The organism is Streptomyces sp. NPDC002265, from assembly GCF_040296125.1.
Taxonomy (GTDB): domain Bacteria; phylum Actinomycetota; class Actinomycetes; order Streptomycetales; family Streptomycetaceae; genus Streptomyces.
The window spans coordinates 1-107,573 of record NZ_JBEOWS010000001.1 but is presented as its reverse complement, the minus strand read 5'-3'; the positions used below and the strand labels follow the sequence as shown (position 1 = coordinate 107,573).

Genomic DNA, 107,573 nt, shown 5'->3' with positions numbered 1-107,573 from the left:
GTTCACTGAACGGACCGGGCCCGCATCGTAGTGGCCGACTGGCCGACTGGCCGACTGGCCGTCCGGCGGCCGTGTGCGGGCCTACGCCCGCGGAATCCCGTAGGCCCGCTCGACCCGCAGCCGCAGCACGAGCCGGCCGTCGCGGACCATGGCGGCCCGGTAGTCGTCCCAGTCGGGGTGCTCGCCCTGGACGTCACGGTAGAGGCGCACGAGTTCCTCCACCGTGTCGTCGTGGGGGTCCTTCGCCACGGGCGACAGCTCGGCCGTGCCCTCGGCGACCGTGTAGGCCCAGCGGTCGGGGCTGGTCACGTGGTACGAGGCGCGCGGGTCCCGGCGCAGATTGCGCGTCTTGGCCCGGTCGTCGGTGAGCGAGACCCGGACGGTCCGCTCGTCGGGGTAGTAGGCGTGGTTGACGTTCGACAGCTGGGGGCGGCCGTCGCCCTTGAGGGTGACCAGCACCCCGCCGTGGTCCTCGGAGAGCAGCTTCAGAAGTGCGTCCTGCGTCGCGTCCTGAGTCATGACATGAACAACGGAACTCTCCGGTGCCGGAATTCCCGGACCGGGCAACCTCGCCCGCTTTGACGATAGACACTGTCTACAGACGCTGGTAGACAGTGTCTATGCCTATGACGGAACCTCCCACGGGACTGCGGGACCGCCTGGTCGACGTCGGTGTCGAGCTCGTCGCCGCCGAAGGTGCCCAGGCGCTCACCCTGCGCGAGATCGCCCGCCGGGCCGGTGTCTCGCACGGCGCCCCGCGCCGCCACTTCCCCACCCATCTGGAGCTGCTGTCGGCCATCGCGCGCCGCGGCTTCGCCGAGCTCGCGGACAGGGCGAGGACGGCCCTCGCGCAGGTGGACGGAACCGGGAAGGAGCCGGTCGCCGCCGCGCGGGCGCAGCTGACGGAGCTCGGCCGGGCCTACCTGGAGTTCGCCCTCGGCAACCCGGGGATGTACGAGCTGATGTTCCGTCACGACCTGCTGGAGAGCGGGCATCTGGGGCTGCGGGACACCAGCCTGCCGCTCTTCGGTGTACTGGTGGATCTGGTCGGCCGGGTCCGGCCGGAGGCGCACGCACCGACGGTGGCGGGCGCCCTGTGGGCGAACCTGCACGGCGTCGCCCAGCTGTGGAGCTGGGGCAGCCTCCAACTCGCCACCAAGTCGCAGGACTTCACACCGGTGCTGCGGGCCGCGCTCGACGCGCACCTCGGACCGGAGGCTCCCGCGTGAAACCGTTCCGGCCCTCGGACTCCCCTCCCTCGAACTCCCCGCCCCTGGAGGCCCCTTCCTCGGCCTCTCTTCCGCCGACGCCTGTCGGCGGCCGCCGTCTCGCCTTCGCCGGCAGTGTGGCGGGCGCCGCGATCGTCGCCCTGGACGGCACCGTCCTCACCGTCGCGCAGCCCACGCTGCAAAGGCAGTTGGGCGCCTCCTTCACACAGGTCCAGTGGACCGGCACCGGATATCTCATCGCCGTCGCCGGTCTGCTGGTGTTCGCCGGGCGGCTCGGCGACCGCTACGGGCACCGGCGTGCCTTCGGCGTCGGGATGCTCGGGTTCGGGGCCGTGTCGGCCGGCATCGGACTGGCGCCGGGCGTCGGCTGGGTGATCGGACTGCGGGTCGCCCAGGGGGTGTTCGGCGCGCTGTTGCAGCCGGCCACCCTGGGGATGCTGCGGGCCGCGTTCCCGCCCGACCGGCTCCGTGTGCCCATCGCCGTACGCACGGCAGCGATCGCGGTGGCGGCCGCCGCGGGACCCGTCGTCGGCGGGGCGCTGGTGACCGCACTGGGCTGGCGGGCGGTGTTCTTCGTGAACGTCCTGCCCGCGCTGCTGTTCGGCACGCTCGCGCTCACCGGCCGCGACCGGACGCGGCGACCGGCATCCGCCCCGCCGCCCGCACCGGCGGCTCCGCGGCGACTCGACCTGGCCGGCGCCCTGTTGCTCGCGGTCTGTCTCGCCTGTCTGGTCCACTCCCTCGTCGCACTGCCGGAGTCCGGCTGGACGACGGCCGCCGGTCTGGGCCTGGCCGCGTCCGCCGTCGCCGCGGTCGCCTTCGTCCGCCATGAGCGCAGGACCCCGGACCCCTTGGTCCCGCCTGCTGTCGTCGGCACGCCCGCCGTCGCGGCGGCCCTCGGCGTTCTGATGACCGCGTCGGCCGCGCTGCACGGCACGTTGTTCGCCTGCGTCTACCTCCTCCAGGGCGAGCTCGGTCTCGACCCGTTCCACAGCGCCCTGGTCGGTCTGCCGCTGGCCGCGCTCATGGTGGCCGCCGCACCCGCCTGTGTCGTGCTGCTGCGCCGCTGCGGCGCCAGGGCCACGACCATGCCTGCGGCGGTCGTCCTCGCCGCGGGGATCCTGCTGCTGTGGCGGGCCACCGGCACGCCCGCGCTGTGCACCGGGTTCGCACTGCTGGGCGCCGGGTTCGGCACGGTGATGGTGGCGGGCACCCATGTCGTCGTACGGCAGGCGCCGGCCGAGTCGGCCGGGGTGGCGGGCGGGCTTCAGCAGACCGCGATGAACGTCGGCCCGGTGCTCGGCACGGCCGTGGCGAGCACGTGCATGGCGCTCGGCGGGAGCCGCGCGCCGCTGCCCGTCCTCGCGGTCGTGGCCGTTGCGGCGGCGGTGACGGCCCGGGCCCTGCCCGTGCGTTCCGTCACGACACCGGCCGAACATCGCACCGACAGGCCCGGTTCACGTAATCCTGCGCGACCATGATGAACGAGGTGGTCGAGGCCGGGTATGCCCGACAGCACCTCGTACGCGCGCGACCGGAGGAGAACGATGGCACAGCTGCGACAAGAGGTCGACCCGGGTGAGGTCGGACTGGATCCCGAGGCACTGGACCGGCTCGACCGGCACTTCGCCCAGCAGGTCGAGGAAGGGCGGCTGCCGGGCTATCTCGTGGCGGTCTCCCGCGGCGGCCGCGTCGCCCACCTCACCACGTACGGTCACCGCGACCTCGCCGCCGGTCTGCCGGTCGAGTCCGACACGCTGTACCGGATCTACTCGATGACCAAGCCGGTCACCACCGTTGCCGCGCTGCTGCTGATGGAGGAGGGCCGGCTCTCGCTCGACGACCCGGTCGCCCGTCACCTGCCCGCCTTCGCCGACCCGCGGGTGTACGTCGACGGTTCCGGCGACGGGATGCGCACCCGGCCCGCCGACGGACCGATCCTGATCCGTCATCTGCTCACCCACACGGCGGGTCTGACCTTCGCCTTCTACCACTCCCACCCAGTGGACGCCCTCTACCGGGCGGCCGGTCTTGAGTCGTCGGTGCCGTCGGGCGCGAACCTGGCGGAGACCATCGACGTCTACGCGAGCCTGCCGTTGCAGTTCGAACCGGGCACCGAGTGGAACTACTCGGTCGCCACCAACGTGCTGGGCCGGGTGATCGAGGTGGTGTCCGGGCAGCCGCTCGACGTCTTCCTCGCCGAGCGGGTCTTCGGCCCGCTCGGGATGACGGACGCCGGGTTCTGTGTCCCCGCGGACCAGGCGGGCCGGCTGGCGGAGCTGTACGGCGAGACCGGCGACGGCGGAATCGAGCCGATCGCCGGACTGCCGCTGCACGGACGGCCCCGGTTCCTGTCCGGCAGCGGGGGCATGGTGGCGAGTGCGTACGACGTGCACCGGTTCACCGAACTGCTGCGCCGCCGTGGGGAACTCGACGGCACCCGGCTGCTCTCCGCCGACACCGTGGACCTCATGACGAGCAATCAGCTTCCCGGCGGTGTCGACATGCGGGCCTTCGGCAGCCGTCCGGCGCACGACGAGCCGGGCAACGAGGGCGTCGGCTTCGGCCTGGGCGTCTCCGTGGTCATCGACCCGGCCCGGACCAAGGCCTCGACCGGCCTCGGCATGTACGGCTGGAGCGGGGTGGCCACGACGACGTTCTGGGTCGACCCCAGCCGCGATCTGAGCGTGCAGTTCCTGACCCAGGTGCGCCCGCGGTCCTCGCACGCGCTCTACCAGGACCTGAAGCGGCTGGTGCACGAGGCCGCCGCGCACTGACGACGCGGCTCCGCCCGGCGGGCGGCCCCGGCACGGGATGGGCCGGGGCCGTTGCCGGCACTGTCGCCGGCGCTCGCCGTCGCGGGCGCCTCGGGACTCCGCGTGGAGCGGGTCAGGACCAGTGCGCGACCGCGTCGAGGTGCGGCAGGACGTGGTCGAGACGCTCCCGCTTGGTCCTGAGATAGGTGATGTTGTTCTCGCACGGCGGGATCAGCAGCGGCACCGTCTCGGCGACCTGGATGCCGTGCCGTACCAGGTCCTCGCGCTTGCGCGGGTTGTTGGACATCAGCCGGACGGAACGCACGCCGAGGTCGTTCAGGATCCCGGCGGCCACTCCGTAGTCCCGGGCGTCCACCGGCAGGCCCAGCGCGAGGTTCGCCTCGACCGTGTCCAGCCCCTCCGCCTGGAGGGCCATCGCGCGCAGCTTGCCGAGCAGGCCGATGCCGCGGCCCTCGTGGCCCCTCAAGTAGACGACTATGCCGCTGCCTTCGGCGACCACGGCGCGCAGCGCGGCGGCGAGCTGGTCGCCGCACTCGCAGTGCTGGGAGCCGAACGCGTCGCCGGTCAGGCACTCCGAGTGCAGCCGGGTGAGCACGCCCTCGGCGCCGATGTCGCCGTAGACCAGGGCCACTTGCTCGTCGCCGCGGTCGTGGTCCATGTAACCGATCGCCTGGAATTTCCCGTACACGGTGGGCAGCGGGGCATTCACAACGCGTTCCACGCCCGTGCGCTGTGGGGACTTCTTGCCGAGTACGCCGATGTTGTCTGTCATGATCTGATTCCTAAGCAGAGACGAAAGGCCGTGAAAGAAATGAGTGGTTCGGGCGCGCGTGCGGCGGCATACGGCTTGGTGCCGACGGACACTACGGAAGACGTACGGGCGCGGGGGGCGGGCGGCTCAACACAGGTCGCCGTCCTTCCCGTCGGCAGCTTCGAGCAGCACGGTCCGTACCTGCCGCTGGCGACCGACACCCTGATCGCCTGTGCCGTGGCCCGGGACATCGCCGAGGCGTACCCGGTGCACCTCCTTCCGCCGGTGACGATCTCCTGTTCGCACGAGCACGCCGCCTGGCCGGGAACCGTCAGCATCTCCGCGGCCACCCTGCACGCGGTGGTGCGGGACATCGCCGAGTCGCTGCGCCGGTCGGGCGTCGAGGTCCTGGTGGTGGTCAACGGCCACGGCGGCAACTACGTGCTGGGAAACGTCGTCCAGGAGGCCTCCGCGCGCGGTGAGCGGATGGCCCTGTTCCCGGCCGCGGAGGACTGGGAGGCGGCCCGGGAGCGGGCCGGGGTGGAGACCTCGCTGCTGACCGACATGCACGCGGGAGAAATCGAGACCTCCGTCCTGCTGCACGCTCATCCCGAATTGATCCGTCCTGGTTACGAGTCCGCCGATTTCGTCGCGGACGACCGTCGTCATCTCCTCACCACGGGAATGTCCGCCTATACCGATTCCGGTGTCATCGGGCGTCCGTCCCTCGGTTCCGCGGAAAAGGGAAAGGCGCTGCTGGCCGCTCTCACCGATTCCTTCGGCGTGTATTTCTCGCTGCTCACCGGACGCGATGCCGAGGGCTCGGGCGCGGACTCGGGCGAGGGCTCGGGCGCCGATTCGGGGGCGTCCGACGGACGGTAGGACCCGTCGGGTGTGCGGCCGGCGGCCGGGTCCGGTACGACGGTCCCGGCCGGCCCGTCCGGTACGAAGGTGCCGGCGGCCGCGACCGGTACGACGGTGGCGGCGACCGGGTCCGCTGCGGCCGGGCGGCCCGCCCGCACCCCCTGGTACCAGCGCACGACCAGCACCAGCGCGCCGGGCAGGGCGGCGGCGAAGCTGAGCACCCCGTACACGACGGCGACGGCCAGCCCGTTGCTCGCGCCGAGCCCGGCGGCGCCGAACGCCCAGACGGTGACGCCCTCGCGGGGACCGAAGCCGCCGACGTTCAGCGGCAGGCCCATGGCGACCAGGGCGAGCACGGCCAGCGGCAGCAGCACCAGGACGGACGCGCCCGACCCGGTCACCCGGGCGGCCAGCACGAACATCGTCAGGTGGCCCGCCAGCACGACCGCCGAGGACAGCGCGACACCCGGCCCGTTGCGCCGGGACAGCAGTCCCTCCCGGGCCTCGGCGAGCGTCGCGCGCAGCGCCCGCCCGCGACGCGACTGCGCGGGAGCGCGGTTCATCCGCAGGGCCGCGAAGACGGCCAGCACGCCCAGCAGGCCGAGGCCGACGAGGGGCGCGAGGTGGCGGGCATCGTCCCTGACCGGGGACGGCAGCGCCAGGAGGACCGTTACGCCTGCCACGGTGAGCGCGACCTGTCCCGCGACCCGCTCCAGCACCACCGCCCGCACGCCACGCCCGATGTCACCGGCGCTCCGTCCGTGGTGGACGGCCCGGTGGACGTCGCCGAGGACGCCGCCGGGCAGGGCCGCGTTCAGGAACAGCGCGCGGTAGTAGTCGGCGATGGCCGGGCCGAGCGGCAGCTCGATGCGCAGGCCCCGGGCGACCAGTGCCCAGCGCCAGGCGCTGAACACCGTGGTGACCGCGCCGATGCCGACCGACAGCAGCAGGGTGACCGCGTCGATCCGCCGCAGCCCGTCCAGGAAGACACCGGTGCCCAGCCGCCACAGCAGGACGGCCAGGATGGCGACTCCGACGGCGGTGCCCAGATGGGTGCGCAGCGCCCGGGAGTCGAACCGGGCGAGGACCGCCCGGGAACGCTTCGCGGAGACGGCGGGCGCGGAGACGGCGGGCACGTCGGCGTCCGCCGCCGGGGCGGCGGCGCGCTCGGCCCGTACGGGGTCGGCGGACCCGGGCTGCTCGCCGCCCACGGCCGCCCCGGCACGTACGGACTGCTCGCCGCGTACCGCCGAGCCGGTCCGGTCGGCCGCGTCACAGCCCTCGGACCCGATCGCCCCATTGCGGGCCCGGGACCCGGCCGCAGCGGCCCGGACCGTGGCACGGCCCGCTCCGGTCCGCGGCACCGGCCGTGCCGGCACGGGCACGACCGCGCCCGCCGTCTCCGCGGTCATGACGCCTCTCCGCCCGTCGGCCGGGCCAGCGCCAGCAGATCGCTGTGGTGGACGACGACGTTCAGCTCGCCGGCCGCGCAGGCGGCGAGCCGGTCCGCGAGGTACACCTCGGCGCGTTCGGCCAGTTCGGGGCACTCCTCCACGGCGGCGCCGACCCAGCCGCGCAGCCACTGGGCGGTCAGCGCGCGCTCGTCGGGGCCGAGCCGCCAGGCGCTCGGGTGCAGCTTCACCGTCGCGCCATGCGCGGAGAAGGCCTCGCAGGCGGCCGTGACGGCGTCGGGACCCAGCAGCCCGTCACGCCGCTGGTGGGCGTTGAAGGCCGCGGTGATCTCCGCGTCCAGCGGGTCGGCGGGGGTGAGTTCGACGCGTCCGGCGACGGAGAGCGTCAGCAGCGCCGGGCATCCGGCGCCCGCGCAGGCCGCGGCGAGGGTGTCGACCTCCTCGCGGGTGAGCACGTCCAGCAGCGCCGAGGCCGTCACCAGCGAGGCGCCGACCAGGGCGTCCGGGGTCAGCCGGGCGACGTCACCGCGCCGCGTCTCGACGGTGACCCGGCTGCCGTCGGCGGCCGACCGCGGGGAGGCCACGGCGGCGAAGTGCAGCAGGTAGGGGTCGCGGTCGTGCAGGACCCAGTGCTGGGCGCCGTCGAGGCGGGGGGCGAGCCAGCGGCCCATCGAGCCGGTGCCGCAGCCCAGGTCGTGGATGACGGACCCGGCCCGGCCGGGCAGGTCGGCGAGCCGCACGCGCAGCGGGTCCAGCAGGTCCAGCGACCGCGCCGCGGCGTCGGCGCCCTCGCGCAGCTCCAGCCACTCGGGGGCGTAGCGCGGCGGTTCGTCGGGGCCGCTCTCCCGCAGCCGTACGGTGGCCCGCTCCTCGGACCGGCCGACCGGCCCGGCGCCCGCGATCACGGCGTCCGCCGCGATCTCCGTGTTCGCCGTGATCACCGTGTCCGTCGCGACCGCCGTGTCCGTCGCGACCGCCGTGTCCGTCGCGACCGTCACGTCCGTTGCGTCCACCACAGCTCCCGTACCGTTCGCTTCCACCGTGTCCGCGGCCTCCCGTGGTCCGGGCTGCGGCGGGATGACCTGCACGCGCCGCGCCAGGTCCGCCGGTGTGGCCGTCGTCTTCCTCATGCCGCCCTCCGGGGTTCGCTCGGGAGCCGGCCCAGTACACCGGCGAGGGTCTTGGCGGTCGCCGCCCAGCCGCCGAGGGAGGCCCGGCGGCCGCGGGCCGCGGCCTTGAGACGGCGCCGTACGTCCGCCTCGCCGAACCAGCCGCGCAGTTCGGCGGCGAGCGCGGCGGGGTCCTCCGGCGGGACGAGGATGCCGGGGACACCGCCGTCGGGGGCGCGGCCCACGGCCTCCGGGAGCCCGCCGACGTCGGTCGCCAGCACCGGGATGCCACGCGCGAGGGCCTCGGTGACCGCCATGCCGTACGTCTCGGCGTAGGAGGTGAGGACCATCAGGTCGGCGGCCGCGTAGCTGGCGTCGAGTTCGGCTCCGGCCTGCGGTCCGGCGAGGTGGAGCCGGTCCTCCAGGCCGTGCTCGCGGATCAGGTTCCGCAGATGGGCGACGTACTCGGGGTCCTGGCCGAGCCCGCCGACGCACACACAGCTCCACGGCAGGTCGGCCGCCGCGGCGAGCGCCTCGACCAGCCGGTGCTGCCCCTTGCGCGGGGTGACCGCGGCGACGCACAGCAGCCGGGAGACCCCGTCGGTGCCGGAGGCGAGGGGGGCGATGTCGGCGCCGGGGGCGGCGACATGGACCCGGTCGGGGGCGAGGCCGTGGTGCGAGACGAGGCGGCGGACCGCCCAGTCGCTGGTGGCGATGACCGCGGGCACCGCCCGCAGGACCGTACGTTCGCGCGCGTCCAGATCGGCGGCCACCTCGGCGGCCAGACCGGTCTCGTCACCGAGCGGCAGGTGGACGAGGACGGCGAGCCGCAGGCGTTCGGCCTCCGGGACGATGATCTCGGGGACACCGCAGGCGACGATCCCGTCCAGCAGGACCACCGATCCGTCGGGCAGCTGGCTGAGCGTGCGGGCCAGCTCGGTACGGGCGGCGGCGCCGGGGCGGGGCCAGCTGCCGGGCACGGCGTGCTGGTGGACCTGCCAGCCGAAACCGGGCAGGTCCAGGCTGACCCGCCGGTCGTAGGCGTTGCCGCCGCTGGGCGCGGCCGGGTCGTCGACACCGCCCGGCAGCACGAAGTGCACGGAGCGCAGGGACATGGGGCTGATCTCGCCGTTCTTCCGGGCCGCGGTCTGTACGGGCACCGTCTGTGCGGGCACCGTCTGTGCGGGCACGTAGGCGAGGGGCGTGTGCCCGACGGTCGTGTCGGTCACAGGGCACGCTCGTAACTCGCCCACGCGACGTGCGACTCGTGCAGGGTGACGGAGATGCCCGTCAGGCCCCGGGCGCCCTCGCCGAGCGCGCCCAGGTGGACCCGCTCGGCCAGCCGGTCGGCTACGACCTTGGCCAGGAACTCCGTCGAGGTGTTGATCCCCGCGAAGTCCGGCTCGTTGTCCAGGTTTCTGAAGTTCAGCTCACTGGTGATGGCACCGAGTTCCTGCGTGGCCAGGCCGATGTCGACGACGATGTTGTCGTCGTCCAGCTCCTCGCGCCGGAAGGTGGCGTCCACCAGGAACGTAGCTCCGTGCAGGCGCTGCGCGGGTCCGAAGACCTCACCGCGGAAGCTGTGGGCGATCATGATGTGATCGCGGACGGTGACACTGAACAACGGACGACCCTCCAGGTGCGGCGCGTCTGGTCCCCGGCCGAAGCGCGCCGGGGATGCCGTGTAGTACGGCTCTTCGCTTCCCCGTGTTCAGCCGTCTCTCACTCTTTTCTCAGGTCAGGCGCTCTTGTCGTACCGGACGCGGTGGCAGAGCGCCGGAATCTCCCCCGAGGCGAGCCTGGGCATCACCTCCGGGAGGTCCTCGAAGGCGGACTCGCCGGTGATCAGCGCGTCCAGCGCCGGGTCGGCGAGGAGGTCCAGGGCGAGGGCCAGCCGGTCGGCGTAACTACGGTTCGCGCGGGCCGGGGAGACGGTGCCGACCTGGCTGCCGCGGACGGTGAGCCGGCGGGAGTGGAACGCCTCGCCGAGCGGCAGGGCGACCCTGCGGTCCCCGTACCAGCTCAGCTCGATGACCGTGCCCTCGGCGCGCAGCAGCTCCAGGGACCGGGCGAGGCCCTGCTCGGTGGCGCTGGCGTGCACGACGAGGTCGCAGTCGCCGAGGGCGCGTTCGGGGGTGGCGAAGCCGACGCCGAGCGCCTCGGCCACCGAGGAGCGCGCCGGGTCGGCGTCGACGAGTTGCACGCGCACGCCCGGGAAGCGGGCGAGCAGGGCGGCCACCGAGCAGCCGACCATGCCGCCGCCGACCACGGCGATCCGGTCGCCGACCAGGGGGGCCGCGTCCCAGAGCGCGTTCACGGCCGTCTCCACCGTGCCGGCGAGCACCGCCCGCTCGGCGGGCACGTTGTCCGGCACCACGGTCACGGCGCTCACCGGAACGACGTAACGCGTCTGGTGCGGGTAGAGGCAGAAGACCGTACGGCCGGTCAGCTCAGCGGGTCCCTCCTCCACCACGCCGACGTTGAGGTAGCCGTACTTGACCGGTCCGGGGAAGTCGCCCTCCTGGAACGGCGCCCTCATGACGGCGTGCTGACTGGCCGGGACACCGCCGCGGAAGACCAGCGTCTCCGTGCCGCGGCTGATGCCGGACCACAGCGACCGCACCACCACCTCGTCCTCGGCGGGCTCCGCGAGGGTGAGTTCACGGACCTCGCCGTGACCCGGTGAGCGGAGCCAGAAGGCGCGGGCGGAACGGTTCATCGGCATCCTCCTGAACGATCGACACGTTGTTCACGTACCGAGATGTGCACAGGCCGCGCACAGTACGCGGCGTTGATCGACTCTGTCACTCGGCCGGAGGATGTGCGGTGGCCCTGAACAACACTTACGACGCAAGGCTGGTCCAGCAGGAGACCGCTGTGGGAGCGGGCGTACAGATCCTGTTGCTGGCCCTGCTCGGCACGGCGATCGGGATGGGCCCGGCGGGCTGGGTGACCGGTCTGACGTTCGCGATCGCGACCTGGGCGGTGCTCTCCCGCGCCCTGCACCGCTCCGGACTGCGTTCCTTCGGCCCCGCCAACCGGGTCACCCTCGGCCGCGCGACCCTGGTCGGCGGGGTGACGGCGCTGGTCGCCGACTCCTTCGAGAGCACGCCGCCGGTCACCCTCCTGGTCGGCCTGACCGCCGTGGCCCTGATCCTGGACGGCGTCGACGGCAAGGTGGCCCGCCGCACCGGCACGTCGACCGCGCTGGGCGCCCGCTTCGACATGGAGGTCGACGCGTTCCTGATCCTGGTGCTCAGCGTCTACGTCTCCATGGAGGTCGGCCCCTGGGTGCTGCTCATCGGCGGTATGCGCTACGCCTTCGTCGCCGCCGCCCGGGTGTGGCCGTGGCTGAACAACGCGCTGCCGCCGAGCACCGCCCGCAAGACGGTCGCCGCGCTCCAGGGCGTCCTGTTGCTGCTGGCGGGCTCCGGACTCCTGCCGTACGCGGCCGACTTCGGGGTGGCGCTGCTGGCGCTGGCCCTGCTGGTGTGGTCGTTCGGCCGGGACGTGCTGTGGCTGTGGGCGACCTCGCGCCGGCCCGAGCAGACCGCCCGCGCCGAGCAGAAGGTGCTGGAACTGGCCGCGCACTGACCGTACGACCACACGTCCGCCCGTCCGTCGGTACATCCGGACGAACGGACGGCCGAAGGGCCCGGACCACCACTGGTGGCCCGGGCCCTTCGGCGTTGGACGTCAGGCGTCGGACGTCAGGCGGGACGGACGTGACGGGCGTGCTACGAGCGGGCGGAGCGCGTCCGGACGAACGCGAAGGCCGCCGCGGCCAGCCCGAGCGCGCCGACGACCAGACCGGCGATGCCCAGACCGCGCGCGGTGGAGTCACTGCCGGAGGCGGCCTCGGAGGTGCTGTCGGGGGCCGTCGCCGCGGGGGTCTTCGCGGCCGGGGCCGCGCCGCTGTCGCCGCCCGCCGTGAGCTTGACCACCGGTGCCGGGTTCTCCGGCTCGTCCGCCCCCTCCTCGGCCTGCTCGATCCAGCGGACGACCTTGCCGTCGGAGTAGGTCTGGAGCGCCTTGAACGTCAGCGCGTCGGTGTCGTCCGGCAGCTGGCCGAAAGCGACGTCGAAGTCCTCGAAGGCGCCCGCGCCGATCTTCCCGCCGGTCCAGGTGATCTCGGAGACGGCCTCGGTGATGGTGCCGTCGTCGGTCTTGACCGGCGTCTTGAGCTTGGTGGTGGTCACCTTCGGCGTCCAGCCGTCGTGCGGGCGGACCAGCACGCCGAGGACGGGGTGGTCGGTCGGCAGGTACACCTGCACCTTCGTGGTGCTGACGGAGTCGTCCTCGTTGGGGACGCGGAAGGTCAGCAGACCGTCGGTGGCGCCCTTGGCGTAGCTCTCGGGGTGGACGGTGACGTGCGCGGAGGCGGCACCGGCCGCCGCCAGGACACCGGCGGCGGCGAGGACGGCACCGAGACCGGCGCGGCGCAGGGTGGTGGTGCGGATCGTGGACATGGGTGAGTGGATCTCCGTACGGGAGTGAAGTGACGGGGTCAGACGGTGTACGGGATCCGGGTGGGCGGCCCCCGGCGGCTCACCGCGTGCCGGAGCAGCAGCGTCCGCGGTCGTACCGCGTCCGGCTGCGCACGGTCAGCGACGGGAAGAAGGAGCGGCGTCGGGAAACTGCACCACCAGGCCGCGAGCCCGGGCAGCAGGGCGACCGCCCGCTTCAGCAACGACCACAGGGCGGCCTCCCCTCGCCGCAGCCACCAGGAGGCGACGAGCGCGGCGAGCACATGCGCGAGGACCGCGTGCGGGGTCATGGCGTGCGGGTGGGTGCCTGTGGGGCCGGGCATCCGGCCGGCCATGTGCATATGGGCCATGTGCACATGGGTCATCTGCGCCATCTGCGCACGGGTCATCCGCATGACCGGCTCGGCTGTGGTGGTGGTCCGGGAGAACGCGGCGTGCAGTCCGGCCTGGACGGCGAGCATGGCCGCGGTGATGCCCGGCAGGGACCGTTCCCGGCCGCCGAGCAGCCAGCCGGCCGCGAGGACGGCGAGGAACCCGGCACCGTCCGCCCACAGCGGCGGCACGTCCCCGGTGCCGAGCCCGTGCCCGGCCACGGCAAGCAGCACGCACACCGCGGCGAAAACCGCGGCACGCAGGCTCCGTATGGCCGGGGACGCACTCATGGTCAGCGATCCTCCCACGCGGCGGTAGAGCCCGACGGGGCGAACGGCTCAACCCGGTGCGCGATCGCTCTCCTGGCCTGGCCGACGACGGCTCGCTCGTCCCCGCGCCGTCTCTGCGCCCTTTTGCTGCCGACCCGCTCCCGCCACACTTGTTCCGCTCGGCACCGGTTCCGCCCGTACCGGGTGGGAGGGGATCGACTGGGGGGAGTGACGCCGTGGCGGCAGACGATCCGTCCGACGAGGAGGTACGTGCGGCGATCGGCGCGCACCTGACGCGCTTCGGCCGGAGGAAGCACCCCGCTCCGGCCCTCGAGGACCTCCTGCTCACCCGCTCACACCTTCTCGAGGGCACGATCACCCGCCGCGTCGAGGACCGCACCGAGCAGACGCGGCACCGGCCCGGAACCATCGGCCTCTCGGACCGGCCGACCTACGACGTGCTGAGGGACTACAAACTCGGTCCCGGCGAGTCACCGCTCGACCGGCCGCTCGACCTGGTCAAACGCGGCACGGTGCACCTTCGTTCCTGCGACTGCGGCAACGGCCGACGGCAGTGCGCCGACTGCCGGGGCATGACGTACCGTCCGTGCGAACCCGCCCAGGTGTGCACCGTCTGCCAGGGCGTCGCCATGTGCACGCAGTACCTCAAGCACGGCGGTCTGCCGAGCACCCCGCCCAGGCCTCCGAAGCCGGGCAAGTCCGGCCGTCCTGACGAACGGGTGACCTGCGAGGGATGCCACACGCCCGACAGCGCGTGCCCCGGCTGCCGGGGCTGGGGGAAGGTCAGGTGTCCGGAGTGCGCGGCGACCGGGCGCATCCCGTGCGCAGCGTGCAGCCGTACGGGCAGCGTCAAGTGCACCACATGCGAGGGACACGGGAGCCTGACGTCCTGGACCGCGGGACGGATCGCGTGGACCCGGCAGTCCAAGACCATAACTCCCCCCGTCCCACGACCCAGGCGAATCGGGTCGGAACTGGACGCCGGCGGCTGGCGGGAGGATCTCCTCGACACGGACGACTCTCTACCCGCCGACCTCTCCCTCGACCAGCGCACCGCCCTTGAGTCACAGCTGCGACGCGGGAAGGACGAGAGGGAACGGCAGGTCGTCCTCAGGCGTCTGACGGTCGTCACGGCGAGGCTGCCCGGCTCCCCCCACCAGGAGTTCTACGTCTTCCGGGGCGCTGACGGACGCCTCAGAACCGTGCGCCGGCTGTCGGACGAGGGCAGGTGGAAGGCGTCGGTGATTGCGGCTGGGGTCGTCGCCCTCGCGATACTCGTACTGGTCCTGATCCGCTGACCGGACCGCTCGCCCGCCGGACCGACCGGCGCGGACGAGCGGTGAGGTCACGGCTTGCGGGCCACCCCGCCGTAGCAGCCGGCCTGGGCGTCGGTGAGGTCGGTCGGCGGCCGGCCCGGCTCCGGGTGCCAGCGGTGCGTCACGGCCAGCCCCGGCGGCAGCAGGTCCAGCCCGGCGAAGAAGCGGGCTGTCCGGGCCCTGGAACGCAGCTGGATCGGGATGCCCGCACGGACGTACACGTCCTGGGTACGAGCCATGCCCTCCGGGTCGAAGTCGGCGGTGCCGTGGCTGAGGACGAGGAAGCTGCCGGACGGCAGCGCGTCGACCAGTTCCTGCACCACCTCGTACGCGCCGTGCTCGTCCGGCACGAAGTGCATCAGGGCGCACAGGCTCAGCGCGATCGGCCGGTCGAAGTCGAGCGTGGCCCGGGCCTCGTAGGACTCCAGGATGGACTTCGGCTCCCGCACGTCCGCCTGCACATAGGCGATGCGGCCCTCAGGGGTTCCGCGCAGCAGGGCCCGCGCGTGGGCCAGCACGATCGGGTCGTTGTCGGCGTAGAACACCCGGCACTCCGCGGCCTCGGCCTGCGCGACCTGGTGCAGGTTCGGCTCGGTCGGCACACCGGTGCCTATGTCGAGGAACTGCCGCACCCCGTGTTCACGGGCCGGCGTCCGCACGGCCCGGTGCATGAACAGCCGGTTGGCGAGGGCGAAGCTGCGGGCGTCCGGGGTGTGTTCGAGTACCTGCTCGGCCGACTCGACCGACACCGTTTTCTCCTCGCCTGTGCATGACGGGCCCTCGCCCCGTATCCGTGCCGGCCGCCGCACCGGAACGGCCCGCCCGACGGCATCACCGTAGGCGACTGAAGTACGGAGTGACCAGAAAACCCTTACCGGACGGTGAGTTGGGGCGATTCTGAGCCGAGTTCGATCGGCGCGGCTACGCGGCGCCTGCCGCGTCCAAGAGGCGTACCAGGTCCTTCCTGCCGTAGCCGAGGAGGGACGCGCGGTGGGCGGCCATCAGCATCAGATGGGCGACGATCTGGGCGCCGTAACCGTCCCTGTCGTCGCCCAGCCATTCGCCGGGGTCCTCGACGCCGAGGCTGTTCATCACCAGGCCGTGAGCGCGGCGGATCTCCGTCACGGTGTCGGACACGGCCTCCAGCAGGGTCCGCCCCGGCCGCTCGCACTTCAGGGCGAAGCCTCCCCAGTCGACCGGTTCACAGCCGCTCGGCGGTCGCAGCCGCAGGCCCTCGTAGCGTTCGTGGCCGAAGGAACCGTCGCCGAACTCGTCGTGCACCAGGGCGAAGCGGTGGAAGCCGGGAGCCGCCGGGGACGGCGGCGGAATGTACTCCCACCCGGCGTCCTCGTGCAGTGACCGTCGCACCTCCTCCTCGTCGGCCGAGGTGACGGTGAAGCCCGTCTCGGTGTTGTGCCCGGTGAGTGTGCCGTCGTCGTTGCGCTGGAACTGCAAGCTCATCAGACCCCCCGTGGTCGTCGGTGGCGGGAAGCGCCGGACGCTCCCCGTCACACGAACCAACGGACCGCGGCCGACCCGCGTGCCCGCCGCCACCATTGTCATCCGATCGTGTGAGCACGCCGCTCGTCCGTGACGATGCGACCGAGTCCGGGCCCGGCCTGCACGAGACAGCACGTTCTCTGCACTGTTCTGCGCACGCCGTTCCGGCCGGCCGCCCCGGCGGCCTCCGACAGCCGGCAGTCGGCCGTCGGCATCCGGCATCCGCACCGGCGACGGGACGCTGCGGGCCGGGAGGGGCCTTGCGGTTGCGCCCCACCCGGCCCGAGCCCCCTATCCCTTCTGCTCCACCCGCACCCAGTCCACCTCCGCCTGTACTCCCCCGGCCGCGATGCGGTCCACGCTCGACTGGGGCAGGCCCCAGTAGGGGGTGGTGACCTGGTTCCAGCCGGCCGGGTAGGCGCCGCCCAGGGCCAGGTTGAGGATGACGTACTGGTTGTGGTCGTAGACCCATTGGCCTCGGGTCGACTCGACCTTGTTGCGGGTGGTCTCCTGGACCAGCCGGTCGTCGACGTAGAAGCGCATCGCCGTCGGGGTCCATTCGACGGCGTACGTGTGCCACTGGTCGGCGCGGCCGCCGTTCGGGTAGGTCTGGCGGGCGCCGATGTTGCCGTCGGCCGAGTAGCCGGGGCCGTGCAGGGCGGAGCTCGTCCAGTCGGCGTAGCCGATGCTCTCCATGATGTCGGTCTCGCCGGAGGCCGGCCAGGAGACGGACGGGTCGTCGACGTTGCTGCCGAGCAGCCAGAAGGCGGGCCAGAAACCGTCGCCGACCGGGAGTTTCATACGGGCGCTGACCCGGCCGTAGGTGAAGTCGAACCTGGTGTCGGTGTCGATGCGGCCGGAGGTGAAGTCGTAGGTGCCGCCGCCCGCCTGGGTGCAGCCCTTGCAGTACTTGGACCTGAGGATCAGGCTGCCGTTCTCGGTACGGATGTTGTCCGTGGAGTCGACGTACGCCTGTGACTCGCCGTTGACCGGGCCCATCTCCGTTCCGGTGCGTACGACGCGCCACTTGGAGCGGTCGAGGGCGGCGCCGGTGAAGTCGTCGAAGAACGTGGTGCGGTAGGTGCCCGGCTGGTCGGCGGGGAGGGCCGGGTAGGCGGCGGAGGCGCTGCCGCCGGTGCCCCAGACCTGGAACTCGAAGAGGGAGTAGCCGAACTGGGCGGTGTAGGGCGCCGGGTTGTAGAAGGAGCGGCGCTCCGTGCCGAGCATACGGACATAGCGGCCGGTGGCCGGGGACGGGAGGGTGACGGTGTCGTGCAGACCCGCCGCCTCGGACGGCGACTTGACGTTCGCGCGGCGAGCGGCGACGTCGGCGGCGGACGGCTGGTAGACGGTGCGCCAGGTGCGGTTGTCGTCGGAGACCTGGAGCCGGTAGTCGACGGCGTAGGCCGCCTCCCAGTACAGGTCCACGGAGGAGATCGTCGAGGTGGCGCCGAGGTCGACCGAGACCCAGCGGTCCGTGTTCCAGTCGCTCGACCAGCGGGTGGCGTCGCCCTTCAGATCTGCGGGCCAGCCGCCGTCCGTGACGAACGCCGGTGAGTTTCTGGCGTGTTGGTAGAAGTTCGAGTAGGCCGGATGGTTCAGGGCCAGGTTGGCGCGGGTCGTCGACGCGGGTGCGGGTTCGCCGCCGTACACCTTGAAGGAGTAGAGGGAGTAGCCGTACGGCGTGGCGCGTTCCAGGCCGCGCAGGCGGACGTAGCGGCCGGTCGCCTCCTGGGGGTAGGTGTGCGCGGTGAGCGAGCCGCCGGTGCCGGCGGTCTCGGTGTAGAAGGGGGTCCAGTCCGTACCGTTCCTCGACACCTCCAGTACGTAGCGCTTGCCGTAGGCGGCCTCCCAGTCGAGGGTGACCCGGTCGATCCGGATCGTGGTGCCCAGGTCGAGGCGGATCCAGGCGTCGTCGGCGAAGTTGCTGGACCAGCGGGTGGCACCGTTGCCGTCGAAGGCGAGGCCCGGGGTGGTGCCGCCGTTCTCGCTGCCGGAGGCGGTGACGGCGGCCGGGTTCAGGGCGTAGGCCGCGGCGGCGCGGTCGGCGTCCCAGGCGGCGGCTTCGGCTGCCGTCGGCTGCGCGTTGGCCGGGGTGACCAAGGCCGGGTCGGCGGACAGCAGCGCCAGTGCGGCCAGTGCCGTCATGAGGGCGCGCGGGGTGCGGGTCGTGCGGAGGGTGCGAGTCGTGCGGGGGGTGCTGGATGGCATGCGGCTCTCCTCAGTCCTGTTGTTATGACATGCACCTGACATTTCTGTTCGTGGTTCAGTGCGCGCGGTTCGCTGCACGTGGTCCGCTGCGCACGATTCGTCGCAGGGGTGTTCCCGCGGGGTCGTACATCGGCCCGCGGGGTCGTACGTGGGCCCCACGGGGTCCTACATGGGCCCCACTGGGTCGCACATGGGTCCCGCGGTGGGCGCGGGCTCCCGCGCCCACGCCCACCGCAGGGGTTTCAGGCGGGCCTCAGGCGGCCCGGCTCGCCTGTCCGCGGTGGGTGCGGACGATGTCGGCGTAGCGGTGGCCGGTGCCCTTGATGGTGCGCACCTGGGTGCGGTAGTCGACGTGGACGAGGCCGAAGCGCTTGTCGTAGCCGTACGCCCACTCGAAGTTGTCCAGCAGCGACCAGGCGAAGTAGCCGGCCAGCGGGGCGCCCTTGCGGGCGGCGGACGCGCAGGCGGCGAGGTGCCGGATCAGGTAGTCCTGGCGCTCCGGGTCGTCGACGGTCCCGTCGGGGCGTACGACGTCGGGGAAGGACGAGCCGTTCTCCGTGACGTACAGCTTGCGCGGGGCGTACTCGTCGGTGAGGCGCAGCAGCAGCGTCTCGATGCCGCTCGCGTCGATCTCCCAGTCCATGCCGGTGCGGGGGACGTCGGGCCGGCGGATCGAAAGGGCGTGCGGGGCCGGGCCTTCGGGGTCGTCGGCGACGGTGGCCGGGAAGTAATAGTTCAGGCCGAGCCAGTCGAGCGGGGCGGCGATCGTCTCCATGTCGCCCGGTTTCTCCGGGAGTTCGACGCCGTAGACCTCGCGCATGTCGGCCGGGAAGCCGCGGCCGTGCACCGGGTCCAGCCACCAGCGGTTGGTGTGGCCGTCCATCCGGCGGGCGGCGGCGATGTCCTCGGGGCGGTCGCTCGCCGCGTGGACGGTGGAGAGGTTGTTGACGATGCCGACCTCGGCGTCCGGGGCGGCGGCGCGGATCGCCTGGGCGGCGAGGCCGTGGCCGAGCAGGAGGTGGTAGGAGGCGCGGACGGCGGCCGTCAGGTCGGTGAGGCCGGGGGCCATCTTGCCCTCCAGATGGCCGATCCAGGCCGAGCAGAGGGGCTCGTTGAGGGTGGTCCAGTGGGTGACCCGGTCGCCGAGGCGTTCGGCGACGACCGAGGCGTAGGCGGCAAAGTGCTCCGCGGTCTCACGCTCGGGCCAGCCGCCGCGGTCCTGGAGCGCCTGCGGCAGGTCCCAGTGGTAGAGGGTGACGGAGGGGGTGATGCCCGCCTCCAGGAGTCCGTCGACCAACTCGTCGTAGAAGGCAAGGCCCTTGGGGTTGACCGGGCCGTCGCCGCCGGGCACGACGCGCGGCCAGGCGACGGACAGCCGGTAGGCGTTGGTGCCGAGCCGGCGCATCAGGCCGATGTCCTCGCGCCAGCGGTGGTAGTGGTCGCAGGCGACGTCACCGTGGTCGTCGTTGTCGATCTTGCCGGGGGTGTGCGAGAAGGTGTCCCAGATCGACGGGGAACGGCCGTCCTCCGCCACGGCTCCCTCGATCTGGTACGCCGATGTGGCCGTGCCCCACAGGAAGTCGTGCGGGAGTGCGGCGAGGTCGATACGTTCGGACACTGAAGCCCTCTCAGGAATAGGGGGGTTGGTCGTCGCTTCACCGGCTGCCGGCCGGCCGGCGGTCGTACGGCCGGTGGCCGTACGACCGGCAGCCTTCGCGGCGTCGGTCACTTGACCGCTCCGGCGGTGAGGCCGGCGACGAGATAGCGCTGGAGCAGCAGGAATCCGGCGACCACGGGCACGCTGACGACCAGCGAGGCGGCCATGATCTGGTTCCAGTAGACGTCGTTGAGCGTGGAGTAGCCCTGGAGTCCGACCGCGAGGGTGCGGGTGGCGTCGTTGGTCATCACCGACGCGAACAGCACCTCGCCCCAGGCGGTCATGAAGGCGTAGACGGCCACCGCGACGATGCCGGGGATCGCGGCCGGGACCACGACCCGGAACAGGGCGCCGAGCGGTCCGCAGCCGTCCACCAGGGCCGCCTCGTCGAGTTCACGCGGCACCGAGTCGAAGTACCCGATCAGCATCCAGATGGAGAACGGGAGCGAGAAGGTGAGGTACGTGAGGATCAGACCGCCGCGCGAGCCGAACAGGGCTATGCCGGTGGCGTTGCCGATGTTGACGTAGAGCAGGAACAGCGGCAGGAGGAAGAGGATGCCGGGGAACATCTGCGTCGACAGCACGGTCACCGTGAACACGCGCTTGCCGCGGAACTCGTAACGGCTGACGGCGTACGCGGAGAAGACCGCGATCACCACCGAGCAGACGGTGGCCGCACCCGCCACGATCAGCGAGTTGCCGAAGTACTTGGCGAGCGGGACGGTCGACCAGATGTCGATGTACGGGCGGATCGTCAGACCGCTCGGCAGCCAGCGGAACTTGCCGCTGACGTCCGCGAGCGGCTTCAGCGAGCTGGAGATCATGACGTAGACCGGCAGCAGCACGAACCCGGTGAGCAGGGTGAGGAAGACCCGCCGGGTCCATACGAACGAACTCGGCTGCGCCATGGGCGAGTCAGACACTTGAGGTCCTCCGTCCGCGGGACGTGACGGCGAGGTACACGCCGGTGACGAGGAGCAGGAAGAGGAGCAGCAGGACCGACATCGCCGAACCGGTGCCGAAGTTCCAGGTGACGAAGGAGGCCTGGTAGATGTGGACCGAGATGAGGTCCGCGGCCGCCGGGGCGGTCCTGCCGAACAGGACGTACGGCGTGTTGAAGTCGTTGAACGTCCACAGGAACAGCACCAGGACCAGCACCTGGTTGACCGCGCTCAGCGACGGCAGGGTGATGCGGCGGATCTGCTGCCAGACGCCGGCGCCGTCGAGGGCGGCCGCCTCGTACAGCTCCCGCGGGATGTTCTGGAGGCCGGCCATCACGATCAGGAAGGCGAACGGCCAGCCCTTCCACACGGACACGGTGAGCAGGGCGTAGAAGCTGTTGTCGCCGATCAGCCAGAAGGACGGCTGGTCGGTGAGGTGCAGCTGGTCGTGCAGGACGTGGTTCACCAGGCCGTTGTCGTGCTGGAACATGAACACCCAGGTGATGACGGCCGCGTAGACCGGCAGGGCGTACGGCACCAGGAACAGGGCGCGCAGCAGACCGCGGCCGCGGAAGGTGTCCTGCATGCAGATCGCCGCCGCCGTGCCGATCAGCCAGCACAGGCCGACGGACAGCAGCGTGAAGGCGACGGTGACCAGGAAGGAGTGGAGCAGTGCCTCGCCGACGGGTGCGTCGAAGTCCACCGACACCGTGTAGTTGTCCAGGCCGGACCACGGCGCGGTGCTCCAGTCCCGGATGAAGAACTGGGTGAGCTCCTTGAAGCTCATCACGATGCCGATCACCATCGGCACCAGATGGACCAGGAGTTCGAGGATCAGCGCAGGCAGAAGCAGGAAGTACGGGAGTCCGGCGCGGCGGAGCCGCCCGGTGCGGCGGCGGGAGCCGCGCGCCGCACCGGGGGCGTCCTTGCGCACCGTCCGCCCCCCGGCCTCCGTGGAGACAGTGGTGGTCATGGTGCTCACTTACTTGGTCGGCATCTGCTGCTGGGCCTTCTCGAGCTTCGCCTTCACCGACTCGGCGGTGACCGCGCGTCCGGCCGCCGCGTCCGCGAACAGTTCCTTGACGGCCGTGCCGACGGCCGTCTCGAACTGGGACTCGTCGGCGACCTGCGGCAGCGCCGCCGCGCTCTTGGCGAGCGTGTCCTTCAGGACCGCGTTGGACGAGGTGTTGAAGGCGGTGTCCGCCTGTGCGGCGGCGACCGGCGGGATGGAGCTGTACGCGGTGTTGAGGATCTTCTGCTCGTCGTCGCTCGTCATGAACTTCACGAACTTCGTGGCGCCGTCGAGGTTGTGGGTGTTCTTGAAGACCGCCATGTTGATGCCGGCGACCATGGAGTTGACGTTGGTGCCGGTGCCGGGGGTTCCGGACTGCACGGGGACCGGGGCGATGCCGTAGTCGGCCTCGCTCATGCCCTGGGACTTGAGGTTGGCGGACGCGGACTGCCACAGCAGCATCGCGTTCTTGCCCTTGGCGAAGTCGCTGACGGACTGGTTCTGCGCGTACTCGGCGTTGCCCGGCGCGATGATCTTGTCGGACGCCATCAGGCCGACGTACTGCTGGACCGCGCTGACCACGCCGTCGTTGGTGAAGTCGGGCTTGCCGTCGGCGGTGAAGAAGTCGGCGCCGTGCTGCTTGGCGAAGACGAAGACGTGGTGGATGTTCTCGGACGGGTTCGAACCCTCGGCGCCCAGGCCCCACTTGCCGCCCTTGGACAGCTTCTTGCCGTCGGCGATCAGGTCGGCCCAGGTGGCCGGCGGGTTGGCGATGCCGGCGTCGGCGAACATCTTCTTGTTGTAGTAGAGCGCGTACGCCATCGAGTACAGCGGCACCGCGGCCGGGTCCTTGCCCTCGGCGCCGGTCGAGCCGAGCGCGGAGGCGACGAAGCGGTCCTTGCCGCCGATCGCGGCGAACTGCTTCGTGTCCCAGGGCAGCAGCGCCCCGGTGGCCTGGAGCGAGGCGCTCCAGGTGTTGCCTATGTTGAGGACGTCGGGGCCCTGGCCGGAGGTGGTGGCGGTGAGGATCCGGTTCAGCAGGTCGGACCAGGGGACCACCTCCAGCTTGACCTTGATCCCGGTCTGCTTCTCGAACTTGTCGAGTTCGGGCTGGAGGACCTTCTTGTCGACCTCGATGCTGGCGCCCTGGTTGGAGGCCCAGTAGGTGAGCGTCTTCGGCGAGTCGTTCGACCCTCCGCCGGTCGCGGATCCGCCTCCGCAGGCCGTGGCGGCGAGAGCGAGTGACATGGTGACGGCGCCGACGGCCGCGGCTCGGATGCTGCGCATGGCTCCTGGTGTCCCTTTCCTGGAGTCGTGAACCCCGAGGCAGGCCGCGGAAGTGACACCCCGTTCGACTTCCGAAGCCCCTCATGGCTTAATTTACGACGTGAGTTAAACCTCGGAAGAAGAACGCGTCAAGACATCCGGCAGGGTCTCCCCGGGCGGCACCGTCCGGATCGGGGGCGCCGGACCGGTGCGCACAGCGGCCGCACAGGCCGTGACCTGCGCGGGAGCCGCCTCGGGGGCGTTGTGCAACGGTTGTGTTTCGACGGGCCCCGGGACACCGTGAACAGCGGCCGGACCGGGGCAATCCGCGCCACGAACCCGGGGGTTCGCGGCGCGGACCGCCCTGTCCGCGACGGCTCCTACCGTGTCGATCCGGACACCGGCGCCGAGGCGGTCACCGGCGCCGAGGCCGGCACCGGCGCGTACCCGGTGGGCCTGGCCGTGAAGGTGCCGCGGCCCTGGGTCCGGCTGCGCAACCGGGTCGCGTAGCCGAACAGTTCGGCCAGCGGCACGGTGGCGCCGACGACCGCCGAACCGGCCCGTACGGCCGAGCCCGTGACCCGGCCGCGGCGCGCCGCCAGGTCGCCGAGCACGGAGCCGACCGCGTCCTCGGGCACGGTGACGGTGACCTCGGCCACCGGCTCCAGCAGGGCCATCGCGCAGGCGCGCAGGGCCTCGCGCAGCGCGAGCCGGCCTGCGGTGCGGAACGCCGTGTCGGAGGAGTCCTTCACATGCGTCGCCCCGTCGGTCAGCGTCACCCGCAGTCCGGTCACCGGATGCCCGCCGAGCGGACCGTCGGCGAGGGCGTCCCGGCACCCGGCCTCGACCGCGCGCACGTACTCCCGCGGCACCCGGCCGCCGACCACGGCCGAGCGGAACTCGAAGCCCCCGCCGCCGTCGCCGCCTCCCTCGCCGCCTCCGGCGGGCCCGGAACCGGTGGGGTCCACCGGGTCCATCGGTTCCACGTCGAGGACGACATGGGCGAACTGCCCTGCGCCGCCTTCCTGTTTGACATGGCGGAAGACCAGCCCGGAGACACCGCGGACGACGGTCTCGCGGTGGGCCACCCGCGGGCGGCCCACGTTGACGTCGAGGCCGTGGGTACGCCGGAGCGTCTCCACCGCCACCTCCAGGTGCAGTTCGCCCATGCCGGACAGCACGGTCTGCCCCGTCTCCGGGTCGGTGCGGACGACCAGCGACGGGTCCTCCTCGGCCAGCCGGCCGAGCGCGGCGGCCAGCCGGTCGGTGTCGACGCCCTTCCGGGCCTCGACCGCCACGGAGACGACCGGGTCGGCGACTCCCGGCGGTTCGAGCACGAGGGGTGCCTCGGGCGCGCACAGCGTCGAGCCCGCGCGGGCCGACTTCAGCCCGACCACGGCGACGATGTCACCCGCCACCGCCCGCTCCAGCGGGGTCCGGCGGTCCGCCTGCACCCGCAGGATGCGGCCGATGCGCTCGGTGCGCCGCGCGCCCGCGTCCATCACCGCGTCCCCCTTCCCGATCGTCCCCGAGTACACCCGCAGATACGTCAGCCGCCCCGTCGGGGTGGCGTTCACCTTGAACACCAGGGCCGCCAGCGGCGCCGCCGGATCGGCGGACCGCTCCTGGGGCACGCCGTCGTGGGTACCCCGTACGGCGGGTACGTCCAGCGGTGACGGCAGATAGGCCACGACGGCGTCGAGCAGCGGTTCGATACCGCGGTTGCGGTAGGCGGAGCCGCACAGCACGACCACGCCGTCGCCGCTGTGCGTCAGGTCGCGCAGCGCGGCGGCCAGCGTCCGCGCGGACAGCGCCGACCGGGCACAGAACTCGTCCAGCGCGCCGGGGTGCAGTTCGGCCACCGCTTCCTCCAGCGCCCGCCGACGCCGGTCCGCCTCCTCGCGCAGGTCCGCGGGCACCGGGCCCTCCTGAGCCGTGTCGTCTCCCTCGGCCCAGATCAGGGCCCGCATACGCAGCAGGTCCACGACGCCGGTGAAGCCGTCCTCCGTACCGATCGGCAGCTGCACGACGAGCGGAGCCGGGTGCAGCCGCGCCCGGATCGACGCGACGGCCGTGTCCAGGTCGGCGCCCGCCCGGTCCAGCTTGTTGACGAACGCGATCCTCGGTACGGCGTGCCGGTCGGCCTGCCGCCACACGGACTCGCTCTGCGGCTCCACTCCCGCGACGGCGTCGAACACCGCGACGGCGCCGTCGAGGACGCGCAGCGAACGCTCCACCTCGTCGGCGAAGTCGACGTGCCCGGGGGTGTCGATCAGGTTGATCCGGTGACCGTCCCAGGCGCAGCTGACGGCCGCGGCGAAGATGGTGATCCCCCGGTCGCGTTCCTGGGGGTCGAAGTCGGTGACGGTCGTGCCGTCATGGACCTCACCGCGCTTGTGGGTGCTGCCGGTCGCGTACAGCATCCGCTCGGTGAGGGTGGTCTTGCCCGCGTCCACATGGGCGAGGATGCCCAGGTTGCGGACGGCGGCGAGCGGGTCGGTGAGGTGAGGGTTGAGGTGGGTACGCACGGCCCATGGCCTTTCGGGGCGACGGTGGAAAGGGCGGCGCGATGGCCGGACGGGGACGTCGGTGTGCCTGCGATCCGGCCGCTCGGCTCGGCGAGCCGACTGGCTGGCCGGCTCGGCGAACTGGCCGCCCGGCACAGCCTCTGGCTCGGCGGACCGGCAGGCTCGGCGAACCGGCAGGCTCGGCGAACCGGCAGGCTCGGCGAACCGGCTGGCTCGGCGAATTTGCAGGCCAGGCAGAAGGGCAGGCTCAGCACACTGGCCGGCTCGGCGGACCGGCAGGCTCGGCTGAGCCTGTGGGCTCCGCGGGTCAGGCCGACGGGCAGGGTTCTTGAGGACGTCGAATCGTCACGGCATCCGGTGCCGGCCGCGCAGCGGGCACCGGGCGGCCGGAGACACGAGGATCACCTCGTACCGGGAACGGGAAGCGACGACAGCGATGCGGACACGCACGGCCGGGCTCCCCTCACTCGTCACGACGACGCGCCGCCGTACCGTCGGCCGGCGCGTGATGTGGTGAGTCTAGGGAGAGCCACGGCGTCGGGGCACGCTATTTTTCGCGGGGCCGATCTCCGCGCGGCCGACGGGACTTGCCCTCTGCCCCCAGGCGTCGGCCCGCCGCCTTCGGGGAGGGGCCCGCCACCCCCGGGGAACGGGCCCGCTGCCCTCAAGGCGACTCGGCGCCCGTTGTCCGGGGCGCGTTCGCCCAGAACTGCGCACGCACGCGTCGCAGCCAGGCGTCGGCCGCCGTCTCGTCCGGACGCTCCGGCAGTACGCTGCGTGTCTCCTCGAAGGCCTCCTCGAACCGGCGCAGCAGGGGCAGCGCGGCCTCGGGGTCGGCCGCGACCTGCTCGCCGAAGCGGTGGTAGCCCTCCGGGTCGTCGACCCTGATGGTCAGCCGGCCCGTCGCATAGAGCTCGTACCCCTGCGTGCAGAGCCGCTTGAGGTGGCGGGCGTGCTTGGCGGTGCGTCTGCGGACCTCGGCGGAGAGCGGCCCCGCGCTGCGGTTCTGGAGCTTCCTGAACTGCTGGGTCGCGTAGCCGAGATAGGCGGCGCGGATCCTCGGCGCGCTCAGGAACGACAGCCGGATGCCGATGAGTTCGTCGCCCAGGGGGGTGCGGACCTCGTACAACTCGTCCGGCAGCCAGACGATTTCCATCACCGTCGGGTTGCCGCCCAGCGCCAGCCGGCACCACTTCGCGGCCTCGTGCAGGGTACGGTCCGGGGCCGTGCTGACGTGGGACTCCTTCGGTCCGTGCAGGCCGTGCAGTTCCTCGGTGGGCGCCGCGAACATACCGAGCCGGTCCACGTCGGAGCCCGCGCGGGCGAGGCCGTACGCCGTCGAGCCGACGACGCCGGACAGCAGGATGTTGGTCATGGTCACAGGGGCCCCCGATGGTGGTCGTCTCACCGGCGCGGGCCGGTGCGTGCGGCCACGGGCGCCGTCCGCCGACCGCCCCGGTACGGGGTGGCGGCGGGACAGCCATGATGCCCGGCCGCGGCCGCTGTCACCTCGCATTTTCCGTGGCCGGGCGGCGGCCCTGCGGCGTGGGGTGCGGGCCGGGCCGCGTTCACCCTTTCGGCTCCGTGCGCTGGTCGGGCGCCGGAGCCGGTGGTGCCGTGGGAGGGAAAAGGGAGCACCAGCACCTCGGGGATACGTCCTCGTCCTCAGGAGGCATCCGTGATGACCCCTCGCCCGTCCCGACCCGCCCGTGTCCTCGCCTCGGCCCTGGCGGCGGGCACGCTGCTGACCACGGCCGCCTGCTCGGACGGTGAATCGGGCGGCTCGGGCGCCACGACGTCGGCTGCGGCGACCGGGACGACCTCGCCCAGCCCGTCGGCCACGACCGCCGCCGTCACCCAGGACCAGGCACAGGCCGCGCTGATCACCGCGGCCGATGTGGAGGACGCCTGGACCCCGGCGCAGGACCCCAAATCCTGGCACGACACCCTGCTGACCGGCACGGTCGACGCCTCCCAGTTCGTCACCGACAAGTCGGCCGCCGCCGACTGTCAGCGCCTGCTCGACGGGCTCTACCGCGAGGACCTCCTGGGCAAGCCGGCCGGGGCCTCGGCGCTCGTCGGGTTCACCCAGAACAACTCACGGCTGCTCCAGCAGACCGCGGCCTACAACAAGGACGACCTCGACAAGTCGCTGAGCTGGCTGGCGGGTCTGGCCGACAAATGCGCCCAGTTCACCGTGAAGGGCTCCGGCGGCGACAGGACCGTACAGGTCGTGGAGGCGACCCTGCCGAAGGCGGGCGACACCCGGCAGGGTCTTACGGTGTCGGTGAAGGGCACCTCGAACGGCGCGCCCGTCACCCTGACCCTGGACGTCGCCGCGTCGCAGGTGGGCCCCAACGCGGTCACGGTCACCAACGGCGGCACGGAGGGCGTCAGTCACGACAGCACCGCGGACGCGATCACCTTCGGAACCCAGCATCTGCAGGACGTGCTGGCCGGCAAGACTCCCGCGCCCGCACCCAGCCAGATCGAGTGACGCCGCTTCCTCCCTCCGGGCTCTCCGGGAAACGTCCGGGTTCTGCTGGGAGGGAGCAGGATCTCCGGGGAGCGAGCGGGTTCTCCGGGGAGCGAGCGGGTTCTCCGGGGAGGCGCCCGGGATGTTTGGGGAGCGCCCGGGATCTCGTCGCGGGCGCGCGCAATCCGACCGGATACGCTCGCTTCCCGCCGCTCCGTGTTCGGTGATGCCCCGCGAAGGGCATCGTGCATACAAGGCGGTGCGGCGCCGGTGCCGTCCCGTGCGACCACGCGGGCCAGGGGGGATGTCAACTACCGTACGTGAGGCCGGTGTCGTGCTTCCGTGCGGTATCGCTGCCCCCTAGCATTCACCTGCCCCACGACGAGGTTCGCGCGGCGGCCGACGGTGACGTGCGCGCGGTGCGTCCTCGGCCGCGCCGACACCGTGCGGGCGCGGAACGGAGGGGGGACGAGCCATGGCGACATCGGGCCATGCCCGTTGGCGTCGGCGGCCGGAGTCGGTTCCCGTCGTCGCGGTGGGTGCGGCGGGCACGCTGGTGGCGGGCGTGGTGATCGGGCTCCTGGTGGACACCTCGGCCCTGGTCGACTCGGGTGGATACCTGTTCGGCGCAAGCCTGTTGCTGGCCGTCGGCCTGTACGGGAGCACGTACGTGATCGATCTCGACGCGCTGCGGGCCGACCTGACCGGGGTGCTGGCCGCCGTGACCGTGGGGGTGCTGCTGAAGGCGGCCCTGATCGCCGGGACGATGCTGCTGGTCTTCCACCGGCCGCAGGCGCTGGTGCTCGGCATCGCGGTGGCCCAGATCGACCCGCTGTCCGTCGCCGCGCTCGGCCGCAACGGACGGATGTCGCCGCGGGCCCGGTCCTTATTGACGGCGTGGGCGTCCTTCGACGATCCGATGACCGTGCTGCTGACCCTCTACCTCGCGGGATACGCGTACACGGCGGCGGGACACACGGGTGCGCCCGAGGTGTCGGGCGACGGCGGGGGCGGCTATCTGACCGGACTCGGTCTCAACGCCGCGCTGCTGGCCGGGGTGTTGTTGCTGTGGTGGGCCGGGCGCCGGGTGACGTCCGTGGTGCGCGGTGCCGGGTCGCTGAGGTGGGCCGGGGCGGCCGCGACGGTCGTGCTCGTGGTGGCGATGCTGGTGCTCGCGGCCGCGCAGCAGCTGATGCTCGCGGTGGCACTGGCCGGGCTGGTGGTCCGGTCCGCCGTCCTGACGAAGGGGCTGGAGCGTGCGGTGGGCGGCGCGTTCCTCGCCGCGTTCCTTGCGCTCGGGCTGCTGCTGGCCCACGGGGTGGCGTGGTGGCCGGGATTCGTCCTGGGCGCGGCGGCCTTCGGGGCGCAGGCGGTGGTGGCGCTCGGGGTGATGCCCCTGTTCGTACGGGATCTGGAGCGCCGCGACCGGATCGCGCTCGGTCTCGGACAGCAGAACGGCATCACGGCCGTGCTGATCGCGTTGACGCTGGAGCGTGACTTCCCCGGTACGGCGGCCACGGTGGGTCCCGCCGTCATCACGGTGAACGTGCTGCACGGCGTCTCGCAGGCGCTGCTGGCCCGTTCGGCCCGCACCCGACGGCCTGTCGTCGACCGGGAACTCCCGGTGGCCCATGCACGTCACTTCGTGCACGAGCGGAAGGCGCTCGACAAGAAGCTCGACGACAAGCTCGACAAGAAGTCGGTGGCGTAGCCGCGCGGCGGACGAGCCGGCAGCCGGACGGATCGGCAGACGGACCGGCAGACCGATCAGCGGACGGACCGACGGGCGGGAGACGCGGGCAGGGAGCGCGGACGGGCAGCGCGGACGGCCCACGGCCGGGGAGGAGTCGTACGGAGGCGGCGGGAGCGAGAGCGGCAAGGGTGGCAGGAGCGGCCGAGGCGGCGACCTCGGCGGGCCGGACAGGACCGGCGCGACCGCCGGGACCGGCGGGATCAGCAGGGCATACGGAACACCGGTGCTGCCGGACGACGGAGCGACCGGGACGGGGAGAGGCGTATGAGGCAGGGGACGGGACACGGCCGACGGGGGGCACCGAGGGCTGGCCGTCCGCCCGGTGTCCGCCCGGCGGAACGGGCCACCGCTCCCCCGCGCGGCCCGCGGTCCCCCGTGCGCGGAGCTCACCGGTTCACGGCCTACGCGGCAGCGGTGCACGGCGCGGCGGTCTGCGGTACGGCACTGCTGCTGGCGGCCGGCGCCGCTCCGGCGTCCGCCGCGCCGTCGGCGTCCGACGAGCGGGACGTGCAGTTGGTGTACTGCCTGTCGGACGCGCATCGCGACGACCTCGTCGCGGCCGCCGTGGCGCTGGGGCTGCTGGTGCCCGGCAGCGCGGCCGGACAGGACTCGGTTCAGCCCGTACGGCCGGTGGGGTCCGCGGGGCCGTCGAGTGCCCCGGGCGCCGCGGGAGCGTCGACGTCACCGGGCGCCTCGGGGCCGACGGCATCGGCGAGCGCCGTGGGGTCCGGTGGGCACATGACGCTGCGGCAGTGGGCCGGGCGGCGTACGGACGACTTCACGCGGGCCTGTTCCGCGCTGATGACGGCCGCCGCGGCGGACTCCGGCGGCCCGGCCGCGCAGGGATCCGGTGCCGAGGACGGCTGGTTCGAGACGTTCCTGAAGGGGCTGCCCGCGCTGGCGGCGGGTGCGCTGCTCACCCTGGGTGGTCAGCTCTCCGAGCGGGTCTCGTCCGAACGGCGCCTGTCGAGGCAGCGGTTGCGGACCGACGAGGCGGCGTTCCGGGGTGCGGCGCGCACGTATCTGGCCGCCTACGGGAGCGACCCGGAGGCGGATCACACCGCCGTACGGTCGACGCGTGAGGCGCTGGCCGGGACGCTGTTCCAGATACCGGGGCCGGCGGCACGGCGGCGGGCCGCCGCGCTGGCCGTCGAGCGGCTGCCGCTGGCCGGACCGCTGCCCGCCTCACGCGAGGGCGTGGTGCTTGGCTCGGAGGGCCGGGCCCGTGAGGCGCGCGAGGCGGGAGAGGCCGTGGATCTCGTGCTGCGCACGGTGTCGGACCTCGACCGTGGCACCGTGCACTGGGCCCTGCGCACCGTGCTCGAGTGGCGGTCCGGCCGTACGGCGCCGGGAGCGGCCGTATGACCGGGCCGGTGCAGAACGACCCCCACGGCGTCCAGGACAACCCGTACGGCGTCTACGTGCCGGGCAGCAGGGACAGTCTGCCGTGGCTGCCTCCCCCGCTGCTCGACGACCATCCGCTGGTGCCCTGGGTGGAGGCGAGCCACGCCGGTCAGTGGGTGGACGTCGATCACGCCCTGGACCAGGTGAAGCAGTTCGAGCAGTGCCTGAGAAGGCTGCCGGAGATGATCCTTCCGAGGGTGGACACGGGCCATCTGGTCGTGGTCACGGGACCGGTCGGCATGGGCAAGACCACGCTGATCCACCGGTGTGTGCATCTGGCCCACCAGTACCTGGACCACTTCAGGCAGCAGCCCCGGGCGGGCGCCGGCCGAGCGGGAGTCATCCAGCCGCCGACGCCCTTCGTGGTGATGACCGGCGGTTACGACAATCGCGCGAACGGCATCAGCACGGACGCGCGGGGACAGTTCGCGTCGACGCAGGACATCAACACCGCCCTGCGCAACAAGATCGTCGACGAGCTGGGCGACCATTTCCCCGAGAAGTCGCTGCAACGGGTGCGGGACGAACCAGAGGTCCACGAGGCGTTCCGGCTGCTCAGCAGACTGCTCGCGCAGCAGGACGCGCTGCTGCTGGTCCTGGTGCCGCACATGGACTGGCGGGACGACATGGGTTCCGTGCGCACGGACTTCCTGAGGACCTGTCTGAAACATGCGCGGAGCAGAATCGTACTGTTCGTCGAGGTGTGCCACCACGATCCCGACCGGGCGCACGAGGTGGTCGACGAGATCTGGCCCAACAGCGCGCTCACCCATCTGAAACTCGGCAGCCTCACCTCGGAGGACACCGTGAAGTTCAGTCAGGCCGCCCGCGGGGAGCATCCCGATCCCGACGCGCCGGTCCACTCCGGGGCATGGCTCACGTCCGACGTACGGCAGTTGCGCAAGCGGTACTTCAGCATCGCCGAGGAGCGCAGACGCACGGGCGGCGAGGTCCGGGTCACCGCGGCCGACCTCGGCGCCCCCGTCCTCGACGTGACGGCCATGGCCCGCCATCCGTCGGCCGCCGCCGGTCCGGTCCCCAGGCAGCCCCCTCCCCCGCCGGGCACCTGAACCCCGGTCCGGCGGCCGCCCGGCCCCGTACCCACCCGATCCTCCGCGGCACCCACCCGCGGTGATCCCCGCACCCGCCCGCCGCTCGGAAGCCGAAACCGGATACACGAGGAGTGCCATCGTGGCCCCAGACCGCGGAGACATCTGGCACGAGAACCCCTTCCCGCTGATCCCGGTCGTGCGCCTCGGTCCGGCGTCCGACCTGGGGGACGCCTCGGTCCGAGGGGCCGACTCGGGCAACGCGCACATCACAACCCCGCTGGTGCAGGACCTCCGGGCCCTGGTCGACGACTACTTCGCGCCGCCCGCCGCCCCCGGCCGGCGGGGCCGGGCCATCGCCCTGGTGGGCGGGTACGGTCTCGGCAAGAGCCATGCGCTGCGGCGTACGTACCAGACGGTGCGCGAGCGGCACTCCGAGGCGGCGATGTGGATCGTGGACGAGCCGGCGCAGGACATGGGGCGCCTCTACCGAGACCGGCTGCGCGGTCCCGGTGACTCGGTGCAGGGCCGGCAGGCCTTCGAGGAGCTGGTGCGGGACTACTACGCCTATGTGACGGCGGGCTGGGTGGGCGCGCAGGAGGGCGATCCGCGCCGGGACACCCTCCAGGAGATCGCGACCGGGCTGCGGGAACGCGCGCTCGACCCGGACAAGGTGGTGGCGGCACTGCGCTACGACCCCGAGGTGATCCACGCCGGTCTGCGGGGCACGCTCGGCGAGGTCACGGAGCACCGCAGGTTCGCGACCGCGCTGGCGCTGCTGCTGGAGCCGCCGTTCAAGCGGATGGTGTGGAGCTGGCTCGGCGGCGAGGAACCGGCCGAGCCGCTGCGCGAGCGGGGCATCACGGAGGCGATCGGCCCGTCCGGCGGCGGGGCGGGCAACCCGGCCGGGATCGATCGGGTGTTCGACGCGCTGGCGGTGCAGGGCTTCCTGCACGGCCGGGTCGGCTCCGCCTACGTGCTGCTGCTCGACTCCCTGGAGAAGGTCCTGGACTGGCCGGAGGAGAACCGGCGCACCTTCATGGACGCCTTCGAGCGGCTCGTCAACATCTACACGAGCCATGGCGGTCTGCTCGTGTTCTGCACCTCGCCGGAGGGACTGCGGGCGCTGCGGGCCGGCATGCACGAGCGGGTGGTGCAGCTGTGGCCGACGGGGCTGAGCGACGAGCACACCCGGGAACTGGTCGCCAAGTACCTCGCGGAGAGCGGTCAGGGCGCCGGGACGGAGGCGGTGCCGGAGGCGCCGGACACGGGGCCGTTCGAGGAGGAGGCGCTGCGGCTGCTGCACGAGCTGACCGAGGGCGTGCCGCGCGAGGTGCTCAAGGTGTGCCGGCTGGCCTGGCAGCTCAGCGAGGAGCCCATGGAGCCCGCCGACTCCTATGAATCCGCTGAGCCCGCGGAAGCCGGGGCGGAGGACTCGTCCGGGTCGCTCCCGGGTTCCGGCACCGGCACTGGCACCGGCACCGGCACCGGCACCGGGGACCACGGTGGCCCGGACGGCGGCCGGAGGCTGGTGGTGCGCCGGGTGACCGGGGCCACGATGCTGACGGCGGTACGGCAACTGCACGAGCGGGTGTCCTACCGCAAGGTCCTCGACGACGTGCATGACGCGCTGGACCTCGGGCAGTGGCGGATCGCCTCGCGTGATCCGGTACCGGCCCGGCTGTCGCGTTCGCCGGGCGGCCGGGACGAGGTGGTGCACTGGCTGTCGCCCGCCCCCAACGCCTATCTCGCGGTGATCCACACCCGTTCCGTGCTGCTCGCCGACGACGCCGAACGCATCGCGGCCCATGTGCACGGGCTGCGCAGCGCGGTGCGCCCGGGACGGTTCGAGGCGCTGCTGGTGGTCAACGGGCTGGTGTCGCAGGCGATGCAGGACCGGCTCGGGCGGTCGATCGGCTCCCGGCCGCTGGTGTACCGGCAGGGCGGGTTCGCGCAGACCGTGCACGAGGCGCTGCTGCAACTGGAACGCCGTCTGGTCGAGGAGCAGCGCGAGGGCGACCTCGCCGAGCTGGGCGAGCGGATGCGGCGCGATCTGGAGCAGCAACAGGCGGCCCAGCTCGAGGAGTTGCGCCGCGCGGTCGCGACGCTGGCACTGGAGACCGTGCCGAGGGGGACCGTCCCGGCGACCGCGGGGCCCGTCGGCGAACTCGGGCCGGAGGCGGCCGAGTTGCCGGTTCCGGTACGACGCAGGTTCCGGGACGCGCTGGCGATGCTGGAGACGGTGACGCGGCGGGTGGCGGGCCGGGCGGTGAACCGGCGTGTCGCGGCGACACCCGCCGATCTCAGCGTCCTGGGCTGCGCCACCCTGGTGCGGGAACTGACCGAGGACTTCCGGGGCTCGGTCACCGCCTGGGCGCGCGGTGTCCAGCCGGGCGCGCCGACCGAGCTCCAGCTGAGCGAACTGCGCCGGATCTGCCGGGAGTACGAGTGCGCCGTCGAGGTGCTGCCCGTACATCTGCTGGGCGGCGCCGAGCCACAGCATCCACTGACACCCGCGCGAGCCGTGGAGGTCCTCGCCGAGGAGGTCTGGGGCTCCCTCAGCGCGGTGCCTTGAACCGGGCGGGGAGCGGGCCGCACCGCACCGGCGGCCCGGGGGTCCGTCACCGTGGTGGCGGGACGATGCCGCCGACCGCGCGTGCCAGTGCCGCCAGGCCGCGTTCGGCGTGGTCGACCTGGCGTTGGTCGAGGGTGACGCCCAGGAGGAACGCGCCCACCGAGGTCCAGTGCACGTACACGGCGCCCTCCTGTACGTCGAGGACGAGCCGGTCCACCGGGGCGTGGCCGTGTACGGGCGGGGCGACCAGGGCGAGCGCGTCGGTGAGCCGCACGAGATGGCCGCGCAGGCTGCGGGAGAGGTCCCGGTAGGCGGTGCGCCGGGTGCGGACGCTGACGTCGATGAACCGCGGCCCGAGCTCATGGGCGTCGAACACGTCGCCGACGCAGACCAGTGCCCAGTCGCGGTAGTAGCCCGCGTACTGGAGGTCGGTGGTGTTCACATGCGTGTGCCACAGGCTGCGCAGCCGCTCCTCGTACCCGACGTCGGGTTCGGCGGCCGTACCGAAGTCGACGTGCGGGCCGTCCGGTTCGGCCGCGCCGTGCCGGTGCGCCTTGGCTTCGACGTCGCCGCCGGGCAACTCGTCCGGCAGCGAGTGCACTTCGGTACGGATCCGGGTGACGAGGCGGTTCATGGCGGCGTCCACGGCCGGGACACCGTCGGGCAGGTCCGTCGCCGCGGCCAGGAACTCACCGGGACGGGCTCGCCCGCCCCACAGGCCGCCGCGCGTGTTGGCGACGACCGTGCGCATCAACTCGCCGGTTCCCAGCGGTCGCAGGACGGTGCCGAGATCCTGGGCGCACAGCAGCAGTCTGCTGCCGGGCAGCGCCTCGCTCTCGTCCTCGTCGCCCAGCTCGGTGACCAGGCTGCTGAGCGGGGCGCGCGGGACGCGGAAGACGGTGAAGTCGAGGATGCCGTTGCTGTAGTGGGACAGGGAACGGATCTGGGGAGTCCGCGCGACCTCCTCCTCGCACAGGGCGGTGATCCGGCCGTGACGCTTGTCGGCCCAGTGGGACTCCTTCAGGGTGTCGGTGCGTCGGTGTGCGGGAGCTGCCACGGGTGCTCGCCTTTCGGTGGGTGAGTGCGGGCTGCTTGCGGCCGGCCGGTACCGGTTCCGATGGTGCACTACACGTCGGGCAGCTCCAGGTCGATGTCGTAACCCGACGGCGGTGCCGGCCGGGCGGATCCGGTCGCGGTGAGCCGGTCCAGGTGCTGGCTCACCCGGCGTCCGTCGGGGCGGTGCGCCACGCCGAGGTCGCGCAGCCGGGTCAGCGCGGCCCCGGCGAGCTCGGCCGCCTCGTCGGTGCGGCCGGCGGCGGCCAGCGTGGCGGCGAGGGAGTTCTCCGCGGCGGCGACCCAGGGGTGGGCCTGGCCCAGCTTGTGGCCGAGAAGGTTCAGGGCGCCGCGGCCCACCTCCTCGGCCAGCCGCGTCTCGCCCGTGGCGCGCAGATAGACGCCGTGGCGCACCTGGCACAGGGCGGTGTACGGGTGGCCCGCGCCGAACCGCCGGGCGAGGGTGTCCCCGCACTGCCGGGCCTGTGCCTCGGCCTCGTCCGCCTTGCCGAGGGCGTGCAGGTCGGCGGCGTAACTGAACTGGCAGCGCAGGGTGTCGAACCGGTCGGGGCCGAAGCGGCCGATGTAGATGCGCAGTGCCCGCTGGTCGCGCTCGTGGGCGAGTTCGTAGCCGTAGCGGGGATCCTTCACGGCGGGGAAGCCGTCGGCGAGCCGGCGCTCGCTGACGGCCAGACCCACCTCGGTGTTGAGCCGCCTGCCGTCCCAGACGTCGCCGTGGCGGCGCAGTCGCTGGCGCAGCAGGTCGTGCGCCTCGCCGGTGCGGCCGGCCGAGCGGTAGAGGTAGGCGAGCAGGTCGGCGCTCTCCCAGGCGATCTCGTCGTCCGTGCCGCCGACCGCCTGCCGGTAGCGGAAGCGTTCCTGGAGCCGGGTGAGGGCGCGGGCGACGCGTCCGGTCAGCGCCTCGGTGAGGGCCACGTTGTGCTCGACCTGGAGGGTGGCGGGATGTTTCCAGCCGAGCAGCAGCTCCAACTGCTCAAGCGCGGGGCGCAGTTGCAGCAGGGCGTCGTCGAACCGGCCGACGGCGCGCAGGGTCGCGGCGTAGGAGTCGGCGGACAGCAGGGTGCGGGGGTGGGTGGTGCCCAGCAGCCTGCGGTGTCCTGCGAGCGCCTCCTGGGCGAGGCGGCGGGAGGTGTCGTAGTCGCCGCGCAACCGGTGGGCGCGGGCGGTGAAGTTGAGCAGCCGCAGGTACTCGGGCGACTGTTCGTCGTCGTCGGCATGCCACCAGGCCCGGGCCAGCCCGGCGATCTCCAGGAGCCGGTCCAGGTCGGCGGACTCGGCGCGCCGGCTGAGCGCGCCGAGGTGGCGCAGCAGCGAGCGGCGCACCCGGGGCCGGGGGTCCTCCCACAGACGCAACGAGTACACCTCGCGGGCCCAGTCGGCGGGCAGTTCCTGGTTCTCCTGCGGGGCGTACTCGGCGAGGATGCCCCGCAGCACCGACTCGATGTGGCGCCGGTCGGCGTCGGCCATGCCGGCCCTGATCAGGTCGCGCAGTCCGTGGTGCTGGGCGAGGGGCTGTTCGGCGCGGTCGAAGTCGACGTCGAGCAGGCCGACCTGGGCGAGTGCCCACAGGGCGACGCTCACCATGTGTTCGTCGGGCAGCTGTACGTCGTCGGGGTGGCGGGTGCTCGGCGCGGTGACCGGCCGGTCGGCGTCGTCGTCGCGGGCCAGTTCGGACAGGATGCGGCGCGAGCGCAGCAGTTCCAGCCCCATGCCGCGGCCGGTGAGCAGGGACGCGGCGTCCAACAGCCAGCCGAGGGCGTCGCGTTCGGGGCTCTCGGCACGCCAGGCCGCGGCGCCCGGGGTGGCCTGCGCGACCCGCCGGGCGACCCGGACCATCACCGCGAGCGGGGCCACGCCCTCGCTGTGGCGCAGCAGTTCGGTCTTGCCGGCCCGGTACTCGGCCAGCACGTCGCCGACGGCGGCGCGCAGGGCGGCATCCGGGTTCATGTGGTCCTCGCGGCGGTGGGCCGCGACCCGCTCGGCCAGGCAGTGGGCCGCCAGCTGGAGGGCGTGCGGCACGAAGTCCACGACGCTGCCGAGCTGTCCGGCCTGCTGCTCGGTGATCTCCGGAACCCGGTCGGCAAGCAGCGCGCGGCTCTCGTCCGGGGTCATCGGGGGGATGGCCAGGGGGGTGAGGTGCGGAGGGCGGGGTTCGGGACCGGTGCGAGGGCGAGGGGTCGCCGCGGGCGGACCGACCGGGGTCTCCTGCGGCGGGTCGGCCGGGTGCTCGGCGGCCGGGGTCAGGGGCGGGGCCCCGGTGCCCGGCTCGGGTGGCCGCCGGCTGGTGATCAGGACATGCCCGCGCTCGTGCGGTACGGGCAGCAGTCCGTGCAGGGAGGCGGGGTCGGTGACACCGTCGTAGACGAGCAGCCAGCTGCCCAGGTCGTCGTCGGGGCGCGACAGCCGGGTCAGCAGCCGGGAGACACCGGCGTCGTCGCCGCCGGTGGCGAGCCGTTCCTCGGGGCCGCCCAGGCGGACGGCCAGCCGTGCGAGACCGCGCTCGACGCGCTGCCGTTCCCAGGAGCGCACCCACCACACCACGTCGTAGCCGGCACCGTAGCGGTGGCACAGCTCGTGCGCGGCATCGCTCTTGCCCCAGCCGCTGGGCCCGTGCAGCACCAGGCAGGACCCGTCGCGGCCGGCGTCGCGCAGCGACTCGTCGATCCGGGCGAGCAGTTCGCCGCGGTCGACGAGGCCGACGCCGCGCGGGGCGACGTTGGTGGTCTCCGGCAGGCGCGGGAAACGGGCCGCGGCGCGGGGGACGGCGTACTCGGCGGCATCGAGTCCGAGACCGGTGAAGAGCAGCCGCAGCGCCTCGTCCTCGGTGGTGCCGCGCAGGTCGATCCGCTCGTGGTGGGCGGCCTCGGCGTGCGGGAACGGCTCGTCCACCAGCACGATGCGGACGTCCGTGTGGGAGAGCGCCCCGATCTGGGCGAGGAGCGTGTCGTCGGCGTCGTCGGGGGACACGAACAGCAGGGCGCCGCCGGGGTCGGGGCGTTCACCCGTGTAGGTGTCGGCGCGCCGCAGTTCGGTGCGCACCCCCTGCGCGGCGAGCCGGTCGCGCAGCCAGGCCGCCCAGGGCGCGTGCCGGGTGGAGTGCACGACGGTGACATCGGTCAGCCGCGCGGTGCGGCGGTCGCGCAGCCAGTCGGCGAGCCGCTCGTAGTAGGGGCGCAGCCCGGTGACGGTCCCGGCGTCCTCGGCCTCGACGGCGAGGCTGCGGCTGTCCTGGTACATCGGGTTGTACGGGATCTCCAGGAAGGGGATGTCGCCGCCGCCCAGGGTGCGGGCGATCGGGCCGAACTTGCGGCGCACCCGCTCGCGTGCGTTGCGCAGCCGGTCGTGGACGGCGACGTCGCTCTTGAGGCCGAGGGTGAGCAGCCGTGCGGCGCCGCCGTCGGACCGGCGCACCGTCAGGACCTCGGCGAGGGCGGCGGCTCCGTCGATGGACCAGGCGGTCATCGCGAAGCAGACGACGAGTGCGTCGGCGTACGCGGCCGGCCGGGTCGCCTCCACCGCCTCCGGTGTGTCGGGGACCGGTGCCTCGATCAGGACATGGTCGTAGGACACGGCGACGGGGTCGGCGGCGAGGGCCGCGAGCGCGCGGCCGCCGACCGTGACCGTGCGGACCTCGCCCGGTTCGGGCGGGGGCAGCGGGACGGCGGGACCGTCGGCGGTGCGGCGGCCGTTGACGAGCAGGACGCTGCGGTTGGCCTCGGCGAGGATGTCGGCGGCGTTGCGCAGGGTGGTGCTCAGACCGAGGTTCTCCGAGGTCGCGAGGAAGACGGCGAAAGGACCTGGGCGGTCGAGGGGGTTGACGTCTGACATGACCTCTCCGCTCGGCGCGGCGCTACAGGGACGACGACAGGTGGGGCGGATACGGCGGGTGCGGCCGGTGCGACGGCGGACGCGACGGCAGGGGCGGTGACCGGGGCGGTGACCGAAGCGGACAGAACCAACCGGAAATGCCAACAAAACGGACACGCGTGGAGGTCAGTATAGGGCTGCTCCGCGCACCGGGCGGTTATGCGCTTTCTTGGTGCCCGGTGACGAACGGATCGCCCTCCGCGCAGCCCGCGTACACCCGGCGCACCACCGCGCCGAGCACGGAGTCCGGCAGGGCGGCGAGGTCGTCGGGCGCGAGCGCGGCCAGGTCCAGAACGGCGGACTCCACGTCGGGCACCGGCTCGGCGCCCCCGCCGGCCCGGGCCTCACCGGGGGTGACGCCTTCGGCTGCTGCCATGGTGTCCACTCCATGAGGTCTCGTGGACCGCCGGAACGGCCCGCCGGGCGCCGGCAGGTCCGGCAGGCTACGGGAATGCCGTTTCAGCGTAACGCCGAGGCCCGCTCCGGCGGCAGCGGCCGGAGCGCACCGGACGAGGACAACTGACCTCCGCAGGAGCCCTGTTGACTAATTCGTGATGTTGACGCTGACCGCACCGCGAACGAATACTGGTCGAACAGAGTGCGCCGCCGACCGTGCCGGGCCTGGTCCGCTGCGTACGCCTTCGGGGGGAAGCGGATGAGTCGACCGCCACTGCTCCATGCCGAGCCGCCCTGGCCGAGGGACGCCGACGTGGCGGCCTCGCGGGCCGCGGGCTGGGTGCCGCACCCGTTCCACTCCTTCGTCCTGAAGGTGCACAGCCGCTGCGATCTCGCCTGCGACTACTGCTACATGTACCGCTCCCACGACCAGAGTTGGCGCGCCCAGCCGCGCAGCATGACCCCGGCGACACTGGCCCGCACCGCCGAACGCATCGCCGCCCACCTGTCCGCGCACGGCACGACGGAGGCGGGTGTGGTGCTGCACGGCGGCGAGCCACTGCTCGTCGGGGACGCCGAACTCGCCCGTATCGTACGAGTGTTGCGCGAGACGCTCGGCGAGGGAATACGCCTGCACCTGTCGTTGCAGACGAACGGGGTACGGCTCACCCGGCAACGCCTGGACCTGTGCGGTGAGTTGGGACTGCGCATCGGGGTGAGCACCGACGGCGGACGGGCCGCGCACGACCGGCACCGGCGGGGCGCGGACGGCCGGGGCAGCCACGGCCGGGTGCGGACGGCGCTGCGCCTGCTCTCCGAGGACACCTACCGCCCGCTGTTCGCCGCACTGTTGTGCACGATCGACCTGCGCAACGACCCGGTGCGCACCTACGAGGACCTCCTCGCCCACCGGCCGCCGGCCGTCGACTTCCTTCTCCCGCTGGGCAACTGGCACACTCCGCCACCGGGCCTGGACCCCACCGGGCGGCGCACCCCGTACGCGGACTGGCTGTGGGCCGTCTTCGAGCGCTGGTACGGTGCCCCGGCCCAGGAGACCCGGGTGCGGCTCCTGGACGACCTGCTCGCGCTGCTGCTCGGCGCCACCCCGCAGACGGAGACGCTCGGCCTGTCCCCCGTGCGCTACGCGGTGGTGGAGACGGACGGCTCCCTCGCCCAGGACGACGCCCTGCGCACCGCGTACGAGGGCGCCACCCGCACCGGGCTCGACGTCCGCGACCACTCCTTCGACGACCTCCTGCGCCATCCGGGCGTCGCGGCGCGCCAGTGGGGGGCCGCCGGTCTGTGCGCCCGGTGCCGGGCCTGCCCGCTGCACCGCGTGTGCGGCGGCGGCCACTACGCGACGCGTTACCGGCGCGACACCGGATTCGCCAACCCGAGCGTGTACTGCGCCGAACTCACCGAACTGATCGGCCGCGTGAGACACCGCCTGCAAACCGACCTGACGGCCACCGGCACCTCGGACGCATCGGGTGCGTCGGGCACCTCGGACGCGTCGGGCGCGGGAGCGGCATGACGCCGTCTCCGCACCGGATGCCGGGCGCGCTGTTCGACGCGGTCGCCGCGGGCGCCGGCGGGGCCGAGGCCCTGCGGTTCCTGGCCCGCGCCGAGCACAGCCGCCGCCTTGCCTGCGCGTACGCCGTCACGGCCGCGGCCCGGGAGACCGGGGGCCAGGTGGCCGAGGAGGCAGCACGCGCCTGGGAGTTGCTCGCCGCCGCCACCCGCGCCGACCCCGCGGCGACGGCGGCCGTACTGACCCATCCGGCGGCGGGGCCCGCCCTGTTCGGGCTGCTCGCCCGACTGACCGGACGGCGGGAGCAGGACCGGCCGGCTCTCCGGGCGCCGCTGGGCCGGTACACGGCGCTGGCCGCGGCCGCGACGGTACGCGCGGGGCTGGCGGCGCGGGTGGAGTGGCCGGTGGAGGGGGCCTGGGTGGCCCTGCCGTCGCTCGGCCGGGCCCACTTCCCGGCCGCCCGCCGAGGAGGGCAGGCCGTGCTGCGCGTCGACACGTCCGGCCGGGCCCTGCTCTCCCTGACCGGCCGGTCCCCCGGCGACCCTCCGGTGCCGGTACCGGCGTCCCCGTACCGCAGCGAAGGCCGCTGGCACGGCGCGTACCTGCTGGAGACCCTGGCCCCGGGTACCCCGCTGCTGCTGGACGTCCTGGACCAGCCCGGCTTCCCGAACGCGGTGCGCCGCCCCGACGACCTGGAAGCAGACGAGATCCACCACTGGGTGACGGCGGCCCGGGAGGCCTGCGGACTGCTCCGGGCGGACCATCCGGACCTGTACGAGGAACTGGCCGCGGGTCCACGCCAGTTGGTGCCCTTGACCGGCACCGGCCAGGGTACCGTCAGCGGCAGCAGCGCGGAGACGTTCGGGTGTGTGGCGATGTCCCGGCCGACGACGGCGACGGGATTCGCGGCGACGATGACGCACGAGATGCAGCACAACAAGTTCTCCGCCCTGCTGCACCTGTTCGACCTGCTGGAGCCCGGCCCGGAACGCTTCTACGCCCCCTGGCGCCCCGACCCGCGCCCCCTGCTCGGCCTGTTCCACGGGGCCTACGCCCATCTGGGCGTGGCCTGCTTCTGGGCCCGGCGGGGCGAGACGGAACCCGACCCGGGGCTGCGCACGGAGGCCCATGTGCAGTTCGCGCGCTGGCGGTCGGCGGCCCGGGAGGCGACGCTGGTGGCCCTGGGCTCGGGCCGGCTCACCCCGCTGGGGCGGCGCGTCGCCGACCGTATGCTCCACACCCTGGACGGCCTGTGCCGTCTGCCGGTCCCCGCCGCCGCCCGCCACCGCGCCGAGGCGACGGCCCGCGCGCACCACGCCGCCTGGCGGGAGCGGAACGGGAACCCGGAGCGGACACTGTCGGCCTGAACCGTACGGAGCGGGGGAACGGCAGATGCCGGGGAGGCGGGCCGGGACGGCCCGCCTCTGCGGAGGTCAGCTGTTGGCGTTGAGGACGGGGTAGTAGCCGCTGGAGTGACCGGTGGCGGTGGGGTGGTAGGACTCCCAGCTCGGCGAGACCACCAGGGAGTGCAGATAGTCGTCGCCGGAGCACAGCTCATGGTTGTTGAAGGTGCCGCGCACGTCGCCGAAGACGAAACCGTGCGCTGCGGCACGGGCGGCGATGACGCTGTCGATGACGTCGGAGGCCTCGTCGATCTTGCGGTGCTTGGTGTCGCTGAGACCGACGCAGAAGACGTTGAGCGTATACATGTGCGGGTAGCCGAGAACGACCACCTTGGCGTTGGGGGCCTTGGCGCGGATGGCGTTGTAGGTGGCGTCCAGGCGGGCGGGGAGGGTGTTCTGCGCGTAGCTCTCGGCCTGGGCGACCCGGTTGACGCAGGTACTGTCCGAACCGGTCACGCAGGTGGTCATGACGTCGGCGAAGCCCGCGTCATTGCCGCCGATGGTGAGGGAGACGAGGCCCGTGGCGGAGTTCAGCGGGCCGAGCTGATTGTTCGTCACGTCCGTGGTGACCGCACCTGAGCAGGAGGTGTCGGCGAAGGAGGACGGCGCGTGGGCGTTCTTCCACAGATAGGGGTAGGCGCTGAGGCTGCGGTGGCAGTCTCCGCTCGAACTGTCGTAGTTGCCTGCGCCGTTGCCGGCCGAGTAGGAGTCGCCCAGTGCGACATAGGCCGGTCCGGCAGCTTGTGCCGGACCGGTCAGCACCAGGCTGAACATGATCGCGAGGGCGAGTGTAGCCAGGACGGAAAGCGATCTGACGCGTCTCACGAGACCTCCCTGAGCGGGAAAGCTGGCCTTCATTTGGTACAGCAGGCAACCAACTCAGGGAAGTGTCCATGACAAAACTAGTTGCTTCGTTAACATCACGTTTCACGCCACGCGGAGGAGGGCAGCCACCTCGGCACGCTGGGGGTGCGGCCGCGGCGGCGGATGCGCGTGGCGCGAAAGCCACGCAAACGCATCGAGGACCGCGGCCGTCAGGCCGAGGTCCTCGCTGGTGTGTCCTTCTTACGAGTACGAGTGGGACGTTCACGAGATCCTTCGACCAGCCGCAACAGGGCTAATCGATGTCGAGGTTCCCGCGGGCCGCAAGATCACTCCCCGAGAGCATGCACACGCAACTATCGACGGGATGCGCTTACGCACCTGAGGTAGCCCGTCGTAGGCGGATCCTGGAGGTGAACCGATGAGCGCGGCACGGCACGCCCGGTTCGTCTCTCCCGTCACATTGCGCATGAATGGGTCGAACGCGGGGATCGGCAAGCCCTGCGCGAGGCGCTCCTCCTGAGGTTCACAGTCGATCTCCCGTTCCTGGAGAAGGTCGCCATACCCGTCGCGAGGAACCTGGGACCTGCTCTGGCCGGAGTTGATCCGGCGACTGTTCGCGGACGCCACTTAAGACTCTTTGCATCGCAGGCATATGCCGCGTCCGCCGGGGGCATCGGACGGCGGCGTCCACGCGGCCGGCAGAACCAGAGGGGAATGGTGGTGTCGGACACCATGTCACGGGATGCCGGATGGAACGGGGGATCGACCGGAAGGCCATCGACTGTCTTCGCGCGGGCCGTCACTGCCCGCACCCAGGGCCATTTCGCGAAGGCCGTCAGGCAACTGCGGTCGCTGGAACGCGATGCCGATACCCGCTAGGCGGTGATCGACGCCCGTCTCGCCACCTTGCGTGGCGCACGCGCAACTCGTGCCGGGAACTGGACGGATTGCTGCGACTGGTACATACGATCGCCGGCACTTCCTGGAACAAGGCCCGGCGACTCAAGTCACCTGCTCCCTGCATCCACGAGAACTGCACCGAGCACGTCAGCAACGCGTTTGGTCAGTGCGCCCGTCGGTTCTGCCCGGCACACGGCGCCGAAGGCGTCCTGCGTCCGGCGTCCGGCGTCCACACCCTCTTCGGGATCTTCAGCACTGCCTGGTGGACGGCGTCGGTGATGGTCATGCCGACGGAACACGACAGCCACCGGCCTGGTCTCGACAGCCAGCCGAGGAAGGCGTGAGTGCCGCCGGCGGAGTCGGTGCGGACCCGCGTCCGGCCTCCCCGCCGCAGGTGTTCGGGCAGTCGGGCCAGGGCGAGTTGGGTGGTGGTGGCGTGATCGCCACCCGGCCGAACACGTCGGGCTCGGCCCGCAGCACGGCAAGGTCCCGGCGAAGTCCTTGCTGGTGTCAGCAGCCGGCTTGGAGCCCGAACCTCTTCAACCCGGCACACGCCACGGCGACATGGCTCGGCAGCCGGAGGGGTCGGTGGCAGCCTCCACACCAGCATGTGTCCAGAACCGGATGGCATCCTGGCCGTCCAGTTGGGATCGCCGTCCGGATCGGCGGACCGCGCCGCCCCGGACGACGCCGACAGCACCGGCCGGTGAGTGGAGACGTGTTGACCCTTGTTCGCGGCGGCCCCAGCGCTCTGGTGGCGGCGTGATGCCTTCCGGGCTGCCGTCCGGACAGGCGCGGAAACCCGTCTCGCCTCAGTCGCAGCGGAAGATGACGCGGTGACCGTGCCGGGATTGCCGGCCGGGGAAAAGGCCGGACAGCATGGCAGTGACCGCACTGAGCGCGTGTATTCGGTGTACGGCACAGATCGGATACGCAGTATTGCGTTGATCTCCGTGACAGGTCTCGAACGGACGGTCAACTGCTTCAAGAACTCCCGGGCCGTCACCACCTGTCACAGCAAACCGGCCTGCGTGCACGCCCCGGCCGCACGCACGGCGCCCCGCCACGTCTCCGCACCGTGATCAACGGACTGAGACGCGTGCCGCAGGTGGGCGGTCGACGACGAACCGAAGCTTGCGGCGGAGTTGCTCCGCTTCCCCCGTGAAGGGCGTCGCGAGGACGCTCCGGACTCCGGGTCAGGGCGGACGCCCAGGTCGCGGATGCCGGCCTCGGGCGGAATTACCTGCAGAATCATGTCCGCCGACTGCGCGATTCGGTCGGTCGCAGGTCGAGAGTGGTCGGCATACGGGCGACGCATCCGCCCCTTGGGGCGGCGGCGATCGTGGGAGTGGGGTGCTGCTCCGTCGCGGCGGTACTGGCAGCGGTGGTGGTGGAAAAGCCGGCGGCGACGGTGACAGCAAAGCGGGTGCGGCGGCGTCCGTTTCGCCCAGATTCTACCGGGCGAAACGGCTTGAAAGGCGTGCAGCGCGCCTTGCGTCACAAACACCATCCGACCCCGCCTCCAGGCCGCGGCGGGCAGGTCGGCGACGCCGGCCGATCCAGCGGTTCCAAGATTCCGCAATTCACTAGCGTCGAAAGCGAGTTGCATTACCCGTCACTGCTCCCACCGCCGCGTCCCCTCCTGCGGAATACGGCCCGATCACCCTCCGCCTTTCACTGGCCTGCCGCCTTTCCCATGCCATTCGGAGGCGGTGAGCCTTTTGGCGTGAGGTCCGTGCGATTTCGGATGCCCGGACGGGTGGCGGTTCGCACGACAGCGGCGAGGCACCGGCGCCCAAATGGGCGCGGCGCCGAGGGAGGCGTCCTGGGTATCGGCGGCCGTCGGTGACCGGAGTCGACAGTATCACACAGTTTCGTACCATACACACCAAAAGAGACAATAATCCCTGGCGCTTGACTTGAACGGGGAATGGAGTCGAAGCTACGAACCGTCATTTAAACCGGTTCAAGTCCCCGGCTGTCTCTTCGCCACCCCTGGCACTGAGACCTGGCTCACACCTGTTCCCGGTCCTTGGGACAGCGCCGTCCAGGCGCGGCCGCGAGGCATCCGGGCGGCGGAGGCGAACCCGGCAGAAGTCGTAAGTGCTCCCGAGTGGCAGAGACTGGAGTTCGCACATGGCCCGTCGTCCTACGATCGCGGATGTGGCGCAGTTGGCCGGGGTGTCTCGCGCGACGGTTTCCTTCGTCCTCAACAATCGCCCCGGTGTGGCGCTCGCCACTCAGCAGCGCGTCCGGTCGGCGGCCGAGGAACTGGGGTGGACCCCGAGCCGCAGCGCGCGGGCACTGTCCACGGGCCGAGCCCGTGCCGTTGGCCTCGTCCTCACCCGCGAACCCGAACTGATCGGCACCGATCCGTTCTACCCGGCGTTCATGGCGGGCATCGAGGCAGTGATCTCCGAGACCGGCGACGGTCTGATGCTGCAGATGAGCCGCCCCGGCGACGAAGTGGAGACCTACCGCAGGCTCGCGGCCGACCGGAGGGTCGACGGCGTCTTCCTCACCGACCTCCGCCAGGACGATCCACGGCCTGCACTGGTCACGGAGCTCGGTCTGCCCGCAGTCGCCGTGGGCGCGGTCGAAGCGGACACCGACCTGCCGACGGTGAACCTGGACGACCGTCCCGCCGTCCGCAGCGCCGTGCGCCACCTGATCGAGCTGGGCCATCGCGACATCGCCCATGTGGCCGGGCCCGAGGACTTCGTGCACGCACGACGCCGCCGCCAGGCATGGGCAGACGCGCTCTCCGAGGCGGGCCTGCCCTCCGGGACGTCACTGCCCGGAGGGTTCACCGCCGAGGGAGGGGCACAGGCGACCCGGGCGCTGCTGGCCCGAAGCAGCCCTCCCACCGCCATCGTGTACGGCAACGACTTGTCGGCCACGGCCGGTATGGCGGTCGCCCAGGAAGCGGGCCTGCGGCTGCCCGAGGACCTCTCGGTGGTCGGCTTCGACGATGTCCCCTTGGCGTCCTGGACCAGCCCTCCACTGACGACCTGCCGCGCCAACCCGGCCTCCTGGGGCCGGGCCGCCGCCCAGGCGCTGGTGGAGATCATCGAGCAAGGCACCACAGCTGACGTCGAACTGGCCCCGGCCACGCTGGTGATACGCGGCTCGACCGGCCCCGCCCCCGTCCGCGGGGGTCGCTGACCGCCGGTGGCGGCGGTCCCAAGACTCTCTTTCCCTCTTCTCCAGGAAGGCGGCCCGCGACAGCTCAGCGACGTCGTATCCGCCGACCGATTTCACCCAGTAAGGAACGGTACCTCCAATGAAGAAGGCCCTCCTCGTCATGCTGCCGGTGGCCGCCCTGACGCTGTCCGCGTGCGGCAGCGGCGGCGGATCGGGCTCCGGTAGCGCCAGCAACGACGCCCGTGGTCCCATCACGGTCTGGTACTCCAACAACGCGCAGGAAGTCGCGTGGGGCAAGAGCATGGTGGCGGACTGGAACGCCACCCACCCCAAGGAGAAGGTGACCGCGCAGGAGATTCCCGCCGGCAAGAGCTCCGAAGAGGTCATCGGCGCGGCGATCACCGCCGGTAACGCGCCGTGCCTGGTCCTCAACACCGCTCCGGCGGCCGTGCCCGGCTTCCAGAAGCAGGGTGGCCTGGTCGCGCTGGACGACTTCCCCGACGGAAAGCAGTACCTGCAGTCCCGTGTCGGCGACCGGCTCAGCCAGTACGCGTCCCCGGACGGCAAGTACTACCAGATGCCGTGGAAGAGCAACCCGGTGATGATCTTCTACAACAAGGAACTCTTCAAGAAGGCCGGGCTGGACGCGGAACACCCCAAGCTGGCGAGCTACCAGGACTTCCTGAACACCTCGCGCAAGCTGGTCAAGAGCGGGGTGGCCAAGGCTGCCATCTGGCCCGCGCCGACGTCCGAGTTCTACCAGTCCTGGTTCGACTTCTACCCGCTGTTCGCCGCGCAGACCGGTAAGCAGCTCGTCGAGAGCGGCAAGGCCCAGTTCGCCTCGCCCGAGGGCGTCAACGCCGCCGAACTCTGGAAGACCATGTACGCCGAGGGCCTGGCTCCCAAGGAGAGTTTCAACGGCGACTCCTTCGCCGAGGGCAAGGCCGCGATGGCCACCGTCGGTCCCTGGGCGGTCTCCGTCTACGGCGACAAGGTCAAGTGGGGCGCCGTACCGGTGCCGACCGCCGACGGTACCGCCGGCAAGGGCACCTTCAGCGACGAGAAGTCCATCGGCATGTACACCTCCTGCAAGAACCGGGCGACCGCCTGGGACGTCATGAAGTTCGCCACCGGCAAGGAGCAGGACGGCAAGCTCCTGGAGGCGACCGGCCAGATGCCGATGCGTACGGACCTGACGTCCGCCTACCCGTCCTACTTCGCGTCCCACAAGGACTACGAGGCCTTCGCGCAGCAGGCCGAGCACACCATCGAAGCGCCGAACGTGCCGAACTCGGTCGAGATCTGGCAGACCTTCCGTGACGCCTACACCAAGGCCGTCATCTTCGGCAAGGGCGACCTCTCCGCCACCCTGAAGAGCGCCGCCGGCAAGGTCGACAAGCTGGCCGAGGGCCAGTGATCCGCGGCCATGTCCTCTACGCACTCTGACACCCGCGGCCCCGCGCGCGGCAAGCGCGGGGCCGGGAGGAGCACAACGGCGCGGAGACAGCTCTGGCGGCTGCGGCTCGGCGGACACCAGCCCATCGGCATGCTCTTCGTCTCGCCGTACCTGCTCTACCTGGCCGCGATCTTCGTGTATCCGCTCGGCTTCGCCGTGTGGATGTCCTTCCACCAGTACTTCTTCACCGCCCCCGGTGTAAAGGTCGACCGGCCCTTCGTGGGGCTGGACAACTACACCGCGGTCCTCACCGATCCCGACGTGTGGCGGTCGTTCCTCAACATCGCCGTCTTCCTCGTCATCAACGTGCCGCTGACGGTGGTCGCCTCGTTGGTTCTCGCCAGCGCGCTCAACCAGAAGCTGCGGTACCGCTCCTTCTTCCGGACGGCGTACTACATCCCCTACGTCACGGCCAGTGTCGCGGTCGTGGGCGTGTGGATCTTCCTGTTCAACTCCGACGGCCTGGTGAACCAGGCCCTCGGGCCGCTCGCACCGGATCCCTCGTGGCTGGTGAACTCGCATCTGGCAATGCCGACCGTCGCGGTCTTCGTGGCCTGGAAGCAGCTGGGCTTCTTCGTGGTGCTGTATCTGTCGGCGCTGCAGAACGTGCCTCAGGAGCTGTACGAGTCGGCGGCCATCGACGGAGCGGGAAAGCTCCGAGTGTTCCGGTCGATCACGATTCCCGCGGTGCGACCCGCCACGCTCCTGGTCCTGATCCTGGCCACCGTCACGGGAGCCAACCTGTTCACCGAGCCCTACCTGCTCACCAGCGGTGGCGGACCCGACGGCGCGACGACCTCACCCGTGCTGCTGATGTACCAGCGAGGTCTGCAGCAGGGGCACCCCGATCAGGCCGCCGCCATCGGCGTGATCCTCGTCGTGCTGATCACCGCCATATCACTCGTCTACCGCCGCTTCTTGGAGAGGGACTGAGATGAACACCCACGTCACAGCCTCGTCCGAGCCGAAGCACCGACGCACGTCTCACGCCACGGGACCGGCGTCGAGGTCGGTCTGGTCGAGGATCGCGCTGCTCATCGGGGCGTTCGCCTTCCTCTTCCCCTTCTACTACATGATCATCGGCTCCTTGCAGAAAGAGCCCGACTCCAGCCCGGCCGGCGCGTTTCCGAATCCGGGGAATCTGAGCCTGCACAACTACGCCGCGATCAACTCGGCGATCTCGCTCGGGCGTTCGCTCATCAATTCCGGGATCTTCACCGGTGGTGTCATCATCTGCACCACGGTCTTCGGACTCCTCGCCGGATACGCGCTGGCGCGTCTGCAGTTCCGGGGCCGCAGCTCCACCTTCGCCCTGGTGCTGCTGGTCCAGGTCGTCCCGTTCCAACTCCTGATGATCCCGCTGTATGTGCTGATCGTCCGCAACTACGGTCTGGCCGACTCGTATGTGGGCATGATCCTGCCGTTCGCGATCAACACCAGCGCCGTGTTCATCTTCCGCCAGTTCTTCCTGCAGCTGCCGCCGGCCATGTTCGAGGCGGCCCGCATGGACGGGGCCTCGGAGCTGCAGATCCTGTTCCGCATCGCGGTGCCACTGTGCAGGCCCGCCCTCGTCTCGGTGGTGCTGCTCAGCTTCACCGGGCCCTGGAACGAGTTCCTCTGGCCGTTCCTGGTCACCAAGCGGCAGGACATGCAGCCGCTGGCCGTCTCCCTGGCCAACTACATCAGCACCGTCTCCTCGGCCGCCGCCAACCCGTTCGGCGCCATCCTCGCCGGGGCGTGCGTGCTGGCAGCACCCGCGGTGGCGCTCTACATCGCCTTCCAGCGCCGCTTCACCTCCACCGACATCGATTCCGCCACGAAGGGCTGAACCCCTGTGAACCACAGCACCACCACCCCCATCCCCTACCGCCTCACCCGGGTAGGCGTCGTCATGTCCCCGCTTCCCGGCGAGGCCAACGAGGTCGAGGGTGTACTCAACCCCGCCTCCGGCCGCACCCCCGACGGCAGGCTCCACCTGCTGCCACGCCTGGTCGCGGAGGGCAACGTCTCCCGCGTCGGGCTCGCCGAGGTGACGGTCGAGAACGGCGTGCCCACCGGCGTCGAACGCCGCGGCGTCGTCCTCGCCCCCGACGCGGGCTGGGAGCGCGGCAAGAACAACGCCGGCGTGGAAGACCCCCGCACCACCTGGGTCGAGGACCTGGGCCGGCACGTGATGTCCTACGTGGCCTACGGCCCGCTCGGCCCCAAGCCGGCCCTCGCCGTCTCCGAGGACCTGGTGAACTGGGAGCGTCTCGGCCCGATCCAGTTCGAGTACCAGCCCGACCTGGACACCGACCTCAACCTCTTCCCCAACAAGGACGTCGTGCACTTCCCCGAGCCCGTGCCGGGCCCGGGCGGCGAGATGTACTTCGCCATGCTGCACCGCCCGATGTGGGACCTGGGCTGGTTCCGCCCCGGCGAGGGCGTGCACCTGCCCGCCGGCGTGACCGACGAGCGCCCCGGCATCTGGATCTCCTACGTCCCCGTCGACGAGGTCAAGCAGGACCTCCGCGCCCTGACCCGGCCGCGCCACCACCGCCTGGTCGCGCTCTCCGAGCACCCCTGGGAGGAGCTCAAGATCGGCGCCGGCCCGGCCCCGATCCGCGTCGAAGAGGGCTGGCTGCTCATCCACCACGGTGTCTCCGGCACCATCGAGGACCCCTTCGCCCAGGTACAGACGGTCCACTACGCGGCCGGTGCGATGATCCTCGACCCCGCCGACCCGGCCAAGGTCCTCGCCCGCACCGCCGAGCCGCTCATGGCCCCGGAGACTGAGGAAGAGCGCTCCGGCACCGTGCCGAACGTCGTCTTCCCGACCGCCATCGAGGAGGTCGACGGCGTGCGCTACGTCTTCTACGGCATGGCCGACGCGCACATCGGCGTGGCCCGCCTGGACCGGGCTGAATGATCGCCATACCCGACGCGGAATTCGGGCTGGCCCTGATCGGCTGCGGCGGCTTCGGCGCCTACGTGCTGGACGCGGTGCGCGACATCCCCGGACTGCGGGTCGTCGCGTGCGCCGACCCCGACCGTGACCGCGCCCACGCCCTTGCCGAACGGCACGGCGCGGCGGTCTGCACGACCGTCGAGGAGGCGGTGGCGCTCCCGGGCGTCGACGTGGTGGTCCTGGCCACCCCGCCGGCCGCCCACGCGGATGCGGCCGTGACCGCGCTGCGCGCGGGCAAGCACGTCTTCTGCGAGAAGCCGATCGCCGTCACCCTCGAGGACGCCGCGCGCGTCGCGAAGGAGTCGGACCGTGCGCCCGGCGTGTTCGTCGTCGACCATGTGCTGCGCTACAACCCGATCCTGCGGCTGCTCCAGCGGCTCGGCGCGGAAGGGCTGCTGGACCCGCTGCGGCGGTTCGCCTTCGAGAACGACGCCTCCGACGAGGATCTCGGCCCGGACCACTGGTTCTGGGACCCGGCGCACAGCGGCGGCATCCACATCGAGCACGGCGTGCACTTCTTCGACGCCGCGAGCGCCCTGATGGGCAGCGACCCGGTCGAGGTCCAGGGCACCGCGGTGCGGCGACCCGGCGGCCCCGTGGACATCGTGGTGGCCACCGCCACCCATCCCGGCGGAGCCGTGGCGACCCACACCCACTCCTTCACCCACGCCCACCGCGCCGAGCGGCAATTGATGCGCCTGGACTACGGCTTCGCCGAAGCCCGCGTCACCGGCTGGATCCCCACCTGCGCGACCCTCACCGCGTGGACCGACGAGGCGGGCGCCGCCCGCTGGGAGCGGTTGCCCGAACGGGCCGGTGAGCTCCTCGCGGTCCCCGGCCTGCGCCCGCGCGGGCAGGAGCGGATCACGGTGTCGGTGACCCGCGGTGCCGGCTCGGACCGTCCGGCCTCCGGCCGCGGGGTCAGGCGCGTCGCCCCGCACCGGGTCGACTGCGTGATCGATCTGGGCGGCGAGGCGCGCAAGCAGTACGTCTACGCCGAGAGCGTGCGGGCGGCCATGTCCGACCTCCTGCATGTCGCGGCGCACGGCGGCACCCCGGTGGCCGATGCCTCCGCCGGACTGGCCGCCGTTGCGGTGGCGGAGGCGGCGACCCGGTCGGCGGAGATCGGTCGCAGGCTGCCCGTCACCATCCCGTCGCCCTCGACCACAGGAGAAGGATGACCATGTCCGGAACTCCGGACGACGTCAGCAGCGTCCCGAGCCCAGCCGTCGCCGGGCACGGGACGGACGGTTCCGGCGAACCGGACAGCGCCGTCCCATGGTGGCGGGACACCGTCTGCTACGAGATCTACCCCCGCTCCTTCGCCGACAATGACGGGGACGGCATCGGGGACCTGCCCGGTGCCACGGCGCGACTGGAGCATCTGCGGGAACTGGGCGTCGACGCGGTGTGGATCACCCCGTTCTACCCCTCGGCGCTGGCCGACGGCGGCTACGACATCATCGACCACACCGCGGTGGCGCCCGACCTCGGAACGCAGGCCGACTTCGATGCCCTGGTGCAGCGGGCCCATGCCCTGGGCGTCAAGGTCCTGGTGGACCTGGTCCCCAACCACACCTCCGATCAGCACCCCTGGTTCCGTGAGGCGGTCGCCGCCAGGCCCGGCTCACGGGCGAGGGAGCGCTACATCTTCCGGCCGGGCCGCGGCGAGAACGGCGAGCTGCCCCCCAACGACTGGCAGTCCGCGTTCGGCGGCACTGCCTGGGCCAGGGTGCGGGAGTCGGACGGCAGCCCCGGCGAGTGGTACCTGCACCTGCACGCCCCGCAGCAGCCGGATCTGAACTGGCGCGACCACGAGGTCGTCGCCGACTTCGAGCGGATCCTCAAGCACTGGCTGGACCGCGGCGTCGACGGCTTCCGCGTCGATGTCGCCCACACCCTGTTCAAGGCGCAGGGTCTGCCCGACGCCGGCGCGGGCCAGCACCAGGACGTCCACCGCAACCACCTGATGCCCTACTACGACCAGGAGGAACTGCACCCCCTGTTTCGCAAGTGGCGTGCGCTGCTGGACAGCCACCCCGCGCCCGCCGGCGCGGTGCCCCCGGGCGAACGGGTGATGGTGGCCGAGGCCGGCATCTTCGACCGTGAGCGGCTGGCCCGCTACGTCAGCCCCGGCGAGATGCAGCAGACCTTCAACTTCGCTTTCCTGGAGTCACGTTGGGACGGGGCGGCGATGCGGGACGTGGTCGAGCAGTCCGTGGCCGGCATGCAGGCGGTGGGCGCCCCGGTCACCTGGGTGCTCTCCAGTCATGACGCGGTCCGGCCGGTCACCCGCTACGGCGGCGGCCAGGCCGGTGAGCGCCGGGCCCGGGCCGCGGCGTTGCTGATGCTCGCGCTGCCCGGCGCGGCCTACGTCTACCAGGGCGAGGAACTCGGCCTTCCGCAGGTCGAGCTCGCCGACGACCGGCTGCGCGACCCGCTGTGGGAGCGCTCCGGACACCAGGACCGCGGCCGGGACGGATGCCGGGTGCCACTGCCCTGGGAGGGCGACGCCGCCCCGTACGGCTTCAGCACCGCCGCCCCGGAAGACTGCTGGTTCCCCCAACCCACCGACTGGGCCGGGCTGTCCGCCATGGCGCAGGAGGAGGACGGGGGCTCCATGCTGACGCTGTACCGAAGGGCGCTGCGGCTGCGGCGCGACCACCCGGCCTCGGACGCGGCACTGAAACTGGACGGTCCCGACAGCGGCGAATGGTTCGGCTTCGAACGCGGGTCCGGCCTGCGGTGCGTGGTCAACTTCGGCGCGCAGCCGCTCCCACTGGACGACGACGCCGACGTGCTGCTGTCCAGCGCACCGCTCGACGGCCGCAGCATCCCGCAGGACACGGCCGTATGGATGACCCTCAAGGAGTACGACAGTGAATGACAGGCCCAGCGTTGACCTCTCCGGCCTGGTGAAGGCCTACGACATCCGTGGCACCGTTCCCGATCAGCTCGACGAGGACCTCGCCCGGCTGTTCGGCGCCGCCTTCGTCGAGACGACCGGCGCGGACGCGATCGTGACCGGGCACGACATGCGCCCCAGCTCCCCGGGGCTGGCACGCGCCTTCGCGGAGGGCGCGGCCGAGCGCGGCGCCGACGTGACCGAGATCGGCCTGTGCTCCACCGACGGGCTGTATTTCGCCAGCGGCAGACTGCGGCGTCCCGGCGCGATGTTCACCGCCAGCCACAACCCCGCCCGGTACAACGGCATCAAGATGTGCCGAGCGGGCGCGGCACCGGTCGGCCAGGACACCGGGCTACGGGAGATCCGCGCACTCGCGGAGCGTTGGTCCGCCGGTGGGGGGCTGCCCGCGACCGAGCGCGCGCCGGGTTCCCTCACCCAGCGGGACATGCTCGGGGACTATGCCGCCCATCTCCTGGGACTGGTGGACCTCTCCGCCATCCGCCCGCTGAAGATCGTGGTGGACGCGGGCAACGGCATGGGCGGTCTCACCACCCGCGCGGTCTTCCGTGACCTTCCTGTCGAGGTCGTCCCGATGTACTTCGAGCTGGACGGCACCTTCCCCAACCACGAGGCCAACCCGCTGGACCCGAAGAACATCGTCGATCTGCGGCGCAGGGTGCGGGAGACCGGGGCCGATCTGGGCCTGGCCTTCGACGGTGACGCGGACCGCTGTTTCGTCGTCGACGAGCGGGGCGAAGCCGTCTCGCCGTCCGCCGTCACCGCCCTGATCGCGGCCCGCCTGCTGACCGACCACCCGGGAAGCACGGTCATCCACAACCTGATCACCTCGCGCGCCGTGCCCGACGTGGTGCGCGAGCATGGGGGCACCCCGGTCCGTACCCGCGTTGGACACTCCTTCATCAAGGCCGAAATGGCGCGTACCGACGCGGTGTTCGGCGGCGAGCACTCGGCGCACTACTACTTCCGCGACTTCTGGTTCGCCGACTCCGGCATGCTGGCGGCCCTGCATGTGATCGCCGCTCTCGGCGGCCGGCGCAGACCGCTGTCCGCGCTGGTCGGTCAGTACCAGCGATACGCGGCGTCCGGCGAGATCAACAGCGTCGTCCGCGACCAGCGACGCGCGCTCGCCATGGTCCGTGAGACCTTCGCCGGCCGGGACGGAGCGGTCGCCGACGAACTCGACGGACTGACGATCAGCGCCGCCGACTGGTGGTTCAATCTGCGGCCCTCCAACACTGAGCCACTGCTGCGGCTCAACGTGGAGGCCCTGAGTGCGGACACCGTGGCCCGGCTGCGCGACGAGGTGCTGGCGATCGTCCGCGCCTGAGGACACGCTCGCCTCCACGAGGAGGGTGCGCGCGCTCGAACGGGCACTCCGGCCCGGCCGGCGATCACCCCGGAACGATCGTTGGTCGGGCTGTCGCGCCTGCGGATGAGTCACCGGGCCAAAGACACGGAAGTCCTCACTCCGCGTAGTCCGTCGTACCACCCCCGTACAGAGACTCTGCCTGTGCCTCGCGGCCCGCACCGGCAACGTGCGCCGGAGAATCCATGCCCGATCACTCCTTCAGGGTGCGCTGCGGTCCCGAGAGGGTCATCTGCCCGGCGGCGTTCGGGCCGTCTTCCTGGGCCGTCAGCGGCGCTGGGCCGAGTTCCTCGACCCGACGTGGGTCGACGGCCTCATCGACGACTACGCCGACCGGCCGGTCCGCGACCTGGCCGCCCGGCTGGTGGACGACATGCTCGCCCAGTCCCGCAGAGTCGCCCTCGCGAAGCTGCGCACCGACCCCGCGACCGGCGGGCTGAAGATCGTCTCCCGTCTGCACCTCCGCAACGAGCGCTATTTCAAGACCGGTGACGAAGGAGACTCCGACATCGGCACCCGCATCCCCCAACTGGGCTCCCTGGCAGAGCAGCTGGGGCTCTTCGCCGTCCGCGACAGCTGCCACACCGTCACCGCGGAGGGACGGCGAATCCTGGAGACAAACCCATGAGCGCGGCACAGCACACACGGTTCGCATCCCCCGTCACGCTGCTGAGGGAGTGGAGCGAACGCAGCGATCAGCAGGCGCTGCGCGAAGCGCTCTTCCTGGGTTTCACAGTGGATCTTCCCTTTCTGGAGAAGGTGGCCGTACCCGTCACCCGTGGTCTGGGCGCCCGCACCGCGGTGACCGGGGACGCGGCCCGAGTGCTGTACGACCCGGTCGACGTGCGCTTGGCCGGCCGCAGCTATCTGCACGGCCTGGCCTCCTGCCGACGGGCGTTCCATCCCAAGGTCGTCCTCCTGATCGGAGAACACGCCTGCCGGCTCGCAGTGGGTTCGGGGAACCCGACGCTGTCCGGCTGGGGTGCCAACGACGAACTGTGGACGGTGGTGGAGACCGAGGACGACGACTCCCACGCCCTCCTGGCCGACCTCGCCGACTGGTTGCACGCACTGCCCTCCGCCGTGGAACTGGCCCCCTGGTCGGCGAGTCATCTGACGGAACTGGCCGCTCTTCTGGCCGAACGGCATGTCAACGCCCCCGCCGCACCGGAACCCGGGGCCCTCAGCGGGCTGGTCGGCCGTCTGACACCCCGCCGCACCGTCCTCGGGCTCCAGCCTCGCTGGTCCAGCTACGACGCCGGAGCGATCAAGAGAGCACTCGGCGGCTTCGACGCGCAGATCCGTTTTCTCGAGGAGACTCGGATGCGGCACGGCAAGTTTGTCGAATGGCAGGCCGGCGGCCGCCGATACGCTCTCACCGGGAGCCCGAACCTCACCCGCGCCGCGCTGTGCACCAGCACCCGGGACGGTGGCAACTGCGAGCTCGCCGTACTCGCCGCCGACACCGCACCGCTGCTTCCCGAACAGGGGCGCGTCACCTCACTCGCGACCCTGACGGGCCGCGCCGTCCGGCCCTTCGAGTTCAGCGGTCACACGCTCGTTCTGCTGGGCGCGAACACGGACAGCGAAGGCCTGCACGTCTCTCTGGCGTACCCCCACCCTGCCCGTGGTGATCAGTACGTCTCCCTACGGTTCATCTGGTTCCTGAACCCGGGCCGGAACCGTTCCGGCGGGGTCGCCGGCCTGTTCCTTCCCACTGCCGGAGGTTCCTGGGGCGGCGGTTCGCGCCACGTGCGCCCGTCCTGACGGCACCACCGCCGAATCCGCTGTCGTCTTCGTCTGCACCCCCGTACATTGCGCACGGCGCCACAGTGCCGACAACGGTCCCCGGCTGAGATACGACTACACGGTGCAGACCCTGTTCGCCGACGAGCGTGCCGCACGCCGTTTCGAAACCGACCTGCTGCGCCTGCGCGAGCTCACCGCCGGAACGTCCGCTCCTCGGGTGGGCCCGGCGGGAGTCGCGACAGCCGGCTCAGTGACATCGAGCGGCGTCGACCGCTGGGACGCCTACCTCGCCGACTGCCGCCGGATGATCGGTGCGCCGATGACGAATCCGGCGTTCGGTACCTCGCCGCTCGACCTGCCGCAGGCACCCTCGTCGCGGTGGATCGTGTCGGCGGTCACCCTTGGCCTGCGGGAGGAGGACGACGAGCACGAGGACGAGACGGCGAAGGCGGACCTTCCCACCACGAGCGAGCCGCCCGCCCCGTACGTCGCGCCAGAGCAGCGTGCCCGTTGTCGCGCCTGGGCCATGCGCTGGGTCGGGGCACTCGCGAGCCCTGACGGTTCAGCCGCAGCACCGGTTCCGGTGCGGTTGCTCGTGGCCAACCTGTACGTCCAGCTCCTGGCCGCCGGAGTCTGGGACGAGCAGGACCAGAGCTGGCGCGACTGACTCAGCCGCCTCCTCGAAGCACTCGGTTCCGAAGACCCGCCGAGCGAGGCGGACCACGATGCTCCGCCGGAGACCCGGCGACGGCTGGACGCGGTGGCGGCCGTGGTGATGACACTGCTTGCCCAGGACGCCACTTTCACCGGCGGCGGCGAACAGGACGTACTGGCCGCCCGCGCCTGGCACGGCAGCAAGGCGACGATCGCGCGTGCCGAGCCCGCCGAGGCGGAGGACCTGATGATCCCGCCGGAGCGGGCGCTCGCCCGCGTCGCGCCCTGGAGCGAGGTGGACAGACTCGTCACTCTGGCACAGGAGGACGACCCCTACGCGGAGGTGATCGAGGGGCTCACCGCGGCAGGATGGTCGGTCACGTGCGAGGACGGCCTCTGGAAGATCACTGGCGCCTTCGGCAATCCGCTTCCGGTCGTGGCCAAGGCCGCCGAACGACTCGGACGGCACCACAGCGACGGCGTGCTCGTAAGGGCCCGCAGCAAGAACCGCTGGGCCTTCCTGGCATGGGCGGACCCCTACCTGGTCCTGCTGAATCCCCCGGCACGCGTCTGGTTCACCTACCAGGTACGCCCCCTGCCACACCGGAATCACGGTTCAGCGGCGGCGACCTTTCCGCGGTACCCGGCCGCGTCGGTTCTCCGACCCCGCTGCAGAAGGGCCCGCCGGAGGCTCTCAGGAAGATTCTCGCCGAAGCGGGCCTTCCCTGCCCGGAGTTGGTCAGTCGCTTGTTCACACTCGACACGTGACGGGGAAGGAAAGCGATCTGCGCCGCGACGCCACCGGTCACGGCCCGTCGAGCGCTTGAGCTCCCTTGAATCACCTCGTCCCACGGTCGCGCCGCTGCTCAGGGCGGGCGAGCGCGATGATGGTGGGAACCTGTCCCGGGGCGGGGAGCTGTCCGCTCCGAGTACTTGACAGCGCGCCAGTCCGTGCCGGGACCACAGCGCGGCCGTCCACGCACAGAGCAGCGCGTCGATGAGGTCCTCAGAACCGGCCACTGATGTGAAGCGGACCTCTTCCCTGCCGATCAGCCGGGGCCGGTGGCCAAGTGGCGGCAGAAATACCCCTGTTCACCCCTCTGCGGCAGGAAGCCCGGTCCGGACTGCACAGTCAGAACGAGGGCGGCAACGGCAACCTCAAGAAGTCCGCCCTCGACAGCATCGACGATCCCCAGCTCCGCCTGCCGCACGGACGCGTCGCACAGACCCTGCTCACTGCCGTCGTCATCTTCGTGGCGAACCTCAGAGCCATCCGACGGTTCCTCGCGACCAGGGCATCCAGCCTCGCACAGCCGGTACGCAGGGCGCCGCGACCCAACCCGGTGAGCCCTGCGACACGCCCCGGGCGCGGCCGCTTCCGACCGAGGAGGTCGAACCTCCGGCACGCGAATGACACACCTCCGCCGCGCTCCGCCCCCTGAAAACCCCATATGCCGGCGCCACGGCTACCAGCCGTCGCGCAGGCATGTCCTGTTTCCGCAGGCGAGGGGCGCAGCACTTGGACCGCCACCGTCTCACCCCCTCATTGAGCCGATCACGAGGCTCGAGGCCCCAGAAACGACGAATTACCGCTCGAGTCACATGACTCGACCGGTAATTCGTGAACGCATCGGAGACGATCTCGTGAACGTCCCAAGAGTGTCCGAGGGGGGACTTGAACCCCCACGCCCGATAAAGGGCACTAGCACCTCAAGCTAGCGCGTCTGCCATTCCGCCACCCGGACAAGGTGTCTGCCGCCTTGCGGGGCGTGTTCCCCGCGGCGACATGGACAACAATACCAAGGTTTCGGAGTGCGTTTCACCTGCGTATCCGCACTGTGAGGTGGGGCGGGTCCGGGCGGACCCGAGGTGGGTCAGGGCATGAGGTGGTAGTCCGGGAAGTTGCCCGGCAGCCGTTCGCCCGCCGGCCCCTGGGTCACCGCTCGCACCAGCAGCTCGCCGCCGACGAACGCGCCGCGCCAGGACGCGCCGAAGCCGCCGAACAGCTCGTCACGGTCGCCGCGCGAGCGAGGCTTTCCGTGTCCCACCTTGAAGGCGCGGATCTGCGGCGCCAGCCGGTCGAAGGTGGCCCGGTCGTCCGTGGACAGCGTGGCGACCAGCGCGCCGTTGGACGCGTTCATCGCGGCGAGCAGCTCCGCCTCCGTGTCGACCAGGACGATGGTGTCGACCGGACCGAAGGGTTCCGCGTGGTGCAGCGGGGAGGACGGGGGCGGGTTCAGGAGCGTGACCGGCTGGACGTAGGCGGAGGTGTCCTGACCGGGCAGGAAGCGGGCGTCGGCCGGGTTGCCCCGGTGCAGCGGGATCGCGCCGCGGTCGACGGCCTCGGCCACCTGGTCCGTCAGCTCCTTGGCCTTGGCCGCGTTGATCACAGGGCCGAAGTCCAGCGCGGGGCAGGGGTCGTCGGGCCGGTCGACGGCGAGCGGGTGACCGATCCTGAGCGTGCGGACCGCCGGAAGGTACGCGGCGAGGAACGCGTCGAACAGCTCGCGCTGGACGACGAAGCGCGGATAGGCCGTGCAGCGCTGCTTGCCGTAGTCGAAGAGTTTGGGCACGGCGGCCGTCAGCGCGTCCCAGTCCGAGTGGTTCCAGATGCCCCAGGTGTTGAGTCCCTCCTGTTCGAGGATGTGCCGTTTGCCGAGGTCGGCGACCGCCGTGGCCACCGTGGCGCCGGTGTCGCGGCCGCCGACGAAGGAGACGCAGCCGATCTCCGGCGCCCGCACCAGCGCCTCCGACAGCTCGCCCCCGCCGCCGCTGACCAGGGTGACGGGGATGCCCTCACGGGCCGCCAGCGCGCAGGCCAGCGTCAGACAGGCGACACCGCCGTCGGTCGGGGTCTTGGCGATGACCGCGTTGCCCGCCAGCGCCTGGACCAGCAGCGCGTGGACGAGCACGCTCATCGGGTAGTTCCAGCTCGCGATGTTGGAGACCGGGCCCTCCAGCGGCGCCCGGCCGGCGATCATCGGCTCGATGCCGTCGACGTACCAGCGCACTCCGTCGATGGCCCGGTCGACGTCGGCCTGGGCGAGCCGCCAGGGCTTGCCGATCTCCCAGACGAGCAGCAGGGCGAGGAGTTCCCGGTGCTCGGTGAGGGCGTCGAGGGTGGCTGCGACCCGGGCCCGCCGTTCGTCGAGCGGTACGTGCCGCCAGGCCCGGTGCTGGTCGAGCGAGGCTCGTACGGCCTGCCGGGCGGTGTCCCGGTCCAGGCGCGGCGCGCCCGCGATCGGGCTGCCGTCGACGGGGCTGGTGGCGGGCAGGGCCCGGCCGTCCGCCTGCCAGCCGGCCTGCCAGAGGTTGAGGACACGGTCGTCCCGGAAGGCCTCGGGCGCGACGGCCAGACAGCGCCGCCAGGCCTCGGACCAGGACGTTCCGGCTTTGATGGTGAGGGTCCGGGGGCCGGAAGCCCCACTGTCCGGATTCGGGTCGGGGTTCAGGTCGGGGGTGGGTGCCATGGTCGGACTCCGCTCTCGGTGCACAGTCGGGGGCGGGATACGGATGGCTCGCGCCGTACACGGTTCGCACCACCGGGCACGGGCGGGCGTCGGTACGCATGGATGCGTGGACGGACGTCCTGCGGGTGACGGTTTCGCCGCCACAGGAGTCGCTCGCTCCTGCATGCGCCTCTCGTCCTTATATGCGTCTCTCGTTCTTACCTGCGCTTCTCGTCCCTGCAAGCGTCTCGCACGGATGAACGTAGTGACATCCACCCGGCGGGTGACAGTCACCTCACATCAACTATGAGTGACATCACGGCCGCGGTCGTGTCCGGCGAGCGTGGCCAGGACGAGGCGGGCCGTGTCCGTCGGGGTGTCCCCGACCCGTACGCCGGCCGCCTCCAGGGCCCGCTTCTTCGCCTGCGCCGTACCGGTCGTACCGGAGACGATCGCGCCCGCGTGCCCCATCGTCCGCCCCTCGGGCGCGGTGAAGCCCGCGATGTAGGCGACGACGGGCTTGGCGACATGGGCGCGGATGTACGCGGCCGCGCGTTCCTCCGCGTCGCCGCCGATCTCGCCGATGAGGACGATCAGGTCGGTGTCGGGGTCGTCCTGGAACGCGGCCAGGCAGTCGATGTGCGTGGTGCCGACGACAGGGTCGCCGCCGATGCCCACACAGGTCGAGAAGCCGACGTCGCGCAGTTCGTGCATGAGCTGGTAGGTCAGGGTGCCGGACTTGGACACCAGGCCGATCCGGCCGGGCTCGGCGATGTCCGCGGGGATGATGCCCGCGCCGGACTGGCCGGGGGTGATCAGGCCGGGGCAGTTGGGGCCGATGATCCTGGTTCCCCGCCGCCGCGCGTGGGCGGTGAAGGCGACGGTGTCGTGCACCGGGACGCCCTCGGTGATGACGACGGCGAGGCCGATGCCCGCGTCGGCGGCCTCGATCACGGCCCCCTTGGCGAAGGGGGGCGGGACGAAGACGACGGTGACGTCGGCGCCGGTCGCCGCCATGCCCTCGCGGACCGAGCCGAAGACGGGAACCGTGACGGTGGCGCCGGCCCGGCCGTCCGGGCCGCGGGGGACGTCGAAGTCGACGCTGCGGCCCGCCTTGCGGGGGTTGACGCCGCCGACCACGTTGGTGCCGGCCGCGAGCATCCGGCGGGTGTGCCTGGTGCCCTCGCCGCCGGTCATCCCCTGGACGAGGACCCTGCTGTCCTTGGTGAGGTAAATGGCCATGTCGTCCCGTCTCCTCAGGCGTCGGTGGCGAGTTGTGCGGCACGGCGGGCCGCGCCGTCCATGGTGGTGGCCTGTTCGACCCGGGGGTGGGCGCGCCGGTCGAGGACGGCGCGGCCGCGGGCCGCGTTGTTCCCGTCGAGGCGTACCACGAGCGGTTTGGTCAGCCGTACGCTCTCCAGCGCCTGCACGATGCCTTCGGCGACCGTGTCGCAGGCGGTGATGCCGCCGAAGACGTTGACGAGGACGGACTTGACCGCCGGGTCGGCGAGGACGACGGAGAGCCCGTCGGCCATGACGCGGGCGGATGCGCCGCCGCCGATGTCGAGGAAGTTCGCGGGGCGTGCGCCGCAGCCCGCGACCACGTCGAGCGTCGACATGACGAGCCCCGCGCCGTTGCCGATGACGCCGACCTCGCCGTCCAGCCTGACGTAGTCGAGGCCCTTCGCGGCGGCCGCCGCCTCCAGCGGGTCGCCGGACGCGGGGGTGTCGGCGCCCCAGCGTTCCTGCCGGAAGCGGGCGTTGTCGTCGAGGGTGACCTTGCCGTCCAGGGCGAGGATATGGCCCTGCGGGGTGCGCACGAGCGGGTTGACCTCGACGAGGAGGGCGTCCTCGGCGACCAGCACCTGCCAGAGGCGGACCAGCGCGTCGACGGTCCGCGGCGGCAGGCCGGCCGCCTCGGCGATCTCGCCGGCCTTCGCGGAGGTGACGCCCTCGGCCGGGTCGACGGGTATGCGCGCCACGGCCTCGGGCCGGGACGCGGCGACCTCCTCGATGTCCGTGCCGCCCTCGGCGGAGGCGATCGCGAGAAAGCCGCCGGCCGCGCGGTCCAGTACGTAGGAGACGTAGTACTCGGCCTCGATGTCGACGGGCCGGGCCAGCATCACGGCGCCGACCCGGTGGCCCTTGATGTCCATGCCGAGGATCTGCCGGGCGGTCAGTTCGGCGGCGGCCGGGTCCGCGGCGAGCCTCACGCCGCCGGCCTTGCCGCGTCCGCCGGTCCTGACCTGGGCCTTGACGACGGCCCGGCCGCCCAGCCTGCGGGCGATCCCGCGTGCTTCCTTCGGCGAGTCGGTGACCTCGGCCGGTGGCACCGGGATGCCGTGTTCCTCGAAGAGCTGCCGTGCCTGGTGTTCGTACAGGTCCATCTCGGCTCCTGTCGTCTGCCCTCTTGGTCTTGCGGGTCGCCCCCGGCCCCGCCGGTCCGGACTCCGGGCTTCCTCCCCCGCCTTCGGGCCCGGCTTCCACACCCGGCCGGCGCACGGACCCGGCTTGCGGGCCCGGGTCCGGCGGGGCTTCCGGCGCCGGCCCGAAAAGTGCCGCACGCCCCTGGACACCGCCCAGCGGATGCGGGATAACAAGCTTCATACAGTATTCGTCGACTGTATGCAATGTACCGCGAGAGCGTTCCCACCCCTACGAGCTCCCCCCTACGAAGGGACAGGACTTCGCCATGCCCGACGACACGCAGGACGACGTGATCTCCGGCGGCCATCTCGTTGCCAAGGCACTCAGGGCCGAGGGGGTCGACCGCATCTACACGCTGTGCGGCGGCCACATCATCGACATCTACGACGGCTGCGTCGACGAGGGCATAGAAGTCGTCGACGTACGCCATGAGCAGGTCGCCGCCCACGCCGCCGACGGCTACGCGCGCATCACCGGCAGGCCCGGCTGCGCGGTCGTCACCGCGGGCCCCGGTACGACCGACGCCGTCACCGGTGTCGCCAACGCCTTCCGCGCCGAGTCCCCCATGCTGCTGATCGGCGGCCAGGGGGCCCTCACCCAGCACCGGATGGGCTCCCTCCAGGACCTGCCGCACGTCGACATGATGACGCCCATCACCAAGTTCGCGGCGACCGTGCCGGACACCGCACGCGCGGCGGACATGGTCTCCATGGCGTTCCGCGAGTGCTACCACGGCGCCCCCGGCCCCTCCTTCCTGGAGATCCCGCGCGACGTCCTCGACGCGAAGGTGCCGGTGGAGCGGGCCCGGGTGCCGAAGGCGGGGCACTACCGGGCCTCGACCCGTTCGGCGGGCGACCCGGAGTCGGTGGAGAGGCTCGCCGACCTGCTGGTGCACGCCGAGAAACCGGCGATCCTGCTCGGCAGCCAGGTGTGGACGACCCGCGGCACCGAGGCGGCCGTCGAGCTGGTGCGCGCCCTGAACATCCCCGCGTACATGAACGGCGCCGGCCGCGGCACGCTGCCGCCCGGCGACCCGCACCACTTCCAGCTCTCCCGCCGGTACGCGTTCTCCCACGCCGACGTCATCGTGATCGTCGGCACCCCCTTCGACTTCCGCATGGGCTACGGCAAGCGGCTGTCACCGGCGGCGACGGTCGTGCAGATCGACCTCGACTACCGCACCGTCGGCAAGAACCGCGACGTCGACCTCGGCATCGTCGGAGACGCCGGCCTGGTCCTGAGGTCGGTGGCCGACGCCGCGTCCGGGCGGGTGAACGGGGGCGCCGCCAAGCGCAAGGAGTGGCTGGACGAACTGCGCGCCGCCGAGCGGACCGCGCTGGACAAGCGGCTGCCGAGCCTGCGCTCGGACGCCTCGCCGATCCATCCGTACCGGCTGGTGAGCGAGATCAACGACTTCCTCACCGAGGACTCGATCTACATCGGCGACGGCGGCGACATCGTCACCTTCTCCGGGCAGGTCGTCCAGCCCAAGTCGCCGGGCCACTGGATGGACCCGGGCCCGCTGGGCACCCTCGGCGTGGGCGTGCCCTTCGTCCTGGCCGCCAAGCAGGCACGGCCCGACAAGGAGGTCGTGGCCCTGTTCGGCGACGGCGCATTCTCCCTGACCGGCTGGGACTTCGAGACCCTGGTGCGCTACGACCTCCCGTTCGTCGGCATCGTCGGCAACAACTCCTCCATGAACCAGATCCGTTACGGCCAGGCCCAGAAGTACGGCCCGGAACGCGAGCGGGTCGGCAACACCCTGGGCGACGTCCGCTACGACGAGTTCGCCCGGATGCTGGGCGGCCACGGCGAGGAGGTCCGCGACCCCGCCGACATCGCGCCCGCGCTGCGCCGGGCCCGTGAGTCCGGCAAGCCGTCGCTGATCAACGTCTGGGTCGACCCGGACGCGTACGCCCCCGGAACCATGAACCAGACGATGTACAAGTGAGGTGAACGCCCATGACCGCGAGTGCACTTGAGGGCATCCGCGTCCTCGACATGACCCACGTCCAGTCCGGGCCCTCCGCGACCCAGCTGCTCGCCTGGCTCGGGGCCGACGTCGTCAAGCTGGAGGCGCCGACCGGGGACATCACCCGGGGCCAGCTGCGCGACCTCCCGGACGTCGACTCCCTCTACTTCACGATGCTCAACTGCAACAAGCGCAGCATCACCCTCAACACCAAGACCGAGCGCGGCCGGGACATCCTCACCGAGCTGATCCGGCGCTCCGACGTCATGGTCGAGAACTTCGGGCCGGGCGCGGTGGACCGGATGGGCTTCACCTGGGACCGCATCAAGGAGATCAATCCACGGATCGTCTACGCCTCCATCAAGGGGTTCGGCGACGGTCCGTACACCGGTTTCAAGGCGTACGAGGTCGTCGCGCAGGCCATGGGCGGGTCGATGTCGACCACCGGTTTCGAGGACGGGCCGCCGCTGGCGACGGGGGCCCAGATCGGGGACTCGGGGACGGGTGTGCACTGCGTGGCGGGGATCCTCGCGGCCCTGTACCAGCGTGAGCGCACCGGGCGCGGCCAGCGGGTGAACGTGGCCATGCAGCACGCCGTGCTCAACCTGTGCCGGGTGAAGCTGCGGGACCAGCAGCGCCTGGCACACGGACCGCTCGCCGAATATCCCAACGACGACTTCGGCCGGGAGGTGCCCAGGTCCGGGAACGCCTCCGGCGGGGGCCAGCCCGGCTGGGCGGTCAGGTGCGCGCCGGGCGGCCCGAACGACTACGTGTACGTCATCGTGCAGCCCGTCGGCTGGCGGCCGCTCACCGCGCTGATCGGCCGGCCCGAGCTGGCCGACGACCCCGAGTGGGCGACCCCGGGGGCCCGGCTGCCCAAGCTGACCAAGATGTTCCAGCTGATCGAGGAGTGGTCCTCGACCCTGCCCAAGTGGGAGGTGCTGGAGCGGCTCAACGCCCACGACGTCCCGTGCGGGCCGATCCTGTCCACCAGGGAGATCATCGAGGACGAGTCGCTGATCGCCGACGAGATGGTGGTCACCGTCGCGCACCCCGAGCGCGGCGAGTTCGTGACCGTGGGCAGCCCGCTGAAGCTCTCCGACTCCCCCGTGCAGGTGCGCAGTTCGCCGCTGCTCGGGGAGCACAACGAAGAGGTGTACGTCGGTGAGCTGGGGCTCGGCGACGAGGAGCTGCGTCTGCTCAAGTCGAACGGGGTGATCTGACGTGATGGCCGAGGACCGGCTGTCGAGGGTGCGCGCGCTCCTGGACGCCGTACGGGCCGAGGGCCGGACCGCGCTCACCGCGCCCGAGGGCAAGGTGATCGCGGACGCGTACGGGATCGCCGTACCGGGCGAGGAACTGGCCGCCGACGTGGACGAGGCGGTGGCGTGCGCCGCGCGCTTCGGCCGGCCGGTGGTGATGAAGATCGTCTCTCCGGACATCCCGCACAAGACCGACGCGGGCGGGGTGGTCGTCGGGGTCGAGGGCGCGAGCGCGGTCCGGGCCGCGTTCCACGAGATCGTCGGGAACGCGCGGGCGTACGACCCGCGGGCGCGCATCGTGGGCGTACAGGTGCAGGAACTGCTGCCGCCCGGGCAGGAGGTCATCGTCGGCGCGGTGACCGACCCCACGTTCGGGAAGGTGGTGGCGTTCGGGCTCGGCGGGGTGCTCGTCGAGGTGCTCAGGGACGTCACGTTCCGGCTGGCGCCGGTGGCCGCCGACGAGGCGCTGGCCATGCTCGACTCGATCCGTGCGGCGGAGGTGCTGCGCGGGGTGCGCGGCGCGGCGCCGGTGGACCGGTGGGCGCTCGCCGAGCAGATCCGCCGGGTGTCCCAACTGGTCGACGAGTTCCCCGAGATCGCCGAGGTGGACCTCAATCCGGTGATCGCGACGGCGCAGGGGGCGGTCGCCGCCGACATCCGGGTCGTCCTCGCCGAGTCGCAGCCGCCGCCGCGCCGCCGGTACACCCGCGACGAGATCCTGACCAGCATGCGCCGGCTGATGCAGCCGGGCTCGATCGCCGTGATCGGCGCCTCCGCCGAGTCCGGGAAGATCGGCAACTCGGTGATGCGCAACCTGGTCGACGGCGGCTTCGCCGGGGAGATCCACCCGGTGAACCCCAGGGCCGACGACATCCTGGGCCGCAAGGCGTACAGGAGCGTCACCGACGTGCCCGGCGAGGTGGACGTGGCGGTCTTCGCGATCCCCGCCCGGTACGTGGCGGCGGCGCTGGAGGAGGTCGGCCGCAAGCGGATCCCCAACGCCGTGCTGATCCCCTCCGGGTTCGCGGAGACCGGTGAACAGGGGCTCCAGGACGAGATCGTGGCGATCGCGCAGCGGCACGGGATCCGGCTGCTCGGCCCGAACATCTACGGCTACTACTCGACGTGGCAGGACCTGTGCGCCACGTTCTGCACCCCGTACGACGTCAAGGGCGGGGTGGCGCTGACCTCGCAGTCCGGTGGCATCGGGATGGCCGTGCTCGGCTTCGCCCGCACCACGAAGACGGGGGTGTCGGCGATCGTCGGGCTCGGCAACAAGGCGGATCTGGACGAGGACGATCTGCTGACCTGGTTCGCCGAGGACCCGCACACCGAGTGCGTCGCGATGCACCTGGAGGACCTCAAGGACGGGCGGGCCTTCGTGGCGGCGGCACGCGAGACCATCGTCAGGAAGCCCGTCGTCGTCCTCAAGGCGGGCCGTACGGCGGCCGGCGCGCGGGCGGCCGGCTCGCACACGGGTGCGCTGGCGGGCGACGACGCCGTGTACGACGACATCCTGCGGCAGGCGGGGGTCATCCGGGCGCCGGGGCTCAACGAGATGCTGGAGTACGCGCGCGGGCTGCCGGTGCTGCCCACCCCCCGGGGCGAGAACGTCGTGATCATCACGGGAGCCGGCGGCAGCGGTGTGCTGCTGTCGGACGCGGTGAGCGACAACGGGCTGTCGCTGATGGAGATCCCGCCCGATCTGGACGCGTCGTTCAGGGCGTTCATCCCGCCCTTCGGGGCCGCGGGCAACCCGGTGGACATCACCGGGGGCGAGCCGCCGTCGACGTACGAGGCGACGATCCGGCTGGGCCTGGAGGACCCGCGCATCCACGCCCTGATCCTCGGCTACTGGCACACCATCGTCACCCCGCCGATGGTGTTCGCCGAGCTCACCGCGCGCGTGGTGGCCGAGTTCCGGGAGCGCGGGATCGAGAAGCCGGTGGTGGCCTCGCTCGCCGGGGACGTCGAGGTCGAGGCGGCCTGCCAGTACCTCTACGAGCGAGGGGTCGTGGCGTACCCGTACACGACCGAGAAGCCGGTGGCCGTCCTGGGCGCGAAGTACCGGTGGGCGCGGGCGGCGGGCCTGTTGGGAGGCGGGTCATGAGGTGACCGGACGCGGGGGCGGCCGACGGTGCGCGTCGGCCGCCCCGGGGACCCGTGCGCGCACGAAACGCATTTGGACAGGGGGCGCTGGCCAGAGCTTTCGACGCAAGGGGTGCTGAGTGACATGACAACGACCGACTACCCGGCCTCCGTCCCCTACCGGGAGGTGAGGGACCGCAACGGCCGCGTGTACCGCATCGGCGAGACCGATGTCGACATCATGGGCCGCAGGCGCACCTGGATGGTCGTCCTGCCCTGGGTGGGCATGATGGGCATCAGTTCCGCCGAGTACGCGTTCACGTCGGCGGAGGACACGCTCCACGACGCGCATCTGTGGAGCAGCGGGCACATCTTCTGGCTCATGGGCGTCTGGGTGTTCTTCCAGGCCGCCGTGGCCTTCCCGGCCGGGCGGCTGCGCGAGAGCGGCCGGCTCCCGGCGCGCACGGCGATGCTGATCGGCGCGGTCGGCACGATGACCGGCTATCTGTCGCTGGCGTACGCGCCGAACGTGCTCGTCGCCTACTTCGGCTTCGGCATGTGCAGCGGTATCGGCGCCGGTCTGGTCTACGCGACGTGCGTGAACATGGTCGGCAAGTGGTATCCGGAGCGCAAGGGCGGCAAGACGGGCTTCGTCAACGGCGGTTTCGCGTACGGGTCCGTGCCCTTCGTCTTCCTGTTCACCTCGTACATGGACCTGGGCAACTACGAGACCGTGCTGGCGCTGGTGGGTGTCGGGCTGTGCCTGGTGGTGGCGTCGGCCGGCTGGTTCTTCCGGGACCCGCCGAAGAACTGGTGGCCTGCCACGGTCGACCCGCTGCGGGCGACCGACGACCCGAAGATCCGCCGGGCGCTGGAGAAGAACCCGCCGGCGGTCCGGCAGTACACCCCGAAGGAGGCGGCCCGTACCCCTGTCCTGTGGATGATGTGGTTCTGTCTGCTGTGCACGGCCGGCATCAACATCTTCGGCATCGCCTTCCAGGTGCCGTTCGGCAAGGACATGGGTTTCGCGGGCGGCATCGTCGCCACGGCGATGTCCTTGAAGGCCATCGTCAACGGCACCGGCCGGGGCGTGATCGGCTGGATATCCGACCGCTGCGGACGCCGCAGCACGCTGGTCATCGTCTGTGTCGTGCTGGGCACCGCGCAGTTCGGCGTGCTGGTCTCCGGCCAGCTGGGCAGCATGCCGTTCTTCCTGTTCTGCTCCATGGTCTCCGGCTTCGGCGGCGGGGCGATCTTCCCGCTGTTCGCGGCCATGACGGCCGACTACTTCGGTGAGAACAACAACGCCACCAACTACGGGATGGTCTACAGCTCCAAGCTGATCTCCGGGCTCGTCGGCTCGGGCGTCGGCGCCATCGTGGTCGACACGTGGGACTACCACGGCGCGTTCGTCCTCGCGGGCTCGATCGGGCTGGCCTCCGCGGTGCTGGCGCTCTTCCTGAAGGCTCCGGGCCGGCCCAAGGCCCGGAGCATCGTCCCCAACCCGCAACCGCTCGGCGAGGAGATGGCGTGAGATGACTGCGGATCCCGTCGCTACGAACAGCGCGTCGGCCGGCCCCGGCGCGGCGCACCGCCCCTACCGTGAAATAACCGACTCCCGCGGCCGGGTCTACCGGGTCGGCGAGACCGACCGGGACATCCTCGGCCACTCCCGCAAGCTCATGGTGTATCTGCCGTGGATCGCCATGATGGCCATCAGCGTCTTCGAGTACGCCTACGGCTCGGCCGAGGACACCCTCTCGCACGCGCACGGCTGGACCCAGAGCAACACCTTCTGGATCCTCAGCGTCTGGGTGTTCTTCCAGGCCGGCATCGCCTTCCCGGCGGGCTGGCTGCGCGAGCGGGGCATCCTGACCGCCCGCCGGGCCATGCACCTGGGCTCCGGCATGTGTCTCCTGGGGTTCCTCGCCCTGTCCCACCTGAGCAACGTCCTGCTCGCGATCCTGGGCTTCGGGGTCGTCGGCGGGATCGGCGCCGGGCTGGTCTACGCGACCTGCATCAACATGGTCGGCAAGTGGTTCCCCGAACGCCGCGGCGCGCGCACGGGGTTCGTCAACGGCGGCTTCGCGTACGGTTCGCTGCCGTTCATCTTCATCTTCAACTACGCGTTCGACACCGGGAACTACCACCGGGTGCTGGACCTGATCGGCTGTTACATCATGATCGTGGTGTTCGGGTGCGCGTTCCTGTTCAAGGACCCGCCGAAGAACTGGTGGCCGGCCGGCATCGACCCGCCGACCCTCGCCGCCGACGGCGAGAGCCCGGCCCGGACCTCCAAGAACCCTCCTGCGACACGGCAGTTCACCCCCAGGGAGGCCGTCAGGTCCGGGATGCTCCCGCTGATGTGGATCTCGATCGTGCTCACCGCCGGGGTGTCGATCTTCGGGATCTCCTTCCAGGTCGACTTCGCCAAGGAGGTCGGCTTCGGTCCGCTCGTCGCCGCCTCGTCGATGGGCGTGATGGCGGTCATCAACGGCGTCGGACGCGGGGTCGTCGGCTGGCTGTCCGACCGGTGGGGCCGCAAGCCGACCCTGGTGTTCGTCATCGTCGTGCTGGGCCTCGCCCAGTTCGGCGTGATCCTGGCGGGCGACCTGAGGAGCGAATGGCTGTTCCTGTTCTTCGCCTTCCTGTCCGGGTTCGGCGGCGGCGCCTTCTACCCGATGTTCGCGGCACTGACGCCGGACTACTTCGGCGAGAACTACAACGCCACCAACTACGGGCTGGTGTACAGCGGCAAGCTCGTCAGCGGCCTGTTCGGCGGCGGCCTCGGCTCCATGGTGGTCGCGGCCTGGGGCTACAACGGCGCGTACGCGCTGGCCGGCGGGATCTCGATGGTCGCGGCGGCGATCGCGCTGCTGCTGCGACAGCCGGGCCACAACACGCCGACCGCACCACGGCCGGCGGTCTGACGACGGCAAGCACCTACGACCGGCCCGCGGACACGAACACCGCGGACGGCCGCCGGACGGCCCGCATGTCACGAGGTGGCCCGCCCCTGCTCCCGGGGAGGGCCACCTCAGGTGCTGCCGGGTCTCAGGGCCTGGTGCGGGCGTGGTAGGAGTTTCGGGTGTGTTCGGTGTGTTCGCGCATCAGACGGGTGGCCTCCTGCTCGTCGCCGTCGGCGATCGCGGCGATCAGGTCCCGGTGCTCGATCCACGACTGCTGTCCGCGCCGGCGGGCGACAGGCGTGTAGTACCAGCGCACCCGGCGGTCGACCTGGGCCGCGAGTTCGGCGAGGACCGCGTTGCCCGCCAGCTCCATGATCTTGGCGTGGAAGCGGGCGTTGAGGGCCACGGCGGCGTCCACGTCGTCGTCGGCGACGGCCTGCAGCCCCTGCGCCAGCAGTTCCTCCAGCGCCTCGATGCCCGCGCCGGTGGCGTTGGCCGCCGCCAGCCGGGCCGCCTCGGCCTCCAACAGCGTACGCACGGTGAGCAGTTGGTCGGCCTCCTGCTCCGTGGGCTCGTGCACGAACGCGCCCTGCGCGGGGCGCAGATCGACCCAGCCCTCGGTGTTGAGCCGTTGCAGCGCCTCGCGCACCGGCTGCCGGGAGACCCCGAGATGCCCGGCGAGCTCGCTCTCGACGAGGTGCTGGCCGGGCTGGAGGGCCCGGGTGGTGATGAGTTCGAGCAGTGCCTCGTAGACGCGGTCACGCAGTGGACCTGGGCGTTCGAGCCTGGGCACCGCCCCCTGCGGCAGTCCTGTCGACAACATCGCGGTCCCCCTCCTCGGCGGGCCGTGCACAGCGGTCGGAGCGCCGGCCTGGATTGGCTTTCGTCTACAGTCTACGGCCCTGGCACCCGCCGTGGGCGGCTCACGGGCAGCGGACGACCTGCCCGGCGTACGAGAGGTTCCCGCCGAAGCCGAACAGCAGGACCGGGTCCCCGGTGCGGACCTCGCCGCGCTCCACCAGTTTGGAGAAGGCCAGCGGGATGCTCGCCGCGGAGGTGTTGCCGGACTCGCTGACGTCCCGGGCCACGACCGCGTTCACCGCGCCGATCTTCCCCGCGAGCGGCTCGATGATGCGCAGGTTCGCCTGGTGCAGGACGACGGCCGCGAGGTCCTCGGGGGTGAGTCCGGCCCGCTCGCAGGCCTGCCGGGCCAGCGGCGGCAGCTGGGTGGTCGCCCACCGGTAGACGCTCTGGCCCTCCTGCGCGAAGCGCGCGGGCTGTCCCTCGATGCGCACGGCGTGCCCCATCTCGGGCACCGACCCCCACAGCACGGGCGCGATCCCCGGCTCCTGGCCCTCGGCGCACGCCTCGACCACCACGGCGCCCGCGCCGTCGCCGACGAGCACGCAGGTCGTACGGTCCGTCCAGTCGGTGACCTCGGACATCTTGTCGGCGCCGATGACCAGGGCCCGGGTGGCGGCGCCCGCGCGGATGGTGTGGTCCGCGGTGGCGAGGGCGTGGGTGAAGCCGGCGCACACCACGTTGACGTCGATCGCGGCGGGCGAGGGGACGCCCAGCCGGGCGGCGACCCGGGCCGCCATGTTCGGGGAGCGGTCCACGGCCGTCGACGTGGCGACCAGGACCAGGTCGATGTCGCTGGGGGTGAGCCCGGCGGCCGCGAGCGCCTTCGCGGCGGCCTGCGCGGCCAGGTCGTCGACGGGTTCGTCGGGGCCGGCGATGTGCCGGGTCAGGATGCCCACCCGGGACCGGATCCACTCGTCACTGGTGTCGACCATGCCCGCCAGTTCCTCGTTGGTGAGCACCCTGGCGGGCTGGTAGTGGCCGACGGCGGCGATGCGCGAGCCGTGCATGGGAGGGTCCCCTCGTTGCCGTGAGTAGCGGGATCCACCAGTCTGAACAGTGACTCACGGGTACGAGGACAGGTGATGCCACAGGAAACGCGCGCCCGGGTTGTCGGCTTCCGTCAGACCTCAATCGCCGCAACCCCGGCAGCGCGCCCCCGTGCGGTGGCGTCAGCCGGTGAACAGTTGTCGGGCCCGCTGTACGAGTTCGTACACCCCGTAGGCGAGCGGCGCGCCCACCCACAGCCAGGCGAAGGCGATCAGCGCCCGCCGGTCAGGCGGACTCTGGCTGCTGTCGTTGCCGGACATCGGCGTCCTTTCCGGGTACGGGGAGGTGGTGGCGGGGGTGGACGGGCCGGACCAGTTCGTTGGCCACGAAACCGACCGCGAGCAGCCCGATCATGATGAAGAACGACAGCGAGTACAGGGCGGAGCCGTGTTTCCCGGCCTCCTCCTGGCGGTCGGCGATCCAGTTGACGATCAGCGGGCCGAGCACGCCGGCGGTGGACCAGGCGGTGAGCAGCCGGCCGTGGACGGCGCCGACCTGGTAGCTGCCGAACAGGTCCTTGAGATACGCGGGGATCGTGGCGAAGCCGCCGCCGTAGAAGGAGAGGATCACCAGCGCGCACCCGATGAACAGCGGTTTCGAGGTGTCGCCCAGCAACGCGATCAGGGCGTACATCACGGCGCCGACGCCGAGGTAGACGCGGTAGACGTTCTTGCGCCCGATCAGGTCGGAGGTCGACGACCAGCCGATGCGGCCTGCCATGTTGGCCGCCGACAGCAGGGCGACGAAGCCGGCGGCGGCCGTCGCGGAGACCGGGGTGGAGCTGTCGGCGAAGAAGTCCGCGATCATCGGGGCGGCCTTCTCCAGGATGCCGATCCCGGCGGTGACGTTCATGCACAGAACGACCCAGAGGCACCAGAACTGCGGGGTGCGCACGGCGCTGCGCGCCGACACCTGCACCCCCTCGACGGCACCGGCACCCCCGGCCGCGGCCGGCGCCCCGCCGTCACCGGGCGCCGCACCCTGCCCCGTACCGCGCGGCACCCGCACCAGCAGCACGCCGAGCAGCATGAAGACGGCGTACGACAGCCCGTGCACGAGGAACGCGAGCGCGATCCCGGAACTGTCGGAGCCGAACGACTCCAGCATCTGCGCCGACCACGGCGAGGCGATGAGCGCGCCGCCGCCGAAGCCCATGATGGCGATGCCGGTCGCCATGCCGGGACGGTCGGGGAACCACTTGATCAGGGTGGAGACGGGCGAGATGTAGCCGACGCCGAGGCCGATCCCGCCGACGAAGCCGTAGCCGAGGACGATCAGCCAGTACTGCTCGCTCGCGGCGCCGAGGGCGGAGATCAGGAAGCCGGACGAGAAGCAGACCAGCGCCACGGTCATCGCCCAGCGCGGCCCCCTGCGCTCCACCAGGGTGCCGCCGAACGCGGCCGACAGGCCGAGCATCACAATGCCGAGCTGGAAGGGCAGGGCGCTCTGGGTGCCGCTGAGGCCGAGCGCGGATTCGAGGGGCGGCTTGAACACGCTCCAGGCGTAGGCCTGGCCGATGGACAGATGCACGGCGAGGGCGGCGGGCGGAACCAGCCAGCGGCTCCACCCGGCGGGTGCGACGGGAGGACTCATGATCCCGGACGGTAGGCAGGGGCACGGGAGTTGAGAAGCGGTCGGGTCGACCGTATGCGGTGAACGGTATCCAGACTGCGCCGAGCGGTCGGGACGCACGTCATGACACGGACCGGACGCGGGCTGACGCGACCCCTTGCCCGGGTTATCTCCATACTGTAGACAATATTTCGTCGACATCGTGTGCGGCGTCGGCGTCTTCCCCACCTCCGCGGTACTCCCTCGACCGAACGGAGCGTTCCGAAGTGAAAGTCGCAGTCCTCGGCGCCGGTGCGATCGGCGCCTACGCCGGTGCCGCGCTCCACCGCGCCGGCGCCGACGTGCACCTCATCGCCCGTGGACCGCATCTGGCGGCCATGAGGCGGCACGGCGTACAAGTGCTCAGCCCGCGCGGCGACTTCACCGCCCGCCCCCACGCCACCGACGACCCGGCCGAAGTGGGCCCGGCCGACTACGTCTTCCTCGGCCTCAAGGCCAACTCGTACGCGGCGTGCGGGCCGCTGATCGAGCCCCTGCTGCACGGCACCACGGCGGTCGTGGCCGCCCAGAACGGCATCCCCTGGTGGTACTTCCACCGGCACGGCGGCCCCTACGACGGCCACCGCGTCGAGAGCGTGGACCCGGCCGGCGCGGTCAGTGCGGTGCTCGCGCCCGAACGGGCCGTCGGCTGCGTGGTCTACGCGGCGACCGAGCTCGAAGCCCCCGGTGTCGTAAGGCACTTGGAAGGCACCCGGTTCTCGGTCGGCGAGCCCGACCGCAGCGTCTCGGCGCGCTGTCTGGCCTTCGGTGAGGCCATGGTCGCCGGCGGGCTGAAGTGCCCGGTCGAGCCTGACCTGCGCAACGACATCTGGCTCAAGCTGCTCGGCAACATCTCCTTCAACCCGATCAGCGCGCTCGCCCGCGCCACCATGCGGCAGATGTGCCGGCACGGCGGCACCCGCGAGGTCATCGAGCTGATGATGCGCGAGACGCTCGCCGTCGCCGAGGCGCTCGGCTGCGAGGTCGGCGTCTCCATCGAACGCCGGCTCGCGGGCGCGGAGCGCGTCGGCGACCACCGCACCTCCACGCTCCAGGACCTGGAGCGCGGCAAACCGCTGGAGCTCGACGTGCTGCTCGCCGCCGTCGTCGAGCTGGCGCGGATCACCGGCGTGCCGGTGCCGACCCTGCGCACCGTGCACGCCATCTCGGACCTGCTCGCGCTGAGGAGCGCCGCATGAGCAAACGCGACCGGACCCCGAAGACGTACACCCGGCTCACCCACCCGCTCGTACGGGACTCGCGCGACGAGCCGTTCCGGCAGGCGACCTGGGAGGAGGCGCTGGAGCGCACCGCCCGGGGCCTGGCGGCGGCGCGCGGCGCGTTCGGCCTGTTCTCCTGCGCCCGCGCGACCAACGAGATGAACTACGTGGCGCAGAAGTTCGCCCGGGTCGTGATGGGCACCAACAACGTGGACTCCTGCAACCGGACCTGTCACGCGCCCAGCGTGGCGGGCCTGTCGGCCGCGTTCGGCTCCGGCGGCGGGACGTCGTCGTACGAGGAGATCGAGCACACGGACGTCATCGTGATGTGGGGCTCCAACGCCCGCTTCGCGCACCCGATCTTCTTCCAGCACGCGCTGAAGGGGATCAGGAACGGCGCCCGGATGTACGCGGTCGATCCACGGCGCACCAGCACCGCCGAGTGGGCGGAGAGCTGGCTCGGCCTGAACGTCGGTACCGACATCCCGATGGCCCACGCGCTCGGCCGCGAGATCATCCACGCGGGCCTGGCCAACGAGGCGTTCGTGCGGCGGGCGACGAGCGGCTTCGCGGAGTACCGGCGGCTCGTGGAGCCCTGGACGCTGTCGCTCGCGGAGAAGGTGACCGGTGTACCGGCGCGTGCCATCCAGGAGTTGGCGCACGCCTACGCCCGGGCCGAGCGCGCCCAGCTGTGCTGGACCCTGGGCATCACCGAGCACCACAACGGCACGGACAACGTCCGGGCGCTGATCAACCTCTCCCTGCTGACCGGTCATGTGGGCCGCTACGGCTCCGGGCTCCAGCCGCTGCGCGGCCAGAACAACGTGCAGGGCGGCGGCGACATGGGAGCCATCCCCAACCGCCTGCCCGGCTTCCAGGACATCCTCGACCCCGGGGCGCGGCGGAAGTTCGAGGCGGCCTGGGACACCGTCATCGAGCCGCGCCACGGGCTGAACCTGACGGAGATGTTCGAGGCGATGGAGGAGGGCACGCTGCGGGCCGTGTACTGCATCGGGGAGAACCCGGCGCAGTCGGAGGCCGACAGCGAACAGGCCGAACGGCGGCTGCACGCCCTCGACTTCCTCGTCGTGCAGGACATCTTCCTGACCCGCACGGCCGAGCTGGCGGACGTCGTGCTGCCCGCCACGGCGGGCTGGGCGGAGACCGAGGGCACCACCACGAACAGCGAGCGGCGGGTCCAGCGGGTGCGCCGGGCGGTCGCCCCGCCGGGCGAGGCGCGCGAGGACGTCGACATCCTCTGCGACCTGGCGGCCCGGCTCGGCCACCACTGGAAGTACGCCGACTCCGAGGCGGTGTGGAACGAGCTGCGGTCGGTGTCGCCGGACCACCACGGGATGACGTACGCACGGCTGGAGGAGCACCAGGGCATCCAGTGGCCGTGCCCGAGCACCGAACGGATCGAACCGGGCTATCTGCACGGCCGGTTGTGGGAGGCGGACCCCGGACTGCGGGGCCCCAGGGCGCCGTTCGGGCTGGTGCGGCACGATCCGCCGGTCGACCTCACCGACGAGGAGTACCCGATCCGGCTGACCACCGGGCGGCGGCTCGACTCCTACAACACCGGTGTGCAGAGCGGGGGTTTCGCCTCCCCGCTGCGGCGCGGCGAGTACCTGGAGCTGTGCCCGGAGGACGCCGAGCGGCACGGGGTGGTGGTCGGCGAGGAGGTCAGGGTGTCCTCGCGGCGCGGCACGGTCGTCGCGCCGGTGTGGATCGACCCCGCGCTGCGCCCCGGGCTGGCCTTCATGACCATGCACTTTCCCGACGAGGTGGACACCAACCGGCTGACGATCGAGGCGAACTGCCCGATCGCGGGGACGGCGGAGTTCAAGGCGTCGGCGATCCGGATCGACAAGCTCCCGGCTGCGACCCAGTGAGGTGACGTGGTGGACCTGCACTTCGGCGACGGCAAGCCCACGGACGAGGAGCGGGCGGCCGTCGACGCCCTGCTCGGCCCTCCGCAGTCCTCGTGGGAGGGGGCGGACCGCTCCGACGGCGACCTGAGGTGGGCGCGCGGCGGCCGCACCGCCCGGGACCGCCGTGATCTGCTGCTGCCGGGGCTGCACGCGATCAACGACCGGGTCGGCTGGATCAGCGAGGGCGCGCTCGGCTATCTGTGCCGGCGGCTGACGGTGCCGCCGGCGGAGGCGTACGGGGTCGCCACCTTCTACGCGATGTTCTCGGTGCGGCCACGGCCCGCGACCGTGCTCCAGGTGTGCACGGACCTCGCCTGCGCGGCCGCCGGGGCCTCGCAGCTGTGCGCGGACGTCGAGGCCGGGCTCGGTCCGGGCAGCGGGGTGGGCGTCGAGCGCAGCCCCTGTCTGGGCCTGTGCGAGCGGGCTCCGGCGGCGCTCGTGGTGCGGGCGGGGGATCCGGTGCGCACCGCGGTGTCGGCGCCGGCGACGGTGGAGGGTGCCGTCCGCGCGGCGCGCGCGCCGGACGCGGCGCCCGAGGAGGCGCCGGTGGTGTCGGCGGTCCCCCAGGCCGGGGACCCGGCGCTGACGCTGCTGCGCCGGGTCGGCGTGGTGGACCCCGCCGACCTCGACGACTACCGCGCGCACGGCGGCTACTCGGCCCTGCGCCGGGCTTTCGCGATCGGGCCCGCCGCGGTCATCCACGAGGTCACCGACTCCGGCCTGGCCGGGCGCGGCGGCGCCGCCTTCCCGACCGGCCGCAAGTGGCAGGCCACGGCGTCGCAGCCGGCCCGTCCGCACTACCTGGTGTGCAACGCGGACGAGTCCGAGCCGGGCACCTTCAAGGACCGGGTGCTCATGGAGGGCGACCCGTACGCGCTGGTGGAGGCGATGACGATCGCGGCGTACGCGGTCGGCGCCGAGCGCGGGTTCCTGTATCTGCGCGGCGAGTATCCGCGGGCGCTGCGCCGGATGCGGCACGCCGTCGACCGGGCGCGCGCCCGCGGTCTGCTCGGCGCGGACATCCTCGGCCAGGGCTTCGACTTCGACATCGAGATCCGGCGGGGCGCGGGCGCGTACATCTGCGGCGAGGAGACCGCCCTGTTCAACTCGATCGAGGGCTACCGGGGCGAGCCACGCTCGAAGCCGCCGTTCCCGGTGGAGCAGGGCCTGTTCGGCCGGCCGACGGCCGAGAACAACGTAGAGACGCTGGTCAACGTGCTGCCGATCCTGAACCTGGGCGCGCAGGCCTACGCGGCGATCGGCACCGGGGGTTCCACCGGGCCCAAGCTGTTCTGTGTCTCGGGCAGCGTGGAGCGCCCCGGCGTCTACGAACTGCCCTTCGGTGCCACCCTCGGCGAGCTGCTCGCCCTGGCGGGGGTGCGGGCGCGGCTGCGAGCGGTGCTGCTGGGCGGTGCGGCCGGTGGTTTCGTACGGCCCGACGAGCTGGACATCCCGCTCACCTTCGAGGGCACCCGCCGGGCGGGCACGACACTCGGCTCGGGGGTCGTGATGGCCTTCGACGATTCGGTCCCGCTGCCGCGGCTGCTGCTGCGGATCGCGGAGTTCTTCCGCGACGAGTCGTGCGGGCAGTGCGTGCCGTGCCGGGTCGGGACCGTGCGCCAGCAGGAGGCGCTGCACCGGATCGCCGAGCGCACGGGCCCGGCGGCCGCCGGTGACATCGCGCTGCTGCGGGAGGTCGGCCGGGCCATGCGGGACGCCTCGATCTGCGGTCTGGGGCAGACCGCGTGGAACGCCGTGGAATCCGCCATCGACCGTCTGGGGGCGTACGAATGACCGTGACACCGCTGGGGATCCCGCGCCGGCTGCTGGAGTTCACCCTCGACGGGGAGCCGGTGCGCGCGCCCGAGGGCTCGACCCTGCTGGACGCCTGCCGGGCGGCCGGGAAGGACGTGCCGACCCTCTGCCAGGGCGACACCCTCACCCCGAAGAACGCCTGCCGGGTCTGTGTCGTCGAGGTGGCGGGCTCGCGCACCCTGGTGCCGGCCTGCTCGCGCAGGGCGGAGCCGGGGATGGAGGTGCGCACCGACAGCGAGCGCGCCCGGCACAGCCGGAAGGTCGTCCTGGAGCTGCTCGCCTCCTCGGTGGATCTGTCGACGACCCCGCGGGCGGCCGGGTGGATCAAGGAGTACGGGGCGGAGCCGGACCGGTTCGGCCCCGGCGCGGCCCGGATGGAGGAGGAACCGCGGGTCGACAACGAGCTGTACGTGCGCGACTACGGCAAGTGCATCCTGTGCTACAAGTGCGTGGACGCCTGCGGCGGCCAGTGGCAGAACACTTTCGCCATCTCCGTCTCCGGCCGCGGCTTCGACGCCCGGATCGCGGTCGAGCACGACGCGCCGCTCACCGACTCCGCCTGCGTGTACTGCGGCAACTGCATCGAGGTGTGCCCGACGGGGGCCCTGTCCTTCAAGTCCGAGTTCGACATGCGGGCGGCGGGTACCTGGGACGAGTCGGCGCAGACCGCGACGACGACGGTGTGCGCGTACTGCGGTGTGGGCTGCAACCTGACCCTGCACGTGCAGGACAATGAGATCGTCAAGGTCACCTCGCCGCACGACAACCCGGTGACCCACGGCAATCTCTGCATCAAGGGCCGTTTCGGCTACCAGCACGTACAGAACCGGGGCTGATCAGGACATGGGACGAGTCACGGAACGACGCAAGGTGATCCGGATCCGGGACGGGGCGGTCTCCAGCCGGCCCGACACGCTCGTCGCCGAGGAACCGCTGGAGATCAGGCTCAACGGCAGGCCGCTCGCCATCACCATGCGCACCCCGGGGGACGACTTCGCGCTGGCCGCGGGGTTCCTGGTGAGCGAGGGCGTGCTGGCCGCCGCGTCCGACCTGCAGAACATCGTGTACTGCGCGGGGGCCACGGCCGACGGTGCGAACACGTACAACGTGGTCGACGTGCGGACCGCGCCGGAGGTGGTCCTCCCCGACATCACCCTGGAGCGCAACGTCTACACGACGTCGTCGTGCGGACTGTGCGGCAAGGCGAGCCTGGACGCGGTGCGTACGACGGCCCGCTTCCCGATCGCCGACACTCCCCCGGTCCGGGTGGACCCCGGTCTGCTGGCAAGCCTCCCCGACCGGCTGCGCGCGGCCCAGCGGGTGTTCGACCGGACCGGGGGGCTGCACGCGGCGGCCCTGTTCACCGAGGACGGGGACCTGGTCGACATCCGCGAGGACGTGGGCCGGCACAACGCCGTCGACAAGCTGGTCGGCCGCGCCCTGCAGAACGGCGAGCTGCCGCTGTCGCGTTCGATACTGCTGGTCTCGGGCCGGGCGTCCTTCGAGCTGGCGCAGAAGGCGGTGATGGCGGGGATACCGATGCTGGCGGCGGTCTCGGCGCCGTCGTCGCTGGCGGTGGACCTGGCCGCGGAGACCGGCCTGACCCTGGTGGGCTTCCTGCGGGGCAGTTCCATGAACGTGTACGCGGGCGAGGACCGGATCGCCCTGCGGGCCGCGGCCGCCCAGGGCTGACCCGGCTCCCCGCGACACGGCGGCGGGGCCCCGGCCGGCGGGGAGCGCCCCCTGCGCCGCAGGGGCCCCGCCTCGGACCGGCCCCGGTCATCTCACCGTCGTGCCGTCATCCCTCGTCCGGGCCGGCGGCGACGCGGACCAGCAGAGCGGTGAACCGGTCGCGTTCGGCCGCCGCCAGGGGCGCGAGCAGCACCTCGTTCGCCGCCCGTGCCGCGTCCTCGCAGCGCAGCAGCAGCTCCTCGCCCCGCGGGGTGAGCGACACGGCGTTCTTGCGGCGGTCCCTCGGATCCGGCTCGCGCACGATCAGGCCCCCCGCCTGGAGGTCGTTGAGGACGCCCACCAGGTCCTTGGGGTCGAGTCCGACACCGCGGCCGAGGTCGGCCTGGGCGACCGGGGCGAGGTCGCGGACGGCCGACAGCACCACGTGGTGCCACATCTTCACGCCCTCGGCCGCGAGCGCCTCGGCGACCAGCGTCCGGCCGCGGGCGGCGGCGCGGCCGATGATCCAGCTGGGCAGGGCGCGGATCGCGGGGATCGGGGCTTCGGACATGAACGCAGCCTAGCGCCGATTCATTGGACTTCCCAATGATACGACGATACCGTTGGTGCTCCCAACGATACCCTTGGGTGCACCAACGATATCCGGCGGCCGGACCCGCGCAGAGGTCGCCCCCGATCCCCTGCCGCACGCTCCTTGTCGGGCCTGGACGGCCCCAACCAACGTCTGCTGCACGCCCCTTGGACATGGGATGTCCAGACCTCCGGTCGTCCGGACCTCCAGATGTCCGGACCTTCGGATGTCGAGACGCACGAAGGGCAGGTCGCGCCATGCCGTCAAGTCTTCGTACACGCCTGAGATCCACCCTCGTCACGGCGTCGACCACCGCCGCGCTGCTCGCGCTGCCGAGTCCCGCGCACGCCCGGCCCTCGGCGGCCGGCCCGGAGTTCGGGCAGCAGGTGCTGTTCAAGGCGTCCCAGGACCCCGGGTACGCCTGCTTCCGGATCCCGGCGATCGTCACCACCACGGACGGCACGCTGCTGGCGTTCGCCGAGGGCCGGGTCCTCAACTGCGGTGACGCGGCCGACATAGACATCGTCCTCAAGCGCTCGACCGACGGCGGGCGCACCTGGGGCCCGCTCCAGGTCGTCAACGAGGGCGGGGGCGACACCCACGGCAACCCCGCGCCGGTCGTGGACCGCGAGACCGGCCGCATCCTCCTGGCGGAGACGTACAACACCGGGCGTACGGACAGCGCCGGCTGTGCCGTCCCCTGCGACCGCACCCCGCACCTCCAGTACAGCGACGACGACGGCCTGACCTGGTCCGCACCACGCGATCTGAGCTCCGAGATCCTGCCCGCGGACTGGAACTCCTGGTACGCGACCGGCCCGGTGCACGGCATCCAGCTCACCCGCGGCCGGCACGCCGGCCGGCTCGTCCTCGGCGTCAACACCGAGACCTGGGACGGCAGCCGGGTCACCGCCGACCACGCGGCACTCGTCGTCAGCGACGACGGCGGCGAGCACTGGCGCCCCGGTGCCGTCGACTCCTGGCCGGTCGCCGAGGACGGCACCTTCCGCCAGAAACCCTCCGAACTGACCCTCACCGAGCTGATCGACGGCACCGTGCTGGTCAGCGGCCGGGAGCAGGACGGCACGGATCTCGGCCACCGCACCCAGGCGGTCAGCCGCGACGGAGGCGACAGCTTCACCGCCCCCTTCCGCGACCTGCCCGACCTCTACGCGCCCCAGGTGCAGTGCGCGACCCTCCGCCTGGGCCTGCGCCTGCTGCTGGCCTGCCCCGGCGACCCCGACCGCCGCCGCGGGATGATGATCCGCTCCTCCTACGACGGCGGCCGCACCTGGGACAGCCTGGACCGCGGCACCACCGTCACCACGGACTTCTCCGGCTACTCCGACCTGACCCGGATCGACGAGGACACCGTCGGCCTGCTGTACGAGGGCGGTGCCGTCGACGCCCGCGACGAGATCCGCTTCGCCCGCTTCTCCGGGGACTGGCTCGTGCCGCCCCGCGGCCCGGACCCGACCACCGCCGACCTGGCCCCGGGCGCCGCCCCCGCGACCGTGCTGGGCGGCGCCCGGGTGACCGACGGGGTGATGGGCGGCGCGCTGTCCTTCGACGGCGTCGACGACGGCGTACGTCTGCCCTACAGCGACCGGCTCCCGCTCGGCACGAAGGACTTCACCGCCTCCCTGCGGTTCCGCTCCACCGCCGGCACCGGTGAGCAGCCGCTGCTGTGGATGGGGGGCATGGGCACCACACAGCCGCAGATCTGGCTGCGGGCGGAGCCGGCCGGCGACCGGGTGCGCGCCCTGATCACCGTGCGGGACGGCGCGACGGCCGTACGGTCGGCGGCCGTGAGCATCACCGGCACCTTCGACGACGGCCGCTGGCACCAGGTGGCGCTGCGCCGCGGCGGCGGACGGCTGACGCTCTTCGTCGACGGCACGCAGTCGGCCGTCGCCGACGTGACCGGTTCGGTGAGCCGGAACTCGCCGTTCGGCGTCCACATCGGTCAGCGCATGGACGGCCGGGAGTTCTTCACCGGCGTGATCGACGACGTCCACGTGTGGGACCGCGCGCTGAGCGACGCGGAGATCGCCGGCCCACCGCCCGCCGACCTCGCGCACACCGTGCTGTGGCTGCCGCTGGACCGGGTGCGGGAGGACGACCGGTGAGCGCGGCGGGCCGCGGGGCGGCCGGGGTCGGCGCGAACGGGGTCAGCGCGAACGGGTCCCCGTGACCGTGCCGGTCCGCACCGGGGCGGCCGGCGCGGCGGCGCCGGCCGGTTCCGGGTCGTGGGCCCGGCGCTTGGCGATCACCGCGCACACCATCAGCTGCATCTGGTGGAAGAGCATCAGCGGCAGCACCGCGAGCGAGGCGTGCGCGCCGAACAGCACGCTCGCCATCGGCAGTCCGGAGGCCAGGGACTTCTTCGAGCCGGCGAACTGGATGGCGATGCGGTCCTCGCGGGCGAAGCCCAGCGCCTTCGCGCCGTACCAGGTCAGCGCGAGCATCACGGCGAGCAGGACGGCCTCGACCAGCAGCAGCCCACCCAGCCGGACCGGGCTGACCTGGTGCCAGATGCCCTGGACCATGCCCTCGCTGAACGCGGTGTAGACGACGAGGAGGATGGATCCGCGGTCCACGTACCCGAGCGCCTTCCGGTGCCGGGCGACGAAGCCGCCGATCCAGCGGCGCAGCACCTGCCCGGCCAGGAACGGCGCGAGCAGCTGGAGCACGATCTTGACGAGGGAGTCGGCGGAGAACCCGCCGCCGCTGCCGCCGAGCAGCGCGGCCGCCAGCAGCGGGGTGACGACGATGCCCGCGAGCGAGGAGAAGGAACCCGCGCAGATCGCCGCGGGCACGTTGCCGCGGGCCATCGAGGTGAAGGCGATCGACGACTGGATGGTGGAGGGGACCAGGGTGAGGAACAGCAGTCCCTGGTAGAGCGAGTGGGTCAGCAGCACCGGGACGAGTCCGCGGGCGGCCAGGCCGAACAGCGGGAAGACCACGAAGGTGCAGAGCAGGACGGTGCCGTGCAGCCGCCAGTGACGCAGCCCTTCGAGCGCCTCGCGGGTGGACAGCCGGGCGCCATAGAGGAAGAAGAGGAAGGCGATCGCGGCCGTGGAGGCACCGGAGGCGACCTCGGCGGCCGCTCCGCGCGCGGGCAGGAGCGCGGCGAGGCCCACCGTCCCGAGCAGCAGCAGGATGTACGGGTCGATCGGCATCCGAATCGGCCGGCGCAGGCGTTTCACGGTGCTCCACTTGCTCGTGCGTTGCGGTCCGGGGCCGCTCAGGAAGCCCCCCTCCATCGTCCTCTCCCGCTCCGTGATCGGGAATCCGTCATACCGCACTGACTGTCATCGCGTGACGTGATGGCCGTATACGGTGGTGGGTGTGTACGACCCCTCCCAGCTGCGTACCTTTCTCGCGGTGGCGCAGACGCTGAGCTTCACCCAGGCCGCCGGGCGGCTGGGGCTGCGCCAGTCGACCGTCAGCCAGCACGTACGGCGGCTGGAGGACGCCACCGGCCGGACGCTGTTCACCCGGGACACGCACTCGGTGGAGCTGACGGAGGACGGCGAGGCGATGCTCGGCTTCGCGCGCCGGATCCTGGAGGTGCACGAGCAGGCGACGACGTTCTTCGCCGGCACGCGGCTGCGCGGCCGGCTGCGCTTCGGCGCGTCGGAGGACTTCGTGCTGACCCGGCTCCCGGAGATCCTGGAGGGCTTCCGGCACGACCATCCCGAGGTCGACCTGGAACTGACCGTGGAACTGTCCGGCACGCTCCACGAACAGCTGGCCGCCGGGAAGCTCGACCTGGTGCTGGCCAAGCGGCGCCCGGGGGACCCGCGCGGCGAGCTGGTGTGGCGCGACGAACTGGTGTGGATCGGCGCGCAGCGGCTGCGCCTGGATCCCGACCGTCCGGTGCCGCTGATCGTCTACCCGCCGCCGGGGATCACCCGGGCCCTCGCCTTCGAGGCACTCCAGCGCCAGGGGCGGGCCTGGCGGGTGGCGTGCACCAGCGGCAGCCTCAACGGGCTGATCGCGGCGGCGCGGGCGGGCCTGGGCGTGATGGCGCACTCGCGGGGGCTGGTCCCGCCGGGCCTGGTGCGGGTGCCGGAGCGGGCGGGCCTGCCGGAGCTGGGCCGCGTCGAGTTCGTCCTGGTGCACGGCCGGCGGCGGACGGCGGCGCAGGGCGCGGCGGACGCGCTGGCCGCGGCGGTCCTCGGCGGCGGGGACCGGCTGCACCGCCGCTGGCGCGGACCCGGCGAGGAGCGCGCCGACGCGACGGCAGCGGGTACGTGAGCTGCTTGACCCGGCGCAGGAACGGCGTCGTCCCCACATGCCGGACCCCCGCGACCGACCGCCTGCGCACCAGGCCGCGCCGGACCCCGCACGGGGGCCCGGCGTCGCTCCCAGAGGGTCGTTCAACGTCGTACAGATTCAGTGGAGATTAGGGTCGCGAAACTTACTCAACCGTCAGGTTTGTGTCCGGTCCTCCCCGCTATCGACCCTTTTCCCCTCCCCCTGGACAGCCGGAGACCGCCCTCGCCCGGCTTTCCGCCCCCTCCCGACCTGGCGTTCGGTGGGGTAGCTTTCACGGCGCTGTGCGGTGCGTCACTAGAGCGGGGAGCGGGGTTTGCGCGAGTTCACCAACCCTCCGTCGGCGTCGGCACCGCCGGTCGGCGGCCTGGCCGACGTCGTCTTCCGGTATGCCGAGGAAGACCCGCTGCACATCGCGCTCGGCCGCAAGGACGAACAGGGACAGTGGCAGGACGTGACGTCCGCCGAGTTCCGCGACGAGGTGCTCGCCCTGGCCAAGGGGCTGCTGGCCGAGGGCATCCGTTTCGGCGACCGGGTCGCCATCATGTCCCGTACCCGCTACGAGTGGACGCTCCTCGACTTCGCGCTGTGGTCGATCGGCGCCGAGGTCGTGCCGATCTACCCGACCTCCTCGGCCGAGCAGTGCTTCTGGATGCTGTACGACGCCGAGGTGGCGGCGGCGATCGTGGAGCACGAGGACCACGCGATGACGATCGCCACCGTCATCGACCGCCTGCCGCGGCTGCGCCGGCTGTGGCAGCTCGACGACGGCTGCGTACCGGAGCTGTACGAGGCCGGCGCCCATCTCGACGACGAGGTGGTGCACCGGCACCGGGAGGCGGTCACCCCCGAGTCGACCGCCACCGTCATCTACACCTCGGGCACCACGGGCCGCCCCAAGGGCTGCGTCCTCTCGCACGGCAACTTCATGTTCGAGGCGGACACGGTGATCGCCCGCTGGGAGCCGGTGTTCCACTCCAAGAAGGGCGACGAGGCGGCGACCCTGCTGTTCCTGCCGCTCGCGCACGTCTTCGGCCGGATGGTGGAGATCGCCGCGATCCGCGGCCGGGTCCGGTTCGGCCACCAGCCGCAGCTCAACGCGTCCGCGCTGCTGCCCGACCTGGCCGCCTTCCGGCCGACCTTCATCCTCGCCGTGCCGTACATCTTCGAGAAGATGTTCAACGCGGCCCGCCGCAAGGCGGAGAAGGACGGCAAGTCCGGCCCGTTCGAGAAGGCCGTCGAGGTGGCGGTGAAGTACGCCGAGGCCGTGGAGAACAAGGCCTGGGGCCTGGGTCCCGGCCCGTCGGCGGCGCTGCGCGTGCAGCACCAGTTCTTCGACAAGGTCGTCTACGCCAAGGTGCGCGCCGCGATGGGCGGCCGCATCCGCAACGCCATGTCGGGCGGCTCCGCGATGGACCGGCGGCTCGGCCTGTTCTTCGCGGGCGCCGGGGTGCAGATCTACGAGGGCTACGGGCTCACCGAGTCGACCGCCGCCGCGACCGCCAACCCGCCCGAGCAGACCCGCTACGGCACCGTCGGCCAGGCCGTCCCGGGCGTGAGCGTGCACATCGCGGACGACGGCGAGATCTGGCTGAACGGCGCCAACGTCTTCCAGGGCTATCTCAACAACCCCAAGGCCACCGACGAGTCCCTGCACGACGGCTGGCTGGCCACCGGCGACCTGGGCTCCCTGGACGAGGACGGCTACCTCACCATCACCGGACGCAAGAAGGAGATCCTGGTCACCTCCGGCGGCAAGAGCGTCTCGCCCGGGGTGCTGGAGGAACGCGTCCGCGACCACCCGCTGGTCAACCAGTGCATCGTCGTCGGCAACGACCGCCCCTACATCGCGGCCCTGATCACCCTCGACGAGGAGGCCGTGGAGCACTGGCTCCAGATGAGCGGCAGAGCGCTGCCGTCCCCGGCCGAGCTGGTGCGCGACTCGGCCCTGGAGACCGAGGTGCGGCGGGCGGTGGTCGCGGCGAACACCCTCGTCTCGCAGGCCGAGTCGATCCGCACCTTCCGGATCCTGGCCCAGCCGTTCACCGAGGAGCACGGACTGCTCACCCCGTCGCTGAAACTCAAGCGCAAGGCGATCGAGAAGGTCTACGCCGACGAGGTCGAGGCTCTTTACCACGCCTGAGCCGTTCCCCGGCGGTTCGGACGGATTCCCTCGTCAGGAATGCATCACGGCCCGTGATCGTTGACGATGGGAGTACCACTTGACGGACAACCGAAGGATCAAGAGCTCGTGAGCAGCAAGGTCCCCCCGATCATCCTCAACAACGGCGTCGAGATGCCCCAGCTGGGCTTCGGCGTCTGGCAGGTGCCGGACGCCGAGGCGGAGCAGGCGGTCGCCACCGCGCTGGAGGCCGGGTACCGCAGCATCGACACAGCGGCGATCTACGGCAACGAAGAGGGCACCGGCAAGGCCATCGCGGCCTGCGGCATCCCCCGCGAGGACGTCTTCGTCACCACCAAGCTCTGGAACAGCGACCAGGGGTACGACGCGACTCTGCGCGCGTTCGACACCTCCCTGCACAAGCTGGGGCTGGACTACCTCGACCTGTACCTCATCCACTGGCCGCTGCCGGCCCGGGACACGTACGTCGACACCTACAAGGCGCTCGAGAAGCTCTACGCGGACGGCCGGGTGCGCGCCATCGGCGTGTCCAACTTCCTGCCGGAGTACCTGGAGCGGCTGATCTCGGAGACCTCGGTCATCCCCGCGGTCAACCAGATCGAACTGCACCCCTACCTCCAGCAGCACGTCTCCCGTGAGCTGCACGCTCAGCAGGGCATCGCCACCGAGGCCTGGTCGCCGCTCGGCCAGGGCAAGGGCCTGCTGGAGGTCCCGGCGATCGTCGCGATCGCCCAGAAGCACAACCGCACCCCGGCCCAGGTCGTGCTGCGCTGGCACCTCCAGCTCGGCAACGTGGTGATCCCGAAGTCCGTGACGCCGTCCCGGATCAAGGAGAACATCGACGTGTTCGACTTCGTCCTGGACGCCGAGGACCTCGCGGCGATCAGCGCCCTGAACGAGGACCGCCGGATCGGTCCCGACCCGGCGGTCTTCGACGTGGGCTGACCCGGCCTGTCGCAGCTCTGCGTCAGTTGGGCTGTCCGAGCGGCCGTACGACGACGGTGTTCACGTCGACCCCGTGCGGCTGCCGGACGGCCCAGACGACCGAGTCGGCGATCTGGTCGGCGGTGAGCAGCCGCCCGGGCGGCAGCGATCCGTTGCCGTCCCAGAACGGGGTCTCCACCCGGCCCGGCGCGACCAGGGTCACGCCGACGCCGAAGTCCGTGACCTGCCGACGGGTGTTCTCGGCGAGGCCGGTCACGGCCCACTTCGTGGCGCCGTAGAGGTTGCCCGGGGTGGGCACGAACCCGGCGACGCTGCCGAGCAGCACGATCCGGCCTCGGGTCTCCTTCAGCGCGTCGATCGAGGCCCTGATCAGCAGGGCGGGCCCCAGCACGTTGGTGAGGACCATCTCGGTCCAGCCGGCGGGGTCGCCGTCCGCGACCGCGTCGTGGGTGGCGATGCCGGCGTTGGCGACGACGGTGTCCAGCCGGCCGTAGGCCTTGACCGTGGCCTCGACGGCCGACTGGATCTGCGCATAGTCCGCCGCATCCCCGACCAGGGTCAACAGGCCCTCGGGACGGCCGAGTTCCTCGGCGAACTCGGTCAGCCGCCGCTCGCCGCGGCCGGTGACGGCGACCCGCTGTCCCTCCTCCAGCAGCCGCCGCGCGACGGCGGCGCCGATGCCGCTGCCGCCCCCGGTGATGAGTGTGACCGGAGAGTCGGTCATGGTTACCCCCTGCGTCTCGGTGAACGACGAGGAGTCCATCATTTGGAGCGCTCTCGAAGTCAAGCGCGGCCGCCGCGGACCCCGCGCGCGACCGGCCGGGCGGCACCGGGGCGTCGCTACGCGGGCCGCACCGCCGTGTACACGGTGTGCGCCGCCAGCACGAACACGTCCGGCCGGCGGTGCACGCTCGCCTCGTCGTCCGGGTCGAGCAGACGGTCGAGGACGGTGAGGTCCTCGGGGCCGATGTCCTCGGCGCAGTCCTCGCGCAGCCAGGACAGGGACGTGGCCACATGGGCGCGGGCCCGCTCGGACGCGGGCGCGGGCAGATCCAGCAGGAAGGTGCGGGTGCCGGTGTGCTTCAGGCCCGCCGCGGCCAGCAGGGCGGGCCAGTCCTCGTGCCCCGCGACGGACCCCGGCAGCCCGGCGCGCATCCGCGCGAACCACGCCTCCAGCACCCCGTCGAGCCGCGACTGGAGTCCGGGACGGCCCAGGCCCAGGTCGCGGGGCAGGTAGCGGGCGGGCAGCCCGCCCTCCATCAGCGCCAGCGTCCCGCCCGGGGCCAGCCGGTCGGCGAACGCGGCGAGGGCGGCGCCCTGGTCGCCGATGTGGTGCAGGCTGCGGGCCGCCCACAGCAGGTCGACGGGTGCGTCCGACTCGGCCAGCACGGACGGGAGATCACCGGCCAGGGTGGCGAAGCGGTCCGCGAGTCCGAGTGCGGCCGCGCGCTGCCGGGCCCGCTCCAGCAGCGGGTCGGCGGCGTCCACGGCGATCACCCGCGCGCCCGGGAACGTCTGGGCGAACCGGCAGGAGACGACTCCGGGCCCGCTGCCCGCGTCGACGATCAGACCGGGCTCGGCCACCTGCTCCCCGAGCCAGGCCAGGACCTGGGTGTACAGCGGTGCGAACAGTTCCGCCTGCGCCTCCAGCGGTTCGGCCATCTCGGCCCAGTCCAGGTCGGAGCCGGATACGTCGCCCGCGCCGTGACCGTGGTGATGATGGTGATGCGCCATGGAAGTCAGCCTCTCGTCCGGTTGCCGTCAGCCTGCTCCGACACACCGCGCGACGGCCACCTCCGTTGCCGGGACGGCAACGGCAGGCGGCGGGAAACCGCCACCGGGGCCGGCCCCTGGAGGGGGTCGGCCCCGGTGGAGCGGGTCAGTGCTCTACAGCGCCGGGTAGGCGTTCTGCATCAGTTGCTGGAACTGGGCGGAGAACCAGTGGCCGGACAGCGGGGCGTTCGGCAGGGCGCCCGACATGCTGTTGCCGTTGCGGGCGTTGCCCGTGTAGGTCGGGTCGCACATCCGGTCGAAGCCCTTGCCCTCGTCGTTCGCGATGGCGCTGCTGGAGCCGTCGGACTCACCCGGCGGCTTCATCCACACGTACGCGTCGATCCCGGCCGCCGGGGCCGCCTTCGGCCGTTCGCCGAGACCGGCACCGGACTGGTTGCACCAGTTGCCGATGTGGATGCGGCGGTCGTAGCGGCCACCGTCGACATAGGTGTCCACGCTGGTCGTGGCACCCGGTCCGGCGGGCCGGGCGGTGCCGCCCCAGCCGTTCCTGGAGGTGTCGATCAGCATGCCGATACCGGAGTTGAAGCCCACCGAGACGAGCTGGTTGCGGAAGGCCTGGGCGTACGACAGCTCGTCCACGTACCGGTTCCAGTCGACCCACTTCGACTGGCGCACGGAGGTGCCGTTGACGGTGTCGTTGACGGTGAAGTTGTTCTCCTTCAGGGCACTGTAGTTGGCCGTGTTGGTGATGAAGCCGTGCACGTCGGCGACGGTGGCACCCTCGGCGTTGGCGGCCTGGTAGAAGAGCTGGGCGGACGGGGCGAAGTTGTCGTCCCAGCCGAGCCAGCCGTGGTGTCCGGCGTCGATGTAGTTGTAGACGTTGGGGATCGCGCCGAGCTTGTGCAGGGCGTAGCCGACGCCCTTCACGTAGTTGCCGTTGGCGAGCATGGTGTCGCAGGCGGCCGTGGCGGTGGCCCGACTGCCGGTGTTGGTGACGAGGTTGGGCAGCGAGTCGATCTCGATGGTGGTGACGATCCGCAGCGAGGCGTACTTCGAGTCGGCCAGGATCGCCGCGATCGGGTCGATGAACTGCGTCTTGTACTTGTCGATCTCCGTCGGGCCGAGTTCGCCGTTGGAGGCCAGTGCCGCGCAGTCACGTCCGGGCAGGTCGTAGACGACCAGCTGGACGACCTCCTCGCCGGTTCCTTTCTGGGCGAGCGCCGCGTCGAGGTGGGCGCGCAGGCCCATGCTCCCGTTGGCGCCCGCGATGGCGGCGATGCGGTCGAGCCAGACACCGGTGGGCTGGTTGGAGATCCGGCTGCCGCCGGGTTCCGCCGCGGCCTTCGCCGACCACTCGGGGTTCACGTACACCTTGGCCCCGGCGTAGGGGTTGTCGACCCGGGTGTCGGTGCCGCCTCCGCCGCCACCGCCGCCCCCGCCACTGCTCCCGTCGTCGACGTTGCAGGTCACGCCGTCGAGGGTGAAGGCGGTCGGGACGGCGTTGGTGCCGCTGTAGGAGGCCTGGAAACCGAAGCTGACCGAACCGCCGGTCGCCAGCGTCCCGTTGTAGCTCTCGTTGTTGGCGGTGACGGCGGTACCGCTCTGGGTGATCTTCGCGTTCCAGCCGTTGGTGATCTTCTGGTTGCCGGCGTAGGCCCACTTCACCGACCAACTGCTCTTGGCAGCGCTGTTGTTGGTGACGGTCACGTTGGCGGTGAAGCCCGTGTCCCACTGGTTCTGCACCGAATAGGCGACGGTGCAGGGGACGGCGGCGGACGCGGGAGCGGCCGTGACGGCCGCTCCGGTGGCGCCGGCGATCAGCGCCAGTGCGGCGAGTACCGCTGTTCTGCTACGGCTCATGAGTGCGGGTTCCTTCTGTGGTGTTCCGTGATGGATTACGCGATGGACTGCACGGTGGAGCGCGTGACGGATTGCACGGTGGAGCACTTGACGGATTGCACGGTGGAGCGCGTGCCGGACCGCGGGGCGGATCAGCCGTTCAGGGCGCGCAGATGGTCGCGCAGCCCGGCTCCGTACGACGTGGGTGTGCCGTCGTAGGCTGAGATGAGGGACGGGCCCGATGAGCAGTCCCAGGTGTTCCAGGTCCAGCCCAGGTAGGACAGACCGTGGGCGTCGAACCACTTCATGACCTGGTCGACGAACGCGTGCGAGCAGGTGTTCTCGCCGATCTCCCCTGCCACCAGCGGCACTTGGGCGGCGACCGGGGCGAGGGTGGAGTTCCAGCAGCTCTCGCTCGCGCAGGTGTTGAAGTTGTACACGTGATAGGCGGCGGCGAGATTGCCCGCCGGGTCGGTGGGCCGGTAGGTGAGCCACTGGCTCAGGTCGTTCGAGTAGGCGAGCCCGCCGGCCAGGATCAGGTTGTGCGCGCCGGCGCCGCGGACGGCGTCGACCAGATCCTGCATTCCGGCCACTTCGTAGCCGATGCCGGGGCAGCTGCCGCCGTCGCGCCAGCACTGCCAGGCCTGGGTGGTCGTGGCGGTGGCCCGGTCCGGGTAGGGCTCGTTGAACAGGTCGAACGCGACGGCCGGGTCGGCCTTGAAGGTGCTCGCCACCGACGACCAGAACGCGGGCGAGTACTGCATGTCGGGCATCGGCTTCTGGCAGGTGGCGTGGACGTCGGAGCAGCCGGCCGAGTTGCCGGTGTACTGCCCGTAGGTCCAGTGGAGTTCGACGACCGGCGTCATGCCGTGCGCCTCGACCCGGGCCACCAGGTCCTTCACCGCGCTGATGTAGTTGGCCCCGGAGTACTGGGGTTTGATGTTGGACAGGCCGAGCCAGCACTCCTCGTTCAGCGGTATCCGGACGGTGTCGGCCTTCCAGTCGGCGATCGCCTTGACCGCGGCGTCGTCGACCGGTCCGTCCCAGATGCCGTACCCCTGCACGCACATGAACTCGCCGCCGGACCGGTTGACGCCGAGCAGCCGGCGGGTGGCACCGGAGGCGTCGACGAGCTTGTTCCCGGAGACGTGCAGTGCGGGCGCCTTGCCGTCCGAGGGCGGCTCGGTCGGGGTGGGTGTGGGGGTGGGTGTGGGGGTGGGTGACGGCTCCGCGTCGGCATTGCACGTGGTGCCGTTGAGCTTGAACGTGACCGGCGGGGTGTTGCCGCCCGACCAGGAGGCGATGAATCCGGCGCTGACGCTCGCGCCGGTGCCGAGGGATCCGTTGTAGCTCTCGTTCACGGCGGTGACGGCCGTACCGGACTGGGACCACTTGGCGTTCCAGCCCTGGGTGACCTTCTGGCCGCCGGCGAAGTCGAAGGTGAGGCTCCAACTGCTCAGGGCGGCCGTGTTGTTGGTGATGCTCACGGTGCCCTGGAAGCCGGAGTCCCACTGACTGACGACGGAGTACTGCACCGTGCACGCCGGCGTCGCCGCCTGCGCTGTGACGACCGGTACGACCGCTGTCCCGATGAGGGCGATCGCACCGGCCACGACTAAAAGACCTGAACGCGGGGGGTGTCGCATGAGCGACTCCTTGCAGCTCGGGCGCGTCGTGGCGGACGCGTCGACTGTTGGAATCGCTCCCACTGGTGCGAAGGAAGGTAGCGCCAAGTAACGGCGAAGAACAGAGGGTGCGCTGACTTTTCCTCAATGTGGCCGACGACGTGTTCATCGAATCTTTTCGACTCTTCAAGTGTCTTGACCGCCCCTACCCCCGTCCCCACTATGGGAGCGCTCCCACTGGTTCAAGCCTTGACTTCTCCGAGCCGCAACAGCCGCAACAAGGAGGAACCAGCACCATGCATCCCCCACCCCGAAGGCGCAGAGCCGTACGACGGTTATGGGCCGCCGCCGTGACGGCACTGGCCCTCCCCCTGTCGATGCTCGCCGTCGGCACGGCCCCCGCCCAGGCGGCCACGCTCCAGTGCAGCGTCGACTACAAGACCAACGACTGGGGCTCCGGCTTCACCGCGGACCTGACCCTCACCAACCGCGGCGCGGACGCCATCAGCGGCTGGGCCCTGACCTACGCCTACACCGGCAACCAGAAGCTGGTGAACGGCTGGAACGGCACCTGGACCCAGTCCGGCACCGCGATCACCGTGAACAACGCCTCGTACAACGGGACGATCGCCGCGGGCGCGGCGGTGAGCACGGGCGCGCAGTTCAGCTACAGCGGCACCAACACCGCCCCCGCCTCCTTCGCGGTCAACGGCACCACCTGCACCGGCGCCCATCAGCCGCCGCTGGCCGTGCTGACCAGCCCGGCCGCGGGCGCGGTCTACACCCAGGGCACCGCGGTCCCGCTCGCGGCCACGGCCGCGGCCGCGGACGGCGCGACGATCAGCAAGGTGGAGTTCTACGACAACACCACGCTGCTCGGCACGGACACCAGCGCGCCCTACTCGCTCTCGGCCTCTGGCTTGACCGTGGGCAGTCATTCGCTGCTCGCGAAGGCCTACGACAGCCTGGGCGCGTCGGCCGAATCCACCCCGGTCGGCATCACGATCGCCTCGGGTCCCGCCGTGGTGGCCTCGGCCGGCCAGCTGGCCGTCCAGCAGGGCAAGACGGCCACCTACGACCTGAAGCTGTCGACGCAGCCCAGCGCGAACGTCACCGTCACCACCGCGCGCACCGGCGGCAACACCGGCGTGTCGGTCACCGGCGGCGCCTCGCTCACCTTCACGCCGTCCAACTGGAGCACTGCGCAGAAGGTGACGGTCACCGCCGCCGCCACCGGGACCGGCGCGGCCACCTTCGACTCGACGGCCACCGGCTACACCAAGGCCACCGTGACGGTCACGCAGATCGCCGCGTCGAAGGAGTACGACGCCCGCTTCCTGGACCTCTACGGGAAGATCACCAACCCGGCGAACGGCTACTTCTCGCCCGAGGGCATCCCGTACCACGCGGTCGAGACGCTGATCGTCGAGGCCCCGGACCAGGGGCACGAGACCACGTCGGAGGCGTACAGCTACCTCCTGTGGCTCCAGGCCATGTACGGCAAGGTCTCGGGCGACTGGACCAAGTTCAACGGTGCGTGGGACCTCATGGAGAAGTACATGATCCCCACCCACGCCGACCAGCCGACCAGCTCCTTCTACAACGCCTCGAAGCCGGCGACCTACGCGCCCGAGCTGGACACGCCGAACGAGTATCCGGCCAAGCTCGACACCGCGGTCTCCGTCGGTACGGACCCGATCGCCGGTGAGCTGAAGACGGCGTACGGCACCGACGACGTCTACGGCATGCACTGGATCCAGGACGTCGACAACGTCTACGGCTACGGCAACGAGCCCGGCAAGTGCGAGGCGGGCCCGACCGCGACCGGCCCTTCGTACATCAACACCTTCCAGCGCGGCCCGCAGGAGTCGGTGTGGGAGACGGTGCCGCAGCCGACCTGCGACGCCTTCAAGTACGGCGGCACCAACGGCTATCTGGACCTCTTCACCGGCGACTCGTCGTACGCCAAGCAGTGGAAGTACACCGACGCCCCGGACGCGGACGCCCGTGCGGTGCAGGCCGCGTACTGGGCGGACGTATGGGCCAAGGCCCAGGGCAAGGGCGGTGACGTGTCGGCCACCGTCGGCAAGGCGGCGAAGATGGGCGACTATCTGCGCTACGCCATGTACGACAAGTACTTCAAGAAGATCGGCAACTGTGTCGGGCCGTCGACCTGCGCGGCCGGTACCGGCAAGGACGCCTCGTCCTACCTGCTGTCCTGGTACTACGCGTGGGGCGGCGCCACCGACACCAGTGCCGGCTGGGCCTGGCGCATCGGCTCCAGCCATGTCCACGGCGGCTACCAGAACCCCCTCGCCGCCTACGCGCTCAGCGCCAACGCCGACCTGAAGCCGAAGTCGGCCACGGGCCAGGCGGACTGGGCCAAGTCCCTCGACCGGCAACTGGAGTTCTACCGCTGGCTCCAGTCGAGCGAGGGTGCCATCGCGGGCGGCGCGACCAACAGCTGGGCGGGCCGGTACGCGACCCCGCCGGCCGGTACGTCCACCTTCTACGGCATGTACTACGACCAGCAGCCCGTCTACCACGACCCGCCGTCCAACCAGTGGTTCGGCTTCCAGGCGTGGTCGATGGAGCGGGTCGCCGAGTACTACCAGCAGACCGGGAGCGCCAGTGCCAAGGCGGTCCTCGACAAGTGGGTCACCTGGGCGCTGTCCAAGACCACGATCAACCCGGACGGCACCTATCTGATCCCCTCCACGCTCCAGTGGTCCGGCCAGCCCGACACCTGGAACGCGTCGAGCCCCGGCGCCAACAGCGGTCTGCACGTCACCGTCGCCGACTACACCAACGACGTCGGCGTGGCGGCCGCGTACGCCAAGACCCTGACGTACTACGCCGCCAAGTCCGGGAACGCGCAGGCGAAGACGACAGCGAAGGCGCTCCTCGACGGCATGTGGGGCAACTACCAGGACAGCCTGGGCGTCGCCGTGCCGGAGACCCGGACCGACTACAGCCGCTTCAACGACAGCGTGTACGTGCCCAGCGGCTGGACCGGCAAGATGCCCAACGGCGACACGATCAGCTCGTCCTCGACCTTCACCTCGCTGCGGTCCTTCTACAAGAACGACCCGGCCTGGTCGAAGATCTCGTCCTATCTCGCGGGCGGCGCCGCGCCCGTGTTCACGTACCACCGTTTCTGGGCCCAGGCGGACATCGCCCTGGCCATGGGTTCGTACGCGGAGCTCCTCGAATAGGTCCCCGCCATCGCTCCGCGTACCGCGCCGGGCGGCCCCCACCCGCACAGGGGGCCGCCCGGTCGTCGCGTCCCGCCCCTTTTCTGTTCCTCTCCCCCGTTCCTCCCCGTCAAGGAAGGACCCATCGTGCGAAGAACCCGCATCCTCATGGCCGTGCTCGCGCTCACGGCCGGCCTCCTCGCGGGCACGGCGTCCGCGCTGGCCGCGCCGGACGAACAGGTGACGGTCGCCGCCGAGTCGTACACCTGGAAGAACGCCCGTATCGACGGCGGCGGCTTCGTCCCGGGCATCGTCTTCAACCGCTCCGAGAAGAACCTCGCCTACGCACGCACCGACATCGGCGGCGCCTACCGCTGGCAGGAGTCGACGAAGACCTGGACTCCCCTGCTGGACTCGGTCGGCTGGAACGACTGGGGGCACACGGGTGTCGTCAGCCTCGCCTCCGACTCGGTCGACCCGAACAAGGTGTACGCGGCCGTCGGCATGTACACCAACAGCTGGGACCCCGGGAACGGGGCCGTGCTCAGGTCCACCGACCGGGGCGCCGGCTGGCAGAAGACGGACCTGCCGTTCAAGCTGGGCGGCAACATGCCCGGCCGGGGCATGGGCGAGCGTCTGGCGATCGACCCGAACAGGAACAGCGTGCTGTACCTGGGCGCGCCCAGCGGCAAGGGCCTGTGGCGGTCGACCGACTCCGGGGTGACCTGGTCGCAGGTCGCCAACTTTCCCAACGTGGGCAACTACGTGCAGGACGCGACCGACACCTCCGGCTACGCCAGTGACAACCAGGGCATCGTGTGGGTGACCTTCGACGAGTCCACCGGCACCTCGGGCACCGCCACCAAGAACATCTACGTCGGGGTCGCCGACCAGAGCAACGCGGTGTACCGGTCGACGGACGCGGGGGCGACCTGGACCCGGCTGGCGGGCCAGCCGACCGGCTACCTCGCGCACAAGGGCGTGCTGGATGCCAGGAACGGCTACCTCTACCTCGCCTACAGCGACAAGGGCGGTCCGTACGACGGCGGCAAGGGCCAGTTGTGGCGGTACGCGACCGCGACCGGCACCTGGACGAACATCAGCCCGGTCGCCGAGGCGGACACCTACTACGGCTTCAGCGGTCTGACCGTCGACCGGCAGCACCCGGGCACGGTGATGGCGACCGCGTACAGCTCCTGGTGGCCGGACACCCAGCTCTTCCGCTCCACGGACAGCGGCGCCACCTGGACGAAGGCGTGGGACTACACCTCGTACCCCAACCGTGCCAACCGCTTCACCATGGACGTGTCCTCCTCGCCGTGGCTGACCTGGGGCGCCAATCCGTCGCCGCCTGAGCAGACGCCCAAACTCGGCTGGATGACCGAGGCGTTGGAGATCGATCCGTTCAACTCCGCCCGGATGATGTACGGCACGGGCGCGACGCTCTACGGCACCGAGAACCTCACCGACTGGGACAGCGGTACCCAGTTCACCGTCAAGCCGATGGTGAAGGGCCTGGAGGAGACGGCCGTCAACGACCTGGCCTCGCCGCCGTCCGGAGCGCCCCTGCTCAGCGCGCTCGGTGACATCGGCGGCTTCCGCCACACCGATCTGACCGCGGTGCCGTCGATGATGTACACCTCGCCGAACTTCACCACGACCACCAGCCTGGACTTCGCCGAGACGAACCCGAACACGGTGGTGCGGGTCGGCAACCTCGACTCCGGTGCGCATGTGGCGTTCTCGACCGACAACGGCGCCAACTGGTTCGCGGGCACGGACCCTTCGGGGGTCTCGGGCGGCGGTACGGTCGCGGCCGCGTCGGACGGCAGCCGCTTCGTGTGGAGCCCGGCCGGCACCGGCGTGCAGTACACGGCCGGCTTCGGCTCCTCGTGGTCGGCGTCGAGCGGCATCCCGGCGGGCGCGACCGTGGAGTCCGACCGGGTGGACGCCAGGACCTTCTACGGCTTCAAGTCCGGGAAGTTCTACGTCAGTACGGACGGCGGCGCCACCTTCACCGCGTCCGCCGCGGCCGGACTGCCCAGCGGCGACAGCGTGCGCTTCAAGGCGCTGCCCGGCACCAAGGGCGATGTCTGGCTGGCTGGCGGGGCGAGCGACGGGGCCTACGGCCTGTGGCATTCCTCCGACGGCGGTACGACCTTCGCCAAGCTGTCGAACGTCGAGCAGGCCGACACCATCGGCTTCGGCAAGGCGGCGACGGGGACGTCCTACCAGGCCCTCTACACCAGCGCGAAGATCGGCGGCGTCCGCGGCGTCTTCCGCTCCACCGACAAGGGCGCGACCTGGACGCGTATCAACGACGACGCACACCAGTGGGGCTGGACCGGCGCGGCCATCACCGGTGACCCACGGGTGTACGGCCGGGTGTACATCGCCACCAACGGCCGGGGCGTGATCTACGGCGACACCTCGGACCCGGCCGGCGGAGGCGGAGGCGGCACCGACCCGACACCGACGCCGACCCCGACCCCGACTCCGACCCCGACGCCGACCGGCGCCTGCGCGGTGACGTACAAGATCACCAACCAGTGGCAGGGCGGCTTCCAGGCCGACGTCCAGCTCACCAACACGGGTACGGGCGCCTGGAACGGCTGGTCGCTCGGCTGGTCCTTCGCCGACGGACAGAAGGTCACCCAGCTGTGGAACGCCGACTACACCCAGTCGGGTGCGGCGGTGACGGCGAAGAACGTGAGCTGGAACGCCACCGTGGCGGCCGGTTCGTCGGTGGGCTTCGGCTTCACCGGGAGCTGGTCCGGGACGAATTCCAGGCCCGGCGCCTTCAAGCTGGGCAATCAGAGCTGCACCGTGACCTGAGGGCCGCGGGCCATGGCGGCCGTCGCCATGCGGGCGCCCCTGAAGAAGCCCGACAGCAGCGGGCCCCGCCGGGCATCACTCCGGCGGGGCCTCAGCAGCATCCCCGACTTGTTCGTTGGATGCTTGTCCGGATGACACTACTGACCGCCACTGACATCGCCTGGGCCCGTCGGCAGGCCGACGGCTCCGCGTGGGGTGCAGACCGTGGGCGGCCATGCTCCATTCGGTGGAATTGCTGTCACGGGCGGCGCGTTGCGGCGTTGAAACTGTATGAGCAGGAGTCGCAGATTTTGGGAGTTAGCCGGCCCGATGGCCGTCGATCAACTACGGGCCCAACTGGCTCGCGCTGCTGCCGGGATGACCAAGGGGAAGCCTCAGCGGCGGAAGACGCCTGAGGAAACGCTTCTTCCTAGTGCGGAGCCGGATACCGGCCGGAGTGAAGCGGCGGCGTCCGGCTCGGCTTCAGGTCACTCGGCAACTCCCGGTGGACGGCGCGCGGACCCGGCCGGCCGACCGCGTCGGGACCTCAGCCGGCCGGTTTCCGGTACGCCCGGAGGGTGAAGCGCGGGTCGGGGCGAGGGCGGTCCTGGTCGGGCAGGGCCTGGAGGCGGTCGGCGAACGGCTCGGCGAGCGGGTCCCCGGGCGGCAGCGTGACGAACCAGCCGCGGCGCAGATCCGCGACCGTCCGGCGGGGACTGCGGCCCTGGCCATGACCGTCGAAGCGGGCCTGCCCGGCCGGAGCGAGGCCGTGCGCCAGGGCGTACGACTCCACGAGGGGCGCCGCGTCCCGGGCCGCCCGGTGCGGCCGGGAGGCCAGGACGGCATCGATGTCACTGCCCACGTTGTGCGCGGCGGCCTTGTCGACCGTGGTCACATAGACCCCGCCCGGCCGCAGCACCCGGGCGCACTCGGCGACGATGGCGCGCACGTCCTCGTCGCTGTCCGCCAGGTGCAGCAGCCAGACACTGCACACGGCATCGAACTGTCCGTCGGCGAAGGGCAGCCGGCGGCTGTCGGCGCGTACCACGGCGCCGGGCAGGCGGGCGGCGGCCCGGCGGGCCATGGCGGGCGCGAGGTCGACACCGGTGACCCGCAGCCCGTCGCGCCCGGCGGCCAGCCGCCGGGTGACGATGCCCGTGCCGCAGGCGACGTCGAGCAGCCCCCGGGTCCCCGGCGGCACCAGGCCGAGCACGGCCGCCGCGGCGGCCGCCGCCCTGGGCTCGCCGCCGCGGGAGGCGTCGTAGCGTTCGGCTTCCTCGTCGTAGTCCAGCACGCGTCCTCCCCCGTCCCGGTCCGGTCGCGCTCAGTGGGCTCCGTGCCCCGGGGCCAGGTCCTCCACCCTGCGGGCGAGCGAGAAGTCGAGCTCGGTCACGGCCCCGCCCACGCTGTGGGTGTTCACGGTGAGCGAGACCGTGTGGTAGCCGAGAGTGAGGTCGGAGTGGTGGTCGAGTTCGTCCTGCACCTGGGCGATGTGCACGACCAGCGCGGCTGCCGCGAAGTGGGAGGACAGCCGGTAGGAACGGGCGAGGCGCTCCCCGTCGTGGGACCAGCCCGGCAGCTCGGCCAGCCGGTCCTCGATCTCCTTCTGCGACAGCGGTTGCACGGCCATGGCGCTCGCTCCCTTCACTGGGTGCCGCGTACCCGTCCAGCCTGCCACATCACGGCCGCGGCGGCGCTGGTCACGGGTGTCGCCGGCCCGGCGGCCGGGCGGGCCGCCGATCGGGTGTCGGCCATCGTACGGCCGCCGGCCGCCGACGCGGACCGGACGCGGCGGACCGGCACTGCCGTCACAACCCACCGATGGACGTGACCGCCGCCGAGCCGGCGCCGGGGCCGTTCCCGCCCGCCGATCCGGCCACCGCCAAGTAGCCCCGCCCGGCGGGGACTTGACGCGGCGGCGCGGCATGCAATTCGATCGTCCCCCGATGCTGCCGCGCATCCCGTGGCACACTGGCCCGGTTGATCGACTCACAGGGGAGACGTGGCGTGAGTGAACGTCGGCCCGCTCCCACCGTGGGCCAAGTGGTGCTCGGCAGACGGCTGCAGGAGCTGCGGGAGGCCGCGGGGCTCAAGCGGGAGGAGGCCGCGCGCGTCCTGCGGGTGGCCCCGGCGACCGTACGGCGCATGGAGATGGCCGAGGTCGCCCTGAAAATTCCTTATGTGCAGGTGCTGTTGGAGACGTACGGCGTGCCCGCCGAGGAGGCGACCGACTTCGTGACCCTGGCGGAGGAGGCGAACCAGCCCGGCTGGTGGCAGCGCTTCCACGACGTGCTGCCGGAGTGGTTCAGCCTGTACGTGAGCCTGGAGGGCGCGGCCCGGCTGATCCGTTCCTACGAACCGCACTTCATGCCCGGACTGCTCCAGACCGAGGCGTACGCGCGTGCCGTCATGGAAGGCGGGACGATCGCGCAGGAGGGCACCGAGGCGGTGGAACGGCACGTCTCCCTGCGGATGACCCGCCAGGGGCTGCTGGAGCGCGACAACGCGCCGCACCTGTGGGTGATCATCGACGAGACGGTGCTGCGCCGCCCGGTGAGCATCCACCGCAAGGTGATGCGCGACCAGCTCACCAAGCTGCTGGAGATCATCGAGGACAGGAAGGTCACGGTGCAGGTCGCCGAGTTCTCGGCGGGCCCGCACCCGGGGACGTACGCGCCGTTCTCGCTGTTCCGCTTCGCCGAGCCCGAACTGCCCGACATGGTGTTCACCGAGTACCTGACCGGCGCGCTGTACCTCGACTCGCGCCGGGAGGTCGCGGCACACCTGGAGGTCCTCGACCACATGACCACGCACGCCGCGTCGGCCCAGCGGACGAAGAGGATCCTCCAGCGGTACCGCCAGGAGTACTGACGTGTGAAGTACCGGTCAGGCGGCGCCGCCCCGGGTGTCGCGGTCGTCGTCGACGATCTCGGCGTCGACCACCCCTTCGTCGTCCTGCGAGTCCCGGGAGCCCTGGGGGGTGTGGGCGCCCTGCGGTCCGGGCCCGTCCTGCGGGGCCGCGGACGCGGTCGGGCCCTGCTGCGCCTGGGCGTACATGGCCTGGCCCAGCCGCTGGCTGACCGTGGCCAGCTTCTCGACGCCGGCGCGCAGCGCGTCCGTGTCGGCCTGCCGCTCCAGCAGCGCCTTGAGCTCGGCGATCGCCGACTCGACCTCCGGCCGGGTGTCGGCGGGCACCCGCTCCTCGTTGTCGCGGATGAACTTCTCGGTCTGGTAGACGAGTTGCTCGGCCTGGTTGCGGGTCTCGGCCGCCTCACGGCGGGCCCGGTCCTCCTCGGCGTACTGCTCGGCCTCGCGCATCATGCGGTCGATGTCGTTCTTGGGCAGCGCGGAGCCGCCGGTGACGGTCATCTTCTGTTCGCGGCCGGTGGCCAGGTCCTTGGCGGAGACGTGCATGATCCCGTTGGCGTCGATGTCGAAGGCGACCTCGATCTGCGGGATGCCGCGCGGGGCGGGCGGCAGGCCGGTGAGGTCGAAGACCCCGAGCTTCTTGTTGTAGGCGGCGATCTCCCGTTCGCCCTGGTAGACCTGGATGCCGACCGAGGGCTGGTTGTCGGCGGCCGTGGTGAAGATCTCCGAACGGCGCGTGGGGATCGTGGTGTTGCGTTCGATGAGCTTGGTCATGATGCCGCCCTTGGTCTCGATGCCCAGGGACAGCGGGGTGACGTCGAGGAGCAGGACGTCCTTGACGTCACCGCGGATGACGCCCGCCTGGAGCGCGGCGCCGACGGCGACGACCTCGTCCGGGTTGACGCCCTTGTGCGGGTCCTTGCCGGTCAGCTCCCGGACCAGCTCGGTGACCGCGGGCATCCGGGTCGAACCGCCGACCAGGATCACGTGGTCGATCGCGGAGAGTTTCACACCCGCGTCCCTGACCGCCTGGTGGAAGGGGGTCTTGCAGCGGTCCAGCAGATCGGCGGTGAGCTCCTGGAACTGGGCGCGGGTCAGCTTCTCGTCGAGGTGGAGGGGGCCCTCGGCGGAGGCCGTGATGTAGGGGAGGTTGATCGACGTCTCCGAGGACGAGGACAGTTCGATCTTGGCTTTCTCGGCCGACTCGCGCAGGCGTTGCAGCGCCATCCGGTCGTTGCCGAGGTCGATGCCGGACCCGGCCTTGAAGCGGGCGGCGAGGTGCTCGACGATCCGCTGGTCCCAGTCGTCACCGCCGAGCAGGGTGTCGCCGTTGGTGGCCTTGACCTCGATGACACCGTCGCCGATCTCCAGCAGGGACACGTCGAAGGTGCCGCCGCCGAGGTCGAAGACGAGGACGGTCTGCTCCTCGCCGCGGTCGAGGCCGTAGGCGAGGGCGGCCGCGGTCGGCTCGTTGATGATCCGCAGCACCTTCAGGCCGGCGATCTCCCCGGCCTCCTTGGTGGCCTGCCGCTGGACGTCGTCGAAATAGGCGGGCACGGTGATCACGGCGTCCGTGACGTCCTCGCCGAGGTAGGCCTCCGCGTCCCGCTTCAGCTTCTGCAGGACCCGCGCGGACAGCTCCTGGGCGCGGTAGCGGGTACCGTCCACGGAGCCGTGCTCGGGGAACCGCCAGTCCGGGTCGCCCATGTGCCGCTTGACGGAGCGGGCGGTACGGTCGACGTTGGTGACGGTCTGCCGCTTGGCGACCTCGCCGACGAGCACCTCGCCGTTCTTCGCGAAGGCCACGACCGACGGTGTGGTCCTGGTGCCCTCCGCGTTGGCGATGACCGTGGGTTCCCCGCCCTCCAGCACCGCCACCACCGAGTTCGTGGTTCCCAGATCGATCCCGACCGGACGTCCCATCGCTGTCCCCTTCCACCAGGGTCACCAGGGTCATGCGAGGAGGCCGGGTCGCGGAGCCTCCCGCACTCCAGCACAGAACGTGCACACGCCGTTGTCAATGGCACGGCCGACCCGCCTGCGCGGACC

80 protein-coding genes, 1 tRNA gene and 2 pseudogenes are annotated in these 107,573 nt (G+C 71.6%); 43 read left to right on the top strand and 40 right to left on the bottom strand.

Going from position 1 to position 107,573, the window contains the following annotated elements; genetic code table 11:
- Positions 1 to 81 precede the first annotated feature (81 nt).
- Entirely contained in the window at positions 82 to 519 is a 438-nt protein-coding gene (locus tag ABT085_RS00415) for a PPOX class F420-dependent oxidoreductase (RefSeq protein WP_351599929.1), read from the bottom strand.
- Positions 520 to 626: 107 nt separating this feature from the next.
- Here ABT085_RS00415 and ABT085_RS00410 point away from each other — a divergent pair, with 107 nt between their 5' ends.
- From ABT085_RS00410 to ABT085_RS00400, 3 genes are all read left to right on the top strand, one after another.
- A complete protein-coding gene (locus ABT085_RS00410) occupies positions 627 to 1,229 on the top strand; it encodes a TetR/AcrR family transcriptional regulator (RefSeq protein ID WP_502982575.1) in 603 nt (200 codons plus the stop codon).
- A gap of 44 nt (positions 1,230 to 1,273) precedes the next feature.
- Positions 1,274 to 2,710 (top strand): MFS transporter, encoded by a 1,437-nt coding sequence (locus ABT085_RS00405; RefSeq protein WP_502982576.1) that lies wholly within the window; start codon positions 1,274 to 1,276, stop codon positions 2,708 to 2,710.
- Positions 2,711 to 2,776: 66 nt separating this feature from the next.
- A complete protein-coding gene (locus ABT085_RS00400) occupies positions 2,777 to 4,006 on the top strand; it encodes a serine hydrolase domain-containing protein (RefSeq protein ID WP_351599925.1) in 1,230 nt (409 codons plus the stop codon).
- Positions 4,007 to 4,118: 112 nt separating this feature from the next.
- On the opposite strand, the gene ribA is transcribed toward ABT085_RS00400, so the two are convergent.
- Complete coding sequence (ribA, locus tag ABT085_RS00395; RefSeq protein ID WP_152891040.1) at positions 4,119 to 4,778, bottom strand: GTP cyclohydrolase II; 660 nt, start codon at positions 4,776 to 4,778, stop codon at positions 4,119 to 4,121.
- Between the two features lie 39 nt (positions 4,779 to 4,817).
- On the opposite strand from ribA, the gene ABT085_RS00390 reads away from it, so the two are divergent.
- Positions 4,818 to 5,639, top strand: coding sequence for a creatininase family protein (locus ABT085_RS00390; RefSeq protein WP_502982574.1), 822 nt, complete (start codon positions 4,818 to 4,820; stop codon positions 5,637 to 5,639).
- A 245-nt stretch (positions 5,640 to 5,884) separates the two neighbouring features.
- Here the strand turns inward: ABT085_RS00390 and ABT085_RS00385 are convergent.
- The 5 genes and pseudogenes from ABT085_RS00385 to ABT085_RS00365 form a co-directional block, all read right to left on the bottom strand.
- Positions 5,885 to 7,033, bottom strand: a pseudogene (locus ABT085_RS00385) (lysylphosphatidylglycerol synthase transmembrane domain-containing protein); the annotation flags it as partial.
- Positions 7,030 to 8,163: a class I SAM-dependent methyltransferase gene (locus ABT085_RS00380; RefSeq protein WP_351599919.1), complete on the bottom strand. Its 1,134-nt coding sequence runs from the start codon at positions 8,161 to 8,163 to the stop codon at positions 7,030 to 7,032. The pseudogene ABT085_RS00385 and the gene ABT085_RS00380, both read right to left, overlap by 4 nt.
- The gene (locus tag ABT085_RS00375) at positions 8,160 to 9,371 is read right to left on the bottom strand and encodes a glycosyltransferase family 4 protein (protein WP_351599917.1); all 1,212 of its coding nucleotides are present in this window, start codon (positions 9,369 to 9,371) and stop codon (positions 8,160 to 8,162) included. The genes ABT085_RS00380 and ABT085_RS00375 overlap by 4 nt, the downstream gene beginning before the upstream one ends.
- Positions 9,368 to 9,766, bottom strand: coding sequence for a 6-pyruvoyl trahydropterin synthase family protein (locus tag ABT085_RS00370; protein ID WP_152891032.1), 399 nt, complete (start codon positions 9,764 to 9,766; stop codon positions 9,368 to 9,370). The genes ABT085_RS00375 and ABT085_RS00370 overlap by 4 nt, the downstream gene beginning before the upstream one ends.
- Before the next feature lie 114 nt (positions 9,767 to 9,880).
- Complete coding sequence (locus ABT085_RS00365) at positions 9,881 to 10,861, bottom strand: zinc-dependent alcohol dehydrogenase (protein WP_351599915.1); 981 nt, start codon at positions 10,859 to 10,861, stop codon at positions 9,881 to 9,883.
- 107 nt (positions 10,862 to 10,968) lie between these two features.
- Between ABT085_RS00365 and ABT085_RS00360 the strand changes: the two genes are divergently transcribed.
- Complete coding sequence (locus ABT085_RS00360; protein WP_351599913.1) at positions 10,969 to 11,736, top strand: CDP-alcohol phosphatidyltransferase family protein; 768 nt, start codon at positions 10,969 to 10,971, stop codon at positions 11,734 to 11,736.
- A 143-nt stretch (positions 11,737 to 11,879) separates the two neighbouring features.
- Here the strand turns inward: ABT085_RS00360 and ABT085_RS00355 are convergent, their stop codons facing one another.
- Both ABT085_RS00355 and ABT085_RS00350 read right to left on the bottom strand, forming a co-directional pair.
- Positions 11,880 to 12,611, bottom strand: coding sequence for a YcnI family copper-binding membrane protein (locus ABT085_RS00355; RefSeq protein ID WP_351599911.1), 732 nt, complete (start codon positions 12,609 to 12,611; stop codon positions 11,880 to 11,882).
- 38 nt (positions 12,612 to 12,649) lie between these two features.
- Positions 12,650 to 13,291, bottom strand: coding sequence for a hypothetical protein (locus ABT085_RS00350; RefSeq protein ID WP_351599909.1), 642 nt, complete (start codon positions 13,289 to 13,291; stop codon positions 12,650 to 12,652).
- Positions 13,292 to 13,506: 215 nt separating this feature from the next.
- Here ABT085_RS00350 and ABT085_RS00345 point away from each other — a divergent pair, with 215 nt between their 5' ends.
- Entirely contained in the window at positions 13,507 to 14,589 is a 1,083-nt protein-coding gene (locus tag ABT085_RS00345; protein WP_351599907.1) for a DnaJ-like cysteine-rich domain-containing protein, read from the top strand.
- 47 nt (positions 14,590 to 14,636) lie between these two features.
- Here ABT085_RS00345 and ABT085_RS00340 read toward each other — a convergent pair whose 3' ends face one another.
- The 9 genes from ABT085_RS00340 to ABT085_RS00300 all read right to left on the bottom strand — a co-directional run bounded on the left by ABT085_RS00340 (position 14,637) and on the right by ABT085_RS00300 (position 27,097).
- The gene (locus tag ABT085_RS00340) at positions 14,637 to 15,356 is read right to left on the bottom strand and encodes an SAM-dependent methyltransferase (protein WP_351599905.1); all 720 of its coding nucleotides are present in this window, start codon (positions 15,354 to 15,356) and stop codon (positions 14,637 to 14,639) included.
- A 172-nt stretch (positions 15,357 to 15,528) separates the two neighbouring features.
- A complete protein-coding gene (locus ABT085_RS00335; protein ID WP_351599903.1) occupies positions 15,529 to 16,068 on the bottom strand; it encodes a hypothetical protein in 540 nt (179 codons plus the stop codon).
- 330 nt (positions 16,069 to 16,398) lie between these two features.
- Positions 16,399 to 18,318, bottom strand: a complete 1,920-nt coding sequence (locus ABT085_RS00330) for a discoidin domain-containing protein (protein ID WP_351599901.1) — start codon at positions 18,316 to 18,318, stop codon at positions 16,399 to 16,401.
- Positions 18,319 to 18,571: 253 nt separating this feature from the next.
- Positions 18,572 to 19,936, bottom strand: a complete 1,365-nt coding sequence (locus ABT085_RS00325; protein WP_351599899.1) for a GH1 family beta-glucosidase — start codon at positions 19,934 to 19,936, stop codon at positions 18,572 to 18,574.
- 107 nt (positions 19,937 to 20,043) lie between these two features.
- A complete protein-coding gene (locus ABT085_RS00320; RefSeq protein ID WP_152891050.1) occupies positions 20,044 to 20,883 on the bottom strand; it encodes a carbohydrate ABC transporter permease in 840 nt (279 codons plus the stop codon).
- 7 nt (positions 20,884 to 20,890) lie between these two features.
- Complete coding sequence (locus ABT085_RS00315) at positions 20,891 to 21,889, bottom strand: carbohydrate ABC transporter permease (RefSeq protein ID WP_351599897.1); 999 nt, start codon at positions 21,887 to 21,889, stop codon at positions 20,891 to 20,893.
- 9 nt (positions 21,890 to 21,898) lie between these two features.
- Positions 21,899 to 23,215 carry an ABC transporter substrate-binding protein gene (locus tag ABT085_RS00310; protein WP_351599895.1) on the bottom strand — a complete coding sequence of 439 codons (1,317 nt, stop codon included), beginning with the start codon at positions 23,213 to 23,215 and terminating at the stop codon, positions 21,899 to 21,901.
- A 359-nt stretch (positions 23,216 to 23,574) separates the two neighbouring features.
- A complete protein-coding gene (gene fusA / locus ABT085_RS00305) occupies positions 23,575 to 25,722 on the bottom strand; it encodes an elongation factor G (RefSeq protein WP_351599893.1) in 2,148 nt (715 codons plus the stop codon).
- Positions 25,723 to 26,386: 664 nt separating this feature from the next.
- The gene (locus tag ABT085_RS00300) at positions 26,387 to 27,097 is read right to left on the bottom strand and encodes a nucleotidyltransferase domain-containing protein (RefSeq protein ID WP_502982572.1); all 711 of its coding nucleotides are present in this window, start codon (positions 27,095 to 27,097) and stop codon (positions 26,387 to 26,389) included.
- Positions 27,098 to 27,403: 306 nt separating this feature from the next.
- On the opposite strand from ABT085_RS00300, the gene ABT085_RS00295 reads away from it, so the two are divergent.
- The 5 genes from ABT085_RS00295 (at position 27,404) to ABT085_RS00275 (ending at position 34,979) form a co-directional block, all read left to right on the top strand.
- Positions 27,404 to 28,219 carry a hypothetical protein gene (locus tag ABT085_RS00295; protein WP_351599889.1) on the top strand — a complete coding sequence of 272 codons (816 nt, stop codon included), beginning with the start codon at positions 27,404 to 27,406 and terminating at the stop codon, positions 28,217 to 28,219.
- 454 nt (positions 28,220 to 28,673) lie between these two features.
- Positions 28,674 to 29,909, top strand: a complete 1,236-nt coding sequence (locus tag ABT085_RS00290) for a cation:proton antiporter (protein ID WP_351599887.1) — start codon at positions 28,674 to 28,676, stop codon at positions 29,907 to 29,909.
- 417 nt (positions 29,910 to 30,326) lie between these two features.
- On the top strand, positions 30,327 to 31,316 hold the full coding sequence (locus ABT085_RS00285; protein WP_351599885.1) for a hypothetical protein: 990 nt from the start codon (positions 30,327 to 30,329) through the stop codon (positions 31,314 to 31,316).
- Positions 31,313 to 32,425, top strand: a complete 1,113-nt coding sequence (locus ABT085_RS00280) for an ATP-binding protein (protein ID WP_351599883.1) — start codon at positions 31,313 to 31,315, stop codon at positions 32,423 to 32,425. Before ABT085_RS00285 ends, ABT085_RS00280 begins: the two co-directional genes overlap by 4 nt.
- 121 nt (positions 32,426 to 32,546) lie before the next feature.
- A complete protein-coding gene (locus ABT085_RS00275) occupies positions 32,547 to 34,979 on the top strand; it encodes a hypothetical protein (RefSeq protein WP_351599881.1) in 2,433 nt (810 codons plus the stop codon).
- A 46-nt stretch (positions 34,980 to 35,025) separates the two neighbouring features.
- Here ABT085_RS00275 and ABT085_RS00270 read toward each other — a convergent pair whose 3' ends face one another.
- The 3 genes from ABT085_RS00270 to fxsA form a co-directional block, all read right to left on the bottom strand.
- Entirely contained in the window at positions 35,026 to 36,036 is a 1,011-nt protein-coding gene (locus ABT085_RS00270) for a hypothetical protein (RefSeq protein ID WP_351599879.1), read from the bottom strand.
- 68 nt (positions 36,037 to 36,104) lie between these two features.
- Complete coding sequence (fxsT, locus tag ABT085_RS00265) at positions 36,105 to 39,881, bottom strand: FxSxx-COOH system tetratricopeptide repeat protein (protein WP_351599877.1); 3,777 nt, start codon at positions 39,879 to 39,881, stop codon at positions 36,105 to 36,107.
- 196 nt (positions 39,882 to 40,077) lie between these two features.
- Complete coding sequence (gene fxsA, locus ABT085_RS00260; RefSeq protein WP_351599876.1) at positions 40,078 to 40,296, bottom strand: FxSxx-COOH cyclophane-containing RiPP peptide; 219 nt, start codon at positions 40,294 to 40,296, stop codon at positions 40,078 to 40,080.
- A 279-nt stretch (positions 40,297 to 40,575) separates the two neighbouring features.
- On the opposite strand from fxsA, the gene ABT085_RS00255 reads away from it, so the two are divergent.
- Positions 40,576 to 41,850, top strand: a complete 1,275-nt coding sequence (locus ABT085_RS00255) for an FxsB family cyclophane-forming radical SAM/SPASM peptide maturase (RefSeq protein ID WP_351599874.1) — start codon at positions 40,576 to 40,578, stop codon at positions 41,848 to 41,850.
- Positions 41,847 to 43,214 carry an aKG-HExxH-type peptide beta-hydroxylase gene (locus ABT085_RS00250; protein ID WP_351599872.1) on the top strand — a complete coding sequence of 456 codons (1,368 nt, stop codon included), beginning with the start codon at positions 41,847 to 41,849 and terminating at the stop codon, positions 43,212 to 43,214. Before ABT085_RS00255 ends, ABT085_RS00250 begins: the two co-directional genes overlap by 4 nt.
- A 66-nt stretch (positions 43,215 to 43,280) precedes the next feature.
- Here the strand turns inward: ABT085_RS00250 and ABT085_RS00245 are convergent, their stop codons facing one another.
- Together ABT085_RS00245 and ABT085_RS00240 are read right to left on the bottom strand one after the other, a co-directional pair.
- Entirely contained in the window at positions 43,281 to 44,075 is a 795-nt protein-coding gene (locus ABT085_RS00245; RefSeq protein WP_351599870.1) for an SGNH/GDSL hydrolase family protein, read from the bottom strand.
- Between the two features lie 1,126 nt (positions 44,076 to 45,201).
- Positions 45,202 to 45,441: pseudogene (locus ABT085_RS00240) on the bottom strand (IS1380 family transposase); the annotation flags it as partial.
- Positions 45,442 to 45,928: 487 nt separating this feature from the next.
- Between ABT085_RS00240 and ABT085_RS00235 the strand changes: the two are divergent.
- The 13 genes from ABT085_RS00235 to ABT085_RS00175 all read left to right on the top strand — a co-directional run bounded on the left by ABT085_RS00235 (position 45,929) and on the right by ABT085_RS00175 (position 60,157).
- Positions 45,929 to 46,057: a hypothetical protein gene (locus tag ABT085_RS00235; protein ID WP_351599868.1), complete on the top strand. Its 129-nt coding sequence runs from the start codon at positions 45,929 to 45,931 to the stop codon at positions 46,055 to 46,057.
- A gap of 1,054 nt (positions 46,058 to 47,111) precedes the next feature.
- A complete protein-coding gene (locus ABT085_RS00230; protein WP_351599866.1) occupies positions 47,112 to 48,140 on the top strand; it encodes a LacI family DNA-binding transcriptional regulator in 1,029 nt (342 codons plus the stop codon).
- Between the two features lie 118 nt (positions 48,141 to 48,258).
- Positions 48,259 to 49,536, top strand: a complete 1,278-nt coding sequence (locus tag ABT085_RS00225) for an extracellular solute-binding protein (RefSeq protein WP_351599864.1) — start codon at positions 48,259 to 48,261, stop codon at positions 49,534 to 49,536.
- 9 nt (positions 49,537 to 49,545) lie between these two features.
- Entirely contained in the window at positions 49,546 to 50,508 is a 963-nt protein-coding gene (locus ABT085_RS00220; protein ID WP_351599862.1) for a carbohydrate ABC transporter permease, read from the top strand.
- Between the two features lies 1 nt (position 50,509).
- Complete coding sequence (locus tag ABT085_RS00215; protein ID WP_351599860.1) at positions 50,510 to 51,403, top strand: carbohydrate ABC transporter permease; 894 nt, start codon at positions 50,510 to 50,512, stop codon at positions 51,401 to 51,403.
- A gap of 63 nt (positions 51,404 to 51,466) precedes the next feature.
- Positions 51,467 to 52,483: a glycoside hydrolase family 130 protein gene (locus ABT085_RS00210; RefSeq protein ID WP_351599935.1), complete on the top strand. Its 1,017-nt coding sequence runs from the start codon at positions 51,467 to 51,469 to the stop codon at positions 52,481 to 52,483.
- Entirely contained in the window at positions 52,480 to 53,703 is a 1,224-nt protein-coding gene (locus ABT085_RS00205) for a Gfo/Idh/MocA family protein (protein ID WP_351599858.1), read from the top strand. Before ABT085_RS00210 ends, ABT085_RS00205 begins: the two co-directional genes overlap by 4 nt.
- Entirely contained in the window at positions 53,700 to 55,409 is a 1,710-nt protein-coding gene (locus tag ABT085_RS00200) for a glycoside hydrolase family 13 protein (protein WP_502982570.1), read from the top strand. Before ABT085_RS00205 ends, ABT085_RS00200 begins: the two co-directional genes overlap by 4 nt.
- Positions 55,402 to 56,778, top strand: coding sequence for a phosphomannomutase/phosphoglucomutase (locus ABT085_RS00195; protein ID WP_351599854.1), 1,377 nt, complete (start codon positions 55,402 to 55,404; stop codon positions 56,776 to 56,778). Before ABT085_RS00200 ends, ABT085_RS00195 begins: the two co-directional genes overlap by 8 nt.
- Positions 56,779 to 56,986: 208 nt before the next feature.
- Positions 56,987 to 57,445: a hypothetical protein gene (locus tag ABT085_RS00190; RefSeq protein WP_351599852.1), complete on the top strand. Its 459-nt coding sequence runs from the start codon at positions 56,987 to 56,989 to the stop codon at positions 57,443 to 57,445.
- The gene (locus tag ABT085_RS00185; RefSeq protein WP_351599848.1) at positions 57,442 to 58,584 is read left to right on the top strand and encodes a phospholipase D-like domain-containing protein; all 1,143 of its coding nucleotides are present in this window, start codon (positions 57,442 to 57,444) and stop codon (positions 58,582 to 58,584) included. The genes ABT085_RS00190 and ABT085_RS00185 overlap by 4 nt, the downstream gene beginning before the upstream one ends.
- A gap of 103 nt (positions 58,585 to 58,687) precedes the next feature.
- Positions 58,688 to 59,233 (top strand): hypothetical protein, encoded by a 546-nt coding sequence (locus ABT085_RS00180; RefSeq protein WP_351599846.1) that lies wholly within the window; start codon positions 58,688 to 58,690, stop codon positions 59,231 to 59,233.
- Between the two features lie 93 nt (positions 59,234 to 59,326).
- Positions 59,327 to 60,157, top strand: coding sequence for a hypothetical protein (locus ABT085_RS00175; protein ID WP_351599844.1), 831 nt, complete (start codon positions 59,327 to 59,329; stop codon positions 60,155 to 60,157).
- 723 nt (positions 60,158 to 60,880) lie between these two features.
- On the opposite strand, the gene ABT085_RS00170 is transcribed toward ABT085_RS00175, so the two are convergent.
- The 4 genes from ABT085_RS00170 to sucC form a co-directional block, all read right to left on the bottom strand.
- Positions 60,881 to 60,965: transfer RNA gene (locus ABT085_RS00170), tRNA-Leu, on the bottom strand.
- A 129-nt stretch (positions 60,966 to 61,094) separates the two neighbouring features.
- Positions 61,095 to 62,690 carry an aldehyde dehydrogenase family protein gene (locus ABT085_RS00165; protein ID WP_351599842.1) on the bottom strand — a complete coding sequence of 532 codons (1,596 nt, stop codon included), beginning with the start codon at positions 62,688 to 62,690 and terminating at the stop codon, positions 61,095 to 61,097.
- Between the two features lie 279 nt (positions 62,691 to 62,969).
- The gene (sucD, locus tag ABT085_RS00160) at positions 62,970 to 63,911 is read right to left on the bottom strand and encodes a succinate--CoA ligase subunit alpha (protein ID WP_351599840.1); all 942 of its coding nucleotides are present in this window, start codon (positions 63,909 to 63,911) and stop codon (positions 62,970 to 62,972) included.
- Between the two features lie 14 nt (positions 63,912 to 63,925).
- Positions 63,926 to 65,056 (bottom strand): ADP-forming succinate--CoA ligase subunit beta, encoded by a 1,131-nt coding sequence (gene sucC, locus ABT085_RS00155; RefSeq protein WP_351599838.1) that lies wholly within the window; start codon positions 65,054 to 65,056, stop codon positions 63,926 to 63,928.
- 305 nt (positions 65,057 to 65,361) lie between these two features.
- Here sucC and ABT085_RS00150 point away from each other — a divergent pair, with 305 nt between their 5' ends.
- The 5 genes from ABT085_RS00150 to ABT085_RS00130 all read left to right on the top strand — a co-directional run bounded on the left by ABT085_RS00150 (position 65,362) and on the right by ABT085_RS00130 (position 73,348).
- Entirely contained in the window at positions 65,362 to 67,047 is a 1,686-nt protein-coding gene (locus ABT085_RS00150) for a thiamine pyrophosphate-binding protein (protein WP_351599836.1), read from the top strand.
- Between the two features lie 11 nt (positions 67,048 to 67,058).
- Positions 67,059 to 68,291 (top strand): formyl-CoA transferase, encoded by a 1,233-nt coding sequence (gene frc, locus ABT085_RS00145; protein ID WP_351599834.1) that lies wholly within the window; start codon positions 67,059 to 67,061, stop codon positions 68,289 to 68,291.
- A gap of 4 nt (positions 68,292 to 68,295) precedes the next feature.
- Positions 68,296 to 70,440, top strand: coding sequence for an acetate--CoA ligase family protein (locus ABT085_RS00140; RefSeq protein ID WP_351599933.1), 2,145 nt, complete (start codon positions 68,296 to 68,298; stop codon positions 70,438 to 70,440).
- A gap of 123 nt (positions 70,441 to 70,563) precedes the next feature.
- On the top strand, positions 70,564 to 71,952 hold the full coding sequence (locus ABT085_RS00135) for an OFA family MFS transporter (protein WP_351599832.1): 1,389 nt from the start codon (positions 70,564 to 70,566) through the stop codon (positions 71,950 to 71,952).
- A gap of 1 nt (position 71,953) precedes the next feature.
- Positions 71,954 to 73,348 (top strand): OFA family MFS transporter, encoded by a 1,395-nt coding sequence (locus ABT085_RS00130; protein ID WP_351599830.1) that lies wholly within the window; start codon positions 71,954 to 71,956, stop codon positions 73,346 to 73,348.
- 124 nt (positions 73,349 to 73,472) lie between these two features.
- Here the strand turns inward: ABT085_RS00130 and ABT085_RS00125 are convergent, their stop codons facing one another.
- From ABT085_RS00125 to ABT085_RS00110, 4 genes are all read right to left on the bottom strand, one after another.
- Positions 73,473 to 74,150 carry a GntR family transcriptional regulator gene (locus tag ABT085_RS00125; protein ID WP_351599828.1) on the bottom strand — a complete coding sequence of 226 codons (678 nt, stop codon included), beginning with the start codon at positions 74,148 to 74,150 and terminating at the stop codon, positions 73,473 to 73,475.
- 100 nt (positions 74,151 to 74,250) lie between these two features.
- On the bottom strand, positions 74,251 to 75,198 hold the full coding sequence (locus ABT085_RS00120) for a beta-ketoacyl-ACP synthase III (protein WP_351599826.1): 948 nt from the start codon (positions 75,196 to 75,198) through the stop codon (positions 74,251 to 74,253).
- A gap of 162 nt (positions 75,199 to 75,360) precedes the next feature.
- On the bottom strand, positions 75,361 to 75,498 hold the full coding sequence (locus ABT085_RS00115) for an MFS transporter small subunit (RefSeq protein WP_351599824.1): 138 nt from the start codon (positions 75,496 to 75,498) through the stop codon (positions 75,361 to 75,363).
- Complete coding sequence (locus tag ABT085_RS00110) at positions 75,464 to 76,831, bottom strand: OFA family MFS transporter (RefSeq protein WP_351599822.1); 1,368 nt, start codon at positions 76,829 to 76,831, stop codon at positions 75,464 to 75,466. Before ABT085_RS00110 ends, ABT085_RS00115 begins: the two co-directional genes overlap by 35 nt.
- 245 nt (positions 76,832 to 77,076) lie before the next feature.
- Between ABT085_RS00110 and ABT085_RS00105 the strand changes: the two genes are divergently transcribed.
- From ABT085_RS00105 to fdhD, 5 genes are read left to right on the top strand one after another with little or no spacing between them, the layout of a single operon-like run.
- Positions 77,077 to 78,048 carry a 2-dehydropantoate 2-reductase gene (locus ABT085_RS00105; protein WP_351599821.1) on the top strand — a complete coding sequence of 324 codons (972 nt, stop codon included), beginning with the start codon at positions 77,077 to 77,079 and terminating at the stop codon, positions 78,046 to 78,048.
- Positions 78,045 to 79,964 (top strand): molybdopterin oxidoreductase family protein, encoded by a 1,920-nt coding sequence (locus tag ABT085_RS00100; protein WP_351599819.1) that lies wholly within the window; start codon positions 78,045 to 78,047, stop codon positions 79,962 to 79,964. The genes ABT085_RS00105 and ABT085_RS00100 overlap by 4 nt, the downstream gene beginning before the upstream one ends.
- Positions 79,965 to 79,973: 9 nt before the next feature.
- The gene (locus ABT085_RS00095) at positions 79,974 to 81,797 is read left to right on the top strand and encodes an NAD(P)H-dependent oxidoreductase subunit E (RefSeq protein ID WP_351599817.1); all 1,824 of its coding nucleotides are present in this window, start codon (positions 79,974 to 79,976) and stop codon (positions 81,795 to 81,797) included.
- Entirely contained in the window at positions 81,794 to 82,654 is an 861-nt protein-coding gene (locus ABT085_RS00090; RefSeq protein ID WP_351599815.1) for a 2Fe-2S iron-sulfur cluster-binding protein, read from the top strand. Before ABT085_RS00095 ends, ABT085_RS00090 begins: the two co-directional genes overlap by 4 nt.
- A gap of 7 nt (positions 82,655 to 82,661) precedes the next feature.
- The gene (gene fdhD, locus ABT085_RS00085; RefSeq protein ID WP_351599813.1) at positions 82,662 to 83,510 is read left to right on the top strand and encodes a formate dehydrogenase accessory sulfurtransferase FdhD; all 849 of its coding nucleotides are present in this window, start codon (positions 82,662 to 82,664) and stop codon (positions 83,508 to 83,510) included.
- Between the two features lie 106 nt (positions 83,511 to 83,616).
- Here fdhD and ABT085_RS00080 read toward each other — a convergent pair whose 3' ends face one another.
- The gene (locus ABT085_RS00080) at positions 83,617 to 84,060 is read right to left on the bottom strand and encodes a MarR family winged helix-turn-helix transcriptional regulator (protein ID WP_351599809.1); all 444 of its coding nucleotides are present in this window, start codon (positions 84,058 to 84,060) and stop codon (positions 83,617 to 83,619) included.
- A gap of 278 nt (positions 84,061 to 84,338) precedes the next feature.
- Between ABT085_RS00080 and ABT085_RS00075 the strand changes: the two genes are divergently transcribed.
- Positions 84,339 to 86,210 carry an exo-alpha-sialidase gene (locus tag ABT085_RS00075; protein WP_351599807.1) on the top strand — a complete coding sequence of 624 codons (1,872 nt, stop codon included), beginning with the start codon at positions 84,339 to 84,341 and terminating at the stop codon, positions 86,208 to 86,210.
- Positions 86,211 to 86,252: 42 nt separating this feature from the next.
- On the opposite strand, the gene ABT085_RS00070 is transcribed toward ABT085_RS00075, so the two are convergent.
- Positions 86,253 to 87,263 carry a bile acid:sodium symporter family protein gene (locus ABT085_RS00070; RefSeq protein ID WP_351599931.1) on the bottom strand — a complete coding sequence of 337 codons (1,011 nt, stop codon included), beginning with the start codon at positions 87,261 to 87,263 and terminating at the stop codon, positions 86,253 to 86,255.
- 169 nt (positions 87,264 to 87,432) lie between these two features.
- Here ABT085_RS00070 and ABT085_RS00065 point away from each other — a divergent pair, with 169 nt between their 5' ends.
- The 3 genes from ABT085_RS00065 (at position 87,433) to ABT085_RS00055 (ending at position 91,450) form a co-directional block, all read left to right on the top strand.
- Positions 87,433 to 88,344 carry a LysR substrate-binding domain-containing protein gene (locus ABT085_RS00065; protein WP_351599805.1) on the top strand — a complete coding sequence of 304 codons (912 nt, stop codon included), beginning with the start codon at positions 87,433 to 87,435 and terminating at the stop codon, positions 88,342 to 88,344.
- 334 nt (positions 88,345 to 88,678) lie between these two features.
- Positions 88,679 to 90,505, top strand: coding sequence for an AMP-dependent synthetase/ligase (locus ABT085_RS00060; RefSeq protein WP_351599803.1), 1,827 nt, complete (start codon positions 88,679 to 88,681; stop codon positions 90,503 to 90,505).
- A gap of 108 nt (positions 90,506 to 90,613) precedes the next feature.
- Complete coding sequence (locus tag ABT085_RS00055; RefSeq protein WP_351599801.1) at positions 90,614 to 91,450, top strand: aldo/keto reductase; 837 nt, start codon at positions 90,614 to 90,616, stop codon at positions 91,448 to 91,450.
- 22 nt (positions 91,451 to 91,472) lie between these two features.
- On the opposite strand, the gene ABT085_RS00050 is transcribed toward ABT085_RS00055, so the two are convergent.
- From ABT085_RS00050 to ABT085_RS00035, 4 genes are all read right to left on the bottom strand, one after another.
- Positions 91,473 to 92,174: an SDR family oxidoreductase gene (locus ABT085_RS00050; protein ID WP_351599799.1), complete on the bottom strand. Its 702-nt coding sequence runs from the start codon at positions 92,172 to 92,174 to the stop codon at positions 91,473 to 91,475.
- A 116-nt stretch (positions 92,175 to 92,290) separates the two neighbouring features.
- A complete protein-coding gene (locus ABT085_RS00045; RefSeq protein ID WP_351599797.1) occupies positions 92,291 to 93,184 on the bottom strand; it encodes a class I SAM-dependent methyltransferase in 894 nt (297 codons plus the stop codon).
- 153 nt (positions 93,185 to 93,337) lie between these two features.
- Entirely contained in the window at positions 93,338 to 95,044 is a 1,707-nt protein-coding gene (locus ABT085_RS00040) for a glycoside hydrolase family 6 protein (RefSeq protein WP_351599795.1), read from the bottom strand.
- 131 nt (positions 95,045 to 95,175) lie between these two features.
- The gene (locus tag ABT085_RS00035; protein ID WP_351599793.1) at positions 95,176 to 96,669 is read right to left on the bottom strand and encodes a cellulase family glycosylhydrolase; all 1,494 of its coding nucleotides are present in this window, start codon (positions 96,667 to 96,669) and stop codon (positions 95,176 to 95,178) included.
- Between the two features lie 275 nt (positions 96,670 to 96,944).
- Between ABT085_RS00035 and ABT085_RS00030 the strand changes: the two genes are divergently transcribed.
- Entirely contained in the window at positions 96,945 to 99,863 is a 2,919-nt protein-coding gene (locus tag ABT085_RS00030; RefSeq protein ID WP_351599791.1) for a glycoside hydrolase family 48 protein, read from the top strand.
- Positions 99,864 to 99,989: 126 nt separating this feature from the next.
- Positions 99,990 to 102,677 carry a cellulose binding domain-containing protein gene (locus tag ABT085_RS00025; RefSeq protein ID WP_351599789.1) on the top strand — a complete coding sequence of 896 codons (2,688 nt, stop codon included), beginning with the start codon at positions 99,990 to 99,992 and terminating at the stop codon, positions 102,675 to 102,677.
- 526 nt (positions 102,678 to 103,203) lie between these two features.
- Here ABT085_RS00025 and ABT085_RS00020 read toward each other — a convergent pair.
- On the bottom strand, positions 103,204 to 103,950 hold the full coding sequence (locus ABT085_RS00020) for a class I SAM-dependent methyltransferase (RefSeq protein WP_351599787.1): 747 nt from the start codon (positions 103,948 to 103,950) through the stop codon (positions 103,204 to 103,206).
- Positions 103,951 to 103,980: 30 nt separating this feature from the next.
- Positions 103,981 to 104,286 carry a 4a-hydroxytetrahydrobiopterin dehydratase gene (locus ABT085_RS00015; protein ID WP_351599785.1) on the bottom strand — a complete coding sequence of 102 codons (306 nt, stop codon included), beginning with the start codon at positions 104,284 to 104,286 and terminating at the stop codon, positions 103,981 to 103,983.
- Positions 104,287 to 104,663: 377 nt separating this feature from the next.
- On the opposite strand from ABT085_RS00015, the gene ABT085_RS00010 reads away from it, so the two are divergent.
- Entirely contained in the window at positions 104,664 to 105,527 is an 864-nt protein-coding gene (locus ABT085_RS00010) for a Sco1979 family transcriptional regulator (RefSeq protein WP_351599783.1), read from the top strand.
- A 15-nt stretch (positions 105,528 to 105,542) separates the two neighbouring features.
- Here ABT085_RS00010 and dnaK read toward each other — a convergent pair whose 3' ends face one another.
- A complete protein-coding gene (gene dnaK / locus ABT085_RS00005) occupies positions 105,543 to 107,447 on the bottom strand; it encodes a molecular chaperone DnaK (protein WP_351599781.1) in 1,905 nt (634 codons plus the stop codon).
- Positions 107,448 to 107,573 lie beyond the last annotated feature (126 nt).

Coding starts and splice junctions, on each gene's coding strand:
- ABT085_RS00350 (WP_351599909.1), bottom strand. CDS start 13,291: ATGAGTGCGTCCCCGGCCATACGGAGCCTGCGTGCCGCGGTTTTCGCC.
- ABT085_RS00230 (WP_351599866.1), top strand. CDS start 47,112: ATGGCCCGTCGTCCTACGATCGCGGATGTGGCGCAGTTGGCCGGGGTG.
- ABT085_RS00380 (WP_351599919.1), bottom strand. CDS start 8,163: ATGAGGAAGACGACGGCCACACCGGCGGACCTGGCGCGGCGCGTGCAG.
- ribA (WP_152891040.1), bottom strand. CDS start 4,778: ATGACAGACAACATCGGCGTACTCGGCAAGAAGTCCCCACAGCGCACG.
- ABT085_RS00135 (WP_351599832.1), top strand. CDS start 70,564: ATGACAACGACCGACTACCCGGCCTCCGTCCCCTACCGGGAGGTGAGG.
- ABT085_RS00410 (WP_502982575.1), top strand. CDS start 627: ATGACGGAACCTCCCACGGGACTGCGGGACCGCCTGGTCGACGTCGGT.
- ABT085_RS00040 (WP_351599795.1), bottom strand. CDS start 95,044: ATGAGCCGTAGCAGAACAGCGGTACTCGCCGCACTGGCGCTGATCGCC.
- ABT085_RS00210 (WP_351599935.1), top strand. CDS start 51,467: ATGTCCCCGCTTCCCGGCGAGGCCAACGAGGTCGAGGGTGTACTCAAC.
- ABT085_RS00075 (WP_351599807.1), top strand. CDS start 84,339: ATGCCGTCAAGTCTTCGTACACGCCTGAGATCCACCCTCGTCACGGCG.
- ABT085_RS00165 (WP_351599842.1), bottom strand. CDS start 62,690: ATGGCACCCACCCCCGACCTGAACCCCGACCCGAATCCGGACAGTGGG.
- ABT085_RS00365 (WP_351599915.1), bottom strand. CDS start 10,861: ATGAACCGTTCCGCCCGCGCCTTCTGGCTCCGCTCACCGGGTCACGGC.
- ABT085_RS00335 (WP_351599903.1), bottom strand. CDS start 16,068: ATGAGCTTGCAGTTCCAGCGCAACGACGACGGCACACTCACCGGGCAC.
- ABT085_RS00300 (WP_502982572.1), bottom strand. CDS start 27,097: ATGACCAACATCCTGCTGTCCGGCGTCGTCGGCTCGACGGCGTACGGC.
- ABT085_RS00295 (WP_351599889.1), top strand. CDS start 27,404: ATGACCCCTCGCCCGTCCCGACCCGCCCGTGTCCTCGCCTCGGCCCTG.
- ABT085_RS00100 (WP_351599819.1), top strand. CDS start 78,045: ATGAGCAAACGCGACCGGACCCCGAAGACGTACACCCGGCTCACCCAC.
- ABT085_RS00150 (WP_351599836.1), top strand. CDS start 65,362: ATGCCCGACGACACGCAGGACGACGTGATCTCCGGCGGCCATCTCGTT.
- ABT085_RS00050 (WP_351599799.1), bottom strand. CDS start 92,174: ATGACCGACTCTCCGGTCACACTCATCACCGGGGGCGGCAGCGGCATC.
- dnaK (WP_351599781.1), bottom strand. CDS start 107,447: ATGGGACGTCCGGTCGGGATCGATCTGGGAACCACGAACTCGGTGGTG.
- ABT085_RS00015 (WP_351599785.1), bottom strand. CDS start 104,286: ATGGCCGTGCAACCGCTGTCGCAGAAGGAGATCGAGGACCGGCTGGCC.
- ABT085_RS00035 (WP_351599793.1), bottom strand. CDS start 96,669: ATGCGACACCCCCCGCGTTCAGGTCTTTTAGTCGTGGCCGGTGCGATC.
- ABT085_RS00310 (WP_351599895.1), bottom strand. CDS start 23,215: ATGCGCAGCATCCGAGCCGCGGCCGTCGGCGCCGTCACCATGTCACTC.
- ABT085_RS00415 (WP_351599929.1), bottom strand. CDS start 519: ATGACTCAGGACGCGACGCAGGACGCACTTCTGAAGCTGCTCTCCGAG.
- ABT085_RS00330 (WP_351599901.1), bottom strand. CDS start 18,318: ATGCCATCCAGCACCCCCCGCACGACTCGCACCCTCCGCACGACCCGC.
- ABT085_RS00315 (WP_351599897.1), bottom strand. CDS start 21,889: ATGACCACCACTGTCTCCACGGAGGCCGGGGGGCGGACGGTGCGCAAG.
- ABT085_RS00030 (WP_351599791.1), top strand. CDS start 96,945: ATGCATCCCCCACCCCGAAGGCGCAGAGCCGTACGACGGTTATGGGCC.
- frc (WP_351599834.1), top strand. CDS start 67,059: ATGACCGCGAGTGCACTTGAGGGCATCCGCGTCCTCGACATGACCCAC.
- ABT085_RS00070 (WP_351599931.1), bottom strand. CDS start 87,263: ATGCCGATCGACCCGTACATCCTGCTGCTGCTCGGGACGGTGGGCCTC.
- ABT085_RS00185 (WP_351599848.1), top strand. CDS start 57,442: ATGAGCGCGGCACAGCACACACGGTTCGCATCCCCCGTCACGCTGCTG.
- fxsT (WP_351599877.1), bottom strand. CDS start 39,881: ATGTCAGACGTCAACCCCCTCGACCGCCCAGGTCCTTTCGCCGTCTTC.
- ABT085_RS00130 (WP_351599830.1), top strand. CDS start 71,954: ATGACTGCGGATCCCGTCGCTACGAACAGCGCGTCGGCCGGCCCCGGC.
- sucD (WP_351599840.1), bottom strand. CDS start 63,911: ATGGCCATTTACCTCACCAAGGACAGCAGGGTCCTCGTCCAGGGGATG.
- ABT085_RS00255 (WP_351599874.1), top strand. CDS start 40,576: ATGAGTCGACCGCCACTGCTCCATGCCGAGCCGCCCTGGCCGAGGGAC.
- ABT085_RS00215 (WP_351599860.1), top strand. CDS start 50,510: ATGAACACCCACGTCACAGCCTCGTCCGAGCCGAAGCACCGACGCACG.
- ABT085_RS00225 (WP_351599864.1), top strand. CDS start 48,259: ATGAAGAAGGCCCTCCTCGTCATGCTGCCGGTGGCCGCCCTGACGCTG.
- ABT085_RS00110 (WP_351599822.1), bottom strand. CDS start 76,831: ATGAGTCCTCCCGTCGCACCCGCCGGGTGGAGCCGCTGGCTGGTTCCG.
- ABT085_RS00205 (WP_351599858.1), top strand. CDS start 52,480: ATGATCGCCATACCCGACGCGGAATTCGGGCTGGCCCTGATCGGCTGC.
- ABT085_RS00355 (WP_351599911.1), bottom strand. CDS start 12,611: ATGTCCACGATCCGCACCACCACCCTGCGCCGCGCCGGTCTCGGTGCC.
- ABT085_RS00220 (WP_351599862.1), top strand. CDS start 49,546: ATGTCCTCTACGCACTCTGACACCCGCGGCCCCGCGCGCGGCAAGCGC.
- ABT085_RS00090 (WP_351599815.1), top strand. CDS start 81,794: ATGACCGTGACACCGCTGGGGATCCCGCGCCGGCTGCTGGAGTTCACC.
- fdhD (WP_351599813.1), top strand. CDS start 82,662: ATGGGACGAGTCACGGAACGACGCAAGGTGATCCGGATCCGGGACGGG.
- ABT085_RS00320 (WP_152891050.1), bottom strand. CDS start 20,883: ATGGCGCAGCCGAGTTCGTTCGTATGGACCCGGCGGGTCTTCCTCACC.
- ABT085_RS00045 (WP_351599797.1), bottom strand. CDS start 93,184: ATGGCGCATCACCATCATCACCACGGTCACGGCGCGGGCGACGTATCC.
- ABT085_RS00280 (WP_351599883.1), top strand. CDS start 31,313: ATGACCGGGCCGGTGCAGAACGACCCCCACGGCGTCCAGGACAACCCG.
- ABT085_RS00125 (WP_351599828.1), bottom strand. CDS start 74,150: ATGTTGTCGACAGGACTGCCGCAGGGGGCGGTGCCCAGGCTCGAACGC.
- ABT085_RS00200 (WP_502982570.1), top strand. CDS start 53,700: ATGACCATGTCCGGAACTCCGGACGACGTCAGCAGCGTCCCGAGCCCA.
- ABT085_RS00390 (WP_502982574.1), top strand. CDS start 4,818: ATGAGTGGTTCGGGCGCGCGTGCGGCGGCATACGGCTTGGTGCCGACG.
- ABT085_RS00140 (WP_351599933.1), top strand. CDS start 68,296: ATGGCCGAGGACCGGCTGTCGAGGGTGCGCGCGCTCCTGGACGCCGTA.
- ABT085_RS00115 (WP_351599824.1), bottom strand. CDS start 75,498: ATGTCCGGCAACGACAGCAGCCAGAGTCCGCCTGACCGGCGGGCGCTG.
- ABT085_RS00290 (WP_351599887.1), top strand. CDS start 28,674: ATGGCGACATCGGGCCATGCCCGTTGGCGTCGGCGGCCGGAGTCGGTT.
- sucC (WP_351599838.1), bottom strand. CDS start 65,056: ATGGACCTGTACGAACACCAGGCACGGCAGCTCTTCGAGGAACACGGC.
- ABT085_RS00400 (WP_351599925.1), top strand. CDS start 2,777: ATGGCACAGCTGCGACAAGAGGTCGACCCGGGTGAGGTCGGACTGGAT.
- ABT085_RS00250 (WP_351599872.1), top strand. CDS start 41,847: ATGACGCCGTCTCCGCACCGGATGCCGGGCGCGCTGTTCGACGCGGTC.
- ABT085_RS00120 (WP_351599826.1), bottom strand. CDS start 75,198: ATGCACGGCTCGCGCATCGCCGCCGTCGGCCACTACCAGCCCGCCAGG.
- fxsA (WP_351599876.1), bottom strand. CDS start 40,296: ATGGCAGCAGCCGAAGGCGTCACCCCCGGTGAGGCCCGGGCCGGCGGG.
- ABT085_RS00080 (WP_351599809.1), bottom strand. CDS start 84,060: ATGTCCGAAGCCCCGATCCCCGCGATCCGCGCCCTGCCCAGCTGGATC.